A 115343-nucleotide genomic window follows, 5' to 3' on the forward strand; every position below is an offset into this window, starting at 1 on the left:
GTCGTGGCGGGGCGGTTGTCCTATCTGCTCGATCTGCGCGGGCCGAGCCTGGTGGTCGACACCGCGTGCTCGTCGTCGCTGGTCGCATTGCACCTGGCGGTCAACAGCATTCGCAACGGCGAGTGCGATCGGGCGGTGGTCGCGGGCGTCAGCGCGATCGTGCACCCCGATACCTATGTGCAGGCGTGCAAGATGCGCATGCTCGCCGCGGACGGGCGCTGCAAGACGTTCGACGCGCGCGCCGACGGGTTCCTGCTCGGCGAAGGCTGCGGTGCCGTCGTGGTCGAGCGGCTGAGCGATGCGCGCGCACGCGGGCATCAGCCGCTCGCGGTGGTGCGCGGGTCGGCGGTGAATCAGGACGGCACGAGCAACGGATTGACCGCGCCGAACCGCGCCGCGCAGGTCGCGGTCATCCGGGACGCGCATCGCGACGCCGGTATCGAGGCCGACAGCGTGGACTTCGTCGAGGCGCACGGCTCGGGTACCCAGCTCGGCGACGCGATCGAGATCGCCGCGCTCACCGAGGTTTTCGGCACCGAACGCGCCGGTGCGCGGCCGCTGTACGTCGGTGCGGTGAAGACGAATGTGGGCCACCTGACCGGTGCGGCGGGCATGGCGGGGCTGGTCAAAACCGTGCTCGCGCTGCGCCGCCGGACCATTCCGCGGAATCTGCATCTGCGCGAACCGAATCCGGCGATCGATTGGGCGGGCGGACCGGTCCGTTTGCCGCACGAGAACCTGCCGTGGCCGGACGCCGACGAGCGCACCCCGACCGCGGGGGTCAGTTCGTTCGGCTGGTCGGGCACCAATGCCCACGTCGTCGTGTCGGCCCCGCCCGCGCGAGCGCGAATCGCCGCCGAATCCCGCAGGCACGTCCTGCCGTTGTCGGCCCGTTCGCCGCAGGCGGTGACCGCCGCCGCGCACGCGCTCGCCGAACACCTGCGCAGCAATCCACGGCTCGATCCGGCCGAGGTGGCGGCCACACTCCAGCGCGGGCGCACCGCGATGCCGCATCGAGCCGCTGTTCCCTTCGGCACGCTGCTGGAAGCCGCCGAAGCACTCGACGAGGTGGGCAGGCGGATTCCGATCTCGGCGGCATCGAGCGGGCGGGCGCCCGCGGTGCGCTTCGTATTGCCCGGCACCGGTGATCAATTCGCGGGTATGGGTCGCGACCTCTACCGGTCCCAGTCGGCCTTTCGCGCCGCGCTCGACCACTGTGCCGAGATCGCGGCGCCTGTGCTCGGCATGGACCTGCGGACGGTCCTGTACCCGGACGCGGCGCCCGCGCAGGCGGACCCGTTCGCGGCCCTGCGCGGCCGAGACGCCACCGCGGCGGCCGGCGCGCTGGTTTCCCGGATCGATCTGGCGCACGCGGTGGTGTTCGCGCTGAGCTACGCCGCCGCGCGGCTCTGGCACGAACACGGCATAGAGCCGAGCGGCCTGCTCGGCTACAGCCTGGGGGAGTACACCGCCGCCTGCCTGGCCGGGGTGTTCGACGTCGAGGTCGCGCTGCCGCTGGTGGTGCGGCGCGCGCAACTCGTCGCCGCCGCCGCACCGGGCGCCATGCTCACCGTCGCGATCGGGTCCGACCGGGTCGCGGACTACCTCGGGCCCGACCTGTCCTGTGCCGCGGTCAACAGCCCGAACACGGTGGTGTTCGCCGGGACCGAGGCCGCGATCGCCGCGCTCGAGCAGCGTCTTTCGGCCGAGGAGATCGCGGCGCTGCGCGTGCCGACCACCCGCGCCATGCATTCGCGACTGCTGGAACCGCTGCGTGCGGGATTGCTCGAGCTGTTCGACGGCGTCGAGTTGCGCGCACCGCGGATTCCGTTCGTGTCCAACCTGACCGGGACGTGGATCAGCGACGAACAGGCGTGCGACCCGCACTACTGGGCCGAGCACCTGTGCGCGACGGTCGCGTTCGAGGACGGGGTGCGGACGCTGGCCGGTGCGCAGCCGTGTGTTCTGGTCGACCTCGGTGCCGGTCAACTCGCCAGCTTGGCCGGTCAGACGTTGGCGCACACGGAAGGGGTCGTGGCGCTGCCGACGTTGCGCGCGGCGGCGCTGCGCGATCCGGACGAGCTGGTTGTTGCCCGCACGCTGGGCCGGTTGTGGGCGGCCGGGGTGGCGGTGGACTGGTCCCGCGCCGGGTCGTCGGGCGGGTCGGTTTCGTTGCCGACGTACGCCTTTCAACATCAGCAGTTCTGGCCGGAAGCGGGGGCGAGCGTGTCGGCCCGCGAGCGCGCGGAGACGAGCGTCGAAGCCATCGAGGCGTTCGAGCCGCAGTGGGTCACCGCGCCTGCGGCGCCATCGACCGACCGGCTCGGTCCCTACCTGGTATTCACCGACCCCGACACGTGCGGCGCCGAGCTGGCCCGTCACCTTGTCAAGGCGCTCGACGGCTCCGATGTCGTGACCGTCGCTCCCGGCACGGAATTCGCCACGACCACCGCGGGCGGGTATCGGCTCAGGCCGGACGAACCGGCCGACCACGCCGCGTTGCTGCGGGCATTGAGCGAACGGAATCTGCTGCCCCGCACCGTGGTCCATCTCTGGTCGGTGCGGGGCCCGCACGCCGATCCGCTGTCGGCGGACGGCATCGGCGCGCACCGGCGGTTCGGCTACGACAGCCTGCTGGCCGCGGCCGGGCCGCTGGGCCGCCACTGCGTCGAGGGCTGCAGGATTCTGGTCGTCACCGACCACGCCCAAGCCTGCGACGCCGAAGACGAGCTGCATCCCGGCAAGGCGACCGTCACCGGCCCCGCGCTGACCATCGGGCAGGAGTATCCCGGCCTGGCCGTGCGCACCCTGGACGTGGTGACCCCGGCCGAAGACGCCCTCGGCTCGTGGAGCGAGCTCGCCGATGCGGTGGTGGCCGAATTGGCTTGGGCCGGAACAGACTCCAGCATCGCGCGGCGCGGGCGGCGCAGGCTGGCGCGGCGTTACCGTCCGCTCACGCTGGACGCGCCGGAGCCCTATGTGCGCGACGGCGGTGTCTACGTCATCACCGGCGGCACCGGGAGTATCGGCCTTCAGGTCGCCGCCCACCTGACCGCGGCGGCCTCCGGGATCGGACTCGTGCTGCTGGCACGGACGCCGCTGCCGGATCTGGACGACGCGGCCGCGCTCGCTCAGGCGAGTGACGCGGTGCGCGAGCGGGCCGAGGCGGTGCGCGGGCTGATCCGCGCCGGTGCCCGGGTGCTGGTGCGGGCCTGCGATATCGGGGATCCCGACGCGACCGTGGCCGCGATCGCGCACGCCCGCGCGCGGTTCGGCGCGATCGACGGCGTCATCCACGCCGCGGGGGTGCTGTCGCCGGACGCGTTCACCACGATCGAGCAGACGACACCGCGGCTCAGCGCGGCGCACTTCCGGGCAAAGGTGGACGGCACCGTGGCGCTGGCCGCCGCGCTGCGCGACGAGCGACCCGACTTCGTCGTGCTGCTCTCCTCGATGTCGGCGGTGCTCGGCGGCATCGGCTTCACCGCCTATGCGGCGGCCAACGCCTTCCAGGATCAGTTCGTCGCCCTGCGCGGCCTGCCGGGTGGATCGGCTTGGCGCACGGCGTGCTGGGACACCTGGCAGGCGACCGTGCGGCACGGTGGAAAGGCTGGTGTGGCAACGTCATTGGATGAGTTCTCGTTCGCTGCCGCCGACGCGCTCGCGGTGTTCGACCGGCTGATCGCGGGCGGTCCGCGCCGCGCCGTCGTCGCCGCGGGACAGCTGCACGACCGGGTCGAGGCGTGGGCGCGGGCCGGTGATCCGTTCGCGGCTCCCGCGGCGTCGGCGGAGGTTTCCGCGCCACCGGAACGGACGATCGAGGACTATCAGCGCAGGCTCGCACAGCTATGGCAGGCGGCACTCGGCGTCGAGCGGATCGGGCCGCACGAGAACTTCTTCGAGGCCGGCGGCAACTCGCTGGTCGGACTGCAGCTGATCAACGCGATCAAGAAGCAGTTCCGCGCCGTCGTCCCGACCGTCGCGCTGTTCGAAGCCCCCACGGTCGCCGAGATGGCCGACTACCTACTCGCCGCGACCGCCCCGGAAAGGAAGTCACGGACATGAAGTTGCTCGGAGTCATCGGTGCGGGCGTGATGGGCAGCGGGCTCGCGCAAGACCTTGCCGCACATGGGTTTTCCGTCGTACTCGTCGACCGTTCGGCAGCGCAGCTGGACCGCGCCAGGGACGAGGTGCTGCGCTACTACCGCACCGGCCGCCTGTTCGGCCACGACACCGAGAAATACGGTGACCTGACCGAGCGGGTGAGTTACACGACCGATATCGCCGAGGTGGGCGCGGCCGAGTTCGTCATCGAGAACATCACCGAGAACTGGGCGCTCAAGGCCGAGGTCTACGCCGAGCTGGACCAGATCTGTGCGCCGGAAACGATTTTCGCGGCGAATACCTCGTGCATCCCGATCACCAAGATCGGCGGCGCGACCAGCAGGCCCGACCGGGTGCTCGGCATGCATTTCATGAATCCGGTGCCGATGAAGTCCACGGTGGAGGTCATCCGCGGCTGGCATACCGCCGAGACCACCATCGAGGCCGCGCAAGAGCTGCTCGCCGCCCTCGGCAAGCGGGGCATCGTCGTCAACGACATGCCGGGATTCGTGTCCAATCGCGTGTTGATGCTGATGGTCAACGAGGCGATATTCCTGCTGCAGGACGGCGTGGCGGGTGCGGCCGAGGTCGACGAGATCTTCCGCTCCTGTTTCGGGCACGCCTCGGGTCCGCTGGAGACCGCGGATCTGATCGGGCTCGACACCATTCTCTACAGCATCGAAGGACTCCAGGAGTTCTACGGCGACAGCAAGTATCGGCCCTGTCCGCTGCTGAAGAAGATGGTCGACGCCGGACTGCACGGCCGTAAAACCGGCCAGGGCTTCTTCTCGTATGCATGAGTAGCCGCCCGCCCCAAGCCGTTTCGCCCCCGAACCGACAGGACCGCAGACATGTTCTCCGATGCCCGTGCCGAACTCCACGAATTCGTCGCCAAACGCTTCCCCGCCGGTGAACTCCAGGATGATCGCGACATCTTCGAAAGCGGCTTCGTCAACTCGCTGTTCGCGATGGAGCTGGTCATGTTCATCGAGCAGCGGCTGGGCGAGCGCATACCGAACGATGAACTGACACTGGACAATTTCCGCACGGTGGACCGGATGCTGGCGCTGGTCAGCCGACTCGGCGGCCGGGATGCGGCGACCGAGGTGGCGTGATGATGGCGCGGGCCGAACTCACCGCTTTCGTCGACGAGGTGGTGGCGCCGCGGGCCGGCGAGTTCGATCGGGCGGGCCGGATCGACGCGAAGCTGGTGACCGAGTTCGCCGCCCGCGGGCTATGGGGTGCGGTGCTGCCGGAGGCCGAGGGCGGCACCGGCACGGGCATGACCGCGCTTGCCGAACTGCACGAGGAGATCGGTCGCGGCTGCGCGGCCATGCGCAGCCTGCTCACCGTGCACTCGATGGTGCTCTACGCGCTGGATCGCTGGGGCAGCGAGGCGATGAAGCGGCGCTGGAAGGCCGACATGGTGGTGGGTGCCGCGCTCGGCGCGTTCTGTCTCACCGAGCCGGAAGCCGGGAGCGATTTCGCGGCACTGCGGGCCACTGCCGTGCGCACAGGGGACGGGTGGGTGCTCAACGGGCACAAACTGTGGGTCACCGGTGGCCAACTCGCCGACGTACTGCTCGTGTTCGCCCGGACCGGGCAGGGCCCGGCGGCCTTCTTGGTTGACGCCGCCGAGCCGGGTGTCCGCCGCCGCCCGGTCGAGCACGTCACCGGCACCCGCGGCAGTCAGGTCGCCGAGATCGTTTTCGACGAGTGCCGGGTGTGCCCGGACGCGCTGATCGGGCCCGAGGGAATGGGACTGGCCATCGCCACCGGCGTGCTCGACATCGGCCGGTTCAGCGTGGCGGCCGGCTGCGTCGGCCTGCTCCAGGCCTGCCTGGAAGCCTGTGTGCGGCACGCGAACACCCGCAGGCAAGGCGGCGCGCTGTTGCGCGAACACCAACTGGTGCAGCAGATGATCTCCACCATCGCGACCGCCACCAGGGCGGCGCGGCTCATGGTATGGCAGGCCGCCCGGCTGAAGGACGCGGGCAGCCCCGACACGATCATGGCGACCTGCATGGCCAAACAGTTCGCCGCGACCGCGGCGGTGTCGGCCGCCAACGACGCGGTGCAGCTGCACGGCGCGCATGGCTGCAGCGACGAGTACCCGGTCGCGCGCTATCTGCGTGACGCCAAGGTCATGGAGATCATCGAGGGCAGCACCCAGCTGCAACATGTCTTGATCGCCACCGACGCGTGCCTGAACCAGGCCCGGGTCGTCGCCATTGATTGATGCCGACCGGATCTGCGCAGCGGGAAGGGGAATTCGATGAACGCCGAGGTGCGCAAGCGCCCCCGTCAGATCAAATGCGTGGTCTGGGATCTCGACCACACGCTCTGGGACGGTGTGCTGCTCGAGCAGGCCACCGTCACCGACCTCAAGCCCGGTGTCCGGGACGTCCTGGCCACGTTGGACGAGCGCGGCATCCTGCATTCGATCGCCAGCCGCAACGATCCGCAACTCGCGCTCGCGAAACTGACCGAGCTCGGGATCGCGGAGTACTTCCTGCACCCGCAGATCGGTTGGGACAACAAATCCGCCTCGGTCGCCGCGGTCGCCGCGCGGCTCGATATCGGGATCGATACCCTCGCGTTCGTCGACGACCAGGCGATGGAGCGGGACGAGGTCGCGTTCGCCCATCCCGAGGTGTTGTGCGTCGACGCCGAAGACATTGCGTCCCTGCTGCATCGGCCGGAGTTCCAGCCCCGGCATGTGACGGCGGACTCGCGGCGGCGCAGGCACATGTATCGGGCGGGCATCGAGCGCGCCGCGGCCGAGCAGCAATTTCCCGGCACCAACGAAGAGTTCCTCGCCACCCTCGACATGCGCTTCCGGATCAGCCCGGCCGGGCCTGCGGATATCGGGCGTGCCGAGGAACTCGTCGTGCGAACCAACCAGCTGAATTCGACCGGGATCATGTACTCGGCCGAGGAACTGGCCGCGTGCGCCGACTCCGACGAATACCTGCTGCTGATGGCCGAACTCGAGGACCGGTACGGCACCTACGGGCAGGTCGGTCTCGCGCTGGTACAGCGCGGCGAACAGCAGTGGCGGCTGAAGCTGCTGCTGATGTCGTGCCGCGTCATCTCCCGTGGGGTCGGCACCGTACTGCTGAACCACGTGCTCCGGCTCGCGCAGGCCGAAGGCGTCGGCCTGCTCGCCGAATACGTTGCCACGGAACGGAATCGCATCATGTACATCACCTATCGCTTCGCCGGTTTCACCGAGGCGGGCACCAGCGACGGCGTCACGCTGCTGGCTGCGTCGAGCGAGCCGCCGCCCCCGCCGCCGCCCTATCTGACGGTCGAGACCGTCGCCGCGGGGGTCGGTCGATGAGCGCCCCGACGATCGCCGCGGGCAAGTGGATGCCCTACCCGGGGACCGGCGCCGCTGCGGTCACGCTGTACTGCCTGCCGCACGCCGGGGCAGGCGCCTCGACCTACCTGCCGTGGCGTAAGCAGTTGCGACCCGAGCTCGACGTGGTTCCATTGCAGCCGCCCGGCCGGGAACTGCGGATGCGCGACGAGCCGTTCGAGGACCTCGGTGCACTGCTCGACGATTTGCTCGCGGTGATGGACGGCGGATGGCAGGAGCCGTTCGCACTGTTCGGGCACAGCCTCGGCGCGCTGGTGGCCTACGAGCTGGCGCGCCGCCTCGCGGCGGGCGCCGGGCCGCGTCCGACACACCTGATCGTGTCCGGACGTCGTGCGCCACAGCACCCTTCGCGGCTGCCGTGGGTGCGCATGGCCTCGGAGCAGACGCTGCTCGAGATCGTGCACCGGCTCGGCGGCACCCCCGACGAGGTGCTGGCGGACGAGCAGATGCGGGCCCAGGTGCTCGCGCTGACGCGCGCCGACCTCGGCGTCGATCAGACCTACCGGTATCGGCCACAGCCGCGGCTGGACGTGCCGATCACGGTGCTCAGCGGGACCGAAGACGTGCACGTCACCATGGCCGACCTCGAACCGTGGGCCGAATGTGGTTGCGCCGGCGTGGATATCCGGCTGGTGCCCGGCGGGCACTTCTTCCCGGTGACGCACCGCGACGCGGTGCTGCGGGAGGTGCGGCAATGTCTGATCGGTGCACCGTGAGCGGGGGCACGACCGCGCGCCGGATGATCGCGGAAGACGATGTCGAGCTGTGGTGGACGCCGCTGACGGGGGAGTGCACGGCGCAGGATCGGCACGTGCTGTCGGCCGCGGAACTCGAGCGCAGCACCCGATTCGGTGCCGCGCGGTTCACCGGTGATTTCATCCGGATCCGGGCCGCGCTGCGACGGGTGCTCGCCGCGTACACCGGGGCCGCCGCCGAGGCGCTGGAGTTCACCGCCGGGGAGTACGGCAAGCCCGAATTGACCGGGTACACAGTGCCGTTCAATCTCTCGCACACCACGGGTCGCGCGGTCATCGCGGTGGCGGGCGCGGGCGCGGTCGGGGTCGACCTCGAGTCGCTGGACGCCGACTTCGATCAGGACGGGCTCACGGCCCGCGTGCTCACCCGAAGCGAAGCCGAGCGCGTCGGCACCGACCGGCGGCGCTTCCTGCAGCACTGGGTGGCGAAGGAAAGCTATCTGAAATGGCTGGGCAACGGCCTGACGATCGCGCCCGACACCCTCGAGCTCGGTGTCGACGCACACGGCCACACGGTGGTGACCGGTGTCGACGGGGTCGACCTGCCGACCGGTTACGTCCATCGATTCGGCCTGAGTTCGCGGCACGTCGGGGCGTTCGTCGGTCATCGGCCGGTCCGGCGCTTTCCACTGCGGCGCGCCGAATCAGTCGGCGCGAGCGCATATTTCGGTCGTCGTAGCGCAGGAGTACAAGCATGACAACCTTCTTCCCGGTAGAGCCGGTCACCCTCGTGCAGATGCTCACCATGCGGGCCGCAGCCAGACCGGACGACGTGCGGTTCCGGCATCTCGGTGACGGTGACGAGGTCAGCGCGGCAATGACTTTCGCGGATCTGGATCGGGCGGCCCGAGCCGTTGCCGCGCATTTGGCGACGCTCACCCGGCCCGGGGAGCGGGCGCTGCTGCTCTACGCCCCCGGGCTGGAGTTCGTGGTCGCCTTCTACGGCTGTCTCTATGCGGGTGTGGTCGCGGTGCCGGTGGCCCCGCCGCAGCCGAACAAGCTGGCCGACTCGCTGGCCCGGCTGGCGGCCATCACTGCCAATTCCGGTGCCGGTCTGCTGCTCACCGGCGCGGAGATCGAGCCGCTGCTGACACCGGTGCTGGCGCAGACCGACGGGCTCGCGCAGCTGCGCACGGTGGTCACCGATCGCATAGACTCCGCGGGAGCCGATCGGTACCGCGACCCGGGCATCACCGCCGATACCATTGCGCACCTGCAATATTCGTCCGGCTCGACCGGCGAACCGAAGGGGGTCGTGCTCACCCACGGCAACGTGCTCGCCAATCTGCGATTGGTCACCGGGGAGATCGGCGCCGGGGTGGGCGTGGCGTGGTTGCCGACCTTCCACGACATGGGCCTGCTCAGCATGGTGACCTATCCGGTGTACAGCGATTCTTCGGTGATCAGCATGTCGCCCTTGGCTTTTGTGCAACGGCCCGCGCGCTGGATCGCGGCGATGTCCCGGTTCGGCGCCACGCACACCGTGGCACCGAACTTCTCGTTCGCGCTCGCGGTGCGGCGGGTACCGGCCGAGCGGGTCGGGCAGTACGACCTGTCCCCACTGCGAGTGGCGCTCTGCGGGGCCGAACCGGTCCGAGCGGACACGATGCTCGCCTTCGCCGAGCATTTCCGCGGCGCGGGTTTCGATGCCGCGAGCCTGTTTCCCTGCTACGGCCTGGCCGAGGCCACGCTGCTGGTGACCGGTGGCCCCCGCGGCAGCGGCCTCACCACCGTCGAGGTGGACCCGACCGCGCTCGCCAAGGGGCGGGTGGAGCCGGTGCCCAGCGGCGGCCGCAAGCTGGTGGCCAGCGGCGCGCTCAACGACGCCTACGAATTCGTCCTGGCCGATCCCGACACGCTCGCCCCGCTGCCCGCCGGTCAGGTCGGCGAGATCTGTTTGCGCGGTGACAGTGTCGGGGCCAGATACTGGGACGCGCCGGAGGCTACCGCCGAGACCTTCGCCATAACCGTCCCCGGCCGTGCCGGAACCTTCTTGCGCACCGGCGATCTCGGGTTCGTGCACGATGGCCAGCTGTACGTCACCGGCCGGCGCAAGGACCTGATCATCATCGACGGGTACAACCACTACCCGTCCGACCTGGAGGCCACCGCGATGGACAGCCATCCGGCCCTACGCCCCGATCGCTGCGCGGCGTTCCAGGTCGTCGACGCCGACGAGCCCGCGCTGGTCCTGGTCGCCGAACTGAACCGCGACCACCCGGCCGACGCCGTGGCCAGGGCCGAGATCGTCACGGCGGTCCGGCACGCGATCGGCGAACATCACGGCCTGCGGCTCACCGACGTAGTCCTGATCAGGCCCGGCTCGATCCCGCTCACCTCCAGCGGCAAGGTCCGGCGCTATGCGGTGCGCGAGCGCTACCGCGACAACGCCCTGTCGCCGTTGTCCTGACCGAGATCCCCCCCGGCACAGCAGGGGATCTCACTTCGCTCGCCGTCGCCGCCGCGTTCCTGGCCGCCGGGCGGCGCAACGAGATCGGCCGTGCCACTGCCGCGGTCGCCACTTCCGTCGTGTTGTCCGCGGTTGTCGCGGGGGTCGTGGCGGTTGCCGCGCTCCCCGCGGATGCGACGGCGGACTGATGTCGCACGCGTGCGAATTCTTGGCAGTGGCCATGACACGGTTCGCAGGCTGATCTATCTGGGCCTGCGATGCGCCTGCCGGACCGGCGGTTGCGCGCGTCACGATCTCGGACAGCTCTTCGCTAACTCGGCCCTCGGCGAGGTTGAAGCTTGTACTGTCACTGGCAGATCGGATGCACCCTGTCAACATCCCACCGCCGCTGGCCGGCGGAGCCCCGCTGTTCGCGTTCGCTGAGGAGCCGAAAAACCATGGCCGAGAACAACACCCCGCAGATTCGGACCGACATCCCGCATTCCGCGCGCATCTGGAACTATTGGATGGGCGGCAAGGACAACTACGAAGTCGACAGAGTCGTTGGCGAGGCCAGTCTGGAGGTCGATCCGGACATCAGCACCATGGCGGTGCAGTCGCGCCAGTTCCTGATCCGTGCGGTGACCTACTTGGCGCAAGAGGCGGGCGTGCGTCAGTTCCTCGATATCGGCACCGGGTTGCCGACGATGCAGAACACCCACGAGGTCGCCCAGGGGATCGCCCCGGAGTCGAAGATCGTCTACGTGGACAACGATCCGCTGGTGCTGACCTACGCCAGGGCGCTGCTCAACAGCACCACCAACGAGGGCGTCACCACCTACGTCGACTGCGATTACCACGACCCAGAGCAGATCATCGCCGACGCGCGCAACGTGCTGAACTTCGACAAGCCGATCGGCGTCATGTTCATGGGCGTGCTCGGGCATGCCAAGACCTACGACGATATGTTGCGCATCGTGCGCACCGTGCTCGGCGCGGTGCCCTCGGGCAGCTACCTGGTGCTGTGGGACGGGACCGACGACAGCAAGGCCTACGTCACGCTGTGCGAGAACTACACCAACAGCGGCGGTGTGCCCTACGTGCCCCGCCCGCAGGATCAGATCCGCGCGGCGTTCGACGGTCTGGAAATGGTGGAACCCGGTTTCGTCTCGATCACCGAATGGCGTTCCGGCGATACCCAGGTCGGCGAAACCAGGCCCATCTCCGCTTACGGCGCGGTGGCTCGCAAGCCCTGACCTCAGCCGTGGTAGCGCTCGACCAACGGGGCGAACGTGTCCAGTTTGCGTAGCGCGTCCGCTTCCGGCAGCGGTGGCAGCGACACCGCCACCCGCTGCACCCCGGCCTCGGCGTAGGCGTCGAGCACCGCCGGGTCGGGGAGCGCGGGCGCGACCATCACCGGCAACTCGGTGCCCGCGAACGGCGCGAGTTGGGCCGCCACATCTTCCGCCGTGCGCACGCCGTTGGGTACCCAGCCGACGCCGTGGCGCATGGCGCGCTTCAGCGCGGCCTCTTCGCCGCCGACGAAGATCTGCGGGTGCGGCTGCTGCACCGGCTTCGGCCAGGAGTACATCGGATCGAAATCGATGAAGCGGCCGTGATATTCGGCGAGTTCCTCGGTCCAGATGGCGCGGATCGCCTCGAGCTGCTCGTCCAGTAATGCGCCGCGGGTGCGCGGGTCGGTGCCGTGATCGGCCATCTCCTCGCGATTCCAGCCGACGCCGACGCCGAACACGACGCGTCCGCCGGAGACCAGATCCAGACTCGCCACCTCTTTGGCCGTGTGGATGACGTCGCGCTGGATCAGCAGGGTGACGCTGGTGCCCAGGATCAATCGTTCGGTCACCGCCGCGACGGCGCTGAGCGCGACGAACGGATCGAGCGTGCGGTAGTAGCGGCGGGGCAGCTCGCCGCCCATGGGATACGGCGTCTTCCTGCTCGCCGGGATGTGCGAATGCTCGGCCAGAAACAGCGATTCGAAGCCGCGATCCTCCAGTGCCGGACCCAGCGCCTTACCACTTATTCCTTCGTCGGTGAGAAAAGTGATGATCCCAATCTGCATGCCCGCATGCAACTCCCGGCGCCCGGCATAAATTCCGCGCGCGAAACCCGAACTCGGCGTGAGTTCAACTCTTGATGGACCGGGGCGGATGTGCTTCGACGGCCGCGGCGGGGCGGGTGTGCAACGAGCGTCTTCTCAGATCGGCGGTGTGGGGGTAGCCTCTGCGATGTAGATAGTTACCAGAACTAAAGACATTGCTGCTGTACCGAACCGCTGGTCAGGGAGACATGTGATGACAGATGTAGAGGTAGCTCGACGAATCGAAGACCTTTGCGCCACCGACGAGGCGCTCGCGGGTGCGCTGCCCGACCCGGCCGTCACCGCGCGAATACAGGATCCGGCGCTGGGGCTCGCGGACCTGATCCGAGTGGTGTTCGATGCCTACGCCGACCGCCCGGCCGTCGGGGCGCGCGCCACCCGGTTGGTCGCCGATCCGGTGACCGGCCGCACCACGCCGCACGTGCTGCCCGAATTCGAGACGCTGACCTATGCCGAACTCGGGCGAGCGGTCGCGGCGGTCGCGGCCGGGCTGCGCGGTGAGTGGATCGGGCCCGGCGAGCACGTGGCGATGCTCGGTTTCACCAGCATCGAATACACCGTGCTCGATCTCGCCGCCACGCTGGCGGGTGCGGTCGCCGTGCCGATGCAGTCGAATGCGCCTGCGGCGCAACTGAAACCGATCGTGGCCGAGACGCGGCCAGGTGTCCTCGCGGCCGGCGTGGATCAACTCGACGAGATCATCGACCTCGCGCAGGGCGAACATCGGCCCGATTTGATCGTGGTGCTGGACCATCGGGCCGAGGTCGACGCCCATCGCGAGGCATTCGAGGCGGCGAGCGCGCGCCTCGCCGAGTCCGGCATCGCGCTGAAAACACTTGCCGAGCTCGCGGACAGCGGCAGGGAGGCCGCGGTCCCCGCGACGGACACCGACGCCGAACGCATCGTGCTGCTGATCTACACCTCGGGCAGCACCGGAACGCCCAAGGGCGCGATGTATTCGGAGCGGCTGGTCGCCAACCTCTGGCAGGGCAGGTTCGGGCTGGGCGAGGGCGCGCATTCGGCGGGACCGTGGATCACGTTGAACTTCATGCCGATGAGTCATCTGATGGGCAGATACACGTTGTACGGCACGCTGGCTCACGGCGGCATCGCGTATTTCGCTGCCAGCAGCGATCTTTCGACCTTCCTGGAGGACCTGGCCCTGAGCAGGCCGACGCAGTTGCAGTTCGTGCCGCGCGTGTGGGATCTGCTCTACCAGGAGTATCGGCGCACCCTCGACAGCACCGGCGCCGCCGAACGCGCGCCCGAGCTGCTGGCCGAGCTGCGCCGCGATCTGCTCGGCGGGCGGGTGCTCGGCGCGGTCACCGGGTCGGCCCCGATCTCGGTCGAGGTCCGTGAATTCGTGGACGCCCTACTCGGATTCCACCTGCCGGACGGTTACGGCTCCACCGAGGCGGGCGGCATCACGGTCGACGGCAAGGTGGTGCGACCGCCGGTGCTGGACTACAAGCTGGCCGACGTGCCCGAGCTGGGCTACTACAGCACCGACCGCCCCCACCCGCGCGGCGAGCTGCTCGTGAAGACGGAGAACATCTTCCCCGGCTACTATCGCCGTCCCGAGGTCACCGCGGAGGTCTTCGACCCCGAGGGCTACTACCGGACCGGCGATATCGTCGCCGAGGTCGCGCCGGATGAGCTGCGCTATCTGGATCGCCGCAACAATGTGCTCAAGCTCTCGCAGGGTGAGTTCGTCACGGTGTCGAAGCTGGAGGCGGCGTTCGGGGCGAGTCCGCTGATCCAGCAGATCTACGTCTACGGCAACAGCGCCCGCCCCTACCTGCTGGCCGTGATCGTCCCGGACGACGAAGTGCTGCAACGGGTTTCCGGCGACCTGCGCGCACTCGGCCCGGTGCTCGCCGAGGCACTGCGCGCGGTCGCGGCTGACGCCGGGCTGCAATCCTATGAGATCCCGCGCGACTTCCTGATCGAGACAACGCCGTTCACCGTGGAGAACGGCCTGCTCACCGGCATCCGCAAGCTGGCGCGCCCCAAGCTGCGGCAGCGCTACGGCGAGGAGCTGGAGCAGCTCTATCAGCGGTTGGCCGACGGGCAGGCCGAGGAGTTGCGCGCACTGCGCGCGGGCGCGGCCGATCGGCCCGTGCTCGAGACCGTGATCCGGGCGGCCGCCGCGCTGCTCGGGATCGCCGTCGCCGACGTGCGGCCGACGGCGCACTTCACCGAGCTCGGCGGAGACTCGCTGTCCGCGTTGACCTTCGGCAACGCGCTGCACGACATTCTCGGCGTCGAGGTGCCGGTCGGCGTGATCGTCAGTCCGGCAACCGATCTGCGCGCGTTGGCCGGCTTCCTGGAATCGGGTGCGCAGGCGACGCGGCCGACGTTCGCCAGTGTGCACGGCGCGGACGCGACCGAGGTGCACGCCGCCGACCTAACCCTGGAGAAGTTCCTCGACACCGCGACGCTCGACGGCGCCGCCTCCCTGCCCGCGCCGAACTACTCGGTGCGGACCGTGTTGCTCACCGGCGCAACGGGTTTCCTCGGCCGATTCCTCGCGCTGTCGCTGCTCGAGCGTCTCGTTCCGGTGGACGGCACGCTGATCTGCCTGGTCCGCGCGACCGACGACGCCGCCGCCCGCGCACGGTTGGATCGGGTGTTCGACAGTGGTGACCCGCAGTTGCTCGCGCACTACGAGCGGCTGGCCGAACGGCATCTGGAAGTGCTGGCGGGGGACAAGGGTGAGCTCGATCTCGGCCTGGATCCGGTGGTCTGGCAGGGGCTGGCCGAGCGCGTCGATCTGATCGTGGACTGCGCCGCGCTGGTCAACCACGTGCTGCCGTACAGCCAGCTGTTCGGGCCGAACGTGGTGGGCACGGCCGAGCTGATCAAATTGGCGCTCACCGGAAAACAGAAGATCTTCGACTACATCTCCACGGTGGGCGTCGGCGATCAGATCGCGCTTGGCCAGTTCGTCGAGGACGCCGATGTCCGCACGATGAGCGCGACCCGCTCGGTCGACGACCGATACGCCAACGGCTACGGCAACAGCAAGTGGGCGGGGGAGGTGCTGCTGCGGGAGGCCAATGAGCGTTTCGGCCTGCCGGTCAGCGTGTTCCGGTGCGACATGATCATGGTCGACGGTAGCTACGTCGGTCAGTTGAACGTGCCGGACATGTTCACTCGGTTGATGCTCAGCCTGGTGGCCACCGGTATCGCGCCGGGCTCGTTCTATCAGACCGACGCGGCCGGACAGCGGCAGCGCGCGCACTACGACGGCCTGCCGGTCGACTTCATCGCCGAGGCGGTCGCGGAACTCGGTGTGCACGAGGGTTTCTCGACCTACCACGTGATGAACCCGCATCACGACGGCATCGGCCTCGACGAGTTCGTGGACTGGCTGGTCGCGGCCGGCTACCCGATCACCCGGGTCGCGGACTATCAGACCTGGCTCGAGCAGTTCGGCACGAAATTGCGGGCTCTGCCCGAATCGCAGCGCAAGCATTCACTGCTGCCGCTGTTGCACAGCTACGCGCACCCGCAGCCGCCTACCGAGGGCGGTGTCGCACCGGCCGACCTCTTCCGCGCCGCGGTACAGGAGGCGAATATCGGTCCGGACAAAGACATTCCGCACCTGACCGAGGCGACCATTCTGAAATACATCACCAACCTGGAGCATCTCGGCTTGCTCTGATTCGGTAGGGCGGGAGCGAGCGGGGTCCGGCGGACGGCCGGGCCTCGCTCGTCACTGTGCGTCCGATCGATGGCTGTCGTCTATCGATCGACGGATACTCCGGGCGTGCGGCGATGGTTACGGTGAGTTCACCGGCGGGATCGAGGGCCGGGAACGACATGAGGTACCGATGGATGCACAACGGCGGCCGTTTCGGTTCGATCTGATTTCGGGTGTGCGCCGGCTCCGCGAGCGCTTCACCCCGCCACCGCCTCGCATCCCCGATCGCGCTGTCGAACGCGACGACGAACCGGATACCGCGGCACTGTTGCACGAGATCCGAACACGGATCACGCGACTGGCCGCCGAGGGGGCGCTGACGCCGGGCGGCGGGTATTTCTGCGGCGACATCGACGAGGTACGCGAGGGCGCTCGCGACATCGACGACTTCCTGGTTGCGCTGGCCGACCTGGGCACGGCGGAATCGAGCTGTCCTGTGTTGCGCCGACTTCCGGCGCGCGAGGCCGACCGGTCGTGATGCCACGGCATCGCCGTCGGTGACCCGCGTCACGAAGCATGGTGGTGCGTCTGCCACGGCCGAGACGGCTTATATATCGTCTGATGCTTATGTGTGAATGCGAATCGGGCCCGTACGTCTGCCATTCGACCAGGCACGCGAGACATCCGGGACAGCAATGAGTTTCGCGGCGAATCTCCCGGAAGCGCCGCCTTCGATCGGTGCCATGTTCGCCTGGGCGCCGCAGCCGGTGCCGCTGTTGCCCGCCGTCGCGGTGCTGGCGGCGCTGGGCTACCTGCTGGGTGTGCGCCGTTTACGGCAGCTCGGCCGGGCCTGGCCGTGGTGGCGAACGGCCTGCTTTCTCAGCGGCTGTGTGCTGCTGCTCGGGGTGACCGGGCTGGCGGTGGAGGGCTACGGCTATCGGCTGTTCAGCGCGTGGATGTTCCAGCACCTCACGCTGTCCATCGCGATTCCGCCGCTGCTGGTGCTCGGCTCGCCCGGGGTTTTGCTGTTGCGCGCGGCCCCGCACCACGGCATCGGCCGGATCGTGCTGCGGCTGGCGCTCGGCGGCCTGCGCAGCCGGTTCGTGCGGATCCTGCTCAGTCACGCGTGCACTATCGCGTTGTTCTTGTTCAGCTACTACGGCGTGTATCTGACCTCGCTGGTCGACACCGTCGGCGCGACGACGGCCGGGCATCTGACGCTGGAGGTGTTCTTCCTGGCCTCGGGCATCCTGTTCATCGTTCCGGTGCTGTCGGAGGGGCCGTTGCCGGTGCGGCAGACGAACATCGGCCGGTTCTTCGACCTGTTCCTCGAGATGCCGCTGCACGCGTTCTTCGGCGTGATCATCATGATGGCGACCACGCCGATGATCGACCGGTTCGCGCATCCACCCGCGGGTTGGGCCGTGGATCCGATGGCGGATCAGCAGCTCGCCGGCGCCCTGGCGTGGTCCTATGGTGAACCGGTCGCGTTCGTGATCGTCGTGGTGTTCGCCATCCGCTGGCGGCGCGACGAGGAGCGCTCGGCCGCCTCGCGGGAACGGGCGAACCGCAGCGGGGACACCGAGCTGCGGGCCTACAACGAATATCTGGCGCAGCTACGGAAGTAGCGGGTCATGCCGCGGGCAGGGCGTCGAGCAAGAGCTCGAGGGCGTGCGCGACCGTCTGATCGAGCACCGCACCGGGATCGCCGGGAAAGTGCTTGCGTTCGGCGGTGATCGCGGCCTCGGTCGCGACCGCGAACCACACCGTGCCGGGAGGTTGGTCGTCCTGCGGGTCGGGGCCGCCCGCGCCGGTGACCGCACAGGCGACGGTCGCGCCGGTCAGTGTGCGCACGGTGCGCGCCATCGACTCGGCGGCGGCCCGTGAGACCACCGGGCCCTCCGGTACGTCGAGCACGCTGTGTTTGACGAACCGTGAGTACGCGACCACACCGCCGTGGAACCAGGCGCCTGCCTCGGGAGCCGCGCCCAACGCGGCCGCGAGTCGGCCCGCGGTCAACGATTCGGCGACCGCGACGGTGCGGCCGGACCGCTGCGCCACGGCGGCGATCCGCTCTGCGAGGTTGCTGGTGCCCATCGCTTCTTCATACCAGCCCGGGTCGCGCACCGCCGTGCCGTTCGGGTGCGCGCGATGTTTGCGCCGCCGTACCCGGGTATGCGGTGGACAGGCGTGCCCTGCCGCCGGTAGCCCGAATCCTGACAACGCACAGGAGGCCGAAGCTCATGTCCGCACCCACCGCCGTCGCCCTGGTCTGCACCCTGCGCAAATCGCCCGCCGAGTCCAGCAGTGCACTCATCGCCCGGCACGCGCTGGACGCGCTGGCCGAGCACGACGTCGAAGGCGAGATTTTGCGGGTGGTGGATTACGACGTGCACCCGGGCGTAAGCGCCGACGAAGGGTCCGGCGATCAGTGGCCGACGATCCGGGAACGCATCGCGGCCGCGGACATCCTGCTCGTCGCCACGCCGACCTGGGTCGGCCACATGTCCTCGGTCGCGCAACGCGTGCTCGAGCGACTCGACGCCGAACTGTCCGAAACCGATGACGCCGGACGGCCGTCCATGGTGGGTAAGGTCGCCGTCGCCGCCGTGGTGGGGAACGAGGACGGCGCCCACAAGATCGTCGCCGATTTGTTCCAGGCGCTCAACGACATCGGCTTGTCCATCCCGGCGCAGGGGTGCACGTACTGGAACGACGCGGCCATGGGTGGCACCGACTATCAGGATCTCGACGCCGTACCGAAGGGAACCGCGGCGGCTACAAAAGCCATGGCGCGCAACGCAGCTCATCTCGCGCGGGTGCTGCGGGCGCAGCGGTATCCGGCGTACGAATAGGGGAGTCGGCAGCTGAAGGCGCTGGGACAGTGCTGGTTTCGGTGGTGTTTCGCCGGGTAGCGCTGGTGCGGGAGGGAATTCGACGAAGGAGCGGTGATGAAGGCAGTGACGTGGCAGGGCAAGCGCAAGGTGGGCGTGGAGGAGGTCGCCGATCCGCGGATCGAACAGCCGACGGACGCGATCATCCGGGTGACGTCGTCCGGGATCTGCGGCTCGGACCTGCACCTCTACGAGGTCCTCGGTGCCTACATGAGCGAGGGCGACGTGCTGGGACACGAGCCGATCGGCATCGTCGAGGAGGCCGGCGCGGCGGTCACGAACCTGGCCAAGGGTGACCGGGTGGTGGTGCCGTTCCAGATCAGCTGCGGCCGCTGCTTCATGTGCGAGGAAGGATTGACGACGCAGTGCGAGACGACGCAGGTGCGGGAACGAGGCAGCGGCGCCGCGCTTTTCGGCTACTCCAAGCTGTACGGTCAGGTACCGGGCGGGCAGGCCGAGTATCTGCGCGTGCCGCACGCCGACTTCACCCACGTCAAGGTGCCGCTCGGCCCGCCCGACGACCGCTTCCTGTACCTGTCGGACGTGCTGCCGACCGCCTGGCAGGCCGTCGAGTATGCCGCCGTCCCCGCCGGCGGCTCGGTGACCGTGCTCGGGCTCGGGCCGATCGGTGACATGGCCTGCCGGATCGCGGCGCACCGCGGCTTGCGGGTGATCGGCGTCGATCGGGTGCCGGAACGCCTGGATCGCCTCGCCCGCAGGGGCATCGAGACCATCGACCTCCAGGTGGCCGGGCGGCATCTCGGCGATATTGTGCGCGAGAAGACGGCGGGACGCGGCACGGACGCGGTGATCGATGCCGTCGGTATGGAGGCGCACGGCTCACCGGTCACCTCGGTGGCGCAGAAGGCGGCGGCGTTGCTGCCCGACGTGGTCGCGGAGAAGGTCAACGACACCGCCGGGGTCGATCGGCTGGCGGCGCTGTACAGCGCGATCGATATCGTGCGCCGGGGCGGGACGATCTCGCTGGTCGGCGTGTACGGCGGTATGGTCGATCCGCTGCCGATGCGGGTGCTGTTCGACAAGCAGATCCAGTTGCGCATGGGGCAGGCCGATGTGAAGCGCTGGGTGGACGACATCATCCCGCTGCTGCACGATGCCGATCCGCTCGGTGTGGATTCGTTTGCGACCCATCATCTTCCGCTCTCCGACGCGCCGGAGGCCTATGCGAAGTTCCAGCAGAAGGCCGACGGTATGGTGAAGGTGGTGCTCAACCCCGGCCGGGACTGATCGTGCGAGGAGGGCGAGACGGCTTATGCTGCGGTTTTTCGTAGTCGGTTTCCTGCTCGCCGCGACGGTCGCGGTGGGTGTCGTCGCGTCGATCGGCTCCTGGGCGTGGTGGGTACTGGCCGCCGTCCTGGCCTTGCTGCTCGGCGTGGGGGTCTACGATCTCGCGCAGCGGCGGCACGCCGTGCTGCGCAACTATCCCATCCTCGGCCACATGCGCTACCTGCTGGAAAGCCTGCGGCCGGAATTGCAGCAGTACTTCATCGAACGCAATGTCGACGGGCGCCCGTTCGACCGGGACATCCGGACGATGATCTACGAGCGCGCCAAAGGCATTCACGGGGAGCTGTCGTTCGGCACCGAGCGCGATGTCGAGAGCGTGGGTTACGAATATCTGGTCCACTCGAACGCGCCGGTGCCCGAACCCGCCGCGCCGCCGCGGGTGTTGATCGGCGGGCCCGACTGCACAAGGCCCTACTCGATGTCGCTGTTCAACGTGTCCGCCATGAGCTTCGGCGCGCTGTCGGCGAACGCACTGCGCGCGCTGAATCGTGGTGCGGCACTAGGTGGTTTCGCCCACGACACCGGAGAGGGCGGGCTCACGCCGTACCACCTCGACGGCGGCGGCGACCTGGTCTGGGAGATCGGCTCCGGCTACTTCGGCACCCGCACCGGCGCCGGTGCGTTCGACCCGGCCCGCTTCGCCGAGCAGGCCGCGCACGAGCAGATCAAGGCGATCTCGATCAAGCTCAGCCAGGGCGCCAAACCGGGCCTGGGCGGCGTGCTGCCCGCCGCGAAGGTAAGCGCCGAGATCGCCGAGTTCCGCGGCGTGCCCGCGCACGAGAAATGTGTCAGTCCCGCGGCGCATTCCGCGTTCCGGACGCCGCGCGAGCTGATGCGGTTCCTGGCGCGGCTGCGCGAGCTCGCCGACGGCAAGCCGATCGGGTTCAAGCTGTGCCTCGGCTCGCGCGTCGAGTTCCTCGCGATCTGCAAGGCAATGCTGGACGAGGGGATCACGCCCGACTTCATCCTGGTCGACGGTGCCGAAGGCGGCACGGCCGCAGCACCTTTGGAATACGAGGACCACATCGGACTGCCGCTCACCGACGGACTGATCACGGTGCACAACGCCCTCGTCGGCTGCGGTGTGCGGGACCGGGTCAAGATCGGCGCGGGCGGCAAGGTCGCCGTCGGGAACGACATCGTCAAGCGGCTGATCCAGGGCGCCGACTACACCAATGCCGCGCGCGCGATGATGATGGCCATCGGCTGTATCCAGGCGCAGCGCTGTCACACCAACCACTGCCCGGTCGGCGTGGCCACCCAGGACCCGCGCCGGGCCCGTGCGCTGGACGTCGCCGACAAGACCGAGCGGGTTCGCCGCTATCAGGCGGCCACGGTCGCGCAGGCTGTGCAGATCATGGCCTCCCTGGGGGTGGACCATCCCGACCAGCTCACGCCGCACCTGCTGCGCAAGCGGATCTCGACGACCGAACAGCGGTCCTACGCCGAACTCTACGAGTGGCTGGCCCCGGCCCAGCTGCTCAGCGAGCCACCACAGGAGTGGGCCGCGGACTGGAGCGCGGCCGACCCCGACGCGTTTCGTCCCCTCGCGCGGTGAGTCCGAGGTGCGTCGCGGGTAGGGGAATGGCGCGGCGCGCCCGCGAGGAGTAGCTTTCAACCAGGTTCAGACAGGAGCCGACGGTAGTCCCACGCCGTGCGACGGCTCCCCGCGGTGTCGCCGGACCCGGCCTGGGCTACCACCGAATCATGCTGGGCGCGATGTCCGTTCGGCGGTGAACCGGAGCATTGAGCATGACCGAGCAGGTAAGTCCGCGCCAGCCTCGCATGTCGCGTCGGCTGTTGTCGCATACCCACCACTCGCGATCCCGCGATTACGCGCGCGGGCCGCTGCGCATGCGGGTCGACACGCTACCCGGGATCCGTGTGCTTGCGGTGGCCGGCGAGCTCGACCTCGCCACCGCGCCGCTGCTGCACGAGGCCGTGCGCGCCGGTGAGCGCTTCCCTGCGACGGTGGTGGATACCAGCCGGCTCGCCTTTGTCGGACTGGCCGGGGTCGATGTGCTCATCGGCGCCGCCGAACGCGCCGAGGGCGAGGACCGGCTCTTCGCCGCCGTGGTGTCCTCGCGGCCCACGCAGCGTGCCTTCGAGCTGTCCGGCGCGGCCGCCTGGATCAGGTGCTATCCCCGGCTGGGCAGCGCGTTGGCGGCCGTCTCGCGATCCTGAGTGGCCGTGTGAGCACGAGCCCGGCAGGGCGGTGCATGATCGGCCTGCTGGTGGGTAGCCAGAGGGCGATGGACCAATCACGGGCACCGATTCTGGACGCACTGGACGACTACCGCACGCGTGGTCGGTACGGCTTCACGCCGCCCGGCCATCGCCAGGGGCGTGGCGTGGACGAGCGCGTCGCGCGGGTCCTCGGCGACGCGTTCCGCGGCGATGTGCTCGCCTCCGGCGGTCTCGACGATCGGCGCGCCCGCGGCGCATACCTCGCCGATGCCGAAGCGCTGATGGCCGACGCCGTCGGCGCGGAGATGGCGTTCTTCTCCACCTGCGGCAGTTCACTGTCGGTGAAGGCCGCGATGCTCGCGGTGGCGGGCGGCGGCGACGGCGGGCTGATCCTCGGGCGGGACAGCCATAAATCGATCGTCGCCGGACTGATCTTCGCGGGCCTGCTGCCGCGTTGGGTGACGCCGCGCTGGGACAGCGAGCGGCACTTCTCGCATCCGCCCTCGGTCGAGCAGATCGAGCGGGCGTGGCAGCGCCACCCGGACGCGTCCGGAGCGCTGGTCGTCAGCCCGAGCCCGTATGGCACGTGTGCGGACATCGCCGGGATCGCCGAAGTGTGCCACCGGCGCGGCAAGCCGCTGATCGTGGACGAGGCATGGGGCGCGCATCTGCCGTTCCACGCGGAGCTGCCGACCTGGGCGATGGACGCGGGCGCCGACGTCTGCGTGGTGAGCGTGCACAAGATGGGCGCCGGATTCGAACAGGGCTCGGTCTTCCACGTGCAAGGCGACCTCGTCGACCGGGCTCGCCTGAGCGCGTGCGCCGATCTGCTCATGACCACCAGCCCGAATGTGCTCGTGTACGCCGCGATCGATGGCTGGCGCAGGCAGATGGCGTGCGCGGGCGATCGGCTGCTCGGCGACGCGTTGCGGTTGGCGGACCGGCTACGAAGGGACTTGGCGCGGATACCGGGCATCGAGGTGATGGAGAAGGATCTGCTCGGGGTGCAGGCCTCGCACGACCTGGACCGCATGCAGGTGCTGATGGATGTCTCCGCCACCGGCGCAACAGGTTACGAGGTCGCCGACTGGTTGCGCGAGCAACGCCACGTCGATGTGGGACTCAGTGACCATCGGCGCATCCTGGCCACCCTGTCCTTCGCCGACGACGACGCTACCGCCGACCGGCTGGTGGCGGCACTCGCCGCCTGGCGGGAGCAGTGGCAACCGACCACGCCGCACCACATTCGGCTCCCGTCGCCGGATGAACTGGAACTGGAGACCGTGCTGCTGCCGCGGGACGCGTTCTTCGGGCCGGTGCGGGCGGTGCCGCTGGCGGACGCGCCGGGGCGGATCGCGGCCGAGCAGGTCACGCCGTATCCGCCGGGCATCCCGGTCATCGTCCCCGGCGAGCGCATCGACGCGGCGGTCGTCGAATACCTGCGCACCGGACTGGATGCCGGAATGAACGTGCCCGACCCCGCCGACCCCACGCTGCATACCATCCGCGTGGTCGCAGAATGATCGGAAGTGATTGTGCCCCGAAGCGATTCGGTTCCCGGAGCCGCCGAGTACGTGCCGAGCGGGCGGTTGTCGCTGACGACGCTGCGCACGGCGGCGCGGCATTGTCACGGCTGTGATCTCTACCGGGACGCGACGCAGACGGTGTTCGGCGAGGGGCCGGCGACGGCCGCCATCGTGATGGTGGGCGAGCAACCCGGCGATCAAGAGGACGTGCGGGGGCATCCGTTCGTCGGCCCGGCAGGCGGTCTGCTCGACCGCGCGCTCGCCGAGACGGGCATCCCGCGCGAGCAGGTGTATCTCACCAACGCGGTGAAGCACTTCAAATTCACCGAACGCGGCAAACGGCGCATCCACAAGCAGCCGGGGCGCACCGAGATCGTCGCCTGCTCCGCGTGGCTGAACGCGGAACTGTCGGTCGTGCGTCCGAAGCTGGTGGTCGGTTTGGGCGCGATCGCCGCTAAAGCGTTGCTGGGCAACGCGTTCAAGGTCAGAGAGCGACGCGGTGAGGTGATCGCGCGCGGCGACTACACCGTGATCACCACGGTGCATCCCGCCGCCGTGCTGCGCGCGCGGGATCGGACCGCGGCCTACCTGGCGTTCGTCGAGGATCTCGGAATCGTCGCCAGGGAAGCGGGTTTGCGGCCCGGGTGAGGTCTGTTTCCCCCATGGCGGCCCGGGTATGCCGCCCGTGACCGGGTCGCACTCAGCGCGACCGCACCGAGAAAGGGGTACCCATGCGCACGTTGGCCGCCACCGTTGACGTCGAAGTACCGGTTCGCACCGCCTACAACCAGTGGACGCAATTCGAGTCGTTCCCCGAATTCATGGAGGGTGTGGAGGCGGTGCACCAGCTCGACGATCGGCATACCCACTGGCGCATCCACGTCGGGCCGTCGACCCGCGAATTCGACGCCACCATCACCGAGCAGCACCCGGACGAACGGGTGGCGTGGAAGTCCGATTCGGGTCCGCAGCACGCGGGTGTGATCACCTTCCACCGGCTCGACGACACGCACACCAGGATCACCGCCCAGATGGACGTGGACCCGGAAGGTTTCGTCGAGACCGTCGCCGACCGGCTCGGTGTGCTGAAGCACCGGGTGAACGGTGACATGCAGCGGTTCAAGAAGTTCATCGAGAGCAGGCAGCACGAAACCGGCGCGTGGCGCGGCGATATCGAGCGCCCCGACGCCTGACCCGACCACGCCCGAGTAGACACGGAGGAGGTGCCGGTGGTGCCGGTAGACAACACCGCGAGCGCTGAGCGGGTGGTGATCGTCGGCAGCGGGTTCGCCGGCTTCACCTGCGCCGCGAAACTGTGTCGGACACTGGCGAAGGCGGGCCGCGACATCGAGGTCGTGCTCGTCACGCCGGACGACTACATGCTCTATACGCCGCTGCTGCCCGACGTGGCAGGCGGGTTGATCGATCCGCGGTTCGTGGTCATCTCGCTAGCCGACGCGCTGCCGCGGGTACGTCTCGTCATCGGCAAAGCGGAATCGGTTGATCTGGACCGCAAGTCGATCACCGTGCAGAGCGAATACGCAGCGCCGCGGGAACTCTCATGGGACCGGCTCGTGCTCACACCGGGTTCGGTGACCAGGCTGTTCGATGTGCCGGGACTGGCCGAGCACGGACGCGGCTTGAAGACCATCGCCGAGGCGCTGTACCTGCGCGAGCAGTTGTTACGACAGCTGGAACTGGCCGACCACGAGGACGATCCGCAGCTGCGCCGCGCCCGTCGCACGGTGGTGGTCGTCGGGGCCTCGTACGCGGGGACCGAGCTGATCGCGCAGCTGCGCGCGCTCGCCGACGCCTACGCCCACCGTCGCGGCTTCGACCCGGCCGAGATCCGCTTCGTGCTGCTGGACATGGCCGAGCGGGTGATGCCGGAGGTCGGCGAGCGGCTCAGTGACAAGGTCTTGGCGGTGTTGCGGCGCAGGGGAATCGACATCCGGCTGCGGACCTCGCTGCGCGAGTTGACCGACCGCGAGGTGGTGCTCACTGACGACAGCGTGATCCCGACCCATACGGTTGCCTGGGTGACCGGTGTGACCGGCGCGCCGCTGTTGCGCACCCTCGATCTGCCGTTGGAGCGCGGCCGCCTGGTCGTCGACGAGAAGCTGGGCGTGCCAGGCCATCCCGACGTGTTCGCCGGCGGTGACGCGGCGGCCGTGCCCGATCTGACCGAATCGGGACAGATCACGCCGCCGACCGCCCAGCACGCGACCCGGCAGGGAAAGACACTGGCGCGCAACGTGGCCGCGAGCCTGGGCATCGGCAGTGCCGCACCCTACAAACACCGCGACATGGGTTTGGTCGTCGATCTCGGACCCGGTTTCGCCGTCGCCAACCCGATGGGCATCCATCTGTCGGGTCGACTCGCCAAGCTGGTGACCCGGGTCTATCACACCTACGCGGTGCCGAGAGGGGTGAACCGCTGGGCGATCTCGCTGGCGTATGCCACCAACGCGGTGACGCCGCGCCCGCTCGCCCTGCTCGGGCTCGTCAGCCCGGAGGAGGCCAGTTTCGGTAGCAGCGAGGGGATTGCGAGCGAGCAGTCGGCATCGAAGTAGGGAGTACGCCATGCGCAAGCGAAATGTCGTGCACGCGTTGCTCGAACGAGCGGGCGACGGTTACGCGGCGCAAGCCGGTATCGAGCTGGCCGACAAACCGGCGCCGCTGTTCCAGCTCCTCGTGCTCGCCGAACTGTTGAGCACCCGGATCTCGGCGGACATCGCGGTCGCCGCGGCGAAGGAGCTCATCAGCACCGGATACCGCACCCCGCAACGGGTCGCGGACGCGCAGTGGCAGGAACTCGTGGACGCGCTCGGCCGCGCACACTACAAGCGGTACGACGAGAGCACCGCGACGCGGCTCGGCGCGAACGCGGGCCTGGTGCTCGACAAGTACGGCGGCGATCTGCGCGAACTGGCCGAGGCCGCGGGGCACGACCGTAAGCGCGCCGCGCGACTGCTGCAGGAGTTCCAAGGCATCGGCCCGACCGGCAGCGATATCTTCCTGCGCGAGGTGCAAGCCGTATGGCCGTGGGCGCGACCGTATTTCGACGAGCGCGCGAGCAAAGGCGCCGAACGCCTCGAGTTGCCGACCGGCGCGGACGAGCTGGCCGAACTGGTGCCGGAGGACCGCGTCGCCCCGTTCGCGGCCGCCCTCGTGCGAGCCGCGCTGGACGAGGACTTCGCCGAACAGGTCCGCGCCGACGCGCGCTGAGCGACGGCGTCCTAATCGCACTCCGCCAACGTCGCGTCGGCGAGTTCGGCCACCACGTCGGAGACCCGGCCGTGCGCGCGGAATGCGGTGAGCTGGCGGTGGGCGCCGTTGCCGCGGGCCAGCACCGCCGCCACCGCGTCGGCGACGAACGTGCGGTCGCCCAGTTCGTCCAGCGCGGGTGCGACGTGGTCGAGCAGGGTGGACAGCAGCGTTCGCGCGGGCACCACCCGCCGAGACACCGGGTCGAGGCTGTTGCCGTCGAGTCCGAAGCGGGCGGCGTTCCAATAGGCCGCGCGCAGCACCTCACCGGGGACCTCCGGCGCGCGTTCGCCGCGCTCGAGCGCCGAGCGCGCCCGCAGCACCGTGGCCCGGACCAGCGTGGCCAGCAGCGCGGTTTCGGTGATGGTGGCGGGCACGTCGCTGACCCGCACCTCGACGGTGGGGAACGATTCGGAGGGCCGGATGTCCCAGTAGACCATCTTGGTGTCGAGGATGTTGCCGCCGTCGATCATCATCTCGACCATCGCGTCGTACTCCGCGCCGGATTCGAAGTAGGGCGGCGGACCCGCGCTCGGCCAGCGCCGCCACAGGATGCTGCGCCAGCTCGCGTACCCGGTCTCGGCCGCGTGATAGATCGACGAATTCGCGGTGAGCGCCAAATACATCGGCAGCCACGGCCGCAGGTGGTTGCTCACCTGAATGGCCGTCTCACGATCGGGCACGGCGACGTGCACGTGACAACCGCAGAGTCCCTGCTCCTGCGCGATCATCCCGAAGGTGTGCGCGATGCGCTGATAGCGTTCGGTGCCGGTCACCGGGTACCGGTGCGGCACCGTCGGGGGCACCGCGACCGCCAGCAGACGCGCGCCCGCCTGGGTCGCGCAGTCGGCCACCTCGCGTCGTAGCTGAGCGAGTTCGCCCTGTAGCGCCGCTCTTTCGGTGTGCACGCCGGTGCTGGTCTCGACCTGGCACGAGGTCAGCTTGAGTTGCAGCTCGACGCCGCGCCGCGTCGCCGCGGCGGCCACCTCGGTGTTCTTCGCGACTGGCGCGCCCGTGACCGGATCGACGAGCAGGAACTCTTCTTCGACACCGACGGTGATCGTGCTCGCGTCCAACAGACGACTCCTCAGTTCGTATGGCGCGGCGAACCAATCACCGCGTGCTCGACGGCGCTCTGGCGCCGCTCGTTCGAATCCGCTTCGGCGGCCCGGCGTAATGTGCGGCCGCGGGTGACCCGGCGCAGGCCTGGGCCGTTGGGCGTGCCGCGGCGCAGCCGCATGTCCGAGCACCTCCTCGGTCGGGGGACCAGTGCCCCGTCCAGCTGGACGTTCCCCGGGACGAGCACGACAAACAGGACGTCCATGTGCGCTCGTTTGGCGTCCGGTGGGTCGGGAACGCAACGAAGATGAAGCAGACTCTCGAACGTGAGACCAAATGGGAGGTCGATCGGGCTTTCGCCCTCCCACCGATCGATGACCTGGTGCCCGGTGGCCGGGTCGAGGCCATCGCGGTGGAGCTCACCAGCACCTATTTCGACACCGCCGCGTGCGACCTGCTCGCCAACGATCTGGTCCTGCGCCGCCGGGCGGGCACCGACGAGTCCGGGTGGCAGCTGAAGATCCCGCAGGCCGACGGCAGGACCGAGCTGCTCGCCCCGTGGTCCGACGAGCTGCCCGCCGAACTCGCCGCCGTGGTCACCGGTGTCGCGCTGGGCAGGCCGCTGCATGTCGTCACCACGATCCACACCCTGCGCAAACGGCATCGGCTATTCGGTCAGGACGGCGAGCTGGTCGTCGAGATCGATGACGACACCGTGCGGACGACACCGGGCGACGGCATCGCGGCGGCGTCGGCCTGGCGGGAGATCGAGGTCGAGCTCGGCCCGGCGACCGCCGCGGCGCCACGGGAGCTGCTCGATCGGCTCACCGCGGCGGGGGCGTCGCGCTCGGCGTATCCGTGCAAACTGTCCCGAGCGGTGCCGCAGCGCGAGGACCACACCGGTGTGCGGTCGAAGGCGGAGCGCGCGGTCCACGAATATCTGATTGCGCAGATCGATCGCATTTTCGCCGGAGACGTCGCCCTGCGTCGTGGGGAAGACCCGATCCACGACACTCGTGTCGCGACTCGGCGACTGCGTAGCACGCTGCGGGTGTTCGGAAAACTGCTGGACCGCAGCGTGATCGAGGCGGTTGCCGACGAAGTGAAATGGTACGCGGGACTGCTCGGTGAGGTGCGCGACTGTCAGGTGCAGCGCCGCCGCCTGGCGGCCGAGCTCGGCGAACTGCCACCCGAACTCGTGCTCGGCCCGGTGGCGGCGCGCATCGATGCGACCTTGCTCGAGCGTCAGTTGACGAGCCGGGCCGCGCTCGCGCAGGCGATGGATTCGCCGCGGTACCTGGCGCTGCTCGCGACACTGCGGGCATGGAAGTCGAAGCCGCCGTTCGTGGTTCGATTGCGTAAAGGTGATCTGGTGCGGCGCGCGAGCCGTGCGGCGCGCAAAGCCGACCGACGATTGCGGGTGGCGATCGCCGAGCAGCGCGACGAGTCGCTGCACCGTGCGCGCAAGGCCGCCAAGCGTGCGCGCTACGCGGCCGAGCTGCACGGGCCGGTGCATCGGCGCGCCGCGGCCAAGTCGAACATCGAGCACTACAAGAAGATTCAACGGGTGCTGGGCGACCACAACGACGGCGTGATCGCGGCCGGGTTGCTGTGGCGGATCGCGACGGCCGCGGGCACGACGGGCGGTGAGAACGGCTTTACCTACGGCTTGCTCTACGCGAACGAGCGCCGAGCGGCGGAGCGGGTGCGCGAGCGGATAGCCGAGATCGCCCGGTAGTTGCGGACCGCTACGTCTTTCTTCGAGTTACCTTATCGGGCAGTTGCATTCGGAACCGCCGTAGGGTTCCAATCCTTCCGATGTTCGGGTTCCGGTTCGGAAATGTTCAGTGTGACAAGGGAGCCGAATCCGCTACGGCCCGGCCGTTATCGACGCGGTGTTGCGGGCATCGGACACCCCGCCGCAGCTGTCAGGCGGTGTCGAAGTGCTGCGGACCAGACAGCCGGTACCGCTACGAGATGCGGCGAAAAGGGCTGTGGCACAAGCTTCGATGCACCATTTCGGTGAGGGTGACGATGTCGAAGACGGGGATGCCAAGGCGGCGTTGGATCGCGTGCCCGTACGGCACCAGATCGGTGCACTCGATCACCAGCGCACCGAGCTCCGGATGCGCCGCGGCGAGACCCTCGACCTCGGCGAGCACCTCGCGTCCGAGGCGGTCGGCGTCGAGCTCGGTCCGACGACCCTCGAGTATCACCTCACGGAACTCCGGGTACGCGGCCATGCCCGCGACACGGACCGGCACCGTCTCGGCGCCGATCGCGCGCAGGTGCCGCCAGGTGAGCGCGGTCCGGTCGGCGGCGAGCACACCGACCGCGCGATCGGCGGCGAGCATACGATGCACCATCGGCAGCTGGATCAGGCTCGAGCTGTAGAGCGGGACGCGCACCGCGTCGGCCAACTGCTGCTGGAACAGCACGAGGAAGCCGCATCCGCTGGTGATCGCCGCGACGCCACGGGCCTCGAGTTCCTGCGCGGCAGCGATAAACGGCTCGAGCAGGGTCGGATCCGCCTCCTTGACCACCCGCTGCGGTGTCGCGCCCCGCACCACCTGGTAGACGACCGGGAAGTCGAAGGTGGCCGGATTGCGGATGTGGCCGGGGATCTTGGTGAACGCGGTGTCGAGGCACAGCACGCCGATAGCGGTGTCGGCCTTGCTGTTCGGTCGCGCGGTCACGGTCGCCGCCCGTCGCGCGAGCGGTCGAAACGGTCCGGCCGCAACGGAACCGGATCGGTCACCGGTGTCGTGCCCGTGAGCAGGTGCGCGACGAGTTCGCCGCCCGCAGGCGCCAGACCCATGCCGATGTGGCCGTACCCGGCGGCGACGAGCAGGTTGCGCGGACCCGCTCGGCCGATGAGCGGTACACCGTCGGGTGTGCTGGGGCGCAAGCCACTCCAGGTTTCGTGGGTGGCGGTCTGCTCCAGTTCGGGCAGGTAGTCGCGGACGGTGCGCAGCATGCCGCGCACCCGGCGCTCGGAGACGGCATCGCGCATGCCGGTCAGTTCCATCCTGCCGCCGATGCGCAGCCGCGCACCCAGCGGGACCACCGCCACCCGCCCCTCGCTCAGCAGGACCGGGCGGGTCGGACCGCCGGGCGGCATGTCCAGAGTGACGCTGTAGCCCCTGATCGGTTGCAGCGGCAGCGCGAACCCGGCCATGCGGGCGCATTCGGTCGACCACGCACCGGCGGTGAGGACGACCTCGCTCGGCCGGAGCTCACTGCGGGTCGTGGTGAGCCGGGTGATCTTTCGCGCGGTGACGGTGCAGCCGGTGACCTCGGTGTGTTCGCGAATCTCGACGCCGAGCCCGCGCAGCAGCCGCCCGAACTCGAGCACGAACCGGGGCACCCGCAGGTACGCGCCCTCCGGGTTGTAGAGGGCGCCGTGGATCGCGAATCGAGTTTTGGGCTCGAGCTCGTCGAGCTCACCCGGGCCGAGGACGCGCAAGGGGATCCCGTTGGCGACGGTGCGTGCGACGGTGGCCCTGGCGGCCGCGAAGCCGTGCGCGGTCCGGTACGTCAAGATGATGCCGGGCATCTCGAAGGTGTCCGCGATCTCGTCGGTCGCGCAGAGTTCGAGCAGGATGTCGAGGCTGCGTCGCTTCATCGCCGCCAGCGTGCGAAAGCCGGCCGCCGCGGCCGACGGCGCGCAGGCTCTGCCGAATTGGCCGAGCCAGCGCAGCAATTCGCGGTCCGCGCGCGGTCGCACATAGAACGGGGCGTCCGGATGCAGCATGGCGAGCGAGCGCACCGAGCGCAGACCCGGTTCGGCCAGGGGTGCGGCACCGTGGGTGCCGACGAAACCCGTGTTCCCGCTGGAGCAGGACTGCGGGCCGCCGAGCGCACCGCGCTCCAGCACGGTGACCGAGGCCCCGGCACGCCGCAGGTGATAGGCGCAGAACAACCCGGCGACCCCGCCGCCGATGACCACCACATCGGGATGGCCGCGCTCGGCGGGCGCCGTCTCGCTGGACACCGGACCCGCCTACACGGTGACGACGAAGAAGTTGGTCGGCAGATTGACCACGACCCGCTCGTAGATCTGCGCCATCACCGCCGCGCCCGGCTCGGTGAAGGTGCCCGGCGGCGGCTCGGCGAACCGGATCACCGAGCGTCCCGCGTCGAAAAGCTGTGCGCCGTGGCCGAAGTCGCCGACGATGGCGCTGCCCGGTTCGACCAGACGGGTGCGCACGATGAATACCCCGTTGCGTTCCAGATCGGTCATCAGGGTGCCGGTGCCCATCGCACGGTAGTAGTCGACCGGGTTGATGATCATGCCGTCGGCGGTGCCGCCCATCTGCTCGATCTCGTTGCAGGCGCGCAGGATCGTCGAGGTGAACGGGCCGGGCGAGGTCATCCGCGCGATGCCCGCGATGTTGAGCAGGCCGCCTTCGCCCGCGATGATCGTGTGGTTCTCCGCGGTGCACAGCCGCACGATGAGGCGATAGTTGATGAAGGACTCGAACGTGTCGGGATCGTCCCATAGATGCGGCGGCACCTGGACCCACGCGGTGGTCGGCAGCAGTTCCGGGATCGGTGACCGGTGGAATCTGCTGGCCAGTTCGCGGCGGACGTCGGCGCCCTCGATCGGCGCGTCGTCGGCGCCGGGCGGACTCTCGTGCCAGTAGTACTTACGTGGATCACGGGACAGATCAATGGCTTTGAGCATGTTGCGGGCCGGGTGCCGGGGCTTGCGGCGTGAGCTGGTCAGCGAATCGGTGATCGTCACGTCGTACTCGACGGCGGCGTCCAGACCCCGCTGTGCGCAGCACTCCACGAACATCCGTCCCGGCGAGAGTTCCTGCGCCCGATCCCGGACGACCTGCGCCAGTGTCGGTTTCATGTTTTCTGTGTGCAGCATGGTTGTTTCCTTCCGTGTCGTCGGCGCCGGTGCCGATCAGGCCGGTGCGGCGGGGCGGGGTGACCAACTCGGGCCGAGCAGGCTCGCGCCGCCGTCGACCAGCTGAACCGTCCCGGTCAGGTAGGAGGACCGCGCGCTCGCCAGAAAGGCGGCCACCGCGGCCATTTCGTCGGGATAGGCGATGCGGCCCACCGCCGTGTGCCTGCCCAGCGCGTCGAACTCGGCATCCACCGCGGCGGTGCGCTGTGCGACAACGCGTTCCAGCAGGGGGGTACGGGTCGCGCTGGGGGCGAGCACATTCACCGTCACACCGTCGCGGCCCACCTCGACGGCCAGCGACTGGGCGAAGCGGGCGATCGCGGTTCTGGTCACGCCCGACAGCGCCAGATCGCCGATCGGGACGCTGGCGGTCTCGGATGTCACGAAGATCACCCGGCCCCACCGGGCCTTTCGCAGATGGGGCAACGCGGTGAGCGCCACGTCGACCGCGGGCATGAGCACGCCGTCGATCGCGTCCCGGTAGTCGGCCGTCGCGAAACGGGCCGCGTTCCCGGTGGGCGGGCTGCCGCCGCTGACCACCACCACGTGCACCGCCCCGAATTCGGCCGCGACCTCGTCGATCCAGCGGTGGGTGGCCGCGCTGTCGGTGATGTCCACGCTGCTGGTGTGCACCCGGGCCAGCGCGACCTCCTTGACCGCACGTTCCGCGGCGGCCAGCCGGGCCGGGTCGCGCGCGCCGATCGCGACGTGCGCGCCCTCGGCGGCCAGTTCCCGTGCGATGGCCAGCCCGATACCGCTGGAGCCACCGGCGATCAGCGCGACCTTGTGCTCGAGCCCGAGATCCATTGCTACCCCTCCGGTTTCGTGGCGGCGAGCGCGTAGCCGTAGCGGCGCGCGAGCGGCCAGGACAGTGCGGCGACGGTGCGCTGGGCGGACTTCGGCAACCCGGTGCGCCAGGAATCGTCGGACCCGCGGATGACGGTGGTCCCGGTGTGGAAGCGGTCGGGATTCCCGGTCACCGTGTGGTTGGTGCGCAACTCGACGGTGCGGTCGGTGACCGGATTCGCGGCGGGATCGCTGTCGCAGTGCGCCAGCAGCGCACCGATGGTCGGCTCGGGCGCGGCGATGAAGTCCTCGTAGCGCAGGAACAGCGAACGCTGCGGGTAACGGCGGGTGATCGCGTGGGTGGCGACGTTGAAGCCGGTCCAGTAGCCGGTGCTCTTGCCCGGCGACATGGCGTACACGTAATCCTTCGGCTTGCTCCAGGATTGGGCGACCGCACGCGGATCGCGCACCAAATGGACGTAGTACGGGATGATGTCGTCGAGGTAGGGCAGCAGGGCGGCCTCACCGGGAATCTTGCTGGTATCGACGATCACTCGCGAGTTCGTGCGTTCCGCGACGGCGTGGTAGACCTCGGTCATCAAGGCGGCGTGGGCGCGCAGTGGCGCGCTGCGCAGGCCGCGTCCCAGTACCTGCCAGGTGTGCCGGGTGCGAACGCTGCCCTGCTGACGCCGGATGACCGTGTCGGCGTGCTCGGTGAACGGCGTGTCGGCGGGCTGGCCGATCGGCAGCACGGTGGACCAGACCGGGCAGTCGAACAGCTTGCGCCCGCAGCCACACTCCTGGTTCACCCCCCGTCCCGCCGCGTTCTTCCAGAGGAACGCCAGTTCGCCGACGTGGCAGAAGCCGGGGACCTCGTTGAGGATGTTGCCGATGATGGTGCTGCCGTTGCGGCACCATCCGGTGATGCACAAGACCTTCAATGGGGTGGGGTTCGTCATCTGCCGACCGCCTTCTCCGTGGTGACCGCTTGCCGGATCGTCATGGCCAGCGCCGAGGCGGCGAGCGCGCAGACCGCGCCTGCCACGAAGACGGCGGGGTAGCCGAAACCGGTCGCGATGGCGCCGGTCGCCGGTCCCCACACGAACAGGCCGAGATCCCAGAACGAGGTGTAGGCGCCGATGGCCGCGCCCTGCTTGGTGGTTTCGGTGTTGTTCATGACCATCAGCGCCAATGACGGGTGCAGCAGCGAGAATCCGACGCCCATGACCACGGCGCCGAGCACCGCGATCGGCAGGTTCGGCGCGCACGCGATGATCAGCAGTCCTGCGGCTTCGCCGACGCCGCACCAGGTCGCGACCCGGCGTGGTCCGAGCTGATCGGGCAGTCGCCCGATGAAAAGGCGGGTGCCCGCGTACACGGCGCTGAAGGTGCTCAATACCACCACGCCCGAGTCGATCCCGCGCTCCTGCAGGCCGGTGATCACGAACGCGGCCAGCCCGACGTAACCCGCGGCGCCCAGCGCGAGCCCGAGTCCGGGCAGCACCGCGGGGCGCAGCAGCAGCCCACCGCCGCCGGAGGTCGCGGCGTGTGGCCGCGGTGGCACGCTGCTGATGAGGGCCGCGCCGAGCAGGGGAGCGGCCGCACAGAACGCCCACACCGCGTCGATACCGAAGTGCCGCAACGCCGCGCCCAGCGCGGTGCCCAGCGAGATGCCGCCCCACATGGCGATGCCGTACAGGCCGATCACCTGGCCGCGCCGGTGGTGCGGTGCCAGTGTTACGGTCCAGACCGCGCCGGCGGTGAACAGGGCGGCCTCGCCGACGCCGAGCAGCAGCCGCACCACGATCAGACCGGCGAGCCCGACCGGCAGGAAATAGAGCAGCCCGCCCGCGGCGATCGCGAGCGCGCCGAAGCGCATCACGCCGCGGTGCCCGTGCCGGTCGGCGAGCCCACCGAAGATCGGGCGGGTGAGCAGCGCGGTGAGCGCGGTGGCGGTGACCGCGAGGCCCACCGCGAGATCGCCGGCGCCGAACTCGTCGCGCACGTGGGCGGGCAGCACCGGGATCGCGGCCGACAAACCCAGGTAGCCGCAGAACAACCCGCCGAACACCCCGGCGAGGGCGAGCCTCGGCATCGGGCCGGGGTCGGTGCTCATCGCTGACCGGCCACCGCGGAGCCGGCGCCCTCCGCGGTGCCGAGATCGGCGGCGGCGACCTTGCGCACCGCACTGACGAGTTCGTCGCAGTCGGCAGGCGTGAGCGTCGAGGAGAGCGGAATGTCAACGGCCGCACGCAGATAGCGAGTCGCGGCGGGCAGCAGTGCCTGCACCGCGGCGGTCGTCGTGCCGGGGAAGAGGAACCGCCAATTCCAGAAGGCCCGGATGTTGTGATCGGCGTCGGAACCGAGATTGCGTGCCTCGATGCCCTCATGGCAGAGCGCCCGCGCGAACCACTGCGCGCGGCCACTCGGCACCTGGAAGATGAAGGCCTCGCCCAGATACGCGCCGGGCGCGACGGGTTGGCGGATCCGGATTCCGTCGACGTCGGCCAGCGCCGTGGCGACGTGGTCATAATTGCGCCGAAACGCGGCCAGCCGCAACGGTAACCGTGCCAGTTCCGCGCGCAGCAGCGCGGCGCGGATCTCGTCCATCCGGAAGCTGAGCAACGGCAGATCCAGATCGGTGTCGATCGGCGGCTCGCCATCGGGGAAATGGCGGCGCAGGCGGCCCTCGTAGGCCCCGGAAAGCACGGCGGCACGCGCGAACAGCGCGCTGTCGTCGGTGACCAGGAATCCGCCCTCGCCGCTGTTGAGCGACTTGTCCGACTGGGTGCTGAAAGCGCCCGCCACGCCGAAGGTGCCGAGTTTGCGGCCCGCCAATTCCGCGCCGAGCGCGGGCACGGCGTCCTCGAATACCGGCACGCCCATTTCGTCGGCGAATTCGAGCAGGGCCGCCATGTCACCGGCGAAACCGCGCATGTGCACCACCATGATCGCGCGGACCTGCGGGGTCCACCTGCGGCGCAGGTCGGCGACGTCGAGGTGCAGGTTCTCGTCGACGTCGACGAGAAACGGCGTGCACCCGGCGAGCAGAATCGCGCTCGGTGTCGCGGCGAAAGTGAAACCGGGACAGGCGATCAGGCTGCCAGGCGGGATGCCGGCGCCCATGATGGCCAGGGCGAGCGCGGTGGTGCCGCTGGAGGTGGCCAGCGCGTGCTTGCACCCGAAATAGCGGCAGAGTTCGGCTTCCAGTCCGGCGCACTCGGTTTCGTGCGCGGGCCGGTAGTCGTAGCGAAAATAGAGGTGGCTGCGAATGGCGCGTAACGCCGCTTCCTCGTCCTCGGGATGGACGCATACCGCGCCCCGGTCATATGTCGGCCATGGTGTCAGTCGCACGGGATTACCGCCGTCCAACGCCAGCCGCGAATCGGTGGCTATCCGTGCGCCCGGCAGCTGCCGGGTCGATGCCGAATGGTCTATCTCGTTATCCGCCATCGGAATTCCTTGCCCAACTAACAGTAAAACATCGGCGAGCCGCCACCGCGTCGTCCGTCGAGTTTCCCCCGGGGAAATGGTAGGACGTCCGTGGAACGGTACACCGAAGTTTCCTTTCGGATACCCGAAATCGATTGCACGGCAACGATGTCTATTGTTGAGACGTCACCGATGTCGCCTTTGCCTGGCAGGCGAAATGAGAGCGCGTGGATATGACGCCGATGCGCCAGGGCGCGAAAGCGGCCATCGCCGCGTCAGCGAGCGCGCTCCCGGACCACCCGCGCGATGTCGATCCGATCGACGAGCCGGGCGGCGGGTAGTTGGGAGAGCGCCGCGGCGCCGAGAACCGCGGCGACGGCAAGGCACAGCGGGAGCCAACCGATGTAGAGGTGTAAGGTGAACATGTCGCTGTTGAACGAGCGCAGAAATGCCCATGCCGCACAGACTCCCGCGAGCAACCCGACCGGCACCGCGAGCAGCGTCGCGGCCAGGTTCTCCGCCGCCAGCGCCGCGGTGAGCCGGCGCACGGGCACGCCCGCGGCGCGCAGCGTGGCCAGCTCGGTGGTCCGCTCTGCGAGATTCACCGTCATCGTCACGTAGATGACCGTGCACGCGAGCACGGCCCCCAGTGCGAGCATCACGATCACGAAAATCCAGAACAGGCGCAGGAATTGGTCGATCTGGTCCTGGAGGGCGCTGGTATCGGTATAGGCGAGCACGCCGGGCATCGAGGTGATCTCGGCGCGTAGCGCATCCGGATCGGCGTCGGACCCGAAACGAATCAGGAAGCCGTGCAGGCCTATACCGCCGATCCGTGCCGTCTCGGCGGTGTCGGCGTAGACGAAGGTGCCCAGCGGTTCGTCGAGGAAACCGGCGATCCGTTCCTGCCGTGGCGCGCCCAGTGCGGGTGTGATGGTGAGGATGTCCCCGGCGCCGACCCCGAGGCGGTGCGTCAGCGGCACGCCGACCAGGACTCCGTCATCGGGCAGCGAGCGTAGGTCGCCCTCCGGGGTGCGCAGTCCGCGCATGGTGGTGTCGGGTACCAGTCCGTTGAGCGTCGTCGCGTAAGAATGCTCGCCGGCGCTGACCGTGACCGGTGTGGTGCTCGTCGGCTCCGCGGCCGCGACGCCGGGCAGCGCGCGCAGGCGGGCGGCCGGGTCGGCGGTGCCGGGGGCGAGATATACCGTGGCGTCGGCACGTTCGATCTGGTCGAATTGGATGCCGATCACGTTGCGCATACTGGTGAGCATGCCGACCGAGGCCAGGATCAAGACCAGCGACAACACGGTGCCGATCATGGTCGCGAGGGTGCGCCGTCGCCCGCGCGTCAGCGAGCGTAAGGCCATGCGCGCGACCACCGGCAGCCGATGCCACCGGGCGGACAGGCGGCTGAACGGCCCCGCCGGGCGCGCGTGCGCGCCGTCGCCGCGCATGGCCTCGGCCGGCGCGATGTGAGCCGCGGCGATGGCGGGCGCCAGTCCGGCGACCAGGCCGGTGAGAAAGCCGAGCGCGAATCCGAGGACCGCCGTGCCGATTCGGTGCTCCACGACGGTGTCTGGGATGCCGATGGCCGAGGTGTACGCGGAGGTGATCGCGGACGTCAGGACGAAGCCGCCGAGTACGCCGAGCGATGCGCCCAGCGCGGCGATGCCGACGCCGTAGCTGACGTAATGACCGACGACGGTGCGCCGGCGCGCGCCCATGGCCAGCAGGGTGCCGATGATCGGCCGTTCCGTTTGCACCAGCCGGGTGATCAGGACGTACTCGGCGACCGCGGCGGCGGCGAGGAAGAGCGCCGGGAAGCCCACCGCGAGTTCGGAGAAGCCGTCCAGGTCCTCGTGCAGCGTCGCGTTGGACGCCTGCTCGGACCGCGGCACCAGATCGATCGCGCCGGCGTCGCGCAGGGTGGATGCCACCAGGTCGCGGTCGGACTCGGTTGCCGCGCCAGACATTTCGACGAGTGCCTGGTTCGGGTCCGGCTGCCCGGCCAGTGCCGCCGCGACGGGCTGGGCGGCGAAGGCGACGGCGAAGGAGTGCGGGTCGCCGAGTACCTCTTGCCGATTGCGCGCGGGCCACAGGTATTCGGCGGAGCGGGCGAGGCCGGACACGGTGACGCGCTGCCAGGTGGCGCCGTCGAAGATCCCCAGCCGGCTACCCGGCCGCAGCCCGAAGGTGTCGGCGGCGTGCTGTTCCACCACCACCTGGTCGGTGCGGGCGGGGTCGGGCGCGGTGCCCGCGGTCAACTGGATCTCGTTGATGCCCGGGTCCGTCGGCCGTGGCAGCCCGACGATGCGGCCGAGCAGTTTGGTCTCGCCGATCGAGAACGGGACGTCGGCCTGCGTGCGGGTACCGACCCGGGCGACGCCGGGCACGTCCGCGACGGCGGCCGCCATGCCCGCGCAATTGCCACCGGTGGCGGTGAAATCGGCGAAATGCAGGCGGTGATAGGTGCTCTGGTACGAGGTCTCGAGATTACGGAACGAGTCGTAGCTGGCGATGAACAGCAGCACGCCGAGGAACACGGTGGCGGTGATCGCGGCCACCTGTGCGGTGCGCCTGCGCATGTCGCGCAGGATCTTCCTGGTCAGCACCCGGTGCGGTACGTGCGACACGGCCCTCACCACCGGATGGTCGAGGCGTCGGCGGGTCGCGGGTTCACCTCGGCCGAGACGATGCGGCCGTCGCGCATTCGGATCACCCGATCGGCGATCTCGGCGGCGACCTCGTTGTGCGTCACCATGATCACGCCACGGCCCGCGCGGCTGGTGTGCTGCAGCAGCTCTAGCACGCCGCGTCCGGTGGCGACATCCAGTGCGCCGGTTGGTTCGTCGGCCAGCAGCAGATCCGGGTCGGTGGCCAGCGCCCGCGCGATGGACACCCGCTGCTGCTGGCCGCCGGAGAGCTGCGCCGGGAAATGATCCGCGCGGTCGGCCAAGCCGACCGCGCCGAGCAGCTCCAGGACCTGCGCGCGGTCGCCGCGTCCGGTCAGCTCGACGATGACTTCGACGTTCTCCCTGGCCGTCAGACCGGCGATGAGGTTGAAGAACTGGAAGACGAACCCGATGTGATCGCGCCGGAACGCGCCGAGCGCGGCGGGTCGCTCGGCGGAGATATCCTGTCCGGCAATGACTATCGAGCCGCAGTCGGCGGACTCGATGCCGCCGATGAGGTTCAGCAGCGTGGTCTTGCCGGATCCGCTCGCACCCAGGACGGCGACGAGTTCACCCGGCGCGATCTCGAGGTCGATAGCGGAGAGCGCGTGCACGGCGGCCTCGCCGGTGCCGTAGGTCTTGCCCACCCCGCGCAGCCGGACACCGCCGCGTGGGTTCGTCTTATTATCCGTTGCGTTCGCGTGCCTGCGTGTCGTCATCGGATTGTCTTTCGCTGTCGGAATTCTCGGGCAGTCCCGCCGCGCGCAGCAGTGGGCCGGTCAGTGGCACGGCATGGGTGGGATCGAGGATGCGGTGCAGGATCAGGCCGTCGATGAGGGCGAGCACGAGGGTCGCGGCGGCCTCCGGGTCGGGGCTGCCCTCTCTGGCGAACCAGTCAGTGGTCTCGGCACGGGCTTCGGCGAGCAGCGTGCCCAGCTCCTGTCGCAGCCGGGGTAGGCGAGTGGCGGCGAGCATCATCTCGCTCATCGCGACGGTGGTCGGGTCGGCCACCGTGTAAGAGCCGATGGCGGTGAGCATCTGAGTCATCGCGGCGGTGCCTGGCATGGCCAGGACCCCGGACATGACGGCGGCGTACTGCGTGCGTGCCAGCCGCAGTGACGCGTCGATGAGCAGGTCGGTCAGTGAACGGAAGTGATAGTGCACCAGCCCGGGTCGCACCGCGGCGCGCTCGGCCACCATCCGGGTGGTCACCGCGCCCCAGCCGTGCTCGGCGATGAGCTCGACCGCTGCCGTCATCAGCTTGGCGCGGGTCTCCTGTCCCTGCTCCGCCGCAGTGACCACAACAAGCCTCCCGTCCGGTCTGGCCGAGCACCTTGGGCGTACGTCCAAACTCAGAATAGATGCATACTGCAACAGTTGCCAAGGGGGTGATTTCGCGAACACGAAAACGCCCGCATCCTGCCGCGGCCGAAGGGCCGGTGCGTGGATGCGGGCGTTGTCGTCGAATCAGGCGATGATGCGCAGCGGCTGCTCCAGCAGTTCCTCGAGGTGCGCGAGGAACTGCGCGGCCACCGCGCCGTCGATGGCGCGGTGGTCGGCGGAGAGGGTGACGCGCAGAATCTTGCGGGCCACCACCTCGCCATCGGCGAGGCGCAGCTCTTCGGCTGCCGCCCCGACCGCGAGAATCGCGGATTCCGGCGGGTTGATCACGGCGGTGAACTGCTCGATGCCGTACATGCCGAGGTTGGAGATGGTGAACGTGCCGCCGGACATCTCCTCGGCCCGCAGTTTGCGCTCGCGCGCCCGCACCGCCTTGTCGCGGGTCTCGCTCGCGAGCTCGGAGACGCTCTTGCGGTCGGCGTCGCGCAGCACCGGCACGAGCAAACCCGCCGGGGTGGCGACCGCGACGCCCAGGTTGATCGCCTTGTGCCGCAGCAATTTATCGCCCGCGAAGCTGACATTGACCGAGGGATCCTTGCGCAGCGTTGTCGCGACCGCCTTGACGAGCAGGTCGTTCACGCTGACCTTGGCCTCGCCCGCTGTCGTCAGCGTCGCGTTGAGTTGGGCGCGGAAGGCGAGCAGGTCGGTCACATCGATCGCACTGGTCAGGTAGATGTGCGGAGCCTGCTGCTTGCTCTCGGTGAGCCGGACCGCGGACACCCGCTGGATGGTGGTGAGCGGGACTTCGTCGTAGTCCGCCGTCGCTACCGGAACCGGTTGTGCCGCAGCGGTGCTCGGCACGGACGCGGGCGGTGCTTCGGCGACGGGAGCGGTTGCGGGTGTGTCGGCTACGGGAGCGGCGCGGTGGGCCGCCGCCACGTCCTGACGGGTGACGCGGCCGCCGGGACCGGTGCCGATGACCGAGGCGAGGTCGACGCCCAGCTCACGCGCGATCTTGCGGGCGAGGGGGGAGGACTTCTTGCGCTCTCCCGACATGGTGGAATCTGGTTCGGCCGCAACGGCGTCCGGCGCGTCGACCGTTTCCGGAACGGACGGCGTCGCGGCGGGCGCGGAACCACCGGGGCTCGCTTGTGCCGCAGCACTTCCCGCGTCGGTCGGCGCGGCCGCCGCCGAGTTCGCCCGCGCCGCGGCGGCGGTGGTTCCGCTGCCGTCGCCGACGAGCGCGATCGGCTCGCCGATCGGCACGCGCACGCCCGGCTGGGCGAGGATCTGCTCGAGGACGCCGTCCTCGTAGGCCTCGAGCTCCATGAGCGCCTTGTCGGTCTCGATCTCGGCGACGACCTCGCCGCGGGTGATGGTGTCGCCGACCTGCTTGAGCCAGGCGGAGACGACGCCGTCCTCCATGGTGTCGGAGAGTCGGGGCATGGTGATCTCGGACATGGTCACGACCTCCGGCCGACGGCCGCAAGGGTTTCCATCGCGGCGGTGTAGAGCGAATCGGCTGACGGCAGCGCCAGCTTCTCCAGCGGTTTGGCATAGGGGAGCGGCACCTCGGCCATCGCGACGCGCCGCACCGGGGCATCGAGATAGTCGAAGGCGCCGTCGGAGATCGAGGCCGCGATCTCGGCGCCGATCCCGTAGGTGAGCCAGTCGTCCTCGCCGATGACGGCGCAGCCGGTCTTGCGCACCGATGCGACGAGCGTCTCCCGGTCCAGCGGACGCAGGCTGCGCAGGTCGATCACCTCGGCGGAAATGCCCTCGGCGGCAAGGCGTTCGGCCACCTGGGTGGCTACGGTGGCCATCCTGGAGTAGCCGATCAGCGTGATGTCGGTGCCCGCCCTGGTGATCGCGGCCTTGCCGATCTGCGCCGCCGGAAGATCCAGCGGCACTTCGCCCTTGGTGTTGTAGAGCGAGAGGTTCTCCAGGAACAGCACCGGATCGTCGTCCTCGATCGCGGCTTTGAGCAGCGCGCGGGCATCGGCGGGCGTGCTCGGCGCCACCACCTTCAAGCCTGGCACGAATGCGTAGTAGAGCTCGATGTTCTGCGAGTGCGTCGCGCCGAGCTGCTGGCCGCCGCCACCCGGCGTGCGGATCACCATGGGCACGCTGGTCTGCCCGCCGAACATGCCGTAGATCTTGGCGGCGTGGTTGACGATCTGGTCCAGCGCGAGCAGCGAGAAGTTGATCGTCATGATCTCCACCACCGGGCGCAGGCCCAGCATGGCGGCGCCGATCGCGGCGCCGACGAAACCCTCCTCGGCGATCGGAGTGTCGCGCACGCGCTTCTCGCCGAACTCGGCGAGCAGTCCGGCGGTGATCTTGTAGGAGCCCTCGAAGACGCCGATCTCTTCCCCGATCAGGAAGACGTCGTCGTCGCGACGCATCTCCTCGCGCAGGGTTTCGCGCAGCGCTTCGCGATAGGTCATGACAGGCACAATTGGTCCTCAGGCGGTGAAGAGCGGGTCGGCGGGCAGACGGCGGGAGTCGCTCGGGACCGGCGTGGCGTAGTTGTAGTCGAACAGGCTCGACGGGTCCGGATGCGGGCTGGCATCGGCGAATTCCACCGCGGCGGCCACACTTTCGGCCACTTCCTGTTCGATCTCGGTCAGCGCTTGTTCGGTGAGCACGGCCGCGCTCAGCAATCGCTGCTGCCACAGCGCGATCGGATCGTGCTCGCGTGCCGTGGCGACCGCCTCGGTGCTGCGGTATTTCGCCGGGTCCACCACCGAGTGGCCCTTGAGTCGGTAGCTGACCGCCTCCAGCAGCGCGGGCTTGCCTTCGCGGCGGGCGGCCTCGATCAGTTCGCTCGCCGTATCACGCACAGCGAGTACGTCGGTGCCGTCCACCCGCTCGCCCCGCATGCGGTAGGCGGCGGCGCGCTTCCACAGATCCGGTTCGGCCGAGGAGTTCTCGACCGTGGTGCCCATGCCGGTCTGGTTGTTGATCACCAGGAAGACCACCGGAAGCCGCCACAGGGCAGCGATATTGAGCGATTCGTGGAACGCGCCGATATTGGTGGTGCCCTCGCCCATCTGGCACACCACCACGTCGTCCCCGCCGCGGTAGTCGATGGCCAGTGCCGCGCCGATGGCCAACGGCACCTGTCCGCCCACGATGGCGTAACCGCCGAGCAGCCGGGTCGCGGTGTCATACATGTGCATCGACCCGCCCCAGCCCTTCGAGGTGCCGGTCGCGCGGCCGTACAGCTCGGCCATCACTCGGCCCGGCTCGATGCCCTTGGTCAGGGCGTAGCCGTGCTCGCGGTAATTGGTGAACAGGTAGTCGGTGGGGCGCATCGCGGCGCCGAGGCCGACCACGGTGGCCTCCTCGCCGAGATTGAGGTGGCAGTAGCCGCCGATCTTGGCCTGCTGGTAGCTCTGTGCGGTGCGCTCCTCGAAGCGCCGCACGAACAGCATGTCGCGGAACAGGCCGCGCAAGGTCGTGGGATCCTCGGCGGCGAACGGTGATTCGGCGGCGACGGGGGCCTGCTTGGTGGTTCGCCGGGTGGTCTTGCGCGCGGCGCTCGCTGTGGTCATCTCCGGCTCCTAACGCTTTTTCCGCGGCGCGATGTGCACCGGCAGGCCGAGTCCGGCCAACGCCGTCTCCATGCCGATCTCGCCGAGGGTGGGGTGGGCGTGGATGGTGTCGGCCAACTCGTCGAGCGTCGCCTCGAGCGAGATGGCCAGTGCGCCCTCGGTGATCAGGTCACTGGCCGACGGGCCGATGATGTGCACGCCGAGCACTTCCCGATGCCGCTGTCCGGCAACGATCTTCATGATGCCCTCGGTCTCGCCGAAGGTCTTCGCGCGGCCGAGCGCGGCGAACGGGAACTTGGCGGTGATCACCTCGTGGCCGACCGCCCGCGCGGCCGCCTCGGTCAAGCCGACGCTCGCGATCTCGGGATGGGTGAAGGTCGCGGCCGGGATCACGGTGTAGTCGATGTGCGCGTCGTGCCCGGCGATCACATCGGCCGCGGTGATGCCTTGATGCGAGGCGACATGGGCGAGCAGCGCCCGGCCGGTCACGTCGCCGATGGCGTAGACGTGCTCGACGCCGGTGCGCAGCTGGTCGTCGACCTCGATGAAACCCCGTGCGTCCGTGCCGATGCCGGCGATGTCCAGGCCCAGGTCGGCGGTGTTGGGCCGACGGCCGACGCCGACGAGCACCACGTCGGCGGTGATGTCCTGCGGCTTCGGACCACCGACCGTCACCCGCAGTCCGTCGTCCTGCGCGATCGCGGTGACGGTGGCTCCGGTCAGCACGGTGATGCCGCGTTTGCGGAAGGAGCGGCCGAGCGTGTCGCCGATCTCCTTGTCCTCCAGCGGAACCAGCCGATCCTGCATCTCCACGACGGTGACCTGGCTGCCGAACGTGGCGAACAGGCTCGCCCATTCCGCGCCGACCGCGCTGCCGCCGATGACGACCAGCCGCCGCGGCACCTCGGTGAGCCCGAACGCGCCGTCGGAGGTGACGACGCCGGGCAGGTCCGCGCCCGGGATGGGCAGCAGTGCGGGGACCGAGCCGGTCGCGACGATCACGTCGCGCGCGCTGACCTGGCGCACCGCCGCGCCGGGGGCGGCGGCGTAGCGGGGTCCGCCCTCGAAGATGGGCGACGCGCCGGTCTCGTGCACCTCGACCGTGGTCGGTCCGACGAACCGGGCGTGGCCCTCGATCACCGTCACGCCGTTGGCCTTCAGCAGGCCCGCGACGCCGTCGGTGAGTTCCTTGACGACGCCGTCCTTGCGCTGACGCACGGCCGCGAAGTCGAAGCGCACGTTGTCGGCGTAGACGCCGAATTCCGCTGCGGCGGAGAGGGTGTGGAACACCTCCGCGGAACGCAACATCGCCTTGGTCGGGATGCAACCCCAGTTCAGGCACACGCCGCCCGGGCGCTCCTTCTCCACCAGACCGACCCGGAGCCCGCGCTGCGCGCCCCGGATGGCGGCCACGTAGCCGCCTGGTCCGCCGCCGATCACCAGTAGATCGAATTCCAGCACTCGTGGTGCTCCTCATCTCGACGATTAGCGACCCGGCCGGGTTGTGGCGTGGGTCGTTCTGTCGAGTCTTGTGGGCCGTGATTGCCCAAGCAATTTGCCCGAAGCCCAGAAATTCGCGGCCGAAAATGGGCGGAGTGCACAACGAGCGCGGTGACCGGCCGTGCTCAGCTCGATCCGGTCACGCCCAGCTCTAGCGCGGCCAGTGCCAAGGAAAGCTCCAGGTAGGAACGTTGTCCCTCGAGCGGTCGGCCGAGCAGTGTCGAGATCCGGTGCAGCCGGTTGATGACCGTGTTGCGGTGGCAGTGCAGCAGTGGCGCGGCATTGGCGGCCGAGCAGTTCTCGGCAAGCCAGGTGGCGAGCGTCTCCAGCAGGGTCTCCCGCTCCCGGTCGGGCAGAGCGAGCACGGGACCGAGTGCGCGCGTGACGAGCAACTCGGTCAGGTCGGGGGAGCGCAGCAGCATGGCCTCGGGGTAGCGCTCCTCCAGTAGCACCAAACCTGTTGCGTCCGTGGGCAATGTCTCCAGGGCGAGCAGCGCCAGCGCGTGCGCGGTCTCGATCTGCGCCAGGCCGGGCACCGGTGGCGAGGCCGCGGCGCCGCCTCGGATGCGCGAGCGGATCTGTTGCAGCACAGCGGAACTGTCGTGCCGGTCGAGTGAGACGAGGCCGACCGTGGTGTCCACCCGGTCGTGCCACACCGAGCGAATGCCCAAGGCCGCCAACGCCGTCTCGGTGCCCAGTTGCACGGCGGGACGGGTGCCGCGCACCGCGACCACGAGGTAGGCGCCGTGCGCAGGCAGGTTGAGCTCGCGGGCGGCACGGGCGGCGAAGGTCGCGTCGTGCGCGCGTCCGGCGAGCAGGTCCTCGATCAGCCCGTGCCTGCGGCGCTCGTCGCGGCGCACCTGCTCGTGCTCGGTATTGCGATAGGAGGTGACCAGCGCCGAGGACATACCGTCGATGACCGACCAGGTGGCCGCGCCGATCTCCCGGAGCTGTCCCGGGGCCAGGTCGTCGGCGCGATCGAGCAGTGCCTCCCAGACGATCTGCCCGCCGAGCCGGAAGGTCCGCAGCATCACCTCGAGCGGCACGCCCTGCGCCGCCCGGTTGCGTCCGATGGCGGCGGCGACGTCGTCACGGTCGGGCACGCTGACGTCCCCGGCGAGCAGATCCAGCACCCTGGTCAGGTAGCTGCGGCAGCCGTTGCGCAGATCCTCCCGGCTGACCGGTGAATAGTCGGTCCACTCCGGGATATCGGTGAAGATCGCCGACATCAGCCGCCGCGTCAGCACCGGAACCTCGGCACGGCACACCGCCGCCAACTGCCGCAGACCCGGCGTCGGGCCGGTGTGCTCGGGTACCGCCATAGGCGTACACGCTACGCCGTCGGTGATTCCGGCAGCCGACACGTGTTGGGCGGTTGATCACCAGGTAATGGCGGCGGCGGCTACTCGGGCGATGCCGCCACCACTACCTGGTGATCGACTGATCAGATCGTGCGCGGCGTGTCACCGGGCGAGGCGGCGGGCGAAGAACTCGGTGAGGGCGGCGTCCACGGCGCGGGCCTCGGGTGATTGCGGCGCGGGGTCGAGGCCGGGCTCCTCGGCCAGGGGATGGGCGAGGCCGGGGATGGAACAGAATTCGGCGTCGGCGCCGACGGCCTCGACGAGGCGGGTTGCGTCGGCGCGCAGGGCGGGATGGTCGAGTTCGCCGCTGACGACGAGCAGGGGTGCGCGTCCGGCGAGCAGGCCTGCCTTGGCGATGAAATCCAGGCTGTCGGCGGCCTTTTCGGAGTCGGCGTCATAGGGGTATGGACCGGGGAACAGATCGACGACCGAGCGGATGTCGATGGCGCCGTTCACGATGGCGGCCGCGCAGACCGGGATGTCGGTCTCGGTGAGGACGTGCAACGCGACGGACGCACCGAGCGAACCACCGAGCACGCCGATCGGGCCGCTGTCCACCGGCAGTTGGGTGCGCAGCGCGGCGAGGGCGGCCGGGAACTCCTCGGTCGCCTGCCGCACGAACGGGTACAGGAACGACATCAGCGCGTCCTCGTTGGCGAGGGCGACGATGGCGTCGGTGCTGCCGTCGACCATGCGCGCCCCGCACATCGGCATGCCGAGGTGTACCCGCCACGCGGGCAGGCCGTCCATCGGGAGCGCGGCGGCGAACGCGGCATCGGTGCGCGGCGCGTCCAGCATGTGCCAGGTGACGATCATCGGCGCGGTGGCGGTGTCCGCGGCGGGCGGTAACGCGGTGAACGGCACGCCCGCGGCCATCCCGGTGATCGATGCGGTCATGCGCCCCACGGTAGAGCTGTCGCGGTGATATCGGAATCCGTTGTGCTATCAGCGAAATCGGTGTGTCGCTGCCGCGTGATCGCGGCCAACGCGGCTACGGGCGCGCGTGCACACGGGTGGGGCGCCGGGCTCCAGTAGTCGCTTGGGGTGCATGCCGTCCACCTGCCCGATGAACGGCGGATGGATGCTGTAGCCGAGCATGCGGCGGATGCCCTCCGACACCGCGCGCACGGTGTCGCGGGTGATCGAGAGCGTGAACGCCTCCTGCGGCCGCAACCACGGCTCGCAGTATCGCGCGGTGACCGCCAGGCGCGGCTGTGTCGAACGGTTCGCGCCGCCGCCGTGCCAGAGGGTACCGAGGAAGAACACACACGACCCCGCCCGCATCACCACCGGGGCCCGCTCGGACGCCCCGGGCACGCGCTGCCCCCATCGGTGGCTGCCCGCGATGATGTCGGTGGCGCCGTTGTCGGCGGTGAAGTCGTCGATCGCCCAGATCGTCGCGGCGCCGAGGGCGGCACGCCGCCACCCCGGAACACGCCGCCGACCTGTTGTTGCGACCGACCGCCGCCGCGCTCGGGCTGGTGCGCGCCGACGCGGACGAGTGAAACACCGCCGCCGGGTGCGGTGCCCGCGCCGCCGTCACGGCGCAAGGGTCGGCGTGACGGCATCCGTCGCGCCCTGCTCGGGGCTCGTACGATGGCGGGCATGTCGGAGGTGCCGTTTCGAATCGGTGCGACCGCGGTGGCGGTCGCGGTGCCCGCGGTGCGGCAGGTGGCCGGTGTCAGCATGGCCGGATTTCGCGGGCGCGCAACGAGTCCGGTGGAATTGCCCGTCGTGCCGTATCCGGCGGTGACGATCTTTCTCGATTTCGGGGACATGCGGATGATCGACGCGGCCGGTGCGACGGTGCGCGGCAGCAGTGTCGTCGGCCTCACCCCCGGCAATGTGCGCGGGGCGGGGCGCGAGGTCGACCTCTTGCAGATTCGATTGTCTCCGGTACTGGCTCAGGCGATTTCAGGCGCCGCGGCCCAGTCCGGCGGGGCGGTTGTCGCTTTCGAGGAGCTGTGGGGTCGCGACGCCGCACGACTGGAGGAGCGACTGCGTGCGGGTTCCTGGGCCGAGCGGTTCGCGCTGGCCGAGACCGCGATCGCGCTGCGACAGCGGCAAGGCCGTCCGGCCGATCCGGAACTTGCCTGGGCGTGGCGGCGAATCGTGCGGAGCCACGGGCGGATTCGGGTCGAGGGGCTGGCAGGCGAACTCGGCTGGAGTCGCAAGCGACTGTGGTCGAGATTCCGATCCCAGCTCGGTGTGACACCCAAGAAGGCCGCGCGGTTGGTGCGGTTCGATCATGCGGCGCATCGCCTCGCGAGCGGTATCGGCGCCGCTCGGGTATCGGCCGAATGCGGCTATGCCGACCAGTCGCATCTGCATCGCGACGCCAAAACCTTTGCCGGACTGACGCCAACGGCCCTCGCCGCCGCGCCGTGGCTGGAGGTCGACCCGGTCGCCTGGGCGGCGCCGCAGTACGCCGGTTGACCGGCGGGTTTCGACGGGCGCGGGCTGTGCGGACCAGCACAGCCGCGTCGGGCGGTCGAACGGGGCTATCATCCGGTTTGAAGCTTGGGCGAGCTCGATCAGGGAATTCTCGCGAAAAGTACCAACCGATAATTCAACGATACTGTGAACTCACATGAGCATCGCGGAACAGAGTGAATCGATCGCGCTGAGCATGGCCGAGTTGCGCGAGGTCACCGCGTACGCCCTGGCCTGTGCGGACCCCGCGGTGCCGCTCTTCGAGCGCGAGTGCCCGGACGATCCGCGGGTGCGCGCCGTGGTCGAGCAGGCCCGCGCGTTCGCCGCCGGTGGCAAGCGGACCAAGGCGATTCGCGTGACCGCGCTGGCGGCGCATCGGGCGGCCTGGGCCGCAGCGGCGCACGGGCGGCCGATCGCCGCCGCCGCGGCACACGCCGCGGGAGCCACGGGTTCGTCGGCCTACCTGCACCCGCTGGCCAAAGCCACGCAGGTCTGGCACATCCTGGGCGCGGCCGCGTACACGGCCGCGGCGCTCGAGCTCGCGGCGGGCGGCGACGAATCGGTGGGCACCGCCTATCTCGATACGGCCCGAGAATTGGCCGGTCCCTTCCTGATCGGTGTGCTGTCGCGCTATCCGCGCGCACCAGGCGGTCGTGGCAGGGCGGGTGAGCTGGTGCGCAGTCTGGACCACGCGTTGCGAGCGGGGTGAGCGTGCCCGTTCGTGCGTGGCCGGATTCGCAATGATTGTGTCGTTGACGCCAACGAGCGGCGGCTGCACGATAAGTGCATGTCTTCGCCCCACCGCCGCGTGCAACTGGTGGTCTTCGACGGTTTCCAACTGCTCGACCTGGCCGGCCCCGCGGACGTGTTCCACGCCGCGGCCCTGCTCAGCGGGAAGCCGCTCTATGACGTGGAGGTGGTGGCTGCGCGGGCGGGCTCGGTGCGCGCGCTCAACGGCATCGAGGTGACGGCGCGGGCCATCGGCGACGCCACCCGGCCGGTGGACACGCTGCTCGTGACCGGTGGTCTGCTGTTCGGATCGGCCCGCGAAGACCCGGATCTGATCGAGGGGATCCGCCAGACCGCGAGCCGGGCTCGGCGCGTCGGTTCGGTCTGTTCCGGCACGTTCCTGCTGGCCGAGGCCGGTCTGCTGCGCAACCGGACGGTGACGACGCACTGGGCGGGCAGCGGCGGCTTCAGCGCGCGCTATCCCGACATCCACGTCGAACCCGATCGGATCTACGTGCAGGACGGCCGGATCTGGACCTCGGCGGGCGTGACCGCGGGCATCGACCTCGCGATCGCGCTGATCAGCGCCGACCACGGGCCCGATCTCGCCCGCGAGGTGTCACGGTGGCTGGTGGTCTATCTGCACCGGCCCGGCGGGCAGAGCCAGTTCAGCGCGCCCGTCGCGGCCGGGCCGCCGCGCCTGGAACCGCTGCGCGCCCTTCAGGTCTGGATCGAGGAGAACCTCGCTGCGGATCTCTCGCTGGAAGCACTGGCCCAGCAGGCGGGCATGAGCACTCGCAATTTCTCCCGCGTCTTCGCCGCCGAACTCGGCACCACACCGGGCCGGTATGTGGAGAGCGTGCGCGTCGCGGCGGCGCGGCGCCTGCTGGAAACCACCGATTATCCGCTGAGCCGGGTCGCCGTCGCGGTCGGCCTACGCCGCCCCGAAACCCTGTACCGCACTTTTCAACGACTGCTCGGGGTGGCGCCGGGGGAGTACCGGGAGCGTTTCGCGCGCCCGCGTGCCGCCGCCGTCGCTGCGGACTTGGAACTCTCCGACGCGTAATGCCCCGTCCAAGAACTTCGGCACGTTTCTCGACGGCCTGGGACAAGGCACTAGTGCCGATTCCAGGCGCCAGGATCATCGAACAAAGGGAACAACCATCATGGTCAACAGCTCTGCGCCGCTCGGATCCGACGGCACGCCGGCAGGCGCGGCGACGGTCGATGCGGCAGCGCCCGAGCCCGCCACCGCCGACGGCGCGATACCCGCGCACGACGGCGACGGATTGCAGGTCGCCGTGGTCCTCTATCCCGGCATGACCGCGCTGGACGCGATCGGACCGTATGAGCTCCTGCGTCTGGTGCCCGGCACCGAAATCCGTTTGGTGAGCAACGAAGTCGGGCCGATCATCACCGACAGCGGTGTGCTCGCCCTCGGCGCGACCCACACCTTCGACGAAACACCCACTCCCGATGTGGTTGTCGTGCCCGGCTCGGGCACCGACACCCCGACCGCGATGGCGAACAAGGGCCTGACCGAGTGGCTGGCCGCGGTCCATCCGCACACCAAGTGGACCACCTCGGTGTGTTCGGGCGCGCTGATTCTGGCCGCGGCGGGCATCCTGCCGGGTCATCCCGCGACGACGCACTGGTTCGCGCAGAAGCCGATGGCGCTGCTCGGCGTGCGGTCGCGCCCAACGGAGCGGATCGTGCGCTCGGGCAAGATCCTCACCGCCGCAGGGGTTTCCGCGGGCATCGACGCCGCGCTGTGGCTGATCGGGGAGATCTACGGTGCCGAGCGGGCCGAGATCGTCCAGCTGCTGATCGAATACGACCCGCACCCGCCCTACGATTCCGGTCACCCGACGAAGGCCTCGGCGAAGGTGATGCGCAAGGCCACCGCCGAGATGGTGCGCGACAGCACCAATGTGCGCTCCACGGTCGCGATCGGCACCCTCGGCTGGCAACAGGCCCTCACCAAGATCCGCGGTAGCAGGCGCCGCTGACCGACTTCATCGCGCGGCCGAGCGAACGCGATCCGTAGTCGGTGATGCGCGCTACGGATTTACTCCGGATACGCGCAGATTGCGAATTCCGCATTTTTAGCTTTGCCCACTCCGCGCTATAAGCCCAGCTATAGGGCGTGCTCGTTGTAATCGAGCACCATTGTGACGGAACAACTTTGTGATATCTGTCAGCTATTGCCGCGGCGTTGACATCTCGGTTTCGATGCTGAATTCTTGCCGGGTGACGGGTAAGGACGAATTGATGACTCTGCCGAAACTGGCCGACCATGACATCACACAGCTACGCGAGGTCGCGGACCGCATCGCGACCTTGATTCAGCGCAACTCGGACAGCAGTGGCGGTCTGCCTCGTTTCGTGGAGGCGCTGCGGCAGAGTGGACCGATCGCGGATCTCCTGATCGAGTATTCGGTCCGCTGGTTCAACGACAGCAATGGCGAATCGGTCCTGCTCAGCCCGGAACTGTACTGGGTGCTCACCGAGACCGTCCCGCCGGAAGAGCGCGGCACCGCGGGCGAGGGGCTCGGCCAGGCAGGCATGAACTGTCATCCCGTCACCCGCACCCGCCAGATGCTGCTGATGTGCGTGCTGGAAAAACTGTCGACCCGGCCGTGGCGCCCGGAGACACCCGAGGAAGCCGCGGCCATGGTCAAGCGCCGCTACAGCGATAATGCCCGCCCCGTGCTGCCACCCAGGGCGACGACGACCCAGACCTCGGGGGTCGAGGGCGTGATCACGCCCGCGCAGTTCTCCTAGGGTCGGTCCACCGCGTCAGATCCGGACGCCGAGCGTGGCCAGCAGCATGTGCATGTCCGAATTCACCCAGTATTCGGTGACTTTCGCGTGTTCGATCCGCAGGATGTCGATCCCCGTGAACCGGATCGCGGTGCCCGCCGGTGCAGTCGCGCCGGGGAATCCGCCGCTGTAGGTGCCGACCGCTTCCCAGCGGATCACGAGGTGGTCGCGGTCGGTGATCGGCCCGACCTGGACGCTGAACACCAGCTCGGTGAACGGCGCACGGGTCCGGTCGATCCAATCGACGAGGGCGTCCGGTCCACGGACCGCGCCGCCGTCACCGCCGTCGAGCAGCGCGGCGTGCAGCCGGAAATCGGTGGCGACGAGGTCGTCGGCGTAGGTGTAGACGCCGTTCCACAGGGTGAGCCAGCCGTTGAGCAGCTGCTGGGGTACCGGTGTGGTGTCGACGATGCGCTGGTCCATGCTCGTGCTCGCTCTCGAGGTCGTCGGGTCCGAATGGTGGCCGGACCGTTGCGGATCGGCCGTTCGACTCGAGTCTGCCGCCGTGGCGGCCGCGTTCGCGTCGGTGATTCCTGCCTATCGGGAGATGACAGGCCGCAGTGGGGCAGGCCAAGATCGGCGGGTGAACTATGTGGTCGGTCGATCGGCGGAGACGGCGCAGCTCCTGGCACTGCTGCAGCGGGCGCGGGAATCTCGTGGCGCCGCGGTGGTGCTGCGCGGGGAACCCGGCATCGGCAAGAGCCTGCTGCTCGATCAGCTGGCCGACGCGTCGTCCGGGTTCGTGGTCATGCGGGCCGCGGGTGCGGAGTTCGAGACCGAGCTGCCGTATTCGGCCTTGCACCAGTTGTGTGTCCCGGTGCTGCAACATCTCGACGCGCTGCCCGCGCCGCACCGGGGCGCGTTGCGGATCGCGTTCGGTATGGACACCGGTACCCCGGACCCGTTCCTGGCCGGGGTCGCGGCACTGGGGCTGCTGCTCGAGCACGACCGCCCGCTGCTGTGCCTCATCGACGACGCGCAATGGCTCGACCATGCCTCGGCCCGCACCATGGCCTTCCTCGCGCGCCGGATCGGGGCCGAGCGGGTCGCCCTGGTCTTCGCCGCGCGCGCGGAGGTGGCCGAGTTCGCGCAGTTGCCCCAGCTGGAGGTGGCGCGGCTGAGCGAATCGGAGGCGCGGGCCTTGCTGGCGCGGGAGTTCCACGCCTCGCTGGACGAGCGCGTGCGCGAGCGCATCCTGGCCGAGGCACGGGGTAATCCGCTGGCCCTGCTCGAGCTGCCACGCACCGCGGGGGCGGGCGGCCTGGCGGGCGGTTTCGACCTGCCCGCGCCGCTCGCGGCGGAGCGAAGCTTTCGTGCTCGGCTGGCCGAACTCTCGCCCGAGCAGCGGTTGCTGCTCACCGTCGCGGCGGCGGAACCGCTCGGTGACCCGGGCCTGTTGTGGCCCGCGGCAGCGCTTTTGGGCGTCGCGGCGGCGGCGGGGGAACTGCCGCTCGTCGAGTTCGGCGCCCGGGTCCGGTTCGTCCATCCGCTCGCGCGCTCGGCGGTCTATCAGGCCGCCGCACCGGCCGAGCGGCGGCGGGCGCACGGCGCGCTCGCCGAGGTGAGCGACCCGGCGACGGACCCGGATCGGGTCGCATGGCATCGCGCACTCGCCTGTGCCGGGCCGGACGAACAGGTCGCGGTCGAGCTGACCCGCTCGGCCGACCGCGCGCAGGCGCGCGGCGGTGTGGCCGCGGCTGCCGCGTTTCTGGAACGAGCCGCGGCACTCACCCTCGATCCCGGGTTGCGGACCGAACGGGTGCTCGCCGCGGTCGAGGCGAAGCTCGCGGTCGGGGATTTCGCCGCAGCCGCGGAACTGCTGTCCACCGTGGCGCCCGAGGACCCGCGCGTCGATCTGCTGCGCGGGCGTATCTCGTTCGCCCGCTTCCGCGGTGGCGAACTGCCGACCGGGCATCTGCTGCGGGCCGCCGCGCGCCTGGCCGAGCGCGAACCGGCGCGGGCGCGCGCGTGCTATCTGGACGCGTTCGAGATGAGCATGCTGATCGGCGGTGTCGGCGCGGTGACCGCGGCCGCCCGCACCGCGCCGCCCGCGCCGCAGCCCGGCACCGGCGCGGACATCATCCTGGACGGCATGGTCGCGTTGACCGTCGAGGGACATCGAGCGGCCGCGAAACTGCTGCACCCGCTGGTGGCCGATGGTGCCGACGGCGCGTGGCTGCGCTGGCCGACGCTCGGATATCTGCTCGCGCTCGAACTGTGGGATCTGGACGCGATGCGCGCGATCGCCACCCGCGTCGTCACCTCCGGGCGCGAGCTCGGTGCATACCATCTGTTGCCGATCGGTCTCGCCATGCGCGCGACGGTGTCCGCGCTGGACGGTGATTTCGGCACCGTCACGGCGCTGCTCGCCGAGCAGGAGGCGATCGCGGAGGCGACCGGGGCCGCGCCGCTGGTGTATCCGCGCATTCATCTGGTCGCGCTGCGCGGGCGGCGCGCGGCCGCCGAGGAACTGTTCGCCGGTGTCGGACCGGAGATGACACTGAGCGTGCACTACGCCACCGCGGTGCTCAACAACGGTCTGGCCGACTACGCCGCCGCGTTGGGTGCCGCCGAAAAAGCTGTCGCGGCCGGCGACCTCGGCCTGTCCGGCCTGGCGTTGCCGGAACTGGTGGAGGCCGCGACGCGTTGCCACCGAACCGATCTCGCGCGCGCCGCGTGCGCCGCGCTGCAAGACCGTGCGACGGCCGGGGAGCGGGCGTGGGGACGTGGCATGGCGGCCTATGCAAGGGCTTTGGTGGACGATGACGAGCCGGCCTATCAGGAGGCGATCGCACTGCTCGACGCGGGCGGACCGCTGATCGCGGGGGCCAGGGCGCACCTGATCTACGGGGAATGGCTGCGCAGGGCGGGGCGTCGCCGCGATGCCAGAACCGAACTGCGACGCGCCCACGAGGCGTTGACCGAACTCGGCGCGGAGGCGTTCGCGGCGCGGGCGGCGGGCGAGTTGCGCGCCACCGGCGCGAGCGCGCGCAGCCGGTCCGCGCAGGCCGCCGACACGCTCACCGTGCAGGAAACGCACATCGCGCGACTGGTCGCGGGCGGCGCGACCTCGAAAGAGGTGGCGGCTCAGCTGTTCCTGAGCCCCCGCACCGTTGACGCGCACCTGCGCAACATCTTTCGCAAACTGGGGATCTCGTCGCGGCGGCAGTTGCGCGGCCTGTGATCGGCGGTCGGAATCGGGGTGAGCGCAATGATGTCGGGTGGTGGTGCGCCTCGCTAACGTTCGATGGTTGAACGCTGTTGTGGAGGAGTGTGCGGTGACCGCTGAGTCGACCCTCGATGTCATTACCCCGGTGCATCCGCTGGACGACCCGGTGCGCACGTCGTTGCTCGGCGCGCACCGCCGGTTCGCGGGTTGGGCGGGACGCATCGGGCGCTACGACCCGGAGGTCGCGAGGTTCTTCGGGCACCCGCCGGAACTGGACGACCAGGACTGGTCCGATCTGGCCACGCTGCTCGGTCCCGGTGGTGCGACCGCGCTGCGCGGCGAGGGACATGTGCCGCCCGCGGGCTGGTCGGTGCTGGAGGAAGTCGAGACGGTTCAGATGGACGGTTCCGCGCTACGCGTCGCCCATGATCCGGGATTCGAGGTGCTCACCGCTGCCGACGTACCGCTGATGCTGGAGCTGATCGCCCGCACCGAGCCGGGGCCGTTCGCGCCACGGACCATCGAGATGGGCACCTACCTGGGTCTGCGGGTGGATGGCAGGGTGGTCGCCATGGCGGGCGAGCGCATGCACCCGCCGGGCTGGACCGAGATCAGCGCCGTGTGCACCGACGCCGAGTTCCGCGGCCGCGGCATCGCCTCGCGCCTGATCCGGGCGGTCGGCGCCGGGATCAGAGCGCGCGGCGAGACGCCGTTCCTGCACGCCGTCGCGCACAATACGACCGCGATCAGCCTCTACGAGACGCTAGGATTCACCCTGCGGAAGCGGTCCCGTCTGACGATCGTGCGGGCGCCCGGCACGGTGGACGATTCGCCCGATTTCGAATAGTCGAATCGCGCGGCTGGCCGGGTATTCGTAATAGCGGGACGATATCGCCGATAGTCCTCCTATGAAACGAGCACTCGCATGTCTAGGTATCGCCGCCACCGCACTGCTGGTCGCGGCCCCGCTGGCCGCCGCCGATCCGGACGCCGACGCCCGGCTGGCCAACCGGCACGACTGGTCCGGTGAGTTCGCTTCGCAGAACAACCTGATCCTGTCCTCGCGCATCCTGATCAGCCCGTACGGCACTACCCGCCCGCTGATGTGCAGCGGCGGCGACGGGCACTACTCGCTGTTCCCGTACGACTGCACCCAGAACGACGACAACGGCGTGCCGCATTCGGTGGACCGGGTGCTCGGCCTCGGCGGCGGGGGCATCTGGGTCTACCGCTGACGTGTGGGGTCGGCCTGCTCGCCGTTCCCGGCGGGAAGCAACAGCCGGTGCAGCAGGTAGGCCGACACCGCGATCAGCAGGGCCGCGTCGAGGTAGTGGCAGGCCATCGCGCCGAGGTAGCTCGGCCCACCCCAGGCGTTGGCGGTGAAGTCCGGGTCGAGGCCGGCGAGTATCTGCATGCCGATTCGATACGGGCTGTACACCAGCACGGCGAGTGGTACGAGGCCGAGCAGCACGCGCAACAGCGCGGTCGGGTGTCGCGGGATCGCGCGCAGCGTGCGCGTACAGCGCTGGGCGGCAACCCGACTGACGGGTGCGAGCAGCACGTCGGCCCGGACGCCGCGCCGCGCCAGATAGGCGACCGCACCGATCGCCAAGACGAGCAGCGCGAGATGCGGCAGCCACGCCGCCGTCCCCGCGACGTGGGCCCGCGGCTGCGGCGGCCGGTCGAGATAGATCGAGCCGCCGGACACCAGACCCGCCGCGAACGAGAGCGTCGTGAGGGCGAGCAGCGGGCGCGAGAGTCGGGCCCCGAGGAACCGGGTGGCAGTCGGCCGGCGATCGGCTTGTCTGTTCATACCGTCAACTCTGTCGCGCTGACCTGGTCGCTGTCGTCAGCCCGGAGCCCCGAGCCGGGCACCGCCGCGAGAGCGACGCCGCGGCGCGTATGCGACCTCCGGATGAGCCGAGCACGCGACCCCGGCGCGATGTGCCTGGTCGGACCGCCCGATAGTGTCGGCGCCATGGCGATCACCACTCAGCAGACGACCCCGATCGCCGGACCGGAATCCTGGCCGCGCGGGCTGCCCACGGTCCGGCACCGGGACGGCCACGGACCCGACTGGATCGACATCGGCATCGCCGCCGCCTGCTTCCTGATCTTCACCCTGCCCGTGCTGGTCGGCGCGACCAGCGGCATCGGTTCGTTACCGGCGATCGCGGCATGCGGCGGCGCGGTGGTGCTCCCGTTGGTCGTGCGCAGGCGCTGGCCGGTCGTGGTGGTCGCCGCGGTCGCGGCCGTGCTCTGTCTGTCCGCGGTGCTCGGTGTGCGGTTCACGCCGTGGGTGAGTAACCTCGGCCCGGCCTTCGGCGTCGCCGTGCTCACGCTGGCCGACCGGCGACCGCGACGGGAGTCGCTGCTCGTCACCGGGGTCGCGCTGGTCGCGCTCTACATCCTGGGCTGGGTCGCCGCGGAATTGCGTCCGGACCAGGAGCAGAATTTCGTGCAGCTGCTGGTCGCGGTGCCCGCCTGGCTGCTCGGCGACATGCTGCGCACTCGTCGCGAGTATCGGAACATCGTGGCGGAGCAGCGGATTCGGCAGGCGCGCGAGGAAGAACGCCGGATCAGGGCCGAGGAACGGCTGCGGATCTCGCGTGAGGTGCACGATCTGATCTCGCACACGCTGAGCATGGTCGCGGTGCGGTCCGGGGTGGCGCGCCTGGTTCTCGACGAGCAACCGGGCGAGGCGCGTGCGGCACTGGGCGCGATCGAGACGGCCAGTCGCTCGGCGCTGGGCGAACTGCGTCGCGTGCTGGCCCAGATCCGCGAGTCCGGCGCGGAGCCCGAACCGCGCGATCCCGGGTTGGCCGAGATCGCCGGACTGATCGACGGCCTGCGGCACGACGGACTGGAGGTGGCGTACCAGGTCGTCGGCGCACCGGTCGAGTATCCGCCGCTGCTGCGGACCACCGCCTATCGAATCGTGCAGGAGGCACTGACCAACGTGGTCAAACACGCGCACACGGACCGAGCATGGGTCGAAATCCGCCACGCGCCGACCGAGTTACGCGTGTCGATCACCGACGCGGGACCGGTGCCGGGGCGGGCGGCTGAGCCCGAGCCGAGTGGATCCGGGCTCGGACTGCTCGGGATGCGCGAACGGGTTTCGCTGTTCGGCGGCCGCCTCGAGGCCGGGCCGCGACCCGACGGTGGCTTCGCTGTCACCGCGATCTTCCCGCTCGATCGAGAACACGAATGACCGCAGAGCATCCTCGTGCAGACCTGATTCGGGTGCTGATCGCAGACGACGAAGCCCTCGTGCGCGCCGGGTTCCGGGTGCTGGTCGAGTCCGCACCGGATCTGCGCGTGCTCGGCGAGGCGGGCAACGGCGGCGAAGCGGTCCGGCTCACCCGGCAACTGCGACCCGACGTGGTGCTGATGGACATCCGGATGCCGATCATGGACGGCTTGGAGGCGATGCGCCACATCGCCGCGGGCGGCGCCGACGGTCCGCGGGTGTTGATCGTCACCACCTTCGATCAGGACGAGCACGTCTTCCAGGCATTGCGCAGCGGCGCAAGCGGTTTCCTGCTCAAGGACTCGCCGCCGGAGCAGTTGCTGCAGGCGATCCGGGTCGTCGCGGCCGGGGACGCGTTGCTCACCCCGAGCATCACCCGCCGCATGATCAGCGCGTTCGCCAGCAGGCCGGCCGCGCTGCCCGCGCTGCCGGACGGGGGCGACGCGCTCACCGAGCGCGAGCGCGAGGTGTTCGAACATGTCGCGGCGGGCCGTTCCAACGCCGAGATCGCGGCGACGCTGCATCTCAGCGTGGCCACGGTGAAAACTCATGTGGGCAGGCTGCTCACCAAACTGTCGGTCCGCGATCGCGCGCAACTCGTTGTGCTCGCTTATGAATCGGGCATCGTGATTCCGGGCAATCGCTGACCGCCGCGCGTCCGGCTGCGGACAAATGGCTGTAATTCATCCGCTGAATTCTGAAAGCCGTTCGGAGTAAGCCGGATTCGAGAACTGGGGATCGGAACTCCTGTTAAGCTCGCCCTGGGCATCGATTGACGGAGTTTTCCGGCATCGGTGGCGGTGGCTACTGTTAGTTTCGCTGAGGGAATTGACGCGATGATCGTTGTCCGGAGTACGGCGGAATTGCACGAGGTTTTGGCCGAGCCGCGCGCACACGGGAAGAGCATCGGTTACGTGCCCACCATGGGCGCGTTGCACGAGGGTCATCTCGCGCTGGTCCACGCGGCCCGCGAACGCGACGAGGTGGTGGTCGCGTCGATCTTCGTCAACCCCTTGCAATTCGCGCCGCACGAGGACTTCGACGCCTATCCGCGCGACGAGGAACGGGATCTGGCGCTCTGCGAGAAGGCGGCGGCCGACATCGTCTGGTTGCCCACGGCGGACGAACTCTTCCCGCCCGGTTTCGGCGTGAGCGTCGCGCTGCCTCGCCTTTCATCGGTGCTGTGCGGGGTCGGCCGGCCGACCCATTTCGCCGGTGTCACCACCGAGATGTCGAAGATCCTGATTCTGCTCGCGCCGACCGCGGTGTATCTGGGGGAGAAGGACTTCCAACAGCTGGTGGTGTTGCGCGCGCTCGTGCGCGACCTGGGCCTGCCGCTCGAGGTCCGGGCCGTGCCCACCGTGCGCGAGCCGGACGGGCTGGCCCTTTCCTCGCGCAATGCCTACCTCACCGAGGCCGAAAGACCCACCGCCGCGGCGCTGTTCCGGATCCTGTCGGCGGCGGCGCCGCGGCTGCGCGTCGAGCCGGTGGACGAGGTGCTCGCCGCGGGCAGGCGTGCACTCACCGCCGCCGGGTTCGCGCGGATCGACTACTTGGAACTGGTGCACCCCGAAACGCTCGACCCGGTACGTACCGCGGTGCCGGGTGCCAGGCTGGTGGCCGCGGGGTGGGTCGGACGGACCAGATTGCTCGACAACATAGCCGTGTAGCACCGAGAGTCGGTGCCACAGTGACGGATTCAGGGGGTCAGGGGCGCGGGAGGCGACGATGGACATGATGGCGGAACTCTGGGCGGCCGTATCGGCGGAGGTCGAGGCGCGCAGGCTGCCCGGTGCGGTCATCGCGGTGACCCGGCATGGGACGGTGCGCGACGTGCGCGCCGTCGGGCATCTCGACCCGGACCGCGGGCGGCCGATGCGCGAGGACGCGATATTCCGCATCTATTCCATGACAAAGGTCTTCACCGCCCTGGCCGCCCTGACGATGGCCGCCGAGCATCGACTACGGCTGCGCGATCCGGTGGCGGCGTGGCTGCCGGGCTTCGCCGATATCCAGGTGCTCGTCGACGGCACGCCGCGCGCGCCGAAACGTCCGCCGACGCTGGCAGATCTCCTGCGACAGAGCGCGGGGATCGGCGGCGGATTCCACACCTCGGCGCACCTGGCGTCGTATTACGCGCGAGCGGGCGTGCGGAAATACGAGCACACCGCCGCGAGGCACACCCTGGACGACGTGGTGGCGAACCTGGCCCGCCAGCCGCTGGCCGCCGACCCTGGCACGGTGTGGGAGTACGGCATGGCGATGGATGTGCTCGGGCGGGTACTCGAGATCGCGGACGGCAGCACGCTGGACGAGATCGTCGAGCGGCGGGTCTGTCGCCCGCTCGGCCTGCGCGACACCGGTTTCCGCGTCGCCGCCGCCGACCACGACCGTGTCGCGCAGCCGTTCGCGCAAGCGCCCGCCACCCCGAAAGGACTGGTGACGCACAAGGATCGGCCCGGTTGGCTGTCGGCCGGTTCCGGCGGATACGCCACGGCCGCGGATTTCGCCACGCTGCTCTGCGCGATCACTCCGGATCAGGAGGGCGGGCTGTCGATCCCGGCGCTCGGGCCGTGCACCCGCGCGTTGTTCGTCGACCAGATCGGTGCGTTGGCCGGTACCGGACCCGACTACATCCCCGGGAAAGGCTACGGATTCTCCTACGGGCTGCACGTGCCGAGCAGCGATCCGGCCTGGGCCGCAGCGGATCCGAGCGCGCACACCGTCGGCTGGCTGGGGCGCGCCGCGACCAGCTTCGTCTACGACCTGCCCAGCGGCGCGGGCGCGGTGCTGATGACCCAGTGCTACGGGCGTGCGGTGCACTATCGGGATCTGGTGCGCGAGATCGTCACCCGGCAGGCCGAGGCATGGACGTGACCACCACCGAAGCGCCGATCGTCCAGGTTAGCGGCCTACGCAAAAAGTACGGCTCATTCCTCGCCCTGGACGAGGTGAGTCTTGCCGTCGGGCGCGGTGAGATCTTCGGTCTGCTCGGCCGCAATGGCGCGGGCAAGACCACCGCACTGGACATCATCTGTGGGCTGGTCAAGCCGACGGCTGGAAAGGTGGAGGTCTTCGGCACCGACGTGCGCAGGCACGGCAGACGGGTGCGCCGGCGAATCGGCTATGTCCCACAGGACAATACGGTGTACCTGCCGATGACCGTGCGGCAGAACCTGCGCTTCTCCGCGATCGTGCGCGGGATGTCGGGCGCCGCCGCCGGGCGCAGGGCGGCAGAGGTGATGGAGCGACTGGGGCTCGGGCACATCGCCGATCGCGGCGGCGCGCACCTGTCCGGCGGCGAACGCCGCCGCCTGTCGATCGGCATGGGCATCGTGCACGCGCCGCCGCTGATGGTGCTGGACGAACCGAGCACCGGCGTCGACATCGACTCCCGGCAGGCCATCCATCACCTGCTGCGGGAACTGCGCGGGGAGGGCTCGACGCTGCTCTACACGACCCACCATCTGGACGAGGCCGAAAGTCTCTGCGACCGTGTCGCGGTGCTCGACGCGGGCAAGGTGCTCGCCACCGCCGACGTGAAGAGTTTCGTCGCCGAGTACGGCAGCCCGTACTGCGAGATCGTCAGCGACCACACCGACGCCGTGACGAGGCTGCTCCGCGAGGCGTTACCGGAGGCGCGGATCATGCTGCACGGCAGGCGGATTCGAGTGGGTGCCGAAGAAGCCGAACAGGTGGCGACCGTGGTGCGGGTGCTCGGCGCGAGCAACCTGCCCGTCAAGGACGTGCGCGCGGTGCCGGTGTCGCTGGAAAACGCGTTCCTGCAGGCGATCGAGCGACATCCCGCAGCGGCGGCGCGATGACGATCACCTGGGCCTTCCTGCGCAAGGAAGCGGCGACGTGGCGGCACGACCCCACCCTGTTCGTCTTCCTCTTCGCGGCACCGCTGTTGATGCAGGCGCTGCTGAGCGACGCCTTCTCGCACCTGAGCGACGGCACCGGGGCGGATCAGACGGTGCCGGGCTTCACCATCATGTTCGGCTTCTACGTCATGATGTTCATGGGCACCGCGCACTATCGCGAACATGCCTGCGGCGCATGGAGTTCCGTGCGCACCAGCGGATTGTCCCGCACCACGATGGTGGTGCAGCTGGCCATGCCGTACTTTCTGCTGTCGGCGGCGCAGATGGTACTGCTGATCGGCACCGGCCGGGTGCTGTTCGGCGCGACGGTCAACGGATCGCTGCTCGCCCTCACCGTCCTGATCCTGTCCATCGCGTGGACCGCGATCGCCCTCGGCCTGGTGCTCGTCGCGCTCACCCGCAACGTCTCGGCCATGCAGAACCTTTGCCAGCTGGTGGTGCTCGGCATGGGCGTGATCGGCGGCGCGGTGGTCCCGGTGGGATTGCTGCCGGGGTGGAATCGCCCCCTCGCGCCGCTGACCCCGCAGTACTGGGCGGTGGACGGAATGCGGGAGGTGCTGGCGCACCAGGGGGAATTGACGAGCATCGTGCCGCACCTGCTGGTGCTGCTCGGCTGGGCCGGTGTCTTGTCCGTCATCGCGACACTGGCCTTCGACCCGGGCAGTGCGCGTCGCGTGGCCATTCGCTGAACGTGGCCGCAGGTAACCGGAGGTGGCAGGAAATGGAAGAGACAACCGCTCCCAGGGGACGGGTGATCCAGTCATGGACACGACAGGGCGGGGAAGCGCCGCCGCGCATCGTCGGCGGCGACGGCTGCCGGTTCTTCGACGCCGCCGGGCGGTCGTATCTGGACTTCGGCTCGCAGCTGGTGAACGCCAATCTGGGACACGGCCGTACCGAGGTGCAGGAGGCCGTGCAGAAGCAGGTGGCCACCATGGCCACGCTCGGCCGCCCCTGGGATGTGGAGATCGTCGAGGAACTGGCGCATCGGCTCGCCGAGGTGACCCCGGGCGATCTCAACTCGTTCTTCTTCGCCTGCAGCGGCACGGAGGCGAACGAGGCGGCGATCCGCCTGGCCAGGGCCTACACCGGCCGTAGCAAGGTGATCGCGCGCTACCGGTCCTATCACGGCAGCACCGCGGGCGCGCTGTCGCTGACCGGTGAGCCCCGCCGCTGGGTCGGGGAACCGGGTATGCCCGGCGTGGTGCGCATGCTCGACCCCTACACCTACCGCTGCCCGGCCGGTCATCCCACGCCGTGTCCCGTGTGCTCGGGTGCGCCGCACTTGCGGGAACTGCTCGAGTACGAGGGTGCGCAGAACGTTGCCGCGGTGATCATCGAGCCGATCACCGGCATCAACGGCGTGATCATGCCGCCCGAGGGCTATCTGCGCGCCATCCGCGAGGTGTGCACCGAGCACGGCATCATGCTCATCCTCGACGAGGTGATGACCGGATTCGGCCGCACCGGAACATGGTTCGCGTGCGACCGGTGGGATGTCGTGCCCGACATGATCACCTGTGCGAAGGGGCTCACCGCCGGATACATACCGCTGGCCGCCGTCGCCGTGAGCGACCGATTGTCGGACTGGTTGCAGGAGTCCACCTTTCCATACGGGCTCACCCACAGTGCTCACCCGGTCGGCTGCGCGGCGGCGGTCGCCGTGCTCGGCGTGTATCAGAAGGAACGCCTCGTCGAGCGCGCGGACCGGCTCGGTGTGCTCATCGAGGCGCAACTGCGGGCGCTGGCGCAGCATCCCTCGGTCGGGGATGTCCGTGGCACCGGCTGCTTCTGGGGGATCGAGCTGGTGCGTGACCGGGTGACGAAGCAGCCGCTGGTTCCGTTCAACCCCGATGCCGTCGCGGCCGAACCGATGACCCGGCTGACCGCCGCGGCCTTCCGCAAGGGCCTGTACCTGCTCACCCACTGGAACATCATCCTGGTGTGCCCGCCGTTGGTGATCGAGGCGGACGAGATCCGGGAGGGGATGGCGTTGCTGGACGAGGCACTCTGCATCGCGGACGAATACGTCACCGAGGCATGAGCGTGGTCGGACGCGTATCGATCGGTGAGCTCATCGAGAAGACGGCGGCGCAGCGGCCCGCGGCGTGCGCGGTGAGCGTGCGCGGCTTCACCACGGGCACCAGTGCGGACATCAGCTGGCACGAGTTGGTGCAGCGAACCCACGAACACGCGGAAAAGTACCGTAAGGTCGGTATTCGGGAGGGTGCGGTCGTGGCGGTGGCGTTGCCGCCGGGCATCGGTCATGTCGTGGCCACGCTGGCGCTCTGGGATATCGGTGCCGTAGTCCTGCCGGTGGATCACCGGTGGTCGGCGGCGACCAGAGCGGCCATCGTGGCGCGCTATCCGCGCGGGTGGGTGGTCGAGGGCGCCGGCCTCGACCTGGTGGCGCACCACCGGCGCGCGGTCGCACCGCCGCACCTACCGGCGGATGGGCTACCCAGGTCGGTGTCGATGTCGGGTGGAACGACGGGCGTCCCGAAACTGCTCGTGCGCAACCGGCCCTGGGCCTACGACGCCGCCGGACCGCTCACTGCCGAGGAGAGCGCCAGGGGAATGGACTACGGGCAGACCCAGCTCGTCGGGCTTCCCCTGTACCACGCGGGATTCGGCGCGCTGTACCACGGACTGGCCCTTGGGCACCGGATCGTGCTCCCCGGCAATGCCTCGCCCAAGTTGTACCTGGAACTGCTGCGATCAGAGTGCGTGCAGGTCGTGCGCACGGTACCCGCGCAGATGGGCACGCTGTTGGAAGCCAGTGCGCGGGAGTCGCATTGGTTCGCCTCGCTGCGGCTGGTCGTGCACACCGCGGCGCGCTGCCCCGAGTCGGTGAAACGCGGCTGGCTGGCACTGGTCGAGCCGAGCGCGGTGTACGAGGAGTACGGCAGCGTCGAGCGGATCGGCGTGCTCAGCATCCGTGGCGACGAGTGGCTGGCGCACCCCGGGTCGGTCGGACGCCCGCGACGCTGCTCGGTGCGCATCCTCGACGAACAGCGTCGGCCGGTGGCCGCAGGGACGACCGGCGAACTGTTCATGACCGACGCCGACGCCGGGCAACCGACCTATCTGGGCACCGGGCCGGAATTGGCCGAGGCGGACGGCTATTTCAGCGTCGGCGATCTCGCGTGGCAGGATGCCGAGGGCTACGTGACCCTGGTCGGTCGCCGCGACGACGCCATCAATGTCGGCGGCGTGCAGGTGTTTCCCCGCGACGTCGAACGGGTCCTGGAGCGCCACGCGGCCGTTCGCGATGTCCGGGTGCGCGCGCTGCCCGACGCGCGGCTCGGCGAGGTGGTACGGGCCGAGGTCAGTCTGCGCGCGGGCGACAGCGCCGAGGTGCTGGCCGAGCTGTGGCGGGCCTGCCGTACCGAGCTGACCAGAGCGCAACTGCCCCGGACGATCACGATCGTGGCCGACGTGCGCCGCAGCGCCGCGGGCAAATTGCGCAAGAACGGCTAGGAGACGGTGTGGAGCAACGGGTGTGGGCCGTGGTCGGCCGGGTGTGCGGTGCCGGATACACCGCACCGGCCGCGAATTTCTATGAGCTCGGCGGTGACTCGCTGCTCGCGGGGGAGTTGATGACCGCGTTGCGCGCGGAATTCGACGCCGAGGTGCCGATGCACCTGCTGTTCGAGGCGCCGGACATGGGCACGTTCGTGCACGAGGCGGTGCGGGTGCTGTGAGTCAGCACGGCGGATCGTAGCGGCCGTCCACCGCGGTCCAGCCGCCGTCGACGTAGAGCATCGTCCCGGTGACGAAGCTCGACGCGTCCGCCGCGAGAAATGCCACGGCCCCGGCGATTTCGCTCGCCTCGGCCCAGCGGCCGAGCGCGCTCTTGGACGCGTACGCCGCGCGCCACCGAGGCTCGGCGAAGATCGAGTCGGTCAGCGGGGTGCGTACGACACCGGGCGCGATCGCGTTCACCCGCACCCCGGCCGGGCCGAATTCCGCGGCGGCGCCGCGGATCAGCTGCACCAGCGCGGCCTTCGTCGCTGCGTACACGGCCTGTCCTGGTTCGACGGTGACCGCCCGAATCGACGACATGCCGATGATCGAGCCGCCCCCACGGTCGACCATGCCCTTGCCGAAGGCGCGGATCAGATGGAAGGCGGCCCGCAGATTGAGATCCAGTACGGCGTCGAATTCGTCTGTCGCATAGTCGAACAGGCGCTTGCGCACGTTTCGTCCGGTGGTGAAGACGAGCACGTCGAGGTCGGGCAGCTCGGCGGCGGCCGCGGCGACGGCGTCCGGGTCGCGCGCGTCCAAGCGACGCGCGCGAGCGGGGGCGCCCGCCAGCGCCGCGGTCGCTTCGGCGTGGTCGCTGTCGATGTCGAGGCACACCACCTCGGCGCCGAGCGCGGCAAGGGCGAGCGCCGACTCGCGTCCGATGCCGCTGCCCGCGCCGATCACCGCGGCGCGTCTGCCGTCGAGCCGGAAGAGTGCTCGGTAGTCGAGCGTCGCGGGATCGACATCCGGTTGCGCGGTCATCGTTGCGTCCTAACGTGGTGCGAGCGAGGGGTTACCGGGGGTAGGGCAGGGTGACCGTTTTGACGGTGCTCATCTCCCTGATGGCATAGGGGATGCCCTCGCGGCCGAGTCCGCTGGACTTCACGCCGCCGAACGGGATGTGCGGGGAATCGAAATGCGGGCCCGCGTTGAGATTCACCGCGCCGACCCGCAGCGCGGCCGCGAGCGCGGTGAAGGCGGCCGCGTCGGCGGTGACCACGCCGGCCTGCAGGCCATAGCTGGTCGAGTTCGCCACGCTGATCGCCTCGGCGAGATCGGCGACCCGGATCACCGGCGCGACCGGTCCGAAGGTCTCCTCGACGACGAGTTCGGCATCGGCGGGCACCTGATCGAGCACCGCGGGCGTGATCAGCGCGCCCCGCTGCTCGCCGCCGAGCAGCAGTTTCGCGTTCGCGGCGACCGCCGCGGTGATGCGCCCGCGCACCGTGTCCGCGGCGGCCGCGTCGATGAGCGGGCCGATCTCGGTGGCGGGATCGAGCGGGTCACCCACCCGTTTGCGCTGCGCGGCCGTGACCAACCGCGCGACCAGTTCGTCGGCCACCCCGTCCACCGCGATCACGCGTTTGATGCCGCGACAGGACTGTCCCGCGGTGGCGAACGCGCCCTGCGCGGTCAACTGCACGGCCAGGTCGAGATCGGCGTCGGGCAGGACGATCAACGGATCGTTGCCGCCCAGCTCCAGCAGCAGTTTCTTGCCCGCGGTGGCCGCAGACACCGCCCGGCCGGTCCGCGCCGAACCGGTGAAGGTGACCATGTCGATGTCCGGGTGCCCGGCCAGTGCCGGGCCGAGCTCGCCGGGCGCGCCGGTGGTGACGACCAGGTGCTCGGGCGGCAACCCGGCCTCGAGCATGATCTCGGCGAAAGTCAGTGCGGTGAGCGGTGTCTTCTCCGACGGCTTCAGCACCACCGCGCAGCCCGCCGCGACGGCGGGCGCGACCTTCACGACCACCTGGTTCAACGGCCGGTTGAACGGGGTGATGGCCGCGACGACGCCGATCGGCTCGAACATGGTGAGCGCCAGGCGATCATGTCCTGGTATTGGGATGCTTTCCCCGCGCAGCCGCTCCGCCTCGTCCGCCGCGACCGCGAGATTTGTTGCGGCACGGTCGGTTTCGCGCGTCGTCTCGGCGAGGCAGACGCCCGATTCGCGGGCGATCAACGGCGCGAGCTCGGCGGCGCGTGCGCGGGTCAGCCGGGCCGCGGCGCGCAGGATATCGGCCCGCCGGTCCGGCGGCAGCGGACGCCACGCGGCGCGCACGCCGCGCACCGCGGCGTCGAGCTGCGCCACGCTGTCGCGGGCGACGAGTCCGACCTCCGCGCCGGACCAGGGATTGCGCACCGGCAGTTGCTCGGTCGCCGGTTCGAGCACGCCATTACGAAACATGATCGTCTCCCGTCACGAAGGCTTGGAATCGTCGCGCCACGTCCGCCGGTCCGACCGCGGGGCGGCCGAGCCGGGCGAGGGAGCCGGGTTGAATGCGCAGGTAGATCAACGCCGGGCCCGCGTCGGTCAAGGTGGCTGTGACAGCGTCAGCGACCTCGTCGAGCGCGGCGCAGTCGTACACGCGCGCATAGCCGCACGCACGCGCCACCGCGGGGAAGTCGATCTGCGCGGCGAGGCTCTGCTGTCCGCCGGTCGAGTCGTGCACGCCGTTGTCCAGCAGCACATGGACGAGATTGGGCGTGGCGTGCGCGCCGACCGTCGCGAAGGTGCCCAACCGCATCAGCGCGGCGCCGTCCCCGTCGAGCACGACGACCGCCCTGCTGGTGTGGCGCGCGACGCCGAGCCCGACGGCGCTCGCCGAGCCCATCGCGCCGACCAGATAGAAGTGCTGCGGCCGATCGGCCAGGGTGTAGAGCTCGCGGCTGGTCTTGCCGGTGGTCGAGAGGACGGCCGCGGTGTCGGGCAGCGTGCCGAGCAGCGTCTCCAACGCCGCCATCCGCGTCGGCGCCGCCCGTTCGCGTCGCGACCGGGTCACCGCGGGCGGCGTCGGGGACGGCAAGGGTGGCTCGCTGAGCGGTTCGTCCGCCACCACGCCGTCGCGCAGGATGAACGCGAAAGGCTGTTCGGTGCGCGACATTTCGGCCCAGCCGGTGTTCAGGCACCCGGCGAGACCTTCGACGTCGGCGGGAAGCACCGCATGGCCAACCCGCATCAGTTCCAGCAGGCCGGGCGTGATCGCGCCCATCAGTTCGTGCTGCGGCTCGTCCGGGCAGCCCGGCGCGCCGCGCCAACTGACCAGCAGCGGTACCGGTATCCGGCTCGGATGGGTGAGCGAGGTCAGCGGGTTGACCATGTTGCCGAGGCCCGAGTTCTGCGCCATCACGCAGGCGGTGACGCCCGCCAGCCAACTGCCCGCCGCGATCGCGACGGCCTCGCCCTCGTGGGTCACCGGCAGGTATCCCGCGGCCGAGCCGGACGCCACCCGGTTGATCATCGGGGTCAGGTAGGAGCACGGCACCCCGACGACGTCCGCCACGCCGCGCGCGATCAATCCGCCGAGTAGATCGTCGGCATCGATCACGAATCCACCCACTTCTTCGCCAGCGCGGTGTAGTGCGCCTCGTCCGCCTCCAATTCCGGATATCCCATGAGGCCGAACAACTCCTGGAGCGAGGCGATGTCCGGCTCTACCGCGCTTGGGCCGTCGCGCAGCAGCGAACGGCACACCTGCCGCATCGCGGCGACCGAGGCGCGCATCGACTGGTTGGCCCAGATCACCGCCGCGATACCGAGTTCGGCGAAGGTCTGCCTGGATACGGTGTGATAGGTGGTCGGCGCGATCACCAGCGGCAGCCGGCCCGCCCACTCGGTGGTGAACTCGGCGATCTCGTCGATGGTGCGCCTGCGGGAGTGGATGAAGATGGCGTCGGCACCGGCCTGGCGGTAGGCATCCGCGCGGCGCAGCGCCTCGGCGGTGCCCACGCCCGCGATGAGTGCCTCGGTGCGGGCGACGAGCACGAATCCGGGATCGACCTTGTCCCGGCAGGCCGCGATCTTGGCGCACATGTCGCCGATCGGCGCCAGCGGGTGCCGGTCGCCGAAGTAGGAGTTCATCTTCGGAAAGACCTTGTCCTCCATGCACATTCCCGCAGCGCCGACCCGCTCGGCGCGGGCGGCGAAGCGGCGGGCGGTATTGAAGTTGCCGTAGCCGGTGTCGGCGTCGACCAGCACCGGGATCGCGCCCGCGTCGACGACCCTGGCGACCAGATCGAGCATTTCGCCCCAGGACACCTCGTCGCTGTCCCGGGCGCCGAGCGCGGTCGACATGCACAGGCCCGACGCCCAGATCCCGGCGAATCCGGCTTCGGCCGCGATCCGCGCGCTGAGTCCATCGTGCGCTCCCATCAGGAAGGACGGTTCGGGTCCGGCGAGCAGCTCGCGCAACCGCAGACCGGCGTAACACCTTGCCGGCGCACCCATTTGGACGGGCAGGTTCTCTCTCACGCGCAATGCCTCTCGCACTCGGGATCGGAATTCGTGGTGGCGGACACGGATCAGGTCACCCGGCCGGCGATGGGCGCGGGGCCACCGGCCAGCACCTGGGCGACCCCCTCGGCGATCCGGCGCCGGCAGCTGCGTTCGGACTCGACCGACAGGAACGCGCGGTGCGCCGAGACCACCACATCCGGCCTGGGCAACAGCTTTCGGGCGGTCGGATCGTCGTTCGGATCCTCGGGTGTGAAGACGTCGGAGGCGAAGCCGCCGAGACGGTTGTCGTCGAGTGCCGCGAGCACGGCCGTGAGGTCGACGAGCCGGCCACGGGCCGTGTTGACCAGCAGTGCGCCGGGCCGGACCGCCGCGAGCGCGGCCGCGTCGACGAGCCGGTCGGTCTCCTCGGTCAAGGCCGCGTGCACGACGACCGCGTCTGCGGCACCGAACAATTCGGCCGGTGCGGAGACCGCGGTGACGCCGTAGCCCGCCATCAGGTCGGCCGACACATAGGGGTCGTACGCGATGACAGTCTGATAGAACGCCTGGAGTTTGCGGGCGGTGGCCCGGCCGATGCGGCCGAACCCGATGATGCCCGCCGTGCACGTCGACACCCGCCGCGGCACGCCGCCCGCGTGGATGTTCCACTGCCGCGCCTTGACGAGCCGGTCCTGCGTGCACACCTTGCGTTCCAGTGCCAGGAGCAAGGCGAGGGTGTGCGTGCTGACCTCGTCCACGCAGTAGTCGGGCACGTTGAACGAGACGATGCCGGTGCCTGCCAGCAGCGGGGCATTGAGGTTGTCGATGCCGACCCCGCTGCGCGCGATCACTCGGCAGTTCGGTCCCACAGCGGCGAGCAGCGCGGGCGTGACCTGGCAACGGTAGATCACCAGGGCGTCGGCGCCGCGCACGTGCTCGTGGAATTCGGGCCCCGACAGCACGTACCGTCCGTCGAAAAGCCCTAACCGCAATTCGATTTCGCGCCCGAGCGCGGCGCGCTCGATATCCGCGCGGGCCAGGTCGGGTACGCCCTGCTCGTTCAGTGCCCAGGCCGGATCGGTATAGACGACGCGCACTCTTGCCTCCCGTGCTGACGTGCCGCGGTGTTCAGGAGTCGTAGCCCCAGCCGCGATGGTCTCGATGCCCGCGGCGCACCGTGGCCCCCGCGGCGTAGGTATTGGTCAGCTCGAACAGGTCGAGGTAGCCGAGATGGCGGCCCGAACCCAGCTTGATCAGCGCGCCGCTGCCCGACCAGCGGTGCGTGACGAACGGTGCGACCCAGACCGATGCGTCGGGTTCCAGTTCGGCCTCGGTCTGCTGCCCGTCGGCCCGGACCCAGTGCAGCGTCGGCGTTCCCGCGGTCACCAGGTAGTGCGTCTCGGCGGGCTCACGCAGCGCCGCACCCGAGGCGCCCTCGATGCGCAGGTAGAGCCCGGTGAGGTCGGGCAGATGCGGCGCCGCGGCCAGCGAGGTGACCGTGTAACCACGGAACTCCCTTGTCTCCTTACGGCATTCGGCGATGTCCTTGAAGGTCTTGCCGACCGCGTCGTGTCTGGCGGCGGGCCGGATCAGCAGCCGATAGTCGAATCCGAGCGTCGTGCCCAGCTCGCGCAGCAGCTCGACCGCGCCGTCATCGATCGCCGCGCGCACCGCCGCCGCCGACACACCAAGGGTGGTTCCCGCCGATTCGACGGTGTGGCCCCGGCGGGCGAACAGCAACTCGGCCACGTCGTGCGGACACACGCCGCCGTCGAGCCAGGTGAGCAGCTCCCGTGCGGCGGGATCGGACCAGTCGTTGACCTCTTCCAGCAGTCCCGCCAACGGCGACTGGCCGGTGTAGGACACGATGCGGGCCGGTTCGCTGCCCGCGAGAGAGTAGGTATGCGGGCAGTAGGACGGTTCGACATAGGAATCGCCGACGATCCAGTTGTCGGCGTCGGTATTGGCGACGATCACCTGCCACGTCGCCTCGTCGAGTTCGGTACCCCAGCGGCCGTGGATATCGCCCGGCCCGAGGTTGATCGTGATGGCGGGTTCCAGGTGCCCATTGTTCAACGCGGGTAATCGGCCCGCGGGGCAGAGGATATCGAGCACGACCGGTGCGACCGCGCCCGGCGGCGCCGCCATTGTGTAGTAGTTGTAGAAATGGATGCCGTCGCGCTGAATGGGACGGCAGGTGTCGCGGAGTTGTCGCGCGGTGCGGATCAGTACGGTGAGGTCGCGGCGTCCGCCGGCGACGAGTTGTCCAGGTGTGATCTCGAGGGTGCGGGTCAGCGTGGCGACAATGTCATCGGGCCATTCGCAGGCGCCGTCGGGCGCGAGCAATCCGGTGAGTCGCGCGTGCTCGATTCCGAGTGCGCCCGCGATCTGGCCGGTCGTCACCTTTCGAATGTTGAGCCAGTGCATGACCTTGTAGTTGTCAACGAGCATGATCTCTCTCCGCACTCCCGGCCAACAGCTGGGTCAGGGCCGCCACGTCCACGTGGCGCGGATTGTTGCCCGCGCGGTCGTAGGCGAGCGCCTCGGTGGCGATCCGGCTCGCTTCATGGCGTAGTCGTGGTGCGGGTGGCAGCGCGGGCGAACGCACCAGCGCCTGCACCTTCGCGGCCAGCTCCTCGACGCTGTCGGCGCCCGCGGACCGCACCACCTCGGCGATCGCCGCGCGCACCCGGCCGGGGCCGCGCGGGTCGGCGCAGTCCGCGCCCACCGCGGCGTTGTAGCGCAGCACCGCGGCGAGCGTGAGTCCGCAGGCGTGCCCGTGCGCGAGGCCGTAGTGCAAGGTGAGCGGATACGACATCGCATGGCACACAGTGGTTCCCGCGATCGCGATGGCACGGCCGGCGAGGTGCCCGGCGAGCAGCGCCGCGCGACGGTGCGCCGCGCTCAGGTCACCGTCGCGCTGCTCGAGCACCTCGGCGAGCTGAGCCCACGCGGCCGCGCCCAGCTCCTGCGATCGCGCGTCGGCGCGGATCGACCACGCGCCCTCGATCCCCTGCGCGAGGGTGTCGAGCAGGCAGCTGAGCAGCGTGGGCGCGGGCAGCCCGAGCAGCAGGTCCGGATCGAGCACGGCGGCCACCGGCCGCAGCGCGGCACCGCGCAGGGACAACTTGCGGCCCCGCGCGCGGTGCCAGATGGTGGCGAACGGTGTTGCCTCGGCACCGGTCCCTGGTGTCGTCGGCAAGGCGACGACCGGTGGCGCACCGGGCGCGTCGGTCTCGCGGGCGCAGGCAAGGACCACCGCGTCGGGGGTCGGATCGGTGATCGACAGTGCCGCGGCCGCTTTGCCCGCGTCCATCACGCTGCCGCCGCCGACCGTGACGACCACGTCGGCGCGATGGGCCCGGATCTCGCGGGCCAGCCGCGCCACGGACTCGGGTGTCGGCAGCCCGGCGTGCACGACGGTGCGCAGCGGGAAACCCCGGAACGCGGCGAGCAACGGATCGGCCCAGACACGGTGCTCGAAACCGCTGCCCGCGACCAGGATCACGCGCGGTGCGGTGGTCGGTGCTGCCGCGCGCACCACCTGCGGGGCGACGTCGGCGGCGCGTTCGCCCACGAGGGTGCGAGGCGAGTCCAGCAGCACGGTGCCGACCCGAATATCGGCGGCGTTCATCGACCACCTGCCTCCAGCAAACGAAGAGATCCCAGTGACGGGAAATCCCCATCATCCCCCCGGTTAACGGACGAAGTCCTCAGGTTGAATAACACGGTACCCTAGGCTCGGTTAATATCAGAGCTCGTTTGTTTCACCAGTCGTGCATGAACTTCCCAGCGGTGCACGAACTTCCGGAGGCCGGTGCCATGGGATCTCGCGAACATATCCGGCGCCGAACCGTGACGGGCGCGGATTACCGCGACCAAGTTTCCTTGAACCAGTCCAGGTTCGCCGAAATCGCGCAGTCGTATGCCGGCGGACAGGCGCGTCGTTTGGACGGCGAGTTACTCGCGGAAATCATTCGCCCGCTCGGCGTCGAGCACGTGCTCGACGTGGCCACCGGAACCGCGGCGGCGGCCGCCGTTGTCGCGAAATCGGGTGTGCGCAAACGCATCGTCGGCGTGGACTCGTCGGCGGCCATGCTGCGGCAGGCGCGCGCGTCCGGTGTGGACTCGGTGCAACTGGTCGTCGGCCTGGTCGAGGAGCTGCCGTTCGCCGACGGCGCGTTCGATCTCGTCACGTGCACGCGGGCGCTGCACCACATCAAGCGGCCCGAACTCGCGGTGGCCGAGATGGCGCGGGTGGTGCGTCCCGGCGGTCATGTGGTGGTCGCGGACAACGTGACCGGGTACACCGGTGAACTCCACGAGCGGGTCGAGGAGATCCAGCGGATGCGCGATCCCGGACACTCGTCGACACTTACTGAGGAAGAACTCGTCGAACTCCTGCGCGGTAACGCGCTCGAGGTCGTGGAATGCCATCGCACCAGCAGCTTGCGCCCGCTGGACCAGTGGCTCGAAGACGGTGGCACCGACCAGGTGGCGGCCGCGGAGATCCGGCGGCGCCTTGCCGCGCTCGGGCCGGCGGGCGAGGTCGAGTTCGGCAGCGGCTTCGTCCGTGACGACGGTGTGGTCGTCGGTCTCCGGCAGGCGATGTCGTGGATCAGGGCCGATCGCAGCAATGCGTTGTAACACGGGAACACCCGGCAACGTCCTAGCATGAAACACACTGATACCTGGGGGTCCCCGTGGACATCGCCGCACTGGATGCCGCAATCGACGAGCCGGAACTCATCGAGTTCACCCGAGATCTGGTCCGCACTCATTCGGTGAACGAGCCGGGCCGGGGCGAGCGCGCGGTCGCGGACTTCCTGCTCGCCAAGATCGGTGAATGGGGTTGGCAACCGGAGCTGTTCGACGCGGACGGACGCCCCAACATCGCGGTGACACTGTCCGGGGGCGGCGGTCCCGGACCGACCCTCGCCTTCGAGGGGCACATGGACGTGGTCGCCGAGGGGGACCGCCGCCAATGGAGCGTCGATCCCTACGGCGGGGAGATCCGCGACGGCAAGCTCTACGGCCGCGGTTCCGCCGACATGAAATCCGGTGTCGCGGCAATGCTGTACGGCACCAGGGCCTTGCAGCGGTGCGGGCCGTTTCCCGGCCGGATCCGCCTGCTGCTGCTCGCCGACGAGGAGGGGATGATGTCGGGGGCGAAAGCGGCTGTGGCCCAAGGCTTCGTCCGCGATGTGGACGGGGTCGTGTGCTGTGAGCCGGAGGGCGACGAGGTGTGCCCGGTTTCGAAGGGCGCGATTCGGCTGCGGGTCGACTTCACCGGCGTGATGAGCCACGGCGCGATGCCGTGGCAGGGCCGGAACACGTTGCCCGCCATGGCCCGTGCGCTGCTCGGCCTGGAGGCGCTGGCGGACAGGCTGGTACAGGAGGTCGGTTCCCGGCCGCCGCTCGGCGCGCCATCGATCACCCCGACGGTGGTGCGCGCGGGAACCACCGATCAGCTCAACACGATTCCCGCCGTCAGCTCGATGTTCCTCGATGTGCGCACGGTGCCGGGCGTGGATCACGAGACGCTGCTGAAGAACATCGGCGAGTGCGTCGACACCGCGGCGCGCGGGTGCGGGATCGGCGCGGCGGTCACGGTGATCGACGATCGCCCGTGGGTCGAGACCGATCCGGACTCACCGTTGGTCACTGCGCTGGTCCGCGCGCACGAAATAGTCAACGGGGTCCGGCCGGAACTGGGGGCCGTCCCCGGTACCACCGACGGTACTATCCTCACCTGCCGGTCCGGCGTCGCGAGCGCCGTGTACGGACCGGGCGGCAAGTGGATCGCGCACATGGCCGACGAATACGTCGAGGTGCGCGACCTCAAGCGCTATGCGTTGACGTATGCGGTTGCGGCACAGGAATTCCTGCGCGGCGGCCCGGTCTCGTGAGCACCGCGGCGGCGGGCGGGACCAGGCTGCCTCTGACCCCGGGACAGCATCTCTTGGATTTCCTGGAGTCCATCCGTCCCGGCGGCGCGGCGGCGGCCTTCAACATCGCGTTCCGGCTCACCGTCGACGGGCCGCTGGACCGGCGGCGGCTGTTCGACGCGCTCACCCGCACGGTCGAGCGGCACGAGGCGCTGCGCACCGCGCTTGTCCGGGGGCGCGGCATGTCCGAGCAGGTCATCTGCGCCGACGCGGTGCCGGAGATCACCGTGCTCGCGCTGCCGATGGCCGCGGCGGAGGTGGCAGCGCTGCTGGTCGAGCACAACAACACACCCTTCGATCTCGCGCGTGCGCCGTTGCTGCGCGCCCTGCTCCTGGAAGACCCGCCGCGGGATCGAAGGTTGCTCCAGGTCACGGTGCATCACAGCGTGGCCGACGCCTGGTCGCTGGAGGTGCTCAAACGCGATATCGGACGGTACTACCGCGCGGCCGACGGGTCGGCACCGGACCCCGCGCCGCCCCCGGTGGGCTATCGGCAGCTGGTGCTCGACGAATTGGCCGCGCTGGAGTCGCAGGAGGCGGCCGCGGCCCGGGGGTTCTGGCCGGAATACCTTGGCGCGCTGGAAGTTCTGCAGATATCGGCGAAGAATGCGGAGGTGGCATCGGACCAGCCCGCGGTCACCAGTCGCGGCGATCGCGCCCTGACGACCGCGCAGACCGCGCGGTTGCGCACCATGGCCGCGCGTTTGCGGGCGACGCCGTTCATGGTGCTCGCCGCGGCCTACGGTTTCGTCCTCGGTCACCTGTGCGGATGCGCCGCGTATCTGATGCCGACCTTCGGCCACGGCCGCCGCGACCCCCGCCTGCGCGAGTCGGTGGCGATGCTGTTCAACCCGTTCGTGATCAGGTTCAGCTGGTCGCCGGAGCAGACCTTCGCCGACCTTGTCGCCTCGTTCAAGCGGAACAGCCTGTCCGCCTATCGATTCCAGTGGTACCCGTTCATCGAGGTGCTCGAGCTCTGCCAGGATCTCTCGGTCTCCCTCGTCGACCCGGGCAGCGCGCTGTTCCCGGTGCAGATGCTGAACGTGCCGAAGACGCCGACCGGGACGGCGCTGTTCGGGCCCGACTGCGTCGCCGCGGAATACGCGGTGCGGCACACCGCGGTGGGCAATGTGCTCCCGATCGATGGTTTGCTCACCGTCAAGGGGTCCGATGCGGCGATGTCGATGACTTTCAATGCGGCACAACGCTTGTGGAACGACCGCCTGGCCGCCTCGATGTGCGCGTCCGTGCTCGGCGTCTGTCTGGCGGCCGCCCAGGATTCCGAGGTCACGTTGCGGCACCTGACCCGCATCGTCGACGGGCACTTCGGCGGCAATGGATGGAGCATCTGATGGGACAGACGCGGGTAGCGGTCGTCGACGGCGCGAACGGGTACGTCGCGAGCAATACGATCTGTGCGTTGCTCGAGCGCGGCGTCCCGGTGAAGGCGCTCGCCCGCGGCGCGCGCACCAGGGTGGCCGAGGCGCTCGCCGCGGCGACCATGAACGAGGCGGACGGGCCGCCGCCCGGCAGCGCGCTGGTCGAGACCTACGACTGCGAATTGGCCGAGGAATATCTGGGCATCGACGATTTCACCGCCGCGGCGATCTTCGCCGAACCGTGCGATTTCTGGCATTTCGCCGCGGCGGTCGATCTGTCCCCGAACCGGCCCGCGTTGCTCGAGCAGGTGAATGTGCGCGGCACGGAACGGGCATTGCGACTGTTCACCGCGCACAGCAGGCCGGGATCGCGATTCTTTCTGATCAGCACCGCCTATGTCGGTGGTATCTCGGACGCCCCGACCGAGGAGACATGGCAACCCGCTGCCGACCGCAGCCGGTTCCGGACCGTATACGAGGCGACGAAATGCGCCGGTGAGCTGGTCTTCCGGGACTACATGCGCACGCACGGGGTCGAGGGCGCGGTGCTGCGGCTCGGGCAGGTGGTCGGTTCGTCGAAGACCGCGCACACCACCTCGGACTTCGGCATCTACAACTTCATGTCGAACATGAAGCGGGTGGCCCGCCGCTTTCCCGGCGGGACCGCGGCGGTGCAGGTCGCGGCCGGGGCGACGCTCAACCTGGTGCCCATCGACACCTGCGTCGAATGGTTGCTGGGACTGGCCGAGGTCGGCGACCTGCCGCCGATCGTGAACCTGACCGATCGGGTCGGCGTCTCGGCCGAGGACGCCATCCGCATCATCGGCCACGGATTGGGGATGACGCTGCGACCGGTACAGCCCGAACAGTGGGGCGAGACCGAACACACCACGCTGGACCGGGCCGTGGCCGCACGCATGGCCTACACCGGAAAGTATCTGATGGAGCGGATCGAATTCGACCGGCGCAACCTGGAGTCGGCGCTCGGCGTGTCCGCGCCGGTGTGCGACCTCGACCTGCTCGAGCGCCTGGTCACCTGGTACCTGAAGTAACGTCGTCGAGTTGATTCGGCGCGGCGGTCGGGCCGCGGTCTGCGAGGACGGGATTGTGGTCAGTACCGCGCCGTGGCTATGGATGATCCGCACCCGAAGGGAAGCGGGCGTTCGGTCGAGCTGGTGCCGCTGCGCGATCTGGCCGACCAGCCGGCCGATTCCGTTACAGCGCCTTCGGATCGGCCATCATCGCCATCGCCGAGGTCCGCCGCGCCGCGGTGAGTTCGCCCCGGATCAGGTCCGCGGCTCTGCGGAACTCCGCCGAACGCGAGTCCGCGGCCCTGGTCGCCCGCCCGGCCAGGAAGGTCGAGTCGATGCCGGCGACATGCTCGGCGATGCGCCGGGCTTCCGGGATGCCGAGGCCGACCGCGATCGCCAGCGCGTCCTTCCAATGCTGGCGGGCCACCGAGAAATGCGCCGAGCAGTAGTTCACGGTCGCGATCGCGTCGTAGGCGAGCACCTCCTCGTAGGGTGAGCCGGACGCGCACGCGATGTGCAGCGCCCGTTCGTAATGGGCCAGCGCTTCCCGGCGGTGCCCGCGGCGGCGGTGCACGTCACCGATCCCCAGATGCGTGCAGCACTTGAGGATCAGGTCGTTGTTGCGCTCGGCGCGCGCCAACGCGGCGTGGAAGCTGTCCAGCGCGGGCTCGTACTTCTCCAGGTGCGTGTAGACGGTGCCGGTCCGGATCGAAAGATAATTGTGGAACAGGGTTTTCGAGGAGATCGCGGCCAGCGACTGCTCGGCCGCACTCAGATGCGCCAGCGCGTCGTCGTAGCGCCCGACCCGCACCGCCGTGTCGCTGAGCCGCATCAGGGCACAGGACCGCAGATATGGATCGCCGGTGTCGTCGGAGATCGTGACGGCCTGGCGCAGATAGTCGAACGCGTCGTCGACGTAGCCCATCCGCTCGTGGACCTGACCGAGCCCCTGTAGCGCATAGCCTTCCAGGAATCGGTCACCGATCAGGCGCGACAGCAACAGGCACTGGTGGTAACCCATGAGCGCGTCGCGGTAGCGGGCCATGCGGAAGTAGACCAGGCCGCTGTGGTGCATGGCCCGTGCGGCGTTGGAGTAGTCGCGCATGCCGTGCGCGAGCCGTACCGCGTCGTCGAGCACCACCAACGCCTGCTGACAGTGGCGCATCCGCCATAGCGTGTAGCCGAGGTTCACCAGCAGCCGGCATTCCTCGGCCTGCTCACCGTTGTGCCTGGCCACCTCGACCGCGTCGAAGTGCATCGTGATGGCGTCGTCGGAGCAGCGCAACCCGGTGACGTAAGGCCACCACAGGATTTCGGAGAACAGGCGGTTGTAGTCGGACCAGCGCGCCCGGGTCGCCTCCCGCGCCACGGCGAGCAGGTTGAGTCGCTCGGTGTGCAGCCACGAGACGCACTCGTGGTGACTGTCCAGACCGGGCAGCGGCGTGTTCGGCTTGGGCAGGTCGGTGATGCGGCTCGTGCGATCGGGCAGGATCTCGGTGCCGACTCGCCAGGCGGCGTAGCGGTAGTAATCGAAAAGCCGGGTCAGTGCGGCACCGTCGTCGTTGGCGGGTTGTTCCAGGGTCGCGGCATAGTCGCGCACCAGGTTGTGGAACCGGTAGCGTTCGGAGACAACCTGTTCCAGTAGGTGCACGTCGACGAGCGCCTCGAGGATCTGCTCGGCGGCACACGTGCCGATGTCGGCGAGCGCGGCGGTGGCGTAGGTGTCGAAGTCGCGGCCGGGGTGCAGGCCGAGCAGGCGGAAGACCCGCTGTTGCTCGGGCGGCAGGTCCTGGAAGCTCGCGGTGAGTGCGGCGGCCACGCTGCGCGAGCCGGCCGCGAGGTGTTCGAGGCGGTGGCTCGGATGTCGGAGCCGCTCGGCGATCCGGTCGATCGGCCAGACCGGCCGGGCGCGTAGCCGCCCCGCCGCGATGCGGATGGCCAGCGGCAGGTAGCCGCACAGGCGCACGGTCTCCTCGACCGCGTCGGGCTCGGTCGTGACCCGGTCGTCGTCGACGATGGCGGCGAACAGGGCCTTGGCGTCCTCCGGCGCGAGCACGTCCAGCGACAAGGTCTGGGAGACCTCGAGGTCCACCAGTCTGCGCCTGCTGGTGATCAGCACCAGACAGCTCGGGGTGCCCGGCAGCAGCGGCCGGACCTGATCGGCGTCGGCGACATTGTCGAAGACCAGCAACGCCGACCGCGACGCGATCTCGGTGCGCCACAGGGCGGCTCGGGCGTCGAGATCAGGGGGAATCGATTCGCTCGGCACGCCGACCGCGCGCAACAGCCGATCCAGCGCCACCATCGGTTCGACCGGCGCGCTCTCGGCCGCGTGTCCGTGCAGATCGATGTAGAGCTGGGCATCGGGATAGCGGCTGCCGAGTTGATGCGCCGCGTGGATCGCCAGTGTCGTCTTGCCGACGCCCGCCATGCCGTCGATCGCCTCGATCAACACCGTCGGGCGGCCCGCCTTGGGCGGCAGATCGGCGAGCAACCGGTTCATCTCGTCGGTGCGGCCGGTGAAATCAGCGATGTCGCCGGGTAACTGGTTGCGGCTCGGCAGCGTCTCCGGCCGTGGCTCCAGCACGGCGCCGAGGTCGGCGGGCGTGGGCGGTCCGTCGCCGGGCGGGGCCGGGCGCGGCGCGTCCTGGTCCGCGCCGCCGAGCTCGGCGGCGCCCGCGGGCGGCGGTTCGATCTCGTCGCGCAGGATGCGCCGATGCAGTTCGCGCAGTTCCCGGCCCGGCTCGATGCCGATCTCCTCGGCGAGCCTGCGCTGCGCGTCCTGGAAGACCAGCAGCGCCTCGGCCTGGCGGCCGCAGTGATACAGGCCGAGCATGAGCAGCGTGCGGAACCGCTCCTGCAGCGGGTAGGCCGTGACCAGCGGGGCGAGCTCGGCGACCGCCTCGGCGTGGTGGCCGAGGGCGATCTTGATCCCGGCCCGGTGCTCGAGCGCGGTGAGATAGCGCTCCTGGAGCCTGCGGCGCTCGCCCTCGATGATCGGACCGGCCAGTCCGCTGAACGGCTCGCCGCGCCACAGCGCCAGCGCCGCGTCGGTGTGCGCGGCGGCCGCGGTCAGGTCGCTGTCGCGCCTGCACCGTTCCGCGGTCGCGAGCAGCCGGTCGAACGCGACGTGATCGGAGAGCGTGGGGTCGCCGTGTAGGACGTACCCCGTCTCGGACCACACCAGCGCGGGCTCGGCGACCTTGCGCCGCGGCGCCAGTGCGCGCCGCAGCCTGCTGACGTAGGTCTGCACACCGTTGCGCGCGTCACCGGGCGGGTGTTCACCCCACACCCCGTCGATGATCGCGTTCACCGTTACCGGCCGGTTCATCTCCAGCATCAGCGCTGCGAGCACTGCCTGTTGTTTCGCCGGGCCCAGCTCGATTTCACGGTCATCCCGCCATGCCGTGAACGAGCCGAGCACCCCATATCTGATCTGAGTTCGAGCCATGGACAAGCCCTCCTGAACCATGTGCTGCCAGCGCAGAGCATAGGCGGCGTCGGCTCTGCCCAGCGCGGGAACGCGGGGATAGTTACCAGTTTGACCAGTCATTTATGCACTAGTACAGCGCCAGTTACGCAGGCAGGGACATCCTGATCGAGTGTGCTGCACCAGGATTCGGGGGCATCGACGCGCGGGGCGACCGGCAGGCCGGCGACCTCGCGATCGCGCATCCAGTTATGGTCGAGCGTCCACTAGGTGGATCGGCCAGGCAGTGCACCAGTTGAGCCGCCGTACCGGCCTGCCCGCGCGGGTTCCGGACGCGGTTGCCGCCCACGGGGATTCGGTGTGGGCGACGCGCGCGTGTCCTGACAGGTGAGGGAGTTCGCTATGCAATCCGGTAACAAATCACTGCTGCGCAATGTGACCTCGATTCAGAAAGAACTGTGGATCGCACACGAACTTTCCGATATTCCCAATAACTGCATCGTCTATATCGATATCCGCACGGAGCTGGAACTGGGTTGTTTCACCGACGCGCTCCGGCAGGTATTCGCGGAGTCGCCGGCGCTGACGGTGAACATCGTCCGGGGTGCGAACGGGCCGATGCAGGTCGAGCGCGATATCCGGGATTGGCTGCCGACCTACGTCGACTTCACCGCAGAATCCGACCCCGCCGCGGCGGCGCTGGACTACATGGCCAGGGAGCGGGAGCTCGGCTTCGATCTGGCGCTGGACTCGCTGTTGCGCGTCGCGCTGCTCGAGGTCGGCACCGACCACTATCTGCTGTCGATGTGCTTTCACCACATCATCATGGACGGCGTCGGCGTGGCCACCTGGGCGCAGCGGGTGCTCGATGTCTACTGCGCCATGGTGGCCGGAAAGGCCATCGCGCCACCGGATTTCGTACACGTCGACGAGATCGTCGAGCAGGATCTCGCCTACCGCAGGCACCGGCGGGCGATCGATCGCGCGTACTGGCGCACCCGGATCCCGGCGGGCATCGAGCCGTTGCGGTTGCCGGGCAACGCGGCGCCGGGCACGCGACCGGGCCGTATCGGCAGCACGCACAGCTTCTCCGGTGCGGAGCTGGGCGGACTCCTGAGCTCGGCGCGCTCGGCCGAGGTGAAGCTGCCGTACCTGTTGCTCGCGGTCGCGGCGGCGGCGATCCAGCGCTACGCGCTGCGCGACGAATTCTGTTTGCAGATACCGGTATCGAATCAGGTCGGCATCGCGCACAAGACGCCGTGTCAGCTCTCCGACACCGTGCCGCTGCTGATCGCCTCGGACCGACACCTGTCGGTGGCGGAGCTGGCGCATCGGATCGCGGCCACGATCGCCGGTGCGCGACCGCATCTGCGTTACGGTCTCTCCGACATCCGGCGGGACCTGAAAATGCCGAAGACAAAAGGAAATCCATTCGGTCCCGTCGTCAACGTGATGTCGTTCTTCGGGGCATTGGAGATGTCGGGCGGTACCGCCGAGCTACAGCTCTACTCCGCCGGTAACAGCGGCGATCTGTCCATTGTCTTCTATTACGAGCGGCGCTCGGACCGTGGCGGTTATCTGCGTATCGAGGGCGACGCGCAACGCTACACCGAGGCCGACCTGCGCACCTACCTCGACGCCGTCGCCGGGTTTCTGCGCCAGGCGATCGCCGATCCGAGCGTATCCATCGGCGCGGTGGACATTCTCGGGTCCGATCGCGGGCGCGTGCTCGGTGCGTGGAACGACACGGCCGTGCCGGTGGACCCCGACGCGACGCTGGTCGGCCTGTTCGAGGAACAGGTGCGCCGCGCCCCCGATGCGGTCGCGGTGGTGTCCGGCCCGCTGACGCTGTCCTATCGGGCGCTCGACATGTGGGCGGATCGCGTTGCGCGCACACTGATTTCGCGTGGTGTGCGCCCCGACAGCGTGGTGGCGGTGGCATTGCCGCGCTCGGTGGAGCTGATCGTCGCGATCCTGGCGGTGGTGAAGGCGGGCGGTGCCTACCTGCCGCTCGATCCGGGGTACCCCGCCGAACGCCTGGCCTTCGTGCTGGCCGATGCCGCGCCGGTGGCGGTGCTCACCGATGAGGCGACAGCGAACACCCTGCCGCGACACACGGTTCCCGTCATCGCGGTCGACGAGGTCGAGGGGGAGCGCTCCGGCGTAGTGCGTCCGGCGCTGTTGCGGCCGGGCAATCTGGCCTACGTCATCTATACCTCCGGGTCCACCGGACAGCCGAAAGGCGTAGGGGTCACCCATCGCAACGTCGCCTCGCTGTTCCTGAGCACCGCGTCCTGGTGCGGGTTCGGGCCCGATGACGTCTGGGCCTGGTGCCACTCCCAAGCCTTCGACTTCTCGGTGTGGGAGATCTGGGGCGCGCTGCTGCACGGCGGCCGGGTCGCCGTGGTGCCGTGGGACGTGGTGCGCACCCCGGCGCAGCTGTGGGACATGGTGGTCGAGACGGGCGTGACGGTGTTGAACCAGACGCCGTCGGCGTTCTACGCGCTGGCCGAGGCCCGTGCCGTCGCCGACCGCACCGGATCGGCCTTGCGCATGGTGATTTTCGGTGGCGAGGCACTGCGACCGGCCTACCTGCGGCCGTGGTATCAGGCGGCGGGCGCGGGTCCGGTGCTGGTGAACATGTACGGGATCACCGAAACCACTGTGCACGTCACGAGGCTGGAACTCACAGCGGCACAGCGCGACCGGGACGGCAGCCCGATCGGGTCGGCGCTCGGGAACATGCGGGTATACGTGCTCGACGCGTGGCTTTTGCCGGTGCCTGTCGGCGTTGCCGGTGAATTGTATGTGGCCGGTGACCAATTGGCGCGCGGCTACCGGGGCAGGCCAGGGGCGACCGCGGCCCGGTTCGTGGCCGATCCGTTCGATCCGGCGGGTGGTGCTCGCCTCTACCGCACCGGCGATGTCGCGCGCTGGACCGCGGATGGCGTACTGGAGTATGTGGGCAGGGCCGACGATCAGGTGAAGATCCGCGGCTTCCGGGTCGAGCCCGGCGAGGCCGAAGCGGTACTGGCGCGACATCCCTCGGTGGCGCAGGCGGTCGTGGTCGCCCGTGACACCGCGGACGGCAAGCAACTGGTCGGGTACGTGGTGCTCGATCGCGCCGGGCGGCCCGAGGGCAACGGGCACTCGAACGGGCACGGCGTGGACGGGACGCAGGTGCGACGGTTCGCCGCCGAGCGGTTGCCGGAATTCCTGGTGCCCGCCGCGGTACTCGTGCTGGACGCGGTGCCGTTGACGCCGAACGGCAAGCTCGATCGCGCCGCACTGCCCGCGCCGGAATGGGTGTCCGCGGCGGCGTACCGGGCGCCCGGCAACGAGACCGAACGGGTGCTGGCGGAGCTGTTCGCCGAGGTGCTCGGCGTGGACCGGGTCGGGGTGGACGACAGCTTCTTCGAGCTGGGCGGGCATTCGCTGTCGGCGACCCGGCTGGCCGCCCGGATCCGGGCGGTGCTCGGCGTCGAGGTGCCGATCCGGACCGTGTTCGACGCGGCGACCGTGGCGGGGTTGACGACTCGGCTCGACGACGGCGCGCAGCTGCGCCCCACCCTGACGACCCGGCCGCGCCCGGCCGTGCTCCCGCTCTCTTACGCGCAACGGCGGCTGTGGTTCATCCACCGGCTCGAGGGGCCTTCCGCCACCTACAACGTGCCGCTGGCGGCACGGGTGCGTGGCGCGTTCGAGCCTGCGGCCTGGACGGCCGCGCTCGCCGATGTGGTGGCCAGGCACGAGAGCCTGCGCACGATCTTCGTCGAGACCGACGGGGAACCCGCGCAGCGGGTGCTGGACCCGGATGTGCGGATACCCGTGCGCATCTGCGATGTGGACGCCGCCGAGACCGCCGCCGCAGTGGCCGAGGCCGCGCGCTATCGGTTCGACCTCTCGACCGAGATTCCGTTGCGGGCCTGCGTGTTCCGCAACGGCGACGACGAGTGGGCCCTGCTGGTACTGATCCATCACATCGTCGGTGACGGATGGTCGGTGGCGACGCTGCTGCGGGATGTTTCGCGGGCGTACGCGGCGCGCCGGGCGGGGCGAGCGCCGGAATGGTCGCCGCTGCCGGTGCAATACGCGGACTACACGCTGTGGCAGCGCGAGATGCTCGGTTCGGCCGCCGACCCCGGCAGCGTGCTGGCCCGGCAGTTCGAGTACTGGCGTGCCGAACTCGACGGGCTGCCCGAGCAGCTGCGCCTGCCACTGGATCGACCGCGGCCGCGGGTGGCCGGATATCACGGTGACCGCGTCCTGTTCGAAGTCGATGCGGCGACCCGTGCCGCGGTGGAGCGGCTGGCCGGTCGCGAGGGTGCGACGGTGTCGATGGTGTGGCAGTCGGCGCTGGCGGTGCTGCTGAGCAAACTCGGTGCGGGAGCCGACATCCCGATCGGTTCGCCGATCGCCGGGCGCACCGACGAGGCGCTGTCGGACTTGGTCGGCTGCTTCGTCAATACCTGGGTCCTGCGCGCTACCGTCTCGCAAGCGGCGGCGTTCACCGAGGTGCTCGCCGGCGTGCGGGCGAAAGCGCTTGCCGCCTACGAGAACCAGGACGCGCCCTTCGAATTGCTGGTGGAGCTGTTGAACCCGGTGCGTTCGGCGGCGCATCATCCGCTGTTCCAGGTGCTGCTGTCGTTGCAGAACAACCCCTATCCCGAGTTCGCGGTGCCCGGCACGGTGGTGACGCCGTTCCTGCCGCCGACCACCAGCTCGCGCTTCGATCTGACCTTCGACATCGCCGAGGCACCGGAAGGTCTGCGGGACAACGGGAGTGCCGACCGCGCCGGTTGGCACGGGTACATCGAATACGCCACCGAACTGTTCGACCGCGACACTGTCGCGGCGATGGCGGCGCGCCTGGTGCGGATTCTGCGAGAGGCGGCGGCGGACCCGGACCGGCCCGTGGGCGCCATCGAGGTCCTCGACATCGAGGAACGAGATCTGGTGGTACGCCGGTGGAACGAGCTCGACGCATTGCCCGAGCGACCGCAGACCTCGCTCGGGCGGCACGACAGCGTCATCGGGCGGTTCGCGGCGCAGGCCGCCGCCACCCCGGACGCGACGGCGGTTATCGGCACGGACGTCGAGATCTCCTATCGCGAACTCGCGGAGCGGGCCGATCGCCTGGCCCGGGTCCTGATCGCGCACAGGGTAGGCCCCGAGGCGATCGTAGCGGTCGCGCTGCCGCGCTCGCCTGAGCTGATCGTGGCCCTGCTCGCGGTGTGGCAGGCCGGCGGCGCGTATCTGCCGATTGATCCGGCGTACCCCTCGGATCGGCTGGCGTTCATCCTCGCCGACGCCGCACCGGTCGCGCTCGTCACCGATCTCGCCACCGCGCACACCTTGCCGGACACGGCGATCGCCCGCCTCTACCTCGATGCGCTGGATACCCGCGGCCCCGCCGCCGAACGACACGCCGGTGCCGCGCGGACGGGCAACCTGGCGTATCTGATCTACACCTCCGGTTCGACCGGTGTGCCCAAAGGCGTTGCCGTCACCCACGACAACGTGCGCGGCCTCGCCGGGCAGGCGTGGGACGCGGGGCCGGGCGAGCGGGTGCTGGTGCACTCCTCGATCGCCTTCGACGCCTCGACCTACGAGATCTGGCCCGCGCTGGCCGCGGGCGGCACGCTGGTGCTCGCCGGTGCGCCGCGCTCGGACGCGGCCGAGATCACCGGGCTGATCGCGGACCGGGCGGTGACCAAGCTGTTCTCGACCCCGGCACTGCTGTCGGTACTGCTCGATCACGCGGCAGCGTTGCCAGGCGACCCGTTGCGCAGCCTGAATCAGGTGATCGTCGGCGGCGCCGAACTCGACGCGGCGTCGGCGCACCGCGCGCGGACCGCAGGCGGCGGCGTGCGGGTGGTCAATGGCTACGGGCCGACCGAAACCACCGTGTTCGCCACGGTTTTCGCCGCGGACGCGCAGGCGGCGGATGCGACGGCGGTCCCGATCGGCTCGGCGCTCGCCGATGTTCGCGCGCTCGTGCTGGACCCGTGGTTGCGGCCGGCTCCGGTCGGTGTCGCGGGGGAGCTGTACGTGGGCGGCGCCCAGGTGTCGCGCGGCTATCACGCGCGGTCCGGGCTGACCGCGACGCGATTCGTGGCGGACCCGTTCGATCCGGCGGGTGGCCGGCTGTACCGTACCGGTGATCTGGTGCGGTGGCGCCGATCCGGGACGCTGGAATTCGTCGGACGGATCGACGACCAGGTGAAGATCCGTGGCTTCCGGGTCGAGCCCGGTGAGGTGGAAAGCGTGCTGGCCCAGCATCCTTCGGTCTCACACGCCGTCGTGGTCGCCAGGGACACCGCGGGCGGGGAGCAGTTGGTCGGCTACGTCGTCGCGCGTCGCACCGGTGCGACGGGCACCGCCGAGACGATCGCGGCGCAGGTGCGCGCGTTCGCCGCTGAACGGCTGCCCGAGTACATGGTGCCCGCCGTGGTGCTCGTGCTCGACGCGCTGCCACTGACGCCGAACGGCAAGCTGGATCGGGCCGCCCTGCCCACTCCGGAACTGCGCGCGGCGGCGCGGTATCGCGCGCCGAGCACCATCCAGGAACACATGCTGGTCGAGTTGTTCCGCGAGATCCTCGGCCGCGACCGGGTCGGCGTGGACGACAGCTTCTTCGAGCTGGGCGGGCATTCGCTGCTCGCCACCCGGCTGGCCAGCCGGATCAGGGTCGTCCTCGGTGTGGAGGTGCCGATCCGCACGGTCTTCGACGCGCCGACCGTCGCGCAGTTGGTGACTCGGCTCGACGCGGACGCGCAGGTGCGGCCCGCGCTGCTGAGTCGCCCACGGCCCGAGGTGATTCCGCTGTCCTACGCGCAGCAGCGGCTGTGGTTCATCCACCGTCTGGAGGGGCCATCGGCCACCTACAACATGGTGCTCGCGGTGCGGCTGGGCGGGGTGGACGTCGCGGCGTTCGGCGCCGCGGTGCGCGATGTCGTGGCCCGGCACGAGAGCCTGCGCACGATCTTCGTCGCGGCCGACGGCGTGCCGTCGCAGTGCGTGCGCGCGGCCGACGAGGTCGAGGTGCCGGTCGTGGTGACCGAGGTGGTCGCCGGCGAAGTGGACGCGGCTGTGACCGCGGCGGCTCGCTACGGATTCGATCTGTCGACGCAGATCCCGATCCGCGCAAGCGTCTTCCGATATACCGAGGACGAGTGCGTCGCGGTGGTGCTGATCCACCACATCGCCGGGGACGGGTGGTCGTTGACCCCGTTGCTGCGCGATCTGTCCGCGGCCTACGCCGCCCGGCGCGCGGGCAGCGCGCCCGCCTGGGCCCCGCTGCCGGTGCAATACGTCGACTACACCCTGTGGCAGCGCGAGTTGCTCGGTGACCTGTGCGATCCGGACAGCGTGCTGGCGCGCCAATTCGAGTACTGGCGCGGCGAACTGGCCGACCTGCCGGAACAGTTGCGGTTGCCCGTCGATCGGCCGCGTCCCCGCGTGGCAGGCTACCGCGGCGATGTGGTCCCCTTCGAGATCGACGCGTCGCTGCGCGCGGAGGTGGAACGGCTCGCCGCGGGCGAAGGCGCGACGGTCTCGATGGTGCTGCAATCCGCGCTGGTCGTGCTGCTGGCCAAACTCGGTGCGGGGGACGATATTCCGATCGGCGCGCCGATCGCGGGCCGGACCGACCAGGCGCTGGCCGATCTCGTCGGCTTCTTCGTGAACACCTGGGTGCTGCGCGCCGCCGTCACGCCCGCCGCGTCGTTCGCCGAGTTGCTCGCTCAGGTACGTGCGAAAGCGCTTGCCGCCTACGAGAATCAGGACATTCCGTTCGAGTTGCTGGTGGAGCTGCTCAATCCGGTGCGTTCGGCGGCGCATCATCCGCTGTTCCAGGTGACGCTGGCCTTCCAGAACAACACCCTGCCCGCGCTGGCATTGCCGGGCGTGCGGCTGGAGCCGTACGACGTGTGCACCGCGACTTCGCGTTTCGATCTGTTCTTCAATGTGTCCGACGCGCCCGCCGGTGCGCCGTGGGGCGGCTTCGTCGAATACGCGACCGAGCTGTTCGATCGGACCACGGTCGCGACCATGGTGGCGCGGCTGGTTCGGCTGCTGCGGCAGGTGGTGTCGCGCCCGGACGTGCCGGTGGGCGCTATCGACCTGCTCGGCGCCGCCGAACGCACCGAGGTGCTGTCCCGGTGGAACGACACCGCGCGGGCGATTCCGGAGACCACGCTGCACGGGCTGGTCGAAGCGCGGGCCGCGCGGACACCGGAGGCGGTGGCTGTCGTCGATGGGGCGACCGAGCTCAGCTACCGTGCGCTCGACGCGCGAGCGGATCGGCTCGCCCGGCTCCTGCGTGTCCACGGCGTGGGGCCCGATCGTATTGTGGCGGTGGCCTTGCCCCGGTCCGCGGAACTGATCGTGTCCTTGCTCGCGGTGCTGAAGGCCGGTGGCGGCTATCTGCCGATCGATCCGGTGTACGCCACGCAGCGGATGGCGTTCGTGCTCGACGACGCCGCCCCCGTGCTCGTGCTCACCGACGAGACCACCGAGTACACGTTGCCCCGCACCGCGATTCCGCGGCTTCGGCTCGACGCCACCGCGCCGGCGGCGGGCGGCCATGTTGCGGTCGCGCCGCGGCCGGACAACCTGGCGTACGTGATCTACACGTCCGGGTCGACGGGTGTGCCGAAAGGCGTTGGTATCACGCACCGCAACGTGGTCAACCTGGTGGCGCAGGCATGGGCGGCGGACCGCGCAGATCGAGTGCTGGTGCACTCCTCGGTCGCGTTCGACGCCTCCACCTATGAGATCTGGCCCGCGCTGTGCGGCGGTGCGACGCTGGTACTCGCCGCGGCACAGCGGTCGGATCCGGCCGAGATCGCCCGGCTGGTGCGGGAGCGGTCGGTGACGAAGATGTTCGCGACACCGCCGCTGCTGGCGGCGCTGGCCGAGCACGCGACGGCCCTGCCCGGCGCACCGCTGCACAGCCTGTCCCAGGTGAACACCGGCGCCGACACACTGTCGGGGCCTCTGGTCGAGGCTTTGCGCACGGTGTGCGGCGGTGTGCGGGTGGACAATCTCTACGGTCCGACCGAGGGGACGGTCGACGTCACCGCCCACCGGGTGCCGGCGAGTGCCGGGGACGCGGTGGTGCCGATCGGCGTGCCAGTCGCGAATACCCGTGTCTACGTGCTTGATTCATGGCTCACTCCGGCGCCGGTCGGCGTCGCCGGTGAGTTGTACGTGGCCGGAACGCAGTTGGCGCGGGGCTATCGCGGCCGTCCGGGGACGACGGCGGCGCGATTCGTCGCCGACCCGTTCGATCCGGCGGGCGGTCGGCTGTACCGAACCGGCGACGTGGTCCGGTGGACCGGCGCGGGGGTGCTGGAGTTCGTCGGCCGGGCCGACGACCAGGTGAAGATCCGTGGCTTCCGGGTCGAGCCGGCCGAGGTGGAAGCCGCTCTGGCCCAGCACCCGTCGGTGGCGCAGGCGGTGGTGGTGGCCCGCGCCGCCGCGGCCGACGGCGCCAAGCAGCTGGTGGGCTATGTGGTCGCCGACCACTCGGGGCCGGTCGTGGGCGAGGACGAGCTGGTGGGGCAGTGGCGGCGGGTCTACGACGACCTGTATGCCGCGGCGGCGCGCACCGGGGAAGCCCGGACCGACCCGCGCCCCGAGTTCGGCGCCGACTTCGGCGGCTGGAACAGCAGTTACACGGGCGCGCCGATTCCGCTGGCACAGATGCGGGAATGGCGCGCGACGACGGTGGATCGGATTCGCGAGCTCGGTCCGCGGCGCGTGCTCGAGATCGGGGTGGGCTCCGGCCTGCTGTTGTCGCAGCTGGCGCCGGAGTGCGCGGAGTACCGGGCGACCGACTTCTCCGCCGAGACCATCGCGTCGCTGCGGCGTCAGCTCGATGAACTGCACGAGGACTGGGTCGAGCGCGTCGAGCTGAGCGTCCGGGCCGCCGACGATCCGAACGGCTTGCCGGAGGGCTACTTCGACACGGTCGTCGTGAACTCGGTGATCCAGTACTTCCCTGGGGAGCGCTATCTGCGCCGTGTGCTCGCGCTTGCCCTGCGCGTGCTGGCGCCCGGCGGCGCGGTGTTCGTCGGTGACGTGCGAAACCTGGCGTTGCTCACCGAGTTCGCGACCGCGGCGCAGATCCGCCGCAACGGCGGTGCCGACCCGGCGGCGGTCGAGGACCGGGTGCGCCGCGATATCGCCGCCGAACAGGAGCTGCTGCTGGCACCGGAATACTTCCCGGCCCTGCGCCAGGTACTCGAGATCGATGCCGTGCAGATCGCGCTCAAACGGGGTTACGCGGTGAACGAGTTGACCAGGTACCGGTACGACGTCGTGCTGCACAAGGCTCCGGAGAACGCGGTCGATGTCGCCGAGCTCTCGAAAACGGCCTTCCGCGACGCTGGTTCGCTGCGCGCGCTGCTGTGCGAGCGGCGGCGACCCGGGGTACAGGTCACCGGTATACCGCACGCGGGGCTCATCGGCGAGGTGGCGGCGGCGCACCGCATCCGCAATGGCGCACCGGTCGACCCGAACCGGGAAACCGGCGCGCTCGCACCGGGTTTCGAAGGGGTGCTGGACGACCTGTCCGCGCGTCCGGAAACCGGTTTGCTGCCCGAGGACCTGCATCGGCTCGGCACCGAGTTCGGCTATCGCACCGCGGTGACGTGGTCGGCGGAGCCGGGCCGGATGACGGCGGTGTTCGTCGACGCGGCGGCCGCGCCGAGCGGACCGCTCACCAACGCGTATTCGGCGGCGGTGCAGGGCGATCCGGCGGAGTACGCGAGCAGCCCGCACGCGGGACTGCTCGCCGCGGAGGTGCGGCGCTGGGCGGCCGATCGGCTGCCCGAGTTCATGGTGCCCGCGACGGTGACGGTGCTCGACACGCTGCCGCTGACCGCGAGCGGCAAGCTGGACCGTGCCGCCCTGCCCGACCCCGAGTTCGCGTCGTCGCGCGCCTACCGGGCGCCGCGGGACGAGCGCGAGCGGGTGCTGACCGAGTTGTTCGCCGAGATTCTCGGCCTCGACCGGGTCGGCATCGACGACAGCTTCTTCGCCCTCGGCGGGCACTCGTTGCTCGCGACCCGGCTGGCCAGCCGGATCCGGGTGGTGCTCGGCGTGGAGGTGCCGATCCGGACGGTGTTCGACGCACCGACGGTGGCGCAGTTGGTGACCCGGCTCGACAGCGGCGCGCGGCTGCGGCCCACCTTGGCACCGCGGTCGCGGCCCGCCGTGGTGCCGCTGTCGTTCGCGCAGCGGCGGTTGTGGTTCATCCACCGGCTCGAAGGGCCATCCGCCACCTACAACATGGCTTTCGCGGTGCGCCTGCACGGGGCCGATGTCGCGGTGCTGACCGCGGCGATCGGCGACGTCGTGCGCAGGCACGAGAGTCTGCGCACACTGTTCGTCGACGCCGACGGCGTACCGTCGCAGCGGGTCCTGGCGGCCGACGGTCTCGCGGCCCCGGTGCACAGCGGCACGGTCGCGCCCGCCGAGGTCGACGCGGCGGTCACCGCGGCCGTGCGTTACGGCTTCGACCTGTCCACCGAGATACCGTTGCGCGCCGACATCTTCCGCTGTGGCGCGCGGGAATGCGTGCTGGTGCTGCTGATCCACCACATCGCCGGTGACGGGTGGTCGATGACGCCGCTGCTGCGCGATCTGTCGGCGGCGTACGCGGCCCGTGCGGCCGGTCGTGCGCCGGACTGGTCGCCGCTGCCGGTGCAGTACGTGGACTACACGCTGTGGCAGCGCGAGTTGCTCGGCTCGGCCACCGATCCGGACAGCGTGCTCGCGCGTCAATTCGAGTACTGGCGGCGCGAACTCGACGGCCTGCCCGAACAACTGGCACTGCCGACCGATCGCCCCCGGCCGCGGGTGGCGAGCTATCGGGGTGACATGGTGTTCTTCGAGATCGACCCCGGCACACGCACGGCGGTCGAGCGGCTGGCCGCGCGGGAGGGCGCGACGGTCTCGATGGTGCTGCAGGCCGCGCTGGCGGTGCTGTTGCGCAAACTCGGTGCGGGCGAGGATATTCCGATCGGCGCACCGATCGCCGGGCGCACCGACGACGCGCTCGCCGAGCTGGTCGGCTTCTTCGTGAACTCCTGGGTATTGCGTGCGAGAGTGGCGGCGGGCCAGTCGTTCCGAGAGCTGCTCGCCGAGGTCCGGGCGAAGGCGCTGGCGGCCTACGAGAATCAGGACGTTCCATTCGAGCTGCTGGTCGAGCTGCTCAATCCGACCCGCTCCGCGGCACACCATCCGTTGTTCCAGGTGTCGTTGGCGTTCCAGAACAACACCGCGCCGACCCTCGATCTGCCGGGCGTGCGATTCGAGCAGTACGTCGCCACCACGGCCACCGCGCGATTCGACCTGTTCTTCAACATCACCGACGCACCGGCCGGGCAGGCGTGGCACGGGCTGGTCGAGTACGCGACCGAACTGTTCGACGGGTCCACGGTCGAGACCATGGTGCGCCGCTTCGAACAGGTGTTGCGCGAGATCGTGCGGGAGCCCGCCGCGGCCGTCGGAGCGATCGATGTGCTCGGCGGGGACGAACGAGAGCTGGTGCTGCGGCGATGGAACGGTGCCGCGGCCGCGATGACCGAGACGACCTTGCTCGCTGTCTTCCAGGCACAGGTCGCACGGACACCGGACGCGCTCGCGCTGGTCTGTGCCGACCGCGACTTCACCTACCGGGAACTCGACTCGCGCGCCGGCCGGTTGGCGCGGGCACTGACCGCCCACGGCGTCGGCCCTGACGTGCTCGCCGCGGTGGCGCTGCCCAGGTCGCCGGAACTGCTGGTGGCGCTGCTCGGCGTGCTGAAGGCCGGGGGCGGGTATCTGCCGATCGATCCCGCCTATCCCTCGGATCGGGTCGAATTCGTGCTGACAGATGCGAATCCCGTTGTTGTGGTGACTGATTCGGTGACCGCGAAGCTGCTGCCGTCGACATCGCTCCCGCGTCTCGAGCTGGATGCGCCCGAAGTGGTCGACGCCATGAGCGGCCGCGGCCCGTCGCTGCCCGAGCCCGTCGGCGGGCCCGCGCCGTGCAACCTGGCGTACGTCATCTACACCTCCGGGTCCACCGGTGTGCCGAAAGGTGTTGCCATCAGCCATGGCAACGTCGCACACCTGGTCGCGCAGGCTTGGTCGGTGCGGCCCGAGGACCGGGTGCTGGCGCACTCGTCGATCGCGTTCGACGCCACCACCTACGAGATCTGGCCCGCACTGTGCGGCGGCGCCGCGGTCGTGCTGACGAGCGAGCAGCGCTCGGATCTGGTGGAGATCACCCGGTTGATCGAGCGCAGGTCGGTGACCAAGATGTTCGCCACGCCACCGTTGCTGTCAGCGCTGGCCGACCACGTGGCGTCGCTGCCGGGCAGTCCGCTGCGGTCGTTGCGCCGGGTGATCGTCGGCGGCGCCGAGCTGAGCGCCGATGTTGTGCGCAAGCTGCACGCGCAGTGTGCCGAGGCCCAGGTCGTGAACGGTTACGGGCCTACCGAGACGACGGCCTGCGTGACCGATCACGAGGCCGATCCTGCGCGCGATAGCGCGGTGCCGATCGGTCGTCCGGTGCCGATCGGTCGTCCGGTGCCGAATACTCGCGTGTACGTGCTGGATTCGTGGCTCGAGCCGGTTCCGGTAGGGGTGGTGGGCGAGCTGTACGTGGCGGGCGCCCAGGTAGGCCGGGGCTATCGGGGTCGTCCGGGGTTGACGGCGGCGCGGTTCGTGGCCGATCCGTTCGATCCGGCGGGCGGGCGGCTGTATCGCACCGGGGACGTGGTCCGCTGGAACCGATCCGGGTTGTTGGAATTCGCGGGCCGGGTCGACGACCAGGTGAAGATCCGTGGCTTCCGCGTCGAACCCGGCGAGGTGGAAACCGTACTGGCCCAGCATCCTTCGGTGTGTGATGCCGTCGTCGTCGCGCGCGACACCGAGGCGGGCGGCAAACAGCTGATCGGTTACGTCGTCGCCGACCGGTCGGGGTCCACCGGCGGTGAGGACGAGCTGGTGGGGCAGTGGCGCCGGGTCTACGACGATCTGTATTCCGGTGTGAGCCAGGCGGACAGCGCCGCGTCCGGTAGCCGCAACGGGCACAACGGCGCGGCGGCCGCAGCGCCCGAGAATACGGTGTTCGGCGCCGACTTCGGCGGGTGGAACAGCAGTTACACCGGCGCCCCGATCCCGTTGGCGCAGATGCGGGAGTGGCGGCGCGCGCGGGTCGAGCGCATCCGGGGGTTGCGCCCGCGCCGGGTGCTCGAAATCGGCGTCGGCTCGGGCCTGTTGCTGTCCGAAATCGCGCCGGAGTGCGCCGAGTACTGGGCGACGGACCTGTCGGCGGCGACCGTCGACCGCCTCCGGCGGCGGCTCGCGACATTCGACGCCGACTGGGCGGACCGGGTCATGCTGAGTGCCCAGGCCGCCGACGATGTGACCGGGCTGCCCGAGCACCACTTCGACACGGTGGTGCTGAACTCGGTGGTGCAGTACTTCCCGGGCGAGCGGTATCTGCGTCGCGTGCTCGACCGGGTTCGTGGTCTCTTGGCGCCCGGCGGCGCGGTTTTCGTCGGTGATGTGCGCAATCTCGCTCTGCTGCACGAGTTCACGACCGCCGTGCAGATCACCCGGCACGGCGGCGAGGACCCGGCGGCGGTCGAGGACCGCGTCCGGCGCGAGATCGCCGCGGAACAGGAGCTGCTACTCGCGCCGGAGTACTTCCTCACGGCCGGATTCGACGCCGTCGACATCCAGCTCGAGCGCGGTCGCGCGGTGAACGAGCTGACCAGGTTCCGCTACGACGTGGTGCTGCACAAGGCGCCACCCGCACCGCTGTCGGTGATCGAAGTGCCGAAAGTCGAATTCGAGGACGCGGATCGGCTGCGAAAGCTGATGGAGTCACGCCCGCCGGACGGCATTCGGGTCACCGGGATTCCGCACGCCGGACTGACCGGTCAGATCGTGGCGGCGCAGTGCGTCGCGGCGGGGCGTCCCGTGTCCGTCGGGTCGTGCGACGATCCGCGCGCGGTGGGCTTCGAGGGGATGCTGGAGCCCACCGATGGGGCGCAGATCGGCCTGCTGCCCGAGGACTTGCACGTGCTGGCCGGACGGTTCGGGTACACCGCCGCGGTCACCTGGTCCACGCGGCCGGACCGGATGGACGCCGTGTTCGTCGCCGCCGCGCTCGCGGGCCGCCCGCTCGACGGCGTGTACGTGCCCGCGCGGCCGCTCGGGGATCGGGCACGGTACGCCAACCACCCGCAGGACAGTCTGCTGCCCGCGGGCGTGCGGGCGTTCGCGGCGGAGCGGCTGCCGGACTTCATGGTGCCGACGGCGGTGCTGGTGCTCGACGCCGTGCCGTTGACGCCGAACGGCAAGCTCGATCGCGCCGCACTGCCGGACCCGGAATTCTTGTCCGGCAAGGTGTTTCGCGCACCGCGCACCGAGCTCGAGCAGACGCTGACCGGCCTGTTCGGCGAAATACTCGGGGTGGGACGGGTCGGGATCGACGACAGCTTCTTCGCGCTGGGCGGGCACTCACTGCTGGCGACCCGGCTGGCCAGCCGGATTCGGGCGGTGTTGGGCGTCGAGGTGCCGATCCGGGTGCTGTTCGAGGCCGCGACCGTCGCGGAACTCGCCGAGCGCTGGCCCGGACTGACGCCCTCCCGGCGACCGGCGCTGCGCAGGATGAACCGAGAGGTGGGTCGCTGATGATTCCGTTGTCCTACGCGCAGCGCAGGTTGTGGTTCATCCACCGCATGGAGGGCCCGTCGGCCACCTACAACATGCCGTTGACGGTGCGGTTGACCGGCCGGTTCGACGCGGGCGCCTTCGCGGCGGCGGTCGGTGACGTGGTCGGCAGGCACGAGAGCCTGCGCACGGTCTTCGTCGAGGTCGACGGCGTGCCCGGACAGCGGGTGCTCGACGTGGAGCGCGTCGAGGTACCGGTATCCGTGGTGGCGGTGGACCCCGCCGACCTGGACACCGCTGTGGCGGCGGCGGTGCGCTACGAATTCGACCTGGCGAGTGAGATCCCGGTCCGCGCCGAGGTGTTCCGCTACGCGGAGCACGCCTGCGTGGTGGTGCTGTTGATCCATCACATCGCCGGGGACGGATGGTCGATGACCCCGCTGCTGCGCGACCTGTCCGAGGCCTACGCGGCCCGACGGCGGGGTGGCGCGCCGGCGTGGGAGCCGCTGCCGGTGCAGTACGTGGATTACACACTGTGGCAACAGGAATTGCTCGGATCGGCCACCGACCCGGACAGTGTGCTGTCCCGGCAACTCGCGTACTGGCGGCGGGAATTGGACGGCGTGCCCGAACAGCTGCCGGTGCCGGCGGATCGGCCACGGCCGCCGGTGGCCAGCGGGCGCGGGGACCTGCTGGTGCACCGGGTCGAGCCGGAACTGCGCGCCGAGGTGCAGCGATACGCCGACGCCTCGGGTGCCACCGTCTCAATGGTGCTGCAGTCGGCCTTGGCCGTGCTGCTGGCGAAACTCGGTGCGGGCGAGGATATTCCGCTCGGCGCGCCCATCGCGGGCCGCACCGACGACGCGCTGGAAGACCTCGTGGGATTCTTCGTCAACACCTGGGTGCTGCGCGCCCACGTGTCTGCGACCGCGACCTTCGCGGAGATTCTCGAACAGGTGAAGGCGAAAGCCTTGGCCGCGTACGAGAATCAGGACCTCCCGTTCGAATTGCTGGTCGAGCTGCTCAACCCGGCGCGTTCGGCCGCGCGCCATCCGCTGTTCCAGGTACTGCTGAGCGTCCAGAACAACACCGCACCGGCCTTTTCCCTGTCCGGGGTCGATGTCGAGCCGTACGCCTTGGCCACGACGACGTCACGATTCGACCTGACGTTCAATGTCGGTGCCGCGGGCGCGGGTTGGGACATCCACGTCGAGTACGCCACCGATCTGTTCGATCGGGTCACCATCGAGGCGATGGTGGCCCGATTTGTCCGGCTGTTGCGGGTGGTCGTGGCCGCACCGGACCGTCGGATCGGATCGCTCGAGGTGCTCGACTCCGTCGAACGCGAATCGATGCTGCGGCGCTGGAACGACACCGCGCGCGAGCTCCCCGCCCGCACCCTTGTCGAGCTGTTCGAAGCCCAGGCCGCGCGCACACCGGACGCGATCGCGGTGATCCGCGGCGCGGACCGGCTGAGCTATCGGGACCTCGATGCGCGCGCGGATCGGCTGGCGCGCGTGCTGATCTCGCGGGACGTGGGCCCGGACCGCATCGTCGCGGTGGCCTTGCCGCGCTCGGCGGACCTGGCGGTCGCGCTGGTCGCGGTGCTGAAGGCCGGGGGCGGCTATCTGCCGATCGATCCCGGGTATCCCTCGGAGCGGCTGGCTTTCGTGCTCGCCGACGCGGCGCCGGTCGTGCTGGTCACCGATTCGGGTACGGCGCGGGTGCTGCCGGACACGGAGATCCCGCGCCTGTATATCGACACCGAGGATACCGGTCGGGTGGGTCCGGTACGGCTGCCCCGTGCCGACGACCTGGCGTACGTGATCTACACCTCCGGGTCGACCGGCGTGCCGAAAGGTGTTGGTATCACCCATCGCAACGTGGTGAACCTGGTGGCCCAGGCGTGGTCGGCCGGGCCGTCGGATCGGGTGCTGGTGCACTCCTCGATCGCGTTCGACGCGTCCACCTATGAGATCTGGCCCGCGCTGTGCGGTGGCGCGACTTTGGTGATCGCGGCCGAACAACGGTCGGACCCGGCGGAGATCGCGCGGCTCGTGGCGCGGCACGCGGTGACGAAGATGTTCGCGACGCCGGTCCTGCTGGCGGCGTTGGTCGAATACGTCGCGCCCTTGCCGGACCGGCCGCTGACCACCCTGACCCAGGTGAACACCGGTGCGGACACGGTGTCCGCGGCGCTGGTCGATGGGCTGCGGTCGGTGTGCGGGGGCGTGCGAGTGGACAACCTCTACGGGCCGACCGAGGCGACGGTGCACGTGAGCTCGCATGTGGTCCCCGCGATCGTGCCCGGTGCGACGGTGCCGATCGGTGGCCCTGTGGCCAATACTCGGTTGTACGTGCTGGATTCGCGATTGCTGCCCGTGCCCGTCGGGGTCGAGGGCGAATTGTATGTCGCCGGTGCGCAAGTGGCGCGTGGCTATCGGGGCCGTGCCGGGTTGACGGCGGCTCGGTTCGTGGCCGATCCGTTCGACCCCGCGGGCGGTCGTTTGTATCGGACCGGGGATGTGGTGCGGTGGCACCGGTCCGGGGTGCTGGAGTTCGCGGGGCGGGTCGACGATCAGGTCAAGATCCGCGGGTTCCGGGTCGAACCGGGCGAGGTGGCGGCCGCGCTGACCCAGCATCCCCGCGTCGCCCAGGCGGTGGTGGTCGCGGTGGACTCCGCCTCGCGTGGCAAGCAGCTGGTCGGGTACGTGGTCGCCGAACGCACGGCCGCGACCGAACTCGACGGCGCCGAGGTGCGGCGCTTCCTCGGTACCCGGTTGCCGGACTTCCTGGTGCCCGCCGCGGTGCTGGTGGTGGACGCGGTGCCGCTGACCGCGAACGGCAAGCTCGATCGGGCCGCGTTGCCGGCGCCGGAGCTGCGGTCCACGGCCGACTATCGCGCGCCCGGCACGCCGCAGGAGCGACTGCTCGCCGAGCTGTTCGCCGAGGTGCTCGGCGTGGACAGGGTCGGGGTGGACGACAGCTTCTTCGAACTCGGCGGTCACTCGCTGCTGGCGACGCGGCTGGCCAGCCGCGTGCGCACGGCGTTGGGCGCGGAGGTCGCGATCCGCGCGATCTTCGAGGCGCCGACCGTGGCGCAGTTGGTGACGCGGCTCGATTCCGGGGCCCGGCCCCGGCCCGCGCTGTCGGTACGTCCGCGTCCGGCGGTGTTGCCCCTGTCGTACGCGCAGCGGCGGCTCTGGTTCGTACATCGCCTGGAGGGGCCCTCGGCCACCTTCAACATCCCGTTGGCGGTGCGGTTGCGTGGCGTGGATGTGGCGGCGCTCGGCGCGGCATTGCGGGATGTGGTCGTCAGGCACGAGAGCCTGCGCACCCGCTTCACCGAGACCGGTGGCGTGCCCGCGCAACAGATCGTCGCCGCGGACAGCGTCGAGGTCCCCGTCGTCGTGACCGCGACCGACCCCGGCGCGCTGTCCGGCGCGGTACGGGCCGCCGTGCGTTACGGTTTCGACCTCGCGACGCAGATCCCGGTGCGCGCCACCGTGTTCCGCTGCGCCGAGGACGAGTGTGTGCTGGTGCTGCTGATCCATCACATCGCCGGGGACGGCTGGTCGATGACGCCGCTGCTGCGGGACCTGGCCACGGCTTACGCCGCCCGCCGCGCGGGCCTGCCGCCGGAGTGGTCGCCGCTACCGGTGCAATACGCCGATTACACGCTGTGGCAACGTGACCTGCTCGGCGCGTCGACCGATCCGGACAGCGTGCTGTCGCGGCAGTTCGAATACTGGCGGCACGAACTGGCGGACCTGCCGGAACAGCTGCGGCTGCCAACGGACCGGCCGCGGCCGCGGGTCGCGGGCTATCGCGGGGACGTGGTGGCGTTCGACATCGATGTCGCGACGCGTGCCGCGGTCGAGCGGGTGGCGGCCCGCGAGGGCGCGACCGTCGCGATGGTGTTGCAGTCGGCTTTGGCGGTGCTGCTGTTCGAACTCGGTGCGGGCCAGGATATTCCGCTCGGCTCGCCGATCGCCGGTCGTACCGACGAGGCCTTGACCGACCTGGTCGGGTTCTTCGTCAACACCTGGGTGCTGCGCGCCGCCGTGCGGCCCGCCGCGTCGTTCGCCGAGCTGCTCGCCCAGGTGCGGACGAAAGCGCTTGCCGCGTACGAGAACCAGGACCTGCCGTTCGAGCTGTTGGTGGAGCTGCTCGATCCGGTGCGCTCCGCGGCGCATCATCCGCTGTTCCAGGTGTCGCTGGCATTCCAGAACAACGTCCTGCCGACCCTCGACCTGCCCGGCGCCGAATTCACGCCCTACGATGTGTCGCTGGGCGTCGCACGCTTCGATCTGCTGTTCAACATCGCCGACGCCCCCGCCGGTCAGGCCTGGCGCGGGTTGGTCGAATACGCCACCGAGCTGTTCGATCGCGGCACGGTCGAGACCATGGTGGCACGGCTGCTGCGGGTGCTCGGCCAGGTCACGGCCGACCCGGACCTGCCGGTGGGGCGTGTGGACGTGCTCGATCCCGGCGAGCGAGATGCCATGGTGCGCCGGTGGAACGGCGTCGCCGCGCCGGTGCGGGAGACCACCGTGGTCGGGCTGTTCGCGGCGCAGGCCGCCCGCACACCGGAGGCGCTCGCGGTCGTCTGCGCCGATGCCGAACTGACCTATCGTGAGCTCGACGCGCGCGCCGACGGTCTCGCCCGGGTGCTGGCCGGGCTCGGCGTCGGGCCGGACGCCGTTGTCGCCGTGGCCTTACCGCGCACCGCGGCGTTGCTCGTGGCGTTGCTCGGCGTGCTGAAGGCCGGCGGCGGCTACCTGCCGATCGATCCGGCGTATCCCTCGGATCGGGTGCGCTTCGTGCTCGCCGATGCCGCACCCGTCGTCGTGGTGACCGACTCCGCCACCGCGCCGCTGCTGCCCGATACCGCCGTGCCGCAGCTGCGCCTGGACGGCGGCTTGGCGGCGGGCGCGGGCGTCGCGCGGTTGCCGCGCCCGCAGCACCTGGCCTACGTGATCTATACCTCCGGCTCGACCGGCGTCCCCAAAGGCGTTGGTGTCACCCATCGCAACGTGGTGAACCTGGTGGCGCAGGCATGGCCGATCGAGGCGGGGGAGCGGGTGCTGGTGCACTCCTCGATCGCGTTCGACGCCTCCACCTACGAGATCTGGCCGGCACTGTGCGGCGGCGCGACCCTGGTGCTGGCCGGGGCCGAGCGGTCCGATCCCGGCGAGATGACCCGGCTCATCGCGGCGAGGTCGGTGACGAAGATGTTCGCGACGCCGCCCTTGCTCGCGGCCTTGACCGAACATGTCGCGTCGTTGCCCGCCGACCCGCTGCGGTCGCTGCGGCGCGTCATCGTCGGCGGTGCCGAATTGAGCGCGGGTGTCGTGCGCAAGGCGACGGCACGCGCCACCGCGCCGCGGATCGTGAACGGTTACGGTCCCACCGAGACGACGGCCTGCGTGACCGATCACGAGGCCGATCCGGCGTGCGAGGGCGCGGTGCCGATCGGTCGTCCGGTGCCGAATACTCGGGTGTACGTGCTGGATTCGTGGCTGAACCCGGTCCCGCTCGGCGTGCCCGGTGAGTTGTATGTGGCCGGTGCGCAAGTGGCGCGCGGTTACCGGGGCCGGTTCGGGCTGACCGCGGCGCGGTTCATCGCCGATCCGTTCGACGACGCCGGCGGCCGGTTGTATCGCACCGGCGACGTGGTGCGCTGGACGGCGGCGGGCGTGCTGGAGTTCGTTGGCCGCGCCGACGACCAGGTGAAGATCCGCGGCTTCCGCGTGGAGCCCGGCGAGGTGGAAGCCGTGCTGGCGCAACATCCGTCGGTCACCCAGGCGGTGGTGCTCGCCCGCGCCACCGGGACCGGCGACAGGCGACTGGTGGGATACGCGGCCACCGGCGATCCCGAACTCGACGGCGCCGAGGTGCGCGGTTTCGTCGCCGAGCGACTGCCGGAGTTCATGGTGCCCGCGGTCGTCATGGTGCTGGCGGCGCTGCCCCTGACCGCGAACGGCAAGCTCGACCGCGCCGCGCTGCCCGACCCCGAGTTCGTCTCCTCGGCGCGCTTCCAAGCGCCGCGCACCGCCCAGGAGCAGGTGCTGGCGACGGTGTTCGCGGAGGTGCTCGGGGTCGAGAAGGTCGGTGTCGACGACAGCTTCTTCGAGTTGGGCGGCGACAGTATCCGGTCCATCCAAGTCGTTTCGCGGGCAAGGGAATCGGGGGTGGAGATCAGCCCGCGCGAGGTGTTCGAGTATCGGACGCCCGCGGGGCTGGCCGCGATCGCGGTGGCGCGCGGGGCCGGTGACACGGTGCTGGCGGAATTGCCGGGTGGTGGTGTGGGGTGGTTGCCGTTGCTGCCGGTGGCGCGGTTCGTGCGGGAGTTCGGCGCCGGGTTCGACAGTTTCACGCAGTCGCTGCTGTTGGAGCTGCCGGTCGGCATTGATCGTGCGGGTTTGGTGGCGACGTTGGGTGCGGTGCTGGATCGCCATGATGTGTTGCGGGCCAGGCTCGTCGACGACGAGCGCGGCCCGGGGCTGGAGGTGGCGCCGGTCGGGGCGGTGGACGCGCGCAGCCTGCTGCACCACGTTCCCGTGCCCGGGGCGGGTACCGAGGACATCCGCGCGCACGTCGACGCCGCGGTCGCGCGGCTGTCTCCGGCGGACGGTGTGCTCGTGCAGTTCGTTTGGTTCGACGCCGGGCCCGCGCGGTCCGGACGGCTCGCGGTGCTCGCGCATCACCTGGTGATCGACGGGGTCTCCTGGCGAATCCTGTTGCCGGACTTGGCCGCAGCCTGGGAACAGGTCGCGGCGGGCGCGGCACCGGTGCTGCCCGTACGCGGTACGTCGATGCGGCGGTGGGCGCACGGGCTGGCCGAGCGGGCGGCCGACCCGCGCTGGGCCGCGCAGTTGCCGTGGTGGCGCGCGGTGCTCGAGCCTCCCGATCCGCTGCTGGGTGCGCGTCCGCTGGACCCGGCCGTGGATGCGATGGCGACCGTGGCCCACGTGCGCGTCGAGTTGCCCGCATCGGTGACCGAGGCACTGCTCGCCACGCTGCCCGCCGCGTATCACGGTGGCGTCGAGGACGGTCTGCTCGCCGCGCTGGCCGCGGCGGTGCACCGGTGGCGGCACGGCCGCGGCCGGTGCGCGCGGCACACCGTTGACACGTGCGACGATTCGGTCCTGGTGCGCCTGGAAGGCCATGGCAGGGAAGAGGACACCGTCGCGGGCGCTGACCTGTCCGGCACGGTCGGCTGGTTCACCAGTGTGTTCCCGGTGCGGCTGTGCGCCGGTGCCGTCGAGTGGGACGAGCTCTGCGCGGGCGGCCCGGCCGTGGGCACGGCGATGAAGGCGGTGAAGGAGCAGTTGCGCGCGGTGCCGGACAAGGGGATCGGTTTCGGGCTGCTCCGCTATCTGAATCCGGCCGGCGGCGAGGCGCTGCGCGAGTATTCGACCGGCCAGATCGGATTCAACTATCTGGGCCGGTTCACCGCCGGTGACCTGCTGCCGCAGCGGCGGCAGGGGTCGGGCTGGGCCCCGGCGCGCGACGGTGCTGCCGCCGCGGCGACCTCGCATCCGGCGGTGCCCGCGTTGGCGGTGCTCGACGTCACCGCCTTGGTCGTGGACGGCCCCGAAGGCCCGGTCCTGCAAGCGAATTTCGCGGCTCCCACCGGTGTGCTGGGCGAGCACGAGACCGCGGAGCTCGCCGAACTCTGGCGGCGCGCGGTCGTCGGGCTGGCGCGGGGCGCCGCCGTACCGGGCGCGGGCGGGCTGACGCCGTCCGATTTGCCGTTGGTGGCGTTGGACCAGGCCGAGATCGAGGCGCTGGAGGCGGAGTATCCGGGCCTGGCCGATGTGTGGCCGTCGACGCCGATGCAGTCGGGCCTGCTGTTCCATCGAGAGCTGGCCGGTAGCGGGTTCGACGCGTATCAGATGCAGGTGGTGTTCGAGCTGGCCGGGCCGATCGAGCCGGACCGGCTGCGCGCCGCCGGGCAGGGACTGCTCGATCGGTATGCGAACCTGCGGGCCGGGTACGTCGCTGGGGCACACCACGATCCGATACAGGTTGTCGTCGACGGGGTCGAACTGCCCTGGCACGTGGCCGATCTGCGCGGACTCGACGAAAGTGCACGCGCGGCAAGCTTGCGGCGGCTGCTGATCGAGGATCGGAACACGCGTTTCGACACGGCGATTCCGCCGCTGGTGCGGATGACGCTGGCACAGCTGACCGACGAGCACGCCGAATTGGTGTTCAGCACTCATCACGTGCTACTGGACGGCTGGTCGTTGCCGTTGCTGATCCGGGATCTGTTGCGCCTCTACAGCAGTGCCGGCGACGGCACGGCCATGCCGCCCGTGCCGGACTACCGGAACTTCCTGAAGTGGCTTGCGCGGCAGGATACGCACGCCGGTGTGCGGGCATGGGTGGCGGAACTGCGCGGGGTGGCCGAACCGACCCTGCTCGCCGGGCCGGGCGCCGAGGTCGGCGCCGCCGAAGTCGGTCGCATCGAGGTGCCGCTGGACGCGGCGACGGCGGCCGCGGTGCCGGGGCGGGCGAAGCAACTCGGTGTCACCGTGAATACCGTCGTGCAGACCGCGTGGGGCATCCTGCTCGCCAAATCCACCGGACGTGACGACGTGGTCGCGGGCGCCACGGTGTCGGGCCGCCCGCCCGAGATCCCGGACGTGGACTCGATGGTGGGCCTGTTCATCAACACCGTGCCGGTGCGGGTGCGCTTCGGTCCCCGCGACACCCTCGCGGACCTGCTGGCGGCGGTGCAAGCGCGTCAGGCCGCCCTGCTGGACCGGCAGCACGTCGGACTGCCCGAGATCCACCGTGCGCTCGGCCTGAATGTCTTGTTCGACAGCCTGATCGGGTTCGAGTCCTATCCGGTCGACTACGACGGTATCGGCACGGCGGCCGACCGCAGCGGTATCAGCATTACCGGACTGCGCGCCGACGCGCCGACGCACTATCCGCTGACGCTGGTCGCGGGCATGGCTCCGGCGTTGCGGCTGCGGCTCGAATACCGCACGGACTTGTTCGGCCCGCCGGAGGTCGAAGCCATGGCCGAACAGCTGGCGGGCATTGTGGCGCAGGTGGTCTCGGACCCGACTGCCCCGGTCCGCGCGCTCGATCTGCTCGGTTCCGACGGGCGCGAAATGGTGCTGCGCCGCTGGAACGATACGGCCGCGACTGCGCCCGAGCACACGTTGTTCGCGGCGTTCGCGGCGCAGGTCGCGCGGACACCCGACGCGGTTGCGATCGATTGCGGCGACGTACGGGTGTCGTATCGAGAACTCGCCGCGCGAGTGGAGGTCCTGGCCCGGCTGCTGATGTCACGCGGCATCGACCGGGACGACGTGGTGGCGGTGGCGCTGCCACGGTCCGCCGACCTGATCGTCACGTTGCTGGCCGTCTTGCGGGCAGGCGCGGCCTATCTGCCGATCGACCCGGCGTACTCGTCGGAACGCTCGGCGTTCGTGCTGTCCGATGCCGATCCGGTGCTCCTGGTGACGGATTCGGTGACAGGTGCGCTGCTGCCGGAGACCTCGGTTCCGTGGCTGCGGCTCGACGCGACCGAGCTCGGCGCCACCGTGCCGACCAGGAACGGATTCGCGCGGGAGTTGACCGCCGAACCACGACCCGAGCAGCTGGCGTATGTGATTTACACGTCCGGATCGACCGGTGTGCCGAAAGGCGTTGGCATCACCCATCGCAACGTGGTGCACCTGGTCGCCCAGGCATGGTTCGCGGGCCCGGCGGATCGGGTGCTGGTGCACTCCTCGATCGCGTTCGACGCCTCAACCTACGAGATCTGGCCCGCGCTGTGCGGCGGCGCGACGCTGGTGCTCGCGACCGGCGAGCGTTCCGACCCGGCGGAGCTCACGCGGCTGGTGCGGGATCGGTCGGTGACGAAGATGTTCGCCACGCCGCCGCTGCTGTCCGCGGTGGTCGAGTACGCGAAGTCGGTGCCGGGAACGCCTTTACACAGCCTGCTCCAGGTGAACACCGGGGCCGACACCGTGACAACGGAGTTGGTGCGCAGTCTGCGCGCGTGCTGCGCGGGGCTGCGGGTCGACAATCTCTACGGCCCGACCGAGGCCACCGTGAACGTGACGGAGTACGTCGTGCCCGGACAGGTCGCGGGAGCGGGCGTGCCGATCGGTGCACCGGTGCCGAATACCCGGGTGTACGTGCTCGATCCGTGGCTGGTGCCGGTGGCGGTCGGCGTCGCGGGCGAGTTGTACGTGGCCGGTGCGCAGCTCGCGCGCGGCTATCGCGACCAGCCGGGGTTGACCGCGCAGCGGTTCGTGGCCGATCCGTTCGACCCGGCGGGCGGGCGGCTGTATCGCACCGGGGACGTGGTCCGCTGGAACAGGTCCGGGCAGCTCGAGTTCATGGGCCGGATCGATGATCAGGTCAAGATCCGCGGCTTCCGCGTCGAGCCCGGCGAGGTGGCGGCCGTGCTGACGCGACATCCCGGGGTCGGTGCCGCGGTCGTGGTGACGCACACCGGCGATCGCGGCGTCAAGCGACTCATCGGCTATGTCGTCGCGGATCGGACGAGCACTGCCGCAGGCGAACTCGACGGGGGAGCGGTGCGCCGCTTCGCCGCCGAGCGGCTGCCGGACTTCATGGTCCCTGCCGCGGTGCTGGTGCTCGACTCGGTCCCGTTGACCGCGAGCGGAAAGCTGGACCGCCGAGCGCTGCCGGAACCCACGCTCACGGCGTCGGCGGCGTACCGGGCGCCGGAGACGAGCACCGAACAGCTGCTGTCCGAGGTCTTCGCGGAGGTGCTCGGGCTCGAACGGGTCGGGATCGACGACAGCTTCTTCGAGCTGGGCGGTGACAGTATCCGGTCCATTCAAGTGGTCTCGCGGGCACGGGAATCGGGGGTGGAGATCAGTCCCCGCGAGATATTCGAACATCGCACGGCGGCGGCGTTGGCCGCGGTGGCGCTCACCCGCGCGGTGACCGAGCCGGTGCCAACGGAGTTGCCCGGTGGCGGTGTGGGGTGGCTGCCGTTGCTGCCGGTGGCGCGGTTCGTGCGGGAATTGGGCGCGGGCTTCGACAGTTTCACGCAGTCCTTGCTGCTGGAGTTGCCGGTGGGGATCGACCGGGCGGGTTTGGTGGCGACGTTGGGCGCGGTGCTCGATCGCCATGATGTGTTGCGCGCCAGGCTCGTCGACGATGAGCGCGGGCCGGGACTCGAGGTCGCGGCGCCGGGCACGCTCGCGGTGGACGGCCTGCTGCACCGCGTCGAGACGGCCGCCTTCGCGGCGCAGCCTGCGGACCGGGCGGAGGTGATCGTCGCGCAGGTGGGCGCCGCGGTCGGCCGGTTGCTTCCCGCGGCGGGCGTGATGGTGCAGTTCGTCTGGTTCGACCACGGCCCGCAGCGGCCCGGCTTGCTCTCGTTCGTCGCGCATCATCTGGTGGTCGACGGGGTGTCCTGGCGAATCCTGTTGCCGGACTTGGCTGCCGCGTGGCAGCAGGTCGCGGCGGGTGTGGCGCCGGTGCTGTCCGGTGGTGGCACGTCGATGCGGCGGTGGGCGCACGGATTGGCCGAGGAGGCGGCGCGGCCCGAGCGCGTGGCGGAACTGTCGTGGTGGCGTTCGGTACTCGACGGCCCAGATCCCGCACTGGGCACTCGTGCCTTGGACCCGCTGATCGATGTGATGTCCACCGTCGAGCACGTACAGGTGCGGTTGCCGGTGCAGGTCACCGAGAACCTGCTGACCACCTTGCCCGCGGCGTTCCACGGTGGCGTGGAAGACGGGCTGCTCGCCGCGCTCGGAGTGGCCGTGACCCGATGGCTCGAGAACAAGGGCGCGGCCGCGGATTCGGTGCTGATCCGGCTGGAAGGGCATGGCCGCCAGGAGGACACGGTCGCCGGTGCCGATCTGTCAGGCACGGTGGGGTGGTTCACCAGCATGTTCCCGGTGCGGTTGCGCGCCGATGCCGGTGCGTGGGACCAGATCCGCGCGGGTGGACCGGCGGCGGGGACGCTGGTGAAATCGGTGAAGGAACAGCTGCGCGCGGTGCCGGACCGAGGCATCGGCTACGGTCTGCTGCGCTACCTCAATTCCGAGACGGCCGCTGTGCTGCAAGCGTTTTCGGCCGGTCAGATCGGCTTCAACTATCTCGGCCGGTTCACCTCCGCCGACCTGCTGCCCGCGCGGCTGCGCGGGTCCGGCTGGACACCGGCGGTCGACGGCGAGCAGTTGATCACGCCGCTCGACCCGGCCATGTCGGAGCGTCCCGCGATCGCCGTGCTGGATGTGAACGCGATGGTGGTCGACACCGCCGCGGGTCCGGTGCTGCAGGCGGTCTTCGCCGCGCCCGCCGGTGTGCTCCCGGAATCCGAGCTGCGCGCGCTGTCGGAGCTATGGCGGGACGCGGCCGCCGGTCTGGCCCGGCATGCGGCGCAGGGCGCCCGCGGTCTGACACCGTCGGACCTGCCGCTGGTATCGCTGCGGCAAGCCGAGATCGACGCGCTGGAGGCGAAATATGCCCGCGTGGTGGATGTGTGGCCGCTGACGTCGATGCAGTCCGGCCTGCTGTTCCACCAGGTGCTGGCGGGCACCGGTTTCGACGCCTATCACATGCAGGTGGTGTTCGGTCTGAACGGCGCGGTCGACCAGGAGCGGATGCGTGCCGCCGGGCAGGCCCTGCTGGATCGATACCCGAATCTGCGGGTGGCCTTCGTCACGGACACGGCAGGCGACGCGGTGCAGGTGGTGCTCGACGGCGTCGAAGTGCCCTGGCGGGTAGTCGATCTGCGCGACTCGGCCGAGCCGGCGCGTGCGGCGGCGCTGGCTCGGCTGCTGGACGAAGACCGGCGCACCCACTTCGACGTGACGGTGCCGCCGCTGCTGCGGCTCACGCTGGTGCCGATGACCGAGCGACGCAGTGAGCTGATCCTGACCGCTCACCATGTGCTGCTGGACGGTTGGTCGCTGCCGCTGTTGCTGCGGGATCTGCTGAGCCACTACGGCTCCGATGGCGATCGGCCGGCCCTGCCGCAACCACCGGCCTATAAAGAGTTCCTGAAATGGTGGCAGCGCAGGGACGCCAACGCCGCCCGGCAGGCCTGGATGGACGAACTCGACGGGGTCACCGAGCCAACGCTGCTCGCCCACAACGACTCCGGTGCCGACGACGCCGGAGTGGCGCAGGTCGTCGTACCGGTGTCGGCGGATACGGCCGCGGGCCTGCACCGGCGGGCGAGCGAACTCGGTGTCACCTTGAACACCGTGGTGCAGGCGGGCTGGGGCATGCTGCTCGCCGCGACGACCGGTCGCCGGGACGTGCTCACCGGTGCGACCGTGTCGGGCAGGCCCTCGACGCTGCCCGGCGTGGACGCGATGGTCGGCCTGTTCATCAACACCATCCCGGTGCGCGTCCGGTTCGGCGTCCGCGACACGATCGCGGAGCTGCTGGCCGCCCTGCAGGCGCGCCAGGCCGCCCTGCTGGATCAGCATCACCTCGGGCTCACCGAGATCCATCAGGCGGTCGGCCTGAACGTCCTGTTCGACACTCTGATCGGTTTCGAGTCCTATCCGGTCGACAGGTCCGGCATCGGTGCGGCGGCCGACAGCGGCGGCATCGGCCTCACCGATCTGCGCCCGTATTCGCCCTCGCACTACCCCCTGACGTTCATCGTCAACGTCGGACCGGTGCTGGACCTGCATCTCGAGTATCGGACCGACGCCTTCGATCAGGACGCGGTAGCGGCGCTGGCGGCGCGGTTGGTGCGGATCTTCGCGCAGATCGCGCGCGATCCGCAGGTACCGGTCGGGTCCGTGGATCTGCTCGGTGCCGAGGAACGTGAAGCGGTGCTGCGGCGCTGGAACAGCGCGGTCGTCACCGTGCCGGACCGCACGGTCGTCGAGCAGTTCCGCACCTGGGTCGACCGGACCCCGGAAGCGGTCGCGGTGGTCGACGCGGACACCGTGCTGTCCTATCGGGAACTCGACTCGCGCTCTGATCACCTTGCGCGGGTACTGGTTTCGCGTGGGGTGCGGCTCGACGCCATCGCCGCGGTGGCCTTGCCGCGGTCGGCCGAGCTGCTCGTCGCGCTGCTGGCGGTGTCGAAAGCCGGTGGCGCGTACCTGCCCATCGATCCGGCCTATTCCTCGGACCGGTTGGCCTACATCCTCGCCGACGCCGGGCCGACGGTGCTCGTGACCGATCATGCGACCGCGGCGACTTTGCCGCACAGCGAGATTCCCCGGTTGTACCTCGACGCGCTGGACGACGCGGGGCCACTGGACGGTGTCGAGCTCCCCGGCACTTTGCGGCCGCGGCACCTGGCGTACGTGATCTATACGTCCGGCTCCACCGGCGTGCCCAAAGGCGTTGCCATCACCCACCGCAACGTGGTGAGTATGGCCGCCCAGCCGATGTGGCGCGGCGGTGCGCACGCGAGCGTCCTGCTGCATTCCTCGGTCGCCTTCGACGCGTCGACCTACGAGATCTGGGTTCCGCTGCTCGGCGGCGGCCGTGTGGTCGTCGCGCCGGCGGAAAACGCCGATGTCGCGGCGCTCGGCCGGGCGATCCTGGCGCACGGAGTCACGGCGGCGTTCCTCACCACGCGACTGTTCGAGGTCGCCGTCGACGAGTGCCCCGACGCGCTCGGCGCGCTGCGGCAGGTGTGGGCCGGTGGTGAAGAGCTCTCGGCCGACGTGCTCGCGCACGCTCGGCGCGCCTGTCCCGACGTACGGGTCGTGAACGGGTACGGCCCCACCGAGACAACGACATTCGCGACGCACCGCGGTTTCGAGGGCGGGGACACGGTCGTGGGCCCCGCGGTGCCGATCGGCGTCGCGCTGGCCAATATGCGTGCGTTGGTACTGGATTCCTGGTTGCGGCCGGTGCCGGTCGGCGTACCCGGCGAGTTGTACCTGGCCGGCGAGCAGCTGGGGCGGGGGTATCACGCTCGGCCCGGCGCGACCGCGGCGCGGTTCGTCGCCGATCCGTTCGACCCCGCGGGTAAACGGATGTACCGCACCGGCGATATGGTGCGCTGGAACAGTGCGGGGGAGCTGGAGTTCGTCGGGCGCTCCGACGATCAGGTGAAGATCCGCGGCTTCCGGATCGAGCCGGGTGAGGTGGAAACCGCGCTGGCACAGCATCCTTCGGTCGCGCGAGCGGTGGTGGTCGCGCACGACACCGGCAGCGGCGGCAAGCGGCTGATCGGGTACGTCGTCGCCGCGGTCGACCGGCTCGACGCCGCGGCGGTCCGCGCCTTCGTGGCGGGGCGACTGCCCGACTACATGGTGCCTGCCGCGGTGGTGGTGCTCGATCGGGTGCCGTTGACCGCGAACGGCAAGCTGGACCGGGCCGCGCTGCCGGTGCCGGAACTGGTGTCCGCCATGCCGTATCGGGCCCCGCGCAGCGCGCGCGAACAGGCACTTGCCGAGCTGTTCGGCGAGGTGCTCGGCCGCG

The 115343-nt window shown here is 69.9% G+C and carries 75 protein-coding genes and 1 pseudogene (2 of these 76 only partly in view); 45 read left to right on the top strand and 31 right to left on the bottom strand.

The genetic code is table 11. From position 1 onward, the window contains the following. The 9 genes from F5X71_RS16900 to F5X71_RS16940 all read left to right on the top strand — a co-directional run. A protein-coding gene (locus tag F5X71_RS16900) for a type I polyketide synthase (protein WP_167462831.1) crosses the window boundary here: on the top strand, positions 1–4065 show its 3' portion. Its footprint begins 780 nt before the window's first position; the window shows 4065 of its 4845 coding nt (coding positions 781–4845); its start codon lies off the left edge, out of view; the stop codon is at positions 4063–4065. After that, positions 4062–4904: a 3-hydroxyacyl-CoA dehydrogenase family protein gene (locus tag F5X71_RS16905; protein WP_167462832.1), complete on the top strand. Its 843-nt coding sequence runs from the start codon at positions 4062–4064 to the stop codon at positions 4902–4904. Before F5X71_RS16900 ends, F5X71_RS16905 begins: the two co-directional genes overlap by 4 nt. A gap of 51 nt (positions 4905–4955) precedes the next feature. After that, a complete protein-coding gene (locus F5X71_RS16910; protein WP_167462833.1) occupies positions 4956–5219 on the top strand; it encodes an acyl carrier protein in 264 nt (87 codons plus the stop codon). After that, the gene (locus F5X71_RS16915) at positions 5219–6343 is read left to right on the top strand and encodes an acyl-CoA dehydrogenase family protein (RefSeq protein ID WP_167462834.1); all 1125 of its coding nucleotides are present in this window, start codon (positions 5219–5221) and stop codon (positions 6341–6343) included. The genes F5X71_RS16910 and F5X71_RS16915 overlap by 1 nt, the downstream gene beginning before the upstream one ends. A gap of 36 nt (positions 6344–6379) precedes the next feature. Next, the gene (locus F5X71_RS16920) at positions 6380–7447 is read left to right on the top strand and encodes an HAD-IIIC family phosphatase (RefSeq protein ID WP_167462835.1); all 1068 of its coding nucleotides are present in this window, start codon (positions 6380–6382) and stop codon (positions 7445–7447) included. Next, positions 7444–8202 carry a thioesterase II family protein gene (locus tag F5X71_RS16925; RefSeq protein ID WP_167462836.1) on the top strand — a complete coding sequence of 253 codons (759 nt, stop codon included), beginning with the start codon at positions 7444–7446 and terminating at the stop codon, positions 8200–8202. The genes F5X71_RS16920 and F5X71_RS16925 overlap by 4 nt, the downstream gene beginning before the upstream one ends. Next, positions 8181–8939 carry a 4'-phosphopantetheinyl transferase family protein gene (locus F5X71_RS16930; protein WP_167462837.1) on the top strand — a complete coding sequence of 253 codons (759 nt, stop codon included), beginning with the start codon at positions 8181–8183 and terminating at the stop codon, positions 8937–8939. Before F5X71_RS16925 ends, F5X71_RS16930 begins: the two co-directional genes overlap by 22 nt. Next, complete coding sequence (locus F5X71_RS16935; protein WP_167462838.1) at positions 8936–10651, top strand: fatty acyl-AMP ligase; 1716 nt, start codon at positions 8936–8938, stop codon at positions 10649–10651. Before F5X71_RS16930 ends, F5X71_RS16935 begins: the two co-directional genes overlap by 4 nt. Before the next feature lie 437 nt (positions 10652–11088). Next, positions 11089–11886 (top strand): SAM-dependent methyltransferase, encoded by a 798-nt coding sequence (locus F5X71_RS16940; protein WP_167462839.1) that lies wholly within the window; start codon positions 11089–11091, stop codon positions 11884–11886. Between the two features lie 2 nt (positions 11887–11888). Here the strand turns inward: F5X71_RS16940 and F5X71_RS16945 are convergent, their stop codons facing one another. Further along, positions 11889–12710 carry an LLM class F420-dependent oxidoreductase gene (locus F5X71_RS16945; protein ID WP_167462840.1) on the bottom strand — a complete coding sequence of 274 codons (822 nt, stop codon included), beginning with the start codon at positions 12708–12710 and terminating at the stop codon, positions 11889–11891. 232 nt (positions 12711–12942) lie between these two features. Between F5X71_RS16945 and car the strand changes: the two genes are divergently transcribed. From car to F5X71_RS16960, 3 genes are all read left to right on the top strand, one after another. Continuing rightward, positions 12943–16416, top strand: coding sequence for a carboxylic acid reductase (car, locus tag F5X71_RS16950; RefSeq protein ID WP_167462841.1), 3474 nt, complete (start codon positions 12943–12945; stop codon positions 16414–16416). A 169-nt stretch (positions 16417–16585) separates the two neighbouring features. Continuing rightward, positions 16586–16933, top strand: coding sequence for a hypothetical protein (locus F5X71_RS16955; protein ID WP_167462842.1), 348 nt, complete (start codon positions 16586–16588; stop codon positions 16931–16933). 157 nt (positions 16934–17090) lie between these two features. Next, a complete protein-coding gene (locus F5X71_RS16960) occupies positions 17091–18023 on the top strand; it encodes a cytochrome c oxidase assembly protein (RefSeq protein ID WP_167462843.1) in 933 nt (310 codons plus the stop codon). A gap of 4 nt (positions 18024–18027) precedes the next feature. Here the strand turns inward: F5X71_RS16960 and F5X71_RS16965 are convergent, their stop codons facing one another. Further along, positions 18028–18492, bottom strand: a complete 465-nt coding sequence (locus F5X71_RS16965; protein ID WP_167462844.1) for a CinA family protein — start codon at positions 18490–18492, stop codon at positions 18028–18030. A gap of 146 nt (positions 18493–18638) precedes the next feature. On the opposite strand from F5X71_RS16965, the gene F5X71_RS16970 reads away from it, so the two are divergent. The 9 genes from F5X71_RS16970 to F5X71_RS17010 all read left to right on the top strand — a co-directional run bounded on the left by F5X71_RS16970 (position 18639) and on the right by F5X71_RS17010 (position 27538). After that, positions 18639–19250 (top strand): flavodoxin family protein, encoded by a 612-nt coding sequence (locus F5X71_RS16970; protein WP_167462845.1) that lies wholly within the window; start codon positions 18639–18641, stop codon positions 19248–19250. A 96-nt stretch (positions 19251–19346) separates the two neighbouring features. Then, complete coding sequence (locus tag F5X71_RS16975) at positions 19347–20537, top strand: alcohol dehydrogenase catalytic domain-containing protein (RefSeq protein WP_167462846.1); 1191 nt, start codon at positions 19347–19349, stop codon at positions 20535–20537. A 25-nt stretch (positions 20538–20562) separates the two neighbouring features. Continuing rightward, positions 20563–22155: an FMN-binding glutamate synthase family protein gene (locus F5X71_RS16980; protein WP_167462847.1), complete on the top strand. Its 1593-nt coding sequence runs from the start codon at positions 20563–20565 to the stop codon at positions 22153–22155. Between the two features lie 194 nt (positions 22156–22349). Then, the gene (locus F5X71_RS16985) at positions 22350–22781 is read left to right on the top strand and encodes an STAS domain-containing protein (RefSeq protein WP_167462848.1); all 432 of its coding nucleotides are present in this window, start codon (positions 22350–22352) and stop codon (positions 22779–22781) included. A gap of 68 nt (positions 22782–22849) precedes the next feature. Beyond that, the gene (locus tag F5X71_RS16990; protein WP_167462849.1) at positions 22850–24307 is read left to right on the top strand and encodes an aminotransferase class I/II-fold pyridoxal phosphate-dependent enzyme; all 1458 of its coding nucleotides are present in this window, start codon (positions 22850–22852) and stop codon (positions 24305–24307) included. A 12-nt stretch (positions 24308–24319) separates the two neighbouring features. Beyond that, on the top strand, positions 24320–24958 hold the full coding sequence (locus tag F5X71_RS16995) for a UdgX family uracil-DNA binding protein (protein ID WP_167466523.1): 639 nt from the start codon (positions 24320–24322) through the stop codon (positions 24956–24958). Positions 24959–25041: 83 nt separating this feature from the next. Further along, a complete protein-coding gene (locus tag F5X71_RS17000) occupies positions 25042–25503 on the top strand; it encodes an SRPBCC family protein (RefSeq protein WP_167462850.1) in 462 nt (153 codons plus the stop codon). A 36-nt stretch (positions 25504–25539) separates the two neighbouring features. Then, complete coding sequence (locus F5X71_RS17005) at positions 25540–26883, top strand: NAD(P)/FAD-dependent oxidoreductase (protein WP_174817083.1); 1344 nt, start codon at positions 25540–25542, stop codon at positions 26881–26883. 10 nt (positions 26884–26893) lie between these two features. Then, on the top strand, positions 26894–27538 hold the full coding sequence (locus F5X71_RS17010; protein ID WP_167462851.1) for an endonuclease: 645 nt from the start codon (positions 26894–26896) through the stop codon (positions 27536–27538). An 11-nt stretch (positions 27539–27549) separates the two neighbouring features. Here F5X71_RS17010 and F5X71_RS17015 read toward each other — a convergent pair whose 3' ends face one another. Further along, positions 27550–28653, bottom strand: coding sequence for a glutamate--cysteine ligase 2 (locus tag F5X71_RS17015; RefSeq protein ID WP_167462852.1), 1104 nt, complete (start codon positions 28651–28653; stop codon positions 27550–27552). An 11-nt stretch (positions 28654–28664) separates the two neighbouring features. After that, positions 28665–28901, bottom strand: coding sequence for a hypothetical protein (locus F5X71_RS17020; protein WP_167462853.1), 237 nt, complete (start codon positions 28899–28901; stop codon positions 28665–28667). 42 nt (positions 28902–28943) lie between these two features. On the opposite strand from F5X71_RS17020, the gene F5X71_RS17025 reads away from it, so the two are divergent. Further along, positions 28944–30374, top strand: a complete 1431-nt coding sequence (locus tag F5X71_RS17025) for a CYTH and CHAD domain-containing protein (RefSeq protein ID WP_167462854.1) — start codon at positions 28944–28946, stop codon at positions 30372–30374. 232 nt (positions 30375–30606) lie between these two features. Here the strand turns inward: F5X71_RS17025 and F5X71_RS17030 are convergent, their stop codons facing one another. The 17 genes and pseudogenes from F5X71_RS17030 to F5X71_RS17110 all read right to left on the bottom strand — a co-directional run. Next, positions 30607–31332, bottom strand: a complete 726-nt coding sequence (locus F5X71_RS17030) for an aspartate/glutamate racemase family protein (RefSeq protein WP_167462855.1) — start codon at positions 31330–31332, stop codon at positions 30607–30609. After that, positions 31329–32630 (bottom strand): NAD(P)/FAD-dependent oxidoreductase, encoded by a 1302-nt coding sequence (locus tag F5X71_RS17035; protein ID WP_167462856.1) that lies wholly within the window; start codon positions 32628–32630, stop codon positions 31329–31331. Before F5X71_RS17035 ends, F5X71_RS17030 begins: the two co-directional genes overlap by 4 nt. 9 nt (positions 32631–32639) lie before the next feature. Continuing rightward, complete coding sequence (locus F5X71_RS17040; RefSeq protein ID WP_167462857.1) at positions 32640–33515, bottom strand: family 3 encapsulin nanocompartment shell protein; 876 nt, start codon at positions 33513–33515, stop codon at positions 32640–32642. Positions 33516–33551: 36 nt separating this feature from the next. After that, the gene (locus F5X71_RS17045) at positions 33552–34361 is read right to left on the bottom strand and encodes an SDR family NAD(P)-dependent oxidoreductase (protein ID WP_167462859.1); all 810 of its coding nucleotides are present in this window, start codon (positions 34359–34361) and stop codon (positions 33552–33554) included. Between the two features lie 2 nt (positions 34362–34363). Then, positions 34364–35299, bottom strand: a complete 936-nt coding sequence (locus F5X71_RS17050) for a sulfotransferase (protein ID WP_167462861.1) — start codon at positions 35297–35299, stop codon at positions 34364–34366. Continuing rightward, positions 35296–36456, bottom strand: coding sequence for an MFS transporter (locus F5X71_RS17055; protein ID WP_167462862.1), 1161 nt, complete (start codon positions 36454–36456; stop codon positions 35296–35298). The genes F5X71_RS17050 and F5X71_RS17055 overlap by 4 nt, the downstream gene beginning before the upstream one ends. Further along, on the bottom strand, positions 36453–37793 hold the full coding sequence (locus tag F5X71_RS17060) for a DegT/DnrJ/EryC1/StrS family aminotransferase (RefSeq protein WP_167462863.1): 1341 nt from the start codon (positions 37791–37793) through the stop codon (positions 36453–36455). Before F5X71_RS17060 ends, F5X71_RS17055 begins: the two co-directional genes overlap by 4 nt. A gap of 254 nt (positions 37794–38047) precedes the next feature. Next, positions 38048–40405, bottom strand: a complete 2358-nt coding sequence (locus F5X71_RS17065) for an FtsX-like permease family protein (RefSeq protein ID WP_342803772.1) — start codon at positions 40403–40405, stop codon at positions 38048–38050. A gap of 5 nt (positions 40406–40410) precedes the next feature. After that, positions 40411–41163, bottom strand: a complete 753-nt coding sequence (locus F5X71_RS17070; protein ID WP_167462865.1) for an ABC transporter ATP-binding protein — start codon at positions 41161–41163, stop codon at positions 40411–40413. Next, complete coding sequence (locus tag F5X71_RS17075; protein ID WP_167462867.1) at positions 41129–41746, bottom strand: TetR/AcrR family transcriptional regulator; 618 nt, start codon at positions 41744–41746, stop codon at positions 41129–41131. Before F5X71_RS17075 ends, F5X71_RS17070 begins: the two co-directional genes overlap by 35 nt. Positions 41747–41911: 165 nt before the next feature. Beyond that, a complete protein-coding gene (locus tag F5X71_RS17080) occupies positions 41912–43246 on the bottom strand; it encodes a dihydrolipoamide acetyltransferase family protein (protein ID WP_174817084.1) in 1335 nt (444 codons plus the stop codon). A 2-nt stretch (positions 43247–43248) separates the two neighbouring features. Then, entirely contained in the window at positions 43249–44232 is a 984-nt protein-coding gene (locus F5X71_RS17085) for an alpha-ketoacid dehydrogenase subunit beta (RefSeq protein ID WP_203218310.1), read from the bottom strand. Between the two features lie 18 nt (positions 44233–44250). Next, positions 44251–45342 (bottom strand): pyruvate dehydrogenase (acetyl-transferring) E1 component subunit alpha, encoded by a 1092-nt coding sequence (gene pdhA, locus F5X71_RS17090; protein WP_174817085.1) that lies wholly within the window; start codon positions 45340–45342, stop codon positions 44251–44253. A gap of 9 nt (positions 45343–45351) precedes the next feature. Beyond that, on the bottom strand, positions 45352–46803 hold the full coding sequence (gene lpdA, locus F5X71_RS17095; protein ID WP_167462870.1) for a dihydrolipoyl dehydrogenase: 1452 nt from the start codon (positions 46801–46803) through the stop codon (positions 45352–45354). Between the two features lie 164 nt (positions 46804–46967). Then, positions 46968–48164 (bottom strand): PucR family transcriptional regulator, encoded by a 1197-nt coding sequence (locus F5X71_RS17100; RefSeq protein ID WP_167462871.1) that lies wholly within the window; start codon positions 48162–48164, stop codon positions 46968–46970. Positions 48165–48305: 141 nt separating this feature from the next. Then, positions 48306–49100: an alpha/beta hydrolase family protein gene (locus F5X71_RS17105; RefSeq protein WP_167462873.1), complete on the bottom strand. Its 795-nt coding sequence runs from the start codon at positions 49098–49100 to the stop codon at positions 48306–48308. Positions 49101–49211: 111 nt separating this feature from the next. Then, positions 49212–49622, bottom strand: a pseudogene (locus F5X71_RS17110) (phytanoyl-CoA dioxygenase family protein); the annotation flags it as partial. A gap of 186 nt (positions 49623–49808) precedes the next feature. On the opposite strand from F5X71_RS17110, the gene F5X71_RS17115 reads away from it, so the two are divergent. The 5 genes from F5X71_RS17115 (at position 49809) to F5X71_RS17135 (ending at position 54149) form a co-directional block, all read left to right on the top strand. Next, entirely contained in the window at positions 49809–50639 is an 831-nt protein-coding gene (locus tag F5X71_RS17115) for a helix-turn-helix domain-containing protein (protein ID WP_167462875.1), read from the top strand. A 154-nt stretch (positions 50640–50793) separates the two neighbouring features. Beyond that, positions 50794–51345 (top strand): putative immunity protein, encoded by a 552-nt coding sequence (locus tag F5X71_RS17120; protein ID WP_167462877.1) that lies wholly within the window; start codon positions 50794–50796, stop codon positions 51343–51345. A 78-nt stretch (positions 51346–51423) separates the two neighbouring features. Beyond that, a complete protein-coding gene (locus F5X71_RS17125) occupies positions 51424–52431 on the top strand; it encodes a GlxA family transcriptional regulator (protein WP_167462879.1) in 1008 nt (335 codons plus the stop codon). A 223-nt stretch (positions 52432–52654) separates the two neighbouring features. Next, positions 52655–53374, top strand: coding sequence for a DJ-1/PfpI family protein (locus tag F5X71_RS17130; protein ID WP_194250774.1), 720 nt, complete (start codon positions 52655–52657; stop codon positions 53372–53374). A gap of 262 nt (positions 53375–53636) precedes the next feature. Beyond that, complete coding sequence (locus F5X71_RS17135; protein ID WP_167462882.1) at positions 53637–54149, top strand: hypothetical protein; 513 nt, start codon at positions 53637–53639, stop codon at positions 54147–54149. A 15-nt stretch (positions 54150–54164) separates the two neighbouring features. Here F5X71_RS17135 and F5X71_RS17140 read toward each other — a convergent pair whose 3' ends face one another. After that, positions 54165–54611 carry an ester cyclase gene (locus tag F5X71_RS17140; protein WP_167462884.1) on the bottom strand — a complete coding sequence of 149 codons (447 nt, stop codon included), beginning with the start codon at positions 54609–54611 and terminating at the stop codon, positions 54165–54167. A 160-nt stretch (positions 54612–54771) separates the two neighbouring features. On the opposite strand from F5X71_RS17140, the gene F5X71_RS17145 reads away from it, so the two are divergent. The 3 genes from F5X71_RS17145 to F5X71_RS17155 all read left to right on the top strand — a co-directional run bounded on the left by F5X71_RS17145 (position 54772) and on the right by F5X71_RS17155 (position 58592). Continuing rightward, positions 54772–57372, top strand: coding sequence for a helix-turn-helix transcriptional regulator (locus tag F5X71_RS17145; RefSeq protein WP_203218311.1), 2601 nt, complete (start codon positions 54772–54774; stop codon positions 57370–57372). 94 nt (positions 57373–57466) lie between these two features. Further along, positions 57467–58204 carry a GNAT family N-acetyltransferase gene (locus tag F5X71_RS17150; RefSeq protein WP_167462887.1) on the top strand — a complete coding sequence of 246 codons (738 nt, stop codon included), beginning with the start codon at positions 57467–57469 and terminating at the stop codon, positions 58202–58204. A 61-nt stretch (positions 58205–58265) separates the two neighbouring features. Next, positions 58266–58592 carry a hypothetical protein gene (locus tag F5X71_RS17155; RefSeq protein ID WP_167462889.1) on the top strand — a complete coding sequence of 109 codons (327 nt, stop codon included), beginning with the start codon at positions 58266–58268 and terminating at the stop codon, positions 58590–58592. Here F5X71_RS17155 and F5X71_RS17160 read toward each other — a convergent pair. Further along, complete coding sequence (locus F5X71_RS17160) at positions 58583–59170, bottom strand: hypothetical protein (RefSeq protein WP_203218312.1); 588 nt, start codon at positions 59168–59170, stop codon at positions 58583–58585. The two genes, F5X71_RS17155 and F5X71_RS17160, sit on opposite strands and share 10 nt — an antisense overlap. A 165-nt stretch (positions 59171–59335) precedes the next feature. Here F5X71_RS17160 and F5X71_RS17165 point away from each other — a divergent pair, with 165 nt between their 5' ends. The 9 genes from F5X71_RS17165 to F5X71_RS17205 all read left to right on the top strand — a co-directional run bounded on the left by F5X71_RS17165 (position 59336) and on the right by F5X71_RS17205 (position 68198). After that, positions 59336–60571 (top strand): sensor histidine kinase, encoded by a 1236-nt coding sequence (locus F5X71_RS17165; protein ID WP_167462891.1) that lies wholly within the window; start codon positions 59336–59338, stop codon positions 60569–60571. Continuing rightward, positions 60568–61257: a response regulator gene (locus F5X71_RS17170; protein WP_167462892.1), complete on the top strand. Its 690-nt coding sequence runs from the start codon at positions 60568–60570 to the stop codon at positions 61255–61257. Before F5X71_RS17165 ends, F5X71_RS17170 begins: the two co-directional genes overlap by 4 nt. 189 nt (positions 61258–61446) lie before the next feature. After that, positions 61447–62280, top strand: coding sequence for a pantoate--beta-alanine ligase (gene panC / locus F5X71_RS17175; RefSeq protein WP_167462893.1), 834 nt, complete (start codon positions 61447–61449; stop codon positions 62278–62280). A 58-nt stretch (positions 62281–62338) separates the two neighbouring features. Continuing rightward, a complete protein-coding gene (locus F5X71_RS17180) occupies positions 62339–63487 on the top strand; it encodes a serine hydrolase domain-containing protein (RefSeq protein ID WP_167462894.1) in 1149 nt (382 codons plus the stop codon). Continuing rightward, positions 63484–64434, top strand: a complete 951-nt coding sequence (locus tag F5X71_RS17185) for an ABC transporter ATP-binding protein (protein ID WP_167462895.1) — start codon at positions 63484–63486, stop codon at positions 64432–64434. Before F5X71_RS17180 ends, F5X71_RS17185 begins: the two co-directional genes overlap by 4 nt. Beyond that, positions 64431–65183 (top strand): ABC transporter permease, encoded by a 753-nt coding sequence (locus F5X71_RS17190; protein ID WP_167462897.1) that lies wholly within the window; start codon positions 64431–64433, stop codon positions 65181–65183. Before F5X71_RS17185 ends, F5X71_RS17190 begins: the two co-directional genes overlap by 4 nt. Before the next feature lie 32 nt (positions 65184–65215). After that, a complete protein-coding gene (locus tag F5X71_RS17195; RefSeq protein WP_167462899.1) occupies positions 65216–66538 on the top strand; it encodes an aminotransferase class III-fold pyridoxal phosphate-dependent enzyme in 1323 nt (440 codons plus the stop codon). Then, the gene (locus F5X71_RS17200; protein WP_167462901.1) at positions 66535–67974 is read left to right on the top strand and encodes a class I adenylate-forming enzyme family protein; all 1440 of its coding nucleotides are present in this window, start codon (positions 66535–66537) and stop codon (positions 67972–67974) included. Before F5X71_RS17195 ends, F5X71_RS17200 begins: the two co-directional genes overlap by 4 nt. 8 nt (positions 67975–67982) lie before the next feature. Beyond that, complete coding sequence (locus F5X71_RS17205) at positions 67983–68198, top strand: phosphopantetheine-binding protein (RefSeq protein WP_167462903.1); 216 nt, start codon at positions 67983–67985, stop codon at positions 68196–68198. Position 68199: 1 nt separating this feature from the next. On the opposite strand, the gene F5X71_RS17210 is transcribed toward F5X71_RS17205, so the two are convergent. Genes F5X71_RS17210 through F5X71_RS17240 form a run of 7 tightly spaced genes read right to left on the bottom strand, consistent with a single transcriptional unit; the run spans position 68200 to position 76088 of the window. After that, positions 68200–69003 carry an SDR family NAD(P)-dependent oxidoreductase gene (locus F5X71_RS17210; RefSeq protein WP_167462904.1) on the bottom strand — a complete coding sequence of 268 codons (804 nt, stop codon included), beginning with the start codon at positions 69001–69003 and terminating at the stop codon, positions 68200–68202. Between the two features lie 31 nt (positions 69004–69034). After that, entirely contained in the window at positions 69035–70426 is a 1392-nt protein-coding gene (locus F5X71_RS17215) for an aldehyde dehydrogenase family protein (RefSeq protein ID WP_167462906.1), read from the bottom strand. Beyond that, positions 70416–71567 carry a phosphonopyruvate decarboxylase gene (gene aepY, locus F5X71_RS17220; RefSeq protein WP_167462908.1) on the bottom strand — a complete coding sequence of 384 codons (1152 nt, stop codon included), beginning with the start codon at positions 71565–71567 and terminating at the stop codon, positions 70416–70418. The genes F5X71_RS17215 and aepY overlap by 11 nt, the downstream gene beginning before the upstream one ends. Beyond that, complete coding sequence (locus F5X71_RS17225) at positions 71564–72490, bottom strand: isocitrate lyase/phosphoenolpyruvate mutase family protein (RefSeq protein ID WP_238815938.1); 927 nt, start codon at positions 72488–72490, stop codon at positions 71564–71566. The genes aepY and F5X71_RS17225 overlap by 4 nt, the downstream gene beginning before the upstream one ends. 50 nt (positions 72491–72540) lie before the next feature. Next, on the bottom strand, positions 72541–73551 hold the full coding sequence (locus tag F5X71_RS17230) for an NAD(P)-dependent oxidoreductase (RefSeq protein WP_167462910.1): 1011 nt from the start codon (positions 73549–73551) through the stop codon (positions 72541–72543). A gap of 31 nt (positions 73552–73582) precedes the next feature. Further along, a complete protein-coding gene (locus F5X71_RS17235) occupies positions 73583–74905 on the bottom strand; it encodes a histidine kinase (protein WP_167462912.1) in 1323 nt (440 codons plus the stop codon). Continuing rightward, positions 74895–76088: an iron-containing alcohol dehydrogenase gene (locus F5X71_RS17240; RefSeq protein ID WP_167462914.1), complete on the bottom strand. Its 1194-nt coding sequence runs from the start codon at positions 76086–76088 to the stop codon at positions 74895–74897. The genes F5X71_RS17235 and F5X71_RS17240 overlap by 11 nt, the downstream gene beginning before the upstream one ends. A gap of 254 nt (positions 76089–76342) precedes the next feature. Between F5X71_RS17240 and F5X71_RS17245 the strand changes: the two genes are divergently transcribed. From F5X71_RS17245 to F5X71_RS17260, 4 genes are read left to right on the top strand one after another with little or no spacing between them, the layout of a single operon-like run. Next, positions 76343–77101 carry a class I SAM-dependent methyltransferase gene (locus F5X71_RS17245; protein WP_167462916.1) on the top strand — a complete coding sequence of 253 codons (759 nt, stop codon included), beginning with the start codon at positions 76343–76345 and terminating at the stop codon, positions 77099–77101. Positions 77102–77157: 56 nt separating this feature from the next. Beyond that, on the top strand, positions 77158–78363 hold the full coding sequence (locus F5X71_RS17250; RefSeq protein WP_167462918.1) for a M20 family metallopeptidase: 1206 nt from the start codon (positions 77158–77160) through the stop codon (positions 78361–78363). Further along, on the top strand, positions 78360–79754 hold the full coding sequence (locus tag F5X71_RS17255) for a condensation domain-containing protein (RefSeq protein WP_167462921.1): 1395 nt from the start codon (positions 78360–78362) through the stop codon (positions 79752–79754). The genes F5X71_RS17250 and F5X71_RS17255 overlap by 4 nt, the downstream gene beginning before the upstream one ends. Next, complete coding sequence (locus F5X71_RS17260; RefSeq protein WP_167462923.1) at positions 79754–80833, top strand: SDR family oxidoreductase; 1080 nt, start codon at positions 79754–79756, stop codon at positions 80831–80833. The genes F5X71_RS17255 and F5X71_RS17260 overlap by 1 nt, the downstream gene beginning before the upstream one ends. A 163-nt stretch (positions 80834–80996) precedes the next feature. Here the strand turns inward: F5X71_RS17260 and F5X71_RS17265 are convergent, their stop codons facing one another. After that, the gene (locus F5X71_RS17265; protein WP_167462924.1) at positions 80997–84263 is read right to left on the bottom strand and encodes an AfsR/SARP family transcriptional regulator; all 3267 of its coding nucleotides are present in this window, start codon (positions 84261–84263) and stop codon (positions 80997–80999) included. A 381-nt stretch (positions 84264–84644) separates the two neighbouring features. On the opposite strand from F5X71_RS17265, the gene F5X71_RS17270 reads away from it, so the two are divergent. After that, entirely contained in the window at positions 84645–99944 is a 15300-nt protein-coding gene (locus tag F5X71_RS17270; protein WP_167462925.1) for a non-ribosomal peptide synthetase, read from the top strand. Then, on the top strand, positions 99944–115343 hold the 5' portion of the coding sequence (locus F5X71_RS17275) for a non-ribosomal peptide synthase/polyketide synthase (protein ID WP_167462926.1). It continues 5327 nt past the right edge of the window; only the first 15400 of its 20727 coding nucleotides appear in the window; it begins with the start codon at positions 99944–99946; its stop codon lies off the right edge, out of view. Before F5X71_RS17270 ends, F5X71_RS17275 begins: the two co-directional genes overlap by 1 nt.

Source organism: Nocardia brasiliensis (assembly GCF_011801125.1).
Taxonomy (GTDB): domain Bacteria; phylum Actinomycetota; class Actinomycetes; order Mycobacteriales; family Mycobacteriaceae; genus Nocardia; species Nocardia brasiliensis_C.

Coding starts and splice junctions, on each gene's coding strand:
- F5X71_RS16905 (WP_167462832.1), top strand. CDS start 4,062: ATGAAGTTGCTCGGAGTCATCGGTGCGGGCGTGATGGGCAGCGGGCTC.
- F5X71_RS16910 (WP_167462833.1), top strand. CDS start 4,956: ATGTTCTCCGATGCCCGTGCCGAACTCCACGAATTCGTCGCCAAACGC.
- F5X71_RS16915 (WP_167462834.1), top strand. CDS start 5,219: ATGATGGCGCGGGCCGAACTCACCGCTTTCGTCGACGAGGTGGTGGCG.
- F5X71_RS16920 (WP_167462835.1), top strand. CDS start 6,380: ATGAACGCCGAGGTGCGCAAGCGCCCCCGTCAGATCAAATGCGTGGTC.
- F5X71_RS16925 (WP_167462836.1), top strand. CDS start 7,444: ATGAGCGCCCCGACGATCGCCGCGGGCAAGTGGATGCCCTACCCGGGG.
- F5X71_RS16930 (WP_167462837.1), top strand. CDS start 8,181: ATGTCTGATCGGTGCACCGTGAGCGGGGGCACGACCGCGCGCCGGATG.
- F5X71_RS16935 (WP_167462838.1), top strand. CDS start 8,936: ATGACAACCTTCTTCCCGGTAGAGCCGGTCACCCTCGTGCAGATGCTC.
- F5X71_RS16940 (WP_167462839.1), top strand. CDS start 11,089: ATGGCCGAGAACAACACCCCGCAGATTCGGACCGACATCCCGCATTCC.
- F5X71_RS16945 (WP_167462840.1), bottom strand. CDS start 12,710: ATGCAGATTGGGATCATCACTTTTCTCACCGACGAAGGAATAAGTGGT.
- car (WP_167462841.1), top strand. CDS start 12,943: ATGACAGATGTAGAGGTAGCTCGACGAATCGAAGACCTTTGCGCCACC.
- F5X71_RS16955 (WP_167462842.1), top strand. CDS start 16,586: ATGGATGCACAACGGCGGCCGTTTCGGTTCGATCTGATTTCGGGTGTG.
- F5X71_RS16960 (WP_167462843.1), top strand. CDS start 17,091: ATGAGTTTCGCGGCGAATCTCCCGGAAGCGCCGCCTTCGATCGGTGCC.
- F5X71_RS16965 (WP_167462844.1), bottom strand. CDS start 18,492: ATGGGCACCAGCAACCTCGCAGAGCGGATCGCCGCCGTGGCGCAGCGG.
- F5X71_RS16970 (WP_167462845.1), top strand. CDS start 18,639: ATGTCCGCACCCACCGCCGTCGCCCTGGTCTGCACCCTGCGCAAATCG.
- F5X71_RS16975 (WP_167462846.1), top strand. CDS start 19,347: ATGAAGGCAGTGACGTGGCAGGGCAAGCGCAAGGTGGGCGTGGAGGAG.
- F5X71_RS16980 (WP_167462847.1), top strand. CDS start 20,563: ATGCTGCGGTTTTTCGTAGTCGGTTTCCTGCTCGCCGCGACGGTCGCG.
- F5X71_RS16985 (WP_167462848.1), top strand. CDS start 22,350: ATGACCGAGCAGGTAAGTCCGCGCCAGCCTCGCATGTCGCGTCGGCTG.
- F5X71_RS16990 (WP_167462849.1), top strand. CDS start 22,850: ATGGACCAATCACGGGCACCGATTCTGGACGCACTGGACGACTACCGC.
- F5X71_RS17000 (WP_167462850.1), top strand. CDS start 25,042: ATGCGCACGTTGGCCGCCACCGTTGACGTCGAAGTACCGGTTCGCACC.
- F5X71_RS17010 (WP_167462851.1), top strand. CDS start 26,894: ATGCGCAAGCGAAATGTCGTGCACGCGTTGCTCGAACGAGCGGGCGAC.
- F5X71_RS17020 (WP_167462853.1), bottom strand. CDS start 28,901: ATGGACGTCCTGTTTGTCGTGCTCGTCCCGGGGAACGTCCAGCTGGAC.
- F5X71_RS17025 (WP_167462854.1), top strand. CDS start 28,944: ATGAAGCAGACTCTCGAACGTGAGACCAAATGGGAGGTCGATCGGGCT.
- F5X71_RS17040 (WP_167462857.1), bottom strand. CDS start 33,515: ATGCTGCACACAGAAAACATGAAACCGACACTGGCGCAGGTCGTCCGG.
- F5X71_RS17045 (WP_167462859.1), bottom strand. CDS start 34,361: ATGGATCTCGGGCTCGAGCACAAGGTCGCGCTGATCGCCGGTGGCTCC.
- F5X71_RS17050 (WP_167462861.1), bottom strand. CDS start 35,299: ATGACGAACCCCACCCCATTGAAGGTCTTGTGCATCACCGGATGGTGC.
- F5X71_RS17055 (WP_167462862.1), bottom strand. CDS start 36,456: ATGAGCACCGACCCCGGCCCGATGCCGAGGCTCGCCCTCGCCGGGGTG.
- F5X71_RS17060 (WP_167462863.1), bottom strand. CDS start 37,793: ATGGCGGATAACGAGATAGACCATTCGGCATCGACCCGGCAGCTGCCG.
- F5X71_RS17070 (WP_167462865.1), bottom strand. CDS start 41,163: ATGACGACACGCAGGCACGCGAACGCAACGGATAATAAGACGAACCCA.
- F5X71_RS17080 (WP_174817084.1), bottom strand. CDS start 43,246: ATGTCCGAGATCACCATGCCCCGACTCTCCGACACCATGGAGGACGGC.
- F5X71_RS17085 (WP_203218310.1), bottom strand. CDS start 44,232: ATGACCTATCGCGAAGCGCTGCGCGAAACCCTGCGCGAGGAGATGCGT.
- pdhA (WP_174817085.1), bottom strand. CDS start 45,342: ATGACCACAGCGAGCGCCGCGCGCAAGACCACCCGGCGAACCACCAAG.
- F5X71_RS17100 (WP_167462871.1), bottom strand. CDS start 48,164: ATGGCGGTACCCGAGCACACCGGCCCGACGCCGGGTCTGCGGCAGTTG.
- F5X71_RS17105 (WP_167462873.1), bottom strand. CDS start 49,100: ATGACCGCATCGATCACCGGGATGGCCGCGGGCGTGCCGTTCACCGCG.
- F5X71_RS17115 (WP_167462875.1), top strand. CDS start 49,809: ATGTCGGAGGTGCCGTTTCGAATCGGTGCGACCGCGGTGGCGGTCGCG.
- F5X71_RS17120 (WP_167462877.1), top strand. CDS start 50,794: ATGAGCATCGCGGAACAGAGTGAATCGATCGCGCTGAGCATGGCCGAG.
- F5X71_RS17125 (WP_167462879.1), top strand. CDS start 51,424: ATGTCTTCGCCCCACCGCCGCGTGCAACTGGTGGTCTTCGACGGTTTC.
- F5X71_RS17135 (WP_167462882.1), top strand. CDS start 53,637: ATGACTCTGCCGAAACTGGCCGACCATGACATCACACAGCTACGCGAG.
- F5X71_RS17140 (WP_167462884.1), bottom strand. CDS start 54,611: ATGGACCAGCGCATCGTCGACACCACACCGGTACCCCAGCAGCTGCTC.
- F5X71_RS17155 (WP_167462889.1), top strand. CDS start 58,266: ATGAAACGAGCACTCGCATGTCTAGGTATCGCCGCCACCGCACTGCTG.
- F5X71_RS17160 (WP_203218312.1), bottom strand. CDS start 59,170: ATGAACAGACAAGCCGATCGCCGGCCGACTGCCACCCGGTTCCTCGGG.
- F5X71_RS17165 (WP_167462891.1), top strand. CDS start 59,336: ATGGCGATCACCACTCAGCAGACGACCCCGATCGCCGGACCGGAATCC.
- F5X71_RS17170 (WP_167462892.1), top strand. CDS start 60,568: ATGACCGCAGAGCATCCTCGTGCAGACCTGATTCGGGTGCTGATCGCA.
- panC (WP_167462893.1), top strand. CDS start 61,447: ATGATCGTTGTCCGGAGTACGGCGGAATTGCACGAGGTTTTGGCCGAG.
- F5X71_RS17180 (WP_167462894.1), top strand. CDS start 62,339: ATGGACATGATGGCGGAACTCTGGGCGGCCGTATCGGCGGAGGTCGAG.
- F5X71_RS17190 (WP_167462897.1), top strand. CDS start 64,431: ATGACGATCACCTGGGCCTTCCTGCGCAAGGAAGCGGCGACGTGGCGG.
- F5X71_RS17195 (WP_167462899.1), top strand. CDS start 65,216: ATGGAAGAGACAACCGCTCCCAGGGGACGGGTGATCCAGTCATGGACA.
- F5X71_RS17200 (WP_167462901.1), top strand. CDS start 66,535: ATGAGCGTGGTCGGACGCGTATCGATCGGTGAGCTCATCGAGAAGACG.
- F5X71_RS17210 (WP_167462904.1), bottom strand. CDS start 69,003: ATGACCGCGCAACCGGATGTCGATCCCGCGACGCTCGACTACCGAGCA.
- F5X71_RS17215 (WP_167462906.1), bottom strand. CDS start 70,426: ATGTTTCGTAATGGCGTGCTCGAACCGGCGACCGAGCAACTGCCGGTG.
- F5X71_RS17235 (WP_167462912.1), bottom strand. CDS start 74,905: ATGCTCGTTGACAACTACAAGGTCATGCACTGGCTCAACATTCGAAAG.
- F5X71_RS17240 (WP_167462914.1), bottom strand. CDS start 76,088: ATGAACGCCGCCGATATTCGGGTCGGCACCGTGCTGCTGGACTCGCCT.
- F5X71_RS17260 (WP_167462923.1), top strand. CDS start 79,754: ATGGGACAGACGCGGGTAGCGGTCGTCGACGGCGCGAACGGGTACGTC.
- F5X71_RS17265 (WP_167462924.1), bottom strand. CDS start 84,263: ATGGCTCGAACTCAGATCAGATATGGGGTGCTCGGCTCGTTCACGGCA.
- F5X71_RS17270 (WP_167462925.1), top strand. CDS start 84,645: ATGCAATCCGGTAACAAATCACTGCTGCGCAATGTGACCTCGATTCAG.